This is a genomic window from Kangiella aquimarina DSM 16071 (assembly GCF_000374105.1).
Lineage (GTDB): Bacteria > Pseudomonadota > Gammaproteobacteria > Enterobacterales > Kangiellaceae > Kangiella > Kangiella aquimarina.
In genome coordinates, this window is sequence record NZ_KB893650.1 from 115344 (window position 1) to 230686 (window position 115343).

At 43.9% G+C, this 115343-nt stretch carries 109 protein-coding genes and 2 tRNA genes (2 of these 111 cut by a window edge); 53 read left to right on the forward strand and 58 right to left on the reverse strand.

Translation table 11 applies throughout. The annotated features are described in order from the left end of the window. The 11 genes from nuoK to ndhC form a co-directional block, all read right to left on the reverse strand. Positions 1–140 carry the beginning of an NADH-quinone oxidoreductase subunit NuoK gene (gene nuoK / locus B158_RS0100590; protein ID WP_018623376.1) on the reverse strand. The gene continues 163 nt to the left of window position 1, outside the view, so 140 of the gene's 303 nt are visible here — the first part of the coding sequence; the start codon lies at positions 138–140; the stop codon falls past the left edge of the window. Next, positions 137–817: an NADH-quinone oxidoreductase subunit J gene (locus B158_RS0100595; protein ID WP_018623377.1), complete on the reverse strand. Its 681-nt coding sequence runs from the start codon at positions 815–817 to the stop codon at positions 137–139. Before B158_RS0100595 ends, nuoK begins: the two co-directional genes overlap by 4 nt. Before the next feature lie 42 nt (positions 818–859). Then, a complete protein-coding gene (nuoI, locus tag B158_RS0100600) occupies positions 860–1351 on the reverse strand; it encodes an NADH-quinone oxidoreductase subunit NuoI (RefSeq protein WP_018623378.1) in 492 nt (163 codons plus the stop codon). Then, complete coding sequence (gene nuoH, locus B158_RS0100605) at positions 1348–2388, reverse strand: NADH-quinone oxidoreductase subunit NuoH (RefSeq protein WP_018623379.1); 1041 nt, start codon at positions 2386–2388, stop codon at positions 1348–1350. Before nuoH ends, nuoI begins: the two co-directional genes overlap by 4 nt. Next, entirely contained in the window at positions 2388–4631 is a 2244-nt protein-coding gene (nuoG, locus tag B158_RS0100610; RefSeq protein ID WP_018623380.1) for an NADH-quinone oxidoreductase subunit NuoG, read from the reverse strand. Before nuoG ends, nuoH begins: the two co-directional genes overlap by 1 nt. A 17-nt stretch (positions 4632–4648) precedes the next feature. Continuing rightward, positions 4649–5944, reverse strand: coding sequence for an NADH-quinone oxidoreductase subunit NuoF (gene nuoF, locus B158_RS0100615; RefSeq protein ID WP_018623381.1), 1296 nt, complete (start codon positions 5942–5944; stop codon positions 4649–4651). A 14-nt stretch (positions 5945–5958) separates the two neighbouring features. Then, positions 5959–6453 carry an NADH-quinone oxidoreductase subunit NuoE gene (gene nuoE / locus B158_RS0100620; RefSeq protein WP_018623382.1) on the reverse strand — a complete coding sequence of 165 codons (495 nt, stop codon included), beginning with the start codon at positions 6451–6453 and terminating at the stop codon, positions 5959–5961. 2 nt (positions 6454–6455) lie between these two features. Then, positions 6456–7709: an NADH-quinone oxidoreductase subunit D gene (locus B158_RS0100625; RefSeq protein WP_018623383.1), complete on the reverse strand. Its 1254-nt coding sequence runs from the start codon at positions 7707–7709 to the stop codon at positions 6456–6458. Continuing rightward, positions 7702–8412 carry an NADH-quinone oxidoreductase subunit C gene (locus tag B158_RS0100630; RefSeq protein ID WP_051082494.1) on the reverse strand — a complete coding sequence of 237 codons (711 nt, stop codon included), beginning with the start codon at positions 8410–8412 and terminating at the stop codon, positions 7702–7704. The genes B158_RS0100625 and B158_RS0100630 overlap by 8 nt, the downstream gene beginning before the upstream one ends. After that, on the reverse strand, positions 8390–8953 hold the full coding sequence (locus B158_RS0100635; protein ID WP_018623385.1) for a NuoB/complex I 20 kDa subunit family protein: 564 nt from the start codon (positions 8951–8953) through the stop codon (positions 8390–8392). Before B158_RS0100635 ends, B158_RS0100630 begins: the two co-directional genes overlap by 23 nt. Positions 8954–9047: 94 nt before the next feature. Beyond that, positions 9048–9404 (reverse strand): NADH-quinone oxidoreductase subunit A, encoded by a 357-nt coding sequence (ndhC, locus tag B158_RS0100640; RefSeq protein WP_018623386.1) that lies wholly within the window; start codon positions 9402–9404, stop codon positions 9048–9050. A 230-nt stretch (positions 9405–9634) separates the two neighbouring features. On the opposite strand from ndhC, the gene B158_RS0100645 reads away from it, so the two are divergent. The 4 genes from B158_RS0100645 to B158_RS0100660 all read left to right on the forward strand — a co-directional run bounded on the left by B158_RS0100645 (position 9635) and on the right by B158_RS0100660 (position 14948). Beyond that, the gene (locus B158_RS0100645; RefSeq protein WP_018623387.1) at positions 9635–10924 is read left to right on the forward strand and encodes an HD-GYP domain-containing protein; all 1290 of its coding nucleotides are present in this window, start codon (positions 9635–9637) and stop codon (positions 10922–10924) included. Positions 10925–11015: 91 nt separating this feature from the next. Continuing rightward, positions 11016–12374, forward strand: coding sequence for an HD-GYP domain-containing protein (locus tag B158_RS0100650; RefSeq protein WP_018623388.1), 1359 nt, complete (start codon positions 11016–11018; stop codon positions 12372–12374). Between the two features lie 170 nt (positions 12375–12544). After that, positions 12545–13858, forward strand: coding sequence for an HD-GYP domain-containing protein (locus B158_RS0100655; RefSeq protein WP_018623389.1), 1314 nt, complete (start codon positions 12545–12547; stop codon positions 13856–13858). A gap of 82 nt (positions 13859–13940) precedes the next feature. Next, positions 13941–14948, forward strand: coding sequence for a YheT family hydrolase (locus B158_RS0100660; protein ID WP_018623390.1), 1008 nt, complete (start codon positions 13941–13943; stop codon positions 14946–14948). Positions 14949–15008: 60 nt separating this feature from the next. Here B158_RS0100660 and B158_RS0100665 read toward each other — a convergent pair whose 3' ends face one another. Next, positions 15009–15848: a hypothetical protein gene (locus B158_RS0100665; RefSeq protein ID WP_018623391.1), complete on the reverse strand. Its 840-nt coding sequence runs from the start codon at positions 15846–15848 to the stop codon at positions 15009–15011. Positions 15849–15937: 89 nt separating this feature from the next. Here B158_RS0100665 and B158_RS0100670 point away from each other — a divergent pair, with 89 nt between their 5' ends. Beyond that, a complete protein-coding gene (locus B158_RS0100670) occupies positions 15938–16594 on the forward strand; it encodes a Fe2+-dependent dioxygenase (RefSeq protein ID WP_026309163.1) in 657 nt (218 codons plus the stop codon). 70 nt (positions 16595–16664) lie between these two features. Here the strand turns inward: B158_RS0100670 and B158_RS0100675 are convergent, their stop codons facing one another. From B158_RS0100675 to B158_RS0100705, 7 genes are all read right to left on the reverse strand, one after another. Next, positions 16665–17537 (reverse strand): cytochrome c oxidase subunit 3, encoded by an 873-nt coding sequence (locus B158_RS0100675; protein ID WP_018623393.1) that lies wholly within the window; start codon positions 17535–17537, stop codon positions 16665–16667. Between the two features lie 35 nt (positions 17538–17572). Continuing rightward, the gene (locus tag B158_RS0100680) at positions 17573–18142 is read right to left on the reverse strand and encodes a cytochrome c oxidase assembly protein (RefSeq protein ID WP_018623394.1); all 570 of its coding nucleotides are present in this window, start codon (positions 18140–18142) and stop codon (positions 17573–17575) included. A 27-nt stretch (positions 18143–18169) separates the two neighbouring features. Next, positions 18170–19729: a cytochrome c oxidase subunit I gene (gene ctaD, locus B158_RS0100685; protein ID WP_018623395.1), complete on the reverse strand. Its 1560-nt coding sequence runs from the start codon at positions 19727–19729 to the stop codon at positions 18170–18172. Positions 19730–19731: 2 nt separating this feature from the next. Then, entirely contained in the window at positions 19732–20901 is a 1170-nt protein-coding gene (gene coxB, locus B158_RS0100690) for a cytochrome c oxidase subunit II (RefSeq protein ID WP_018623396.1), read from the reverse strand. A gap of 196 nt (positions 20902–21097) precedes the next feature. Next, positions 21098–21847, reverse strand: a complete 750-nt coding sequence (locus B158_RS0100695; RefSeq protein WP_018623397.1) for a hypothetical protein — start codon at positions 21845–21847, stop codon at positions 21098–21100. Further along, positions 21844–22467, reverse strand: a complete 624-nt coding sequence (locus B158_RS0100700) for an RNA polymerase sigma factor (protein WP_228127048.1) — start codon at positions 22465–22467, stop codon at positions 21844–21846. The genes B158_RS0100695 and B158_RS0100700 overlap by 4 nt, the downstream gene beginning before the upstream one ends. 92 nt (positions 22468–22559) lie before the next feature. Continuing rightward, entirely contained in the window at positions 22560–24305 is a 1746-nt protein-coding gene (locus B158_RS0100705) for a vWA domain-containing protein (RefSeq protein WP_018623399.1), read from the reverse strand. 132 nt (positions 24306–24437) lie between these two features. On the opposite strand from B158_RS0100705, the gene B158_RS0100710 reads away from it, so the two are divergent. Both B158_RS0100710 and B158_RS0100715 read left to right on the forward strand, forming a co-directional pair. Next, positions 24438–24887, forward strand: a complete 450-nt coding sequence (locus B158_RS0100710) for a YiiD C-terminal domain-containing protein (RefSeq protein ID WP_018623400.1) — start codon at positions 24438–24440, stop codon at positions 24885–24887. Positions 24888–25013: 126 nt separating this feature from the next. Next, positions 25014–26393, forward strand: a complete 1380-nt coding sequence (locus tag B158_RS0100715; RefSeq protein ID WP_018623401.1) for a phosphate ABC transporter substrate-binding/OmpA family protein — start codon at positions 25014–25016, stop codon at positions 26391–26393. On the opposite strand, the gene B158_RS0100720 is transcribed toward B158_RS0100715, so the two are convergent. The 5 genes from B158_RS0100720 to B158_RS0100740 all read right to left on the reverse strand — a co-directional run bounded on the left by B158_RS0100720 (position 26394) and on the right by B158_RS0100740 (position 30863). Further along, the gene (locus B158_RS0100720; protein WP_018623402.1) at positions 26394–27206 is read right to left on the reverse strand and encodes a hypothetical protein; all 813 of its coding nucleotides are present in this window, start codon (positions 27204–27206) and stop codon (positions 26394–26396) included. 72 nt (positions 27207–27278) lie between these two features. Continuing rightward, positions 27279–27911, reverse strand: coding sequence for a carbonate dehydratase (can, locus tag B158_RS0100725; RefSeq protein WP_018623403.1), 633 nt, complete (start codon positions 27909–27911; stop codon positions 27279–27281). Positions 27912–28199: 288 nt separating this feature from the next. Beyond that, positions 28200–29843, reverse strand: coding sequence for a chaperonin GroEL (gene groL, locus B158_RS0100730; protein ID WP_026309165.1), 1644 nt, complete (start codon positions 29841–29843; stop codon positions 28200–28202). Between the two features lie 44 nt (positions 29844–29887). Next, the gene (gene groES / locus B158_RS0100735; protein ID WP_018623405.1) at positions 29888–30178 is read right to left on the reverse strand and encodes a co-chaperone GroES; all 291 of its coding nucleotides are present in this window, start codon (positions 30176–30178) and stop codon (positions 29888–29890) included. Between the two features lie 160 nt (positions 30179–30338). Further along, entirely contained in the window at positions 30339–30863 is a 525-nt protein-coding gene (locus B158_RS0100740; protein ID WP_018623406.1) for an FxsA family protein, read from the reverse strand. Between the two features lie 67 nt (positions 30864–30930). Between B158_RS0100740 and cutA the strand changes: the two genes are divergently transcribed. From cutA to B158_RS12790, 7 genes are all read left to right on the forward strand, one after another. Beyond that, positions 30931–31284, forward strand: coding sequence for a divalent-cation tolerance protein CutA (cutA, locus tag B158_RS0100745; RefSeq protein ID WP_018623407.1), 354 nt, complete (start codon positions 30931–30933; stop codon positions 31282–31284). 222 nt (positions 31285–31506) lie between these two features. Next, entirely contained in the window at positions 31507–32043 is a 537-nt protein-coding gene (locus B158_RS0100750; RefSeq protein WP_018623408.1) for a TlpA disulfide reductase family protein, read from the forward strand. After that, positions 32040–32264 (forward strand): DUF4266 domain-containing protein, encoded by a 225-nt coding sequence (locus tag B158_RS0100755; protein ID WP_018623409.1) that lies wholly within the window; start codon positions 32040–32042, stop codon positions 32262–32264. Before B158_RS0100750 ends, B158_RS0100755 begins: the two co-directional genes overlap by 4 nt. A 42-nt stretch (positions 32265–32306) precedes the next feature. Then, a complete protein-coding gene (locus B158_RS0100760; RefSeq protein WP_018623410.1) occupies positions 32307–33611 on the forward strand; it encodes a DUF3570 domain-containing protein in 1305 nt (434 codons plus the stop codon). Positions 33612–33625: 14 nt separating this feature from the next. After that, the gene (locus B158_RS0100765) at positions 33626–34531 is read left to right on the forward strand and encodes an FAD:protein FMN transferase (protein ID WP_018623411.1); all 906 of its coding nucleotides are present in this window, start codon (positions 33626–33628) and stop codon (positions 34529–34531) included. A 149-nt stretch (positions 34532–34680) separates the two neighbouring features. Further along, positions 34681–36606, forward strand: coding sequence for a protein-disulfide reductase DsbD (gene dsbD / locus B158_RS0100770; RefSeq protein WP_018623412.1), 1926 nt, complete (start codon positions 34681–34683; stop codon positions 36604–36606). Between the two features lie 530 nt (positions 36607–37136). Further along, a complete protein-coding gene (locus B158_RS12790) occupies positions 37137–37610 on the forward strand; it encodes a hypothetical protein (RefSeq protein WP_018623413.1) in 474 nt (157 codons plus the stop codon). 72 nt (positions 37611–37682) lie between these two features. Here the strand turns inward: B158_RS12790 and B158_RS0100780 are convergent, their stop codons facing one another. Together B158_RS0100780 and B158_RS0100785 are read right to left on the reverse strand one after the other, a co-directional pair. After that, entirely contained in the window at positions 37683–38669 is a 987-nt protein-coding gene (locus B158_RS0100780; RefSeq protein ID WP_018623414.1) for a DMT family transporter, read from the reverse strand. Positions 38670–38896: 227 nt separating this feature from the next. Then, positions 38897–39607, reverse strand: a complete 711-nt coding sequence (locus tag B158_RS0100785) for a response regulator transcription factor (RefSeq protein WP_018623415.1) — start codon at positions 39605–39607, stop codon at positions 38897–38899. A gap of 394 nt (positions 39608–40001) precedes the next feature. Here B158_RS0100785 and aroQ point away from each other — a divergent pair, with 394 nt between their 5' ends. The 3 genes from aroQ to accC are packed head-to-tail and all read left to right on the forward strand — an operon-like array spanning position 40002 to position 42307. Beyond that, complete coding sequence (aroQ, locus tag B158_RS0100790) at positions 40002–40442, forward strand: type II 3-dehydroquinate dehydratase (protein ID WP_018623416.1); 441 nt, start codon at positions 40002–40004, stop codon at positions 40440–40442. 12 nt (positions 40443–40454) lie between these two features. Next, positions 40455–40913 carry an acetyl-CoA carboxylase biotin carboxyl carrier protein gene (gene accB / locus B158_RS0100795; RefSeq protein WP_018623417.1) on the forward strand — a complete coding sequence of 153 codons (459 nt, stop codon included), beginning with the start codon at positions 40455–40457 and terminating at the stop codon, positions 40911–40913. A gap of 44 nt (positions 40914–40957) precedes the next feature. Next, on the forward strand, positions 40958–42307 hold the full coding sequence (accC, locus tag B158_RS0100800; protein WP_018623418.1) for an acetyl-CoA carboxylase biotin carboxylase subunit: 1350 nt from the start codon (positions 40958–40960) through the stop codon (positions 42305–42307). Between the two features lie 61 nt (positions 42308–42368). Here the strand turns inward: accC and B158_RS0100805 are convergent, their stop codons facing one another. Both B158_RS0100805 and B158_RS0100810 read right to left on the reverse strand, forming a co-directional pair. Next, positions 42369–43067, reverse strand: coding sequence for a hypothetical protein (locus B158_RS0100805; RefSeq protein ID WP_026309167.1), 699 nt, complete (start codon positions 43065–43067; stop codon positions 42369–42371). Between the two features lie 13 nt (positions 43068–43080). Then, on the reverse strand, positions 43081–43731 hold the full coding sequence (locus B158_RS0100810; protein ID WP_018623420.1) for a lysozyme family protein: 651 nt from the start codon (positions 43729–43731) through the stop codon (positions 43081–43083). 168 nt (positions 43732–43899) lie between these two features. On the opposite strand from B158_RS0100810, the gene prmA reads away from it, so the two are divergent. From prmA to B158_RS0100855, 9 genes are all read left to right on the forward strand, one after another. Further along, complete coding sequence (gene prmA / locus B158_RS0100815) at positions 43900–44787, forward strand: 50S ribosomal protein L11 methyltransferase (protein ID WP_018623421.1); 888 nt, start codon at positions 43900–43902, stop codon at positions 44785–44787. 57 nt (positions 44788–44844) lie between these two features. Beyond that, positions 44845–45606 (forward strand): zinc-ribbon and DUF3426 domain-containing protein, encoded by a 762-nt coding sequence (locus B158_RS0100820; RefSeq protein WP_018623422.1) that lies wholly within the window; start codon positions 44845–44847, stop codon positions 45604–45606. Positions 45607–45912: 306 nt separating this feature from the next. Next, on the forward strand, positions 45913–46893 hold the full coding sequence (dusB, locus tag B158_RS0100825; RefSeq protein WP_026309168.1) for a tRNA dihydrouridine synthase DusB: 981 nt from the start codon (positions 45913–45915) through the stop codon (positions 46891–46893). Continuing rightward, positions 46890–47195, forward strand: coding sequence for a DNA-binding transcriptional regulator Fis (gene fis / locus B158_RS0100830; RefSeq protein WP_012800185.1), 306 nt, complete (start codon positions 46890–46892; stop codon positions 47193–47195). The genes dusB and fis overlap by 4 nt, the downstream gene beginning before the upstream one ends. Positions 47196–47257: 62 nt before the next feature. Next, positions 47258–48823: a bifunctional phosphoribosylaminoimidazolecarboxamide formyltransferase/IMP cyclohydrolase gene (gene purH, locus B158_RS0100835; RefSeq protein WP_018623424.1), complete on the forward strand. Its 1566-nt coding sequence runs from the start codon at positions 47258–47260 to the stop codon at positions 48821–48823. A gap of 17 nt (positions 48824–48840) precedes the next feature. After that, positions 48841–50124, forward strand: coding sequence for a phosphoribosylamine--glycine ligase (gene purD, locus B158_RS0100840; RefSeq protein WP_018623425.1), 1284 nt, complete (start codon positions 48841–48843; stop codon positions 50122–50124). A 92-nt stretch (positions 50125–50216) separates the two neighbouring features. Then, positions 50217–52856 carry an intermembrane phospholipid transport protein YdbH family protein gene (locus B158_RS0100845; protein WP_018623426.1) on the forward strand — a complete coding sequence of 880 codons (2640 nt, stop codon included), beginning with the start codon at positions 50217–50219 and terminating at the stop codon, positions 52854–52856. 63 nt (positions 52857–52919) lie between these two features. Then, positions 52920–53114, forward strand: coding sequence for a YnbE family lipoprotein (locus B158_RS0100850; protein WP_018623427.1), 195 nt, complete (start codon positions 52920–52922; stop codon positions 53112–53114). An 11-nt stretch (positions 53115–53125) separates the two neighbouring features. Next, entirely contained in the window at positions 53126–53458 is a 333-nt protein-coding gene (locus B158_RS0100855) for a YdbL family protein (protein ID WP_018623428.1), read from the forward strand. Between the two features lie 25 nt (positions 53459–53483). Here B158_RS0100855 and B158_RS0100860 read toward each other — a convergent pair whose 3' ends face one another. Together B158_RS0100860 and B158_RS0100865 are read right to left on the reverse strand one after the other, a co-directional pair. Then, positions 53484–54083, reverse strand: coding sequence for a glutathione S-transferase N-terminal domain-containing protein (locus tag B158_RS0100860; protein WP_228127049.1), 600 nt, complete (start codon positions 54081–54083; stop codon positions 53484–53486). Positions 54084–54099: 16 nt separating this feature from the next. Next, complete coding sequence (locus B158_RS0100865) at positions 54100–55599, reverse strand: AAA family ATPase (protein WP_018623430.1); 1500 nt, start codon at positions 55597–55599, stop codon at positions 54100–54102. 111 nt (positions 55600–55710) lie between these two features. On the opposite strand from B158_RS0100865, the gene coq7 reads away from it, so the two are divergent. Both coq7 and B158_RS0100875 read left to right on the forward strand, forming a co-directional pair. Further along, complete coding sequence (coq7, locus tag B158_RS0100870; protein WP_018623431.1) at positions 55711–56349, forward strand: 2-polyprenyl-3-methyl-6-methoxy-1,4-benzoquinone monooxygenase; 639 nt, start codon at positions 55711–55713, stop codon at positions 56347–56349. A gap of 110 nt (positions 56350–56459) precedes the next feature. Then, the gene (locus B158_RS0100875) at positions 56460–56831 is read left to right on the forward strand and encodes a DUF6746 family protein (protein WP_018623432.1); all 372 of its coding nucleotides are present in this window, start codon (positions 56460–56462) and stop codon (positions 56829–56831) included. 55 nt (positions 56832–56886) lie between these two features. Here the strand turns inward: B158_RS0100875 and B158_RS0100880 are convergent, their stop codons facing one another. After that, a complete protein-coding gene (locus B158_RS0100880; protein WP_018623433.1) occupies positions 56887–60381 on the reverse strand; it encodes a PKD domain-containing protein in 3495 nt (1164 codons plus the stop codon). Positions 60382–60453: 72 nt separating this feature from the next. Beyond that, the gene (locus B158_RS0100885) at positions 60454–61311 is read right to left on the reverse strand and encodes an ion transporter (RefSeq protein WP_018623434.1); all 858 of its coding nucleotides are present in this window, start codon (positions 61309–61311) and stop codon (positions 60454–60456) included. Between the two features lie 400 nt (positions 61312–61711). Between B158_RS0100885 and metK the strand changes: the two genes are divergently transcribed. The 4 genes from metK (at position 61712) to B158_RS0100905 (ending at position 66589) form a co-directional block, all read left to right on the forward strand. Further along, positions 61712–62872 carry a methionine adenosyltransferase gene (gene metK / locus B158_RS0100890; protein ID WP_018623435.1) on the forward strand — a complete coding sequence of 387 codons (1161 nt, stop codon included), beginning with the start codon at positions 61712–61714 and terminating at the stop codon, positions 62870–62872. 89 nt (positions 62873–62961) lie between these two features. Further along, complete coding sequence (ahcY, locus tag B158_RS0100895; RefSeq protein ID WP_018623436.1) at positions 62962–64359, forward strand: adenosylhomocysteinase; 1398 nt, start codon at positions 62962–62964, stop codon at positions 64357–64359. Positions 64360–64508: 149 nt separating this feature from the next. Further along, positions 64509–65858 carry an adenosylmethionine--8-amino-7-oxononanoate transaminase gene (locus B158_RS0100900; RefSeq protein WP_026309169.1) on the forward strand — a complete coding sequence of 450 codons (1350 nt, stop codon included), beginning with the start codon at positions 64509–64511 and terminating at the stop codon, positions 65856–65858. A 2-nt stretch (positions 65859–65860) separates the two neighbouring features. Continuing rightward, a complete protein-coding gene (locus B158_RS0100905) occupies positions 65861–66589 on the forward strand; it encodes a 16S rRNA (uracil(1498)-N(3))-methyltransferase (protein ID WP_018623438.1) in 729 nt (242 codons plus the stop codon). Between the two features lie 11 nt (positions 66590–66600). Here the strand turns inward: B158_RS0100905 and B158_RS0100910 are convergent, their stop codons facing one another. Genes B158_RS0100910 through pilG form a run of 8 tightly spaced genes read right to left on the reverse strand, consistent with a single transcriptional unit; the run spans position 66601 to position 79011 of the window. Next, positions 66601–67065, reverse strand: coding sequence for a chemotaxis protein CheW (locus tag B158_RS0100910; protein ID WP_018623439.1), 465 nt, complete (start codon positions 67063–67065; stop codon positions 66601–66603). Between the two features lie 8 nt (positions 67066–67073). After that, positions 67074–67667, reverse strand: a complete 594-nt coding sequence (locus tag B158_RS0100915) for a chemotaxis protein CheB (protein ID WP_033413770.1) — start codon at positions 67665–67667, stop codon at positions 67074–67076. Between the two features lie 18 nt (positions 67668–67685). Then, the gene (locus tag B158_RS0100920; RefSeq protein ID WP_018623441.1) at positions 67686–74360 is read right to left on the reverse strand and encodes an Hpt domain-containing protein; all 6675 of its coding nucleotides are present in this window, start codon (positions 74358–74360) and stop codon (positions 67686–67688) included. Positions 74361–74380: 20 nt separating this feature from the next. Then, positions 74381–75256: a CheR family methyltransferase gene (locus B158_RS0100925; protein ID WP_026309170.1), complete on the reverse strand. Its 876-nt coding sequence runs from the start codon at positions 75254–75256 to the stop codon at positions 74381–74383. Positions 75257–75270: 14 nt separating this feature from the next. Further along, complete coding sequence (locus tag B158_RS12795; RefSeq protein ID WP_018623443.1) at positions 75271–77613, reverse strand: methyl-accepting chemotaxis protein; 2343 nt, start codon at positions 77611–77613, stop codon at positions 75271–75273. A 42-nt stretch (positions 77614–77655) separates the two neighbouring features. Beyond that, positions 77656–78204 (reverse strand): chemotaxis protein CheW, encoded by a 549-nt coding sequence (locus B158_RS0100935; RefSeq protein ID WP_018623444.1) that lies wholly within the window; start codon positions 78202–78204, stop codon positions 77656–77658. A 6-nt stretch (positions 78205–78210) separates the two neighbouring features. Then, positions 78211–78576 (reverse strand): response regulator transcription factor, encoded by a 366-nt coding sequence (locus B158_RS0100940; protein ID WP_012800162.1) that lies wholly within the window; start codon positions 78574–78576, stop codon positions 78211–78213. A 36-nt stretch (positions 78577–78612) separates the two neighbouring features. Next, positions 78613–79011, reverse strand: a complete 399-nt coding sequence (pilG, locus tag B158_RS0100945) for a twitching motility response regulator PilG (protein ID WP_018623445.1) — start codon at positions 79009–79011, stop codon at positions 78613–78615. Positions 79012–79250: 239 nt separating this feature from the next. Here pilG and gshB point away from each other — a divergent pair, with 239 nt between their 5' ends. The 5 genes from gshB to B158_RS13200 all read left to right on the forward strand — a co-directional run bounded on the left by gshB (position 79251) and on the right by B158_RS13200 (position 84596). Further along, positions 79251–80201: a glutathione synthase gene (gshB, locus tag B158_RS0100950; RefSeq protein ID WP_018623446.1), complete on the forward strand. Its 951-nt coding sequence runs from the start codon at positions 79251–79253 to the stop codon at positions 80199–80201. A gap of 50 nt (positions 80202–80251) precedes the next feature. Beyond that, on the forward strand, positions 80252–81175 hold the full coding sequence (locus B158_RS0100955; protein WP_018623447.1) for an energy transducer TonB: 924 nt from the start codon (positions 80252–80254) through the stop codon (positions 81173–81175). A 47-nt stretch (positions 81176–81222) separates the two neighbouring features. Further along, positions 81223–81783, forward strand: a complete 561-nt coding sequence (locus B158_RS0100960) for a YqgE/AlgH family protein (RefSeq protein ID WP_018623448.1) — start codon at positions 81223–81225, stop codon at positions 81781–81783. After that, positions 81783–82220: a Holliday junction resolvase RuvX gene (gene ruvX, locus B158_RS0100965; RefSeq protein ID WP_018623449.1), complete on the forward strand. Its 438-nt coding sequence runs from the start codon at positions 81783–81785 to the stop codon at positions 82218–82220. Before B158_RS0100960 ends, ruvX begins: the two co-directional genes overlap by 1 nt. Positions 82221–82334: 114 nt before the next feature. Then, positions 82335–84596 (forward strand): bifunctional diguanylate cyclase/phosphodiesterase, encoded by a 2262-nt coding sequence (locus tag B158_RS13200; protein ID WP_018623450.1) that lies wholly within the window; start codon positions 82335–82337, stop codon positions 84594–84596. A 116-nt stretch (positions 84597–84712) separates the two neighbouring features. Here the strand turns inward: B158_RS13200 and B158_RS0100975 are convergent, their stop codons facing one another. Both B158_RS0100975 and B158_RS0100980 read right to left on the reverse strand, forming a co-directional pair. Next, a complete protein-coding gene (locus tag B158_RS0100975) occupies positions 84713–85852 on the reverse strand; it encodes a PilT/PilU family type 4a pilus ATPase (RefSeq protein WP_018623451.1) in 1140 nt (379 codons plus the stop codon). Positions 85853–85861: 9 nt separating this feature from the next. Further along, positions 85862–86896 carry a type IV pilus twitching motility protein PilT gene (locus B158_RS0100980; RefSeq protein WP_018623452.1) on the reverse strand — a complete coding sequence of 345 codons (1035 nt, stop codon included), beginning with the start codon at positions 86894–86896 and terminating at the stop codon, positions 85862–85864. 38 nt (positions 86897–86934) lie between these two features. Here B158_RS0100980 and B158_RS0100985 point away from each other — a divergent pair, with 38 nt between their 5' ends. From B158_RS0100985 to B158_RS12810, 7 genes are all read left to right on the forward strand, one after another. Next, positions 86935–87618, forward strand: coding sequence for a YggS family pyridoxal phosphate-dependent enzyme (locus B158_RS0100985; protein WP_026309171.1), 684 nt, complete (start codon positions 86935–86937; stop codon positions 87616–87618). Between the two features lie 127 nt (positions 87619–87745). Then, positions 87746–88603, forward strand: a complete 858-nt coding sequence (gene proC / locus B158_RS0100990; RefSeq protein ID WP_018623454.1) for a pyrroline-5-carboxylate reductase — start codon at positions 87746–87748, stop codon at positions 88601–88603. Positions 88604–88625: 22 nt separating this feature from the next. Further along, positions 88626–89213: a YggT family protein gene (locus B158_RS0100995; RefSeq protein WP_018623455.1), complete on the forward strand. Its 588-nt coding sequence runs from the start codon at positions 88626–88628 to the stop codon at positions 89211–89213. 146 nt (positions 89214–89359) lie between these two features. Beyond that, positions 89360–89809 carry a DUF4426 domain-containing protein gene (locus B158_RS0101000; RefSeq protein ID WP_018623456.1) on the forward strand — a complete coding sequence of 150 codons (450 nt, stop codon included), beginning with the start codon at positions 89360–89362 and terminating at the stop codon, positions 89807–89809. Positions 89810–89923: 114 nt separating this feature from the next. Next, positions 89924–90556 carry an RdgB/HAM1 family non-canonical purine NTP pyrophosphatase gene (gene rdgB / locus B158_RS0101005; RefSeq protein ID WP_018623457.1) on the forward strand — a complete coding sequence of 211 codons (633 nt, stop codon included), beginning with the start codon at positions 89924–89926 and terminating at the stop codon, positions 90554–90556. A gap of 5 nt (positions 90557–90561) precedes the next feature. Then, the gene (gene hemW, locus B158_RS12805; RefSeq protein WP_018623458.1) at positions 90562–91794 is read left to right on the forward strand and encodes a radical SAM family heme chaperone HemW; all 1233 of its coding nucleotides are present in this window, start codon (positions 90562–90564) and stop codon (positions 91792–91794) included. A 48-nt stretch (positions 91795–91842) separates the two neighbouring features. Beyond that, entirely contained in the window at positions 91843–92850 is a 1008-nt protein-coding gene (locus B158_RS12810) for an META domain-containing protein (protein ID WP_018623459.1), read from the forward strand. Between the two features lie 362 nt (positions 92851–93212). Here B158_RS12810 and trmB read toward each other — a convergent pair whose 3' ends face one another. Beyond that, positions 93213–93914, reverse strand: coding sequence for a tRNA (guanosine(46)-N7)-methyltransferase TrmB (gene trmB, locus B158_RS0101020; RefSeq protein WP_018623460.1), 702 nt, complete (start codon positions 93912–93914; stop codon positions 93213–93215). Between the two features lie 172 nt (positions 93915–94086). On the opposite strand from trmB, the gene B158_RS0101025 reads away from it, so the two are divergent. The 4 genes from B158_RS0101025 to B158_RS0101040 all read left to right on the forward strand — a co-directional run bounded on the left by B158_RS0101025 (position 94087) and on the right by B158_RS0101040 (position 97476). Next, positions 94087–95916: an SLC13 family permease gene (locus B158_RS0101025; RefSeq protein ID WP_018623461.1), complete on the forward strand. Its 1830-nt coding sequence runs from the start codon at positions 94087–94089 to the stop codon at positions 95914–95916. Positions 95917–95927: 11 nt separating this feature from the next. Beyond that, positions 95928–96983, forward strand: a complete 1056-nt coding sequence (gene mutY / locus B158_RS0101030; protein WP_018623462.1) for an A/G-specific adenine glycosylase — start codon at positions 95928–95930, stop codon at positions 96981–96983. A 50-nt stretch (positions 96984–97033) separates the two neighbouring features. Further along, positions 97034–97309 carry an oxidative damage protection protein gene (locus B158_RS0101035; protein WP_018623463.1) on the forward strand — a complete coding sequence of 92 codons (276 nt, stop codon included), beginning with the start codon at positions 97034–97036 and terminating at the stop codon, positions 97307–97309. A gap of 91 nt (positions 97310–97400) precedes the next feature. Continuing rightward, a tRNA-Phe gene (locus B158_RS0101040) sits at positions 97401–97476 on the forward strand. A gap of 158 nt (positions 97477–97634) precedes the next feature. On the opposite strand, the gene B158_RS0101045 is transcribed toward B158_RS0101040, so the two are convergent. The 10 genes from B158_RS0101045 to B158_RS0101095 all read right to left on the reverse strand — a co-directional run bounded on the left by B158_RS0101045 (position 97635) and on the right by B158_RS0101095 (position 108297). Next, positions 97635–98714 (reverse strand): N-6 DNA methylase, encoded by a 1080-nt coding sequence (locus B158_RS0101045; protein WP_018623464.1) that lies wholly within the window; start codon positions 98712–98714, stop codon positions 97635–97637. 1 nt (position 98715) lies between these two features. Further along, a complete protein-coding gene (locus tag B158_RS0101050) occupies positions 98716–99636 on the reverse strand; it encodes a hypothetical protein (RefSeq protein ID WP_018623465.1) in 921 nt (306 codons plus the stop codon). A 1-nt stretch (position 99637) separates the two neighbouring features. Next, on the reverse strand, positions 99638–101515 hold the full coding sequence (locus B158_RS0101055; RefSeq protein ID WP_018623466.1) for an ORC-CDC6 family AAA ATPase: 1878 nt from the start codon (positions 101513–101515) through the stop codon (positions 99638–99640). 1 nt (position 101516) lies between these two features. Next, positions 101517–102380 carry a phosphoribosyltransferase-like protein gene (locus B158_RS0101060; protein WP_018623467.1) on the reverse strand — a complete coding sequence of 288 codons (864 nt, stop codon included), beginning with the start codon at positions 102378–102380 and terminating at the stop codon, positions 101517–101519. 394 nt (positions 102381–102774) lie between these two features. Beyond that, the gene (locus B158_RS0101065) at positions 102775–103236 is read right to left on the reverse strand and encodes a terminase small subunit (protein WP_018623468.1); all 462 of its coding nucleotides are present in this window, start codon (positions 103234–103236) and stop codon (positions 102775–102777) included. A 389-nt stretch (positions 103237–103625) separates the two neighbouring features. Beyond that, positions 103626–105329: an AAA family ATPase gene (locus B158_RS0101070; RefSeq protein ID WP_018623469.1), complete on the reverse strand. Its 1704-nt coding sequence runs from the start codon at positions 105327–105329 to the stop codon at positions 103626–103628. 280 nt (positions 105330–105609) lie between these two features. After that, positions 105610–105909: a helix-turn-helix transcriptional regulator gene (locus tag B158_RS12815; protein ID WP_018623471.1), complete on the reverse strand. Its 300-nt coding sequence runs from the start codon at positions 105907–105909 to the stop codon at positions 105610–105612. Positions 105910–106020: 111 nt separating this feature from the next. Next, positions 106021–106722 carry a hypothetical protein gene (locus tag B158_RS0101085; RefSeq protein WP_018623472.1) on the reverse strand — a complete coding sequence of 234 codons (702 nt, stop codon included), beginning with the start codon at positions 106720–106722 and terminating at the stop codon, positions 106021–106023. A gap of 91 nt (positions 106723–106813) precedes the next feature. After that, a complete protein-coding gene (locus B158_RS0101090; protein WP_018623473.1) occupies positions 106814–107044 on the reverse strand; it encodes a hypothetical protein in 231 nt (76 codons plus the stop codon). Beyond that, positions 107041–108297 (reverse strand): tyrosine-type recombinase/integrase, encoded by a 1257-nt coding sequence (locus B158_RS0101095; RefSeq protein WP_018623474.1) that lies wholly within the window; start codon positions 108295–108297, stop codon positions 107041–107043. The genes B158_RS0101090 and B158_RS0101095 overlap by 4 nt, the downstream gene beginning before the upstream one ends. A 161-nt stretch (positions 108298–108458) precedes the next feature. Between B158_RS0101095 and B158_RS13370 the strand changes: the two genes are divergently transcribed. After that, positions 108459–108540, forward strand: a tRNA-Phe gene (locus tag B158_RS13370). Here B158_RS13370 and B158_RS13375 read toward each other — a convergent pair. After that, the gene (locus B158_RS13375; protein WP_018623476.1) at positions 108541–108678 is read right to left on the reverse strand and encodes a hypothetical protein; all 138 of its coding nucleotides are present in this window, start codon (positions 108676–108678) and stop codon (positions 108541–108543) included. A 79-nt stretch (positions 108679–108757) separates the two neighbouring features. Here B158_RS13375 and B158_RS0101105 point away from each other — a divergent pair, with 79 nt between their 5' ends. The 3 genes from B158_RS0101105 to B158_RS0101115 are packed head-to-tail and all read left to right on the forward strand — an operon-like array spanning position 108758 to position 111347. Further along, on the forward strand, positions 108758–110188 hold the full coding sequence (locus B158_RS0101105; RefSeq protein ID WP_018623477.1) for an NfeD family protein: 1431 nt from the start codon (positions 108758–108760) through the stop codon (positions 110186–110188). 20 nt (positions 110189–110208) lie between these two features. Then, positions 110209–110952, forward strand: coding sequence for a slipin family protein (locus B158_RS0101110; protein ID WP_018623478.1), 744 nt, complete (start codon positions 110209–110211; stop codon positions 110950–110952). A gap of 2 nt (positions 110953–110954) precedes the next feature. Then, positions 110955–111347: a DUF3224 domain-containing protein gene (locus B158_RS0101115; RefSeq protein WP_018623479.1), complete on the forward strand. Its 393-nt coding sequence runs from the start codon at positions 110955–110957 to the stop codon at positions 111345–111347. Positions 111348–111393: 46 nt separating this feature from the next. Here the strand turns inward: B158_RS0101115 and B158_RS0101120 are convergent, their stop codons facing one another. From B158_RS0101120 to B158_RS0101135, 4 genes are all read right to left on the reverse strand, one after another. Continuing rightward, complete coding sequence (locus tag B158_RS0101120) at positions 111394–111684, reverse strand: hypothetical protein (protein WP_018623480.1); 291 nt, start codon at positions 111682–111684, stop codon at positions 111394–111396. A 27-nt stretch (positions 111685–111711) separates the two neighbouring features. Beyond that, entirely contained in the window at positions 111712–112347 is a 636-nt protein-coding gene (locus B158_RS0101125; protein ID WP_018623481.1) for a hypothetical protein, read from the reverse strand. A gap of 194 nt (positions 112348–112541) precedes the next feature. After that, complete coding sequence (locus B158_RS0101130) at positions 112542–112886, reverse strand: TfoX/Sxy family protein (protein WP_018623482.1); 345 nt, start codon at positions 112884–112886, stop codon at positions 112542–112544. Between the two features lie 168 nt (positions 112887–113054). Beyond that, positions 113055–114710, reverse strand: coding sequence for a serine hydrolase domain-containing protein (locus tag B158_RS0101135; RefSeq protein ID WP_156823029.1), 1656 nt, complete (start codon positions 114708–114710; stop codon positions 113055–113057). A 540-nt stretch (positions 114711–115250) separates the two neighbouring features. On the opposite strand from B158_RS0101135, the gene B158_RS0101140 reads away from it, so the two are divergent. After that, positions 115251–115343, forward strand: partial view of a TRAP transporter small permease subunit gene (locus B158_RS0101140; protein ID WP_018623484.1) — the start only. It continues 498 nt past the right edge of the window; 93 of the gene's 591 nt are visible here — the first part of the coding sequence; its start codon is at positions 115251–115253; its stop codon lies beyond the right edge, outside the window.

A 115343-nucleotide genomic window follows, 5' to 3' on the forward strand; every position in this document is an offset into this window, starting at 1 on the left:
ATAAAGTTGGTGTTTACCGCCAGTAACATCAGCTCAATACACATCAGCAAGGTGATGACATTCTTTCGATTTATCACAATCCCAATCACGCTGATTGAGAACAAAATGGCGCTGACCATCAGGTAATGCGTCAAACTCATGAAGATTCTCCCTTTGTCCGGCCACTTTTTTCACCCACTGCTTTTTCCAAGTCATCCGTCTCGGACTCGTCATCCTGGGCAACTTCTGCATCCATCTTGATAATGTGCAGACGCTCATCCTTGCTGGCTCTGTGCTGGCTAGGTACGCTTTGCCCTCGACGCTCGCGACGGCCACGGAAAGTTAATGAAATGGCTGCGACGATGGAAACCAGAAGTATCACACCGGCAATTTCGAATGCATAAAAGTAATCGGTGTAGAGCAACATCCCCAGACTTTCGACGTTACTATAATCCGCAGCATGTTTCGCTGGCTCTGGCATTGCCTCCAGTCCAAACAGTTCACCGCGCAATACCCAGTAAAGGCCAATCAACAAGCCAATCGCAATGAGAATTCCCAAAGGAACATAGCGCGTGAAGCCCTGTTTTAAACTGGCAAAGTCCACGTCTAGCATCATGACCACAAACAGGAACAGCACCATCACGGCACCTACATACACCAGCACCAGTGCTACGGCCAGAAACTCAGCTTCCAGCAACATCCACAGCACAGCCGCAGAGAAAAAAGTCAGCACCAGGCATAACACCGCCTGCACCGAATTGCGCACAGTCACAACGCCCAGCGCCGACACTATGGTCAGCGTGGCGAAGACATAAAATACAATTTGCTCAACGGTCATAGCTGCTTTTTTTCTCTACTTTTTTTTCCGGTTCTGCTTTGCCTAACGGTATTTAGCATCTTTTGCTCGATCCTCAGCAATCATGGCTTCATAACGATCACCAATTGCCAGTAATTGCTCTTTAGTGAGGATATTGTCACCACGTTTTTCAAAGTGGTAATCAAAAATTCGTGTTTCTACAATAGAATCTACCGGGCATGATTCTTCGCAAAAGCCACAGTAGATGCACTTAAACATATCAATCTCGTAGCGCGTAGTGCGACGCGTACCATCCTTCTCCCGCGGTCCGGCTTCTATCGTAATCGCTGCCGCAGGACAGACTGCCTCGCAAAGCTTACAGGCAATGCAGCGCTCTTCTCCATTCGGGTAACGGCGCAACGCATGCAGACCTCTGAAACGCGGTGACTGAGGTGTTTTTTCTTCAGGATACTGCACCGTCACTTTGCGCTTACGCAAATGTGCCCAGGTGATTCTCAGGCCACGAATCAGCTCAGTCAGGAAGTAGCTACGAAACCAGCGACGCATCCTGCTCATAAGACACCTCGCCCAGTGAACCATGGGCCCACACCAGCTTTAATCATAAAGGTCAAAATGATCAACCAGACTACAGTAACCGGGATAAACACTTTCCAGCCAAGTCGCATCACCTGGTCATATCGATAGCGTGGGAAGGTCGCACGTAACCAGATCATCATAAACAGGAACCAAGCCGCCTTAAGTAATAACCAGACCGTGCCGGGAATCCAGTCAGTGGCCGCTTCCAGATAAGGAATGCCCATAAAAGGATTGAGCCAACCGCCAAAAAAGAATAAGGCAGTAAGCACCGAAATCAGAATCATGTTGGCGTATTCGGCAAGGAAGAACAGGGCAAATCCGATACCCGCGTATTCCACATGAAAGCCTGCGACAATTTCCGATTCACCTTCAGGCAGATCAAACGGCGCGCGATTGGTTTCGGCCACCCCGGATATCCAGTACACCGCCAAAATTGGCAGCAATGGAATCCAGTACCAGTGCCAGAACGGTCCTTCCTGAGCTTTAACAATCTCACCGAGATTCATCGAGCCAGATGCCATCAGCACCGCCACCAGTGCAAACCCCATGGCAATTTCATAGGACACAATTTGCGAGGCAGAACGTAATGAACCTAATAGCGCATATTTTGAATTAGAAGCCCAGCCCGCGATGATCACGCCATACACTGCAATAGAAGTCATCGCCAGGATATATAACAGGCCGACATTAATGTCAGCCAGTACCAGTTCGGCATTAAAGGGAATCACTGCCCAGGCAGCAAAGGAAGGCGCAATAAAAAGGACCGGAGCAATCAGAAATAATGCTTTATTGGCACCTGAAGGAATGACAATTTCCTTCATCAATAATTTGATGACATCAGCTATAGGCTGTAGCCAGCCTTTAGGCCCTACTCGATTCGGCCCGAGCCGTAACTGCATATAGCCAATCAGCTTTCTTTCAGCGAACGTGGTGTAGGCCACCGCCAATATCAACGGCAGTAAAATCAGGCTGATTTTAAAACCAATAATGAGGCCGTCGACAATCATATCTATCATCAGACGCCTCCCAGAATATTATGGAATGGGCTCAGCTTAGGTCGTTTCAGTCCTTCCTTGCCAGCCGCCAAAGCTGACTTTTGTAGCGCTTTGGCACGTCGTGTCCAGCAGTCCACCTGATAAATATTCAGTGGTTCAGGGCATTGCCCATCTGTTGGCAAACTTTCAGGACATTGCCAGCGCGCCTTAATCCGATCGCCAACAGCACCCATGCGTCCTTTCACTTCCTGCATCACATCCTGTGCTGACACATAATCAAAATTCTTCAGTTCCAGCAAATTGCCCATGACCCGCAATACTTTCCAGGCAGGCTTGGCCTGGCCCGGCGCCTGAACACAGGCATTAAAATCCTGCCAATGCCCGTTAACATTGACGTAGGAACCAGGACTTTCTAGGAAGGTGGCAATCGGCAGGATCACATCCGCATAGTCAAACGCTTCATCGTCCGTGTAACTGGTCAAAGCAACCACAAATTCACTGGCCTGCAAACTGGCTTTAGCCTGCTCGGCATTAACAGCTTCTTTACTAATTTCAGTCTTCAGAAGAATGAAGGCTTTCTTACCTTCGGCGAGCATTTGCTGTGCAGTTTGGCCGCCTTCTTCAACATCAGCACCACCCGGGCCTCGATGCGGAATGGCACCCGCAAGATAGGCTCCGGCACTGTTACCGCCGTGAGTCATAATACCGAACGTTGCTCCGGATAAACCTGCTATGGCTCGACACAACATTCTTAAGGTTGCGGCATGACTGAATTCAAGCGCGCTTAAACCAAGAACCACACCCGACTTTTCAGCTTTCTGTAGCATCTTGGCAATGTTGATATGGGACTGTTCCACCGAAACCTTCGCCAAGAGTTCATCCAACCCTTCATAACCCAGACCGTCTGCTGAGATATCTTCGGACGCCATGGCTTCATCCAGTAGATACTTGGCCACGCCAGCCACCTGCTGTAGCCAGTCTGCTGGCGTCGCTTCGATTTCATGCAGCACATTGAAATTGTTGTAAACTTTTCGTGCATTAATAATGGCAATCTGTCCGTGACGGGTTGCTTTACGCACGCGCAGCGCAGCCAGCGGCTGGTCCTTGCGTAAATCACTTCCCACCAGCAGGCAGGCATCCAAAGCTTCAAGCTCTGATAGCTCAATGCTTAGTTCAGGAAACAGAGATTCATTATCCTGCATTGAGTAGTCACTGATACGAATGCGGTGGTCAATATTGTTGGAACCGAGACCGCGAATTAGCTTTTGTAGCAGATACATTTCCTCGGTCGTAGCGCTCGGACTTGAAATGGCTCCGATATGCTCTGCGCCATCGGTCTGTGCAATCATATTCAACTTACTGGCAACTTTATCCAGTGCCGTTTCCCAGTCAGTGGTCTGCCACTCACCATTAACTTTCAGCATCGGCTCCTGCAAACGTCGATTATCGTTATCACGCATGGTCACTGCTTCGTAGGAGTAACGGTCGCGATCCGACAACCAGACTTCATTAACCGCCTCGTTTTCTTTCGGCACAACTCGAATCACCATGTTGCGATGGGTATGCACGTGCAGGTTCGCACCAATACAGTCATGCGGCGATACTGAGTCATACTGAGTCATTTCCCAGGCACGTGCTCGGTAGCGCGATGGTTTAGCGGTCAATGCACCGACCGGACACAAGTCAATAATGTTACCCGATACTTCGGAATCCACTGATTTTTCAATGAAAGTGGTGATTTCCATATGCTCACCACGTCCAGTCGCACCCATCTCACGAATACCGGCAATTTCTCGGCCAAAACGAACGCAGCGAGTGCAGTGAATACAGCGTGTCATCTCCGTTTCAATTAATGGGCCTATGTCCTTATCGACAACGGCACGCTTTCCTTCGCAGAAGCGAGATACGTCGCGACCATAACCCATCGCCAGATCCTGTAGCTCACACTCACCACCCTGATCACAAATAGGGCAATCCAACGGATGGTTAATCAACAGAAATTCCATCACGGACTTCTGTCCACCCTCAGCCAAATCAGACTGTGTTTTTACCACCATCCCATCAGATATAGGAGTTGCACACGCTGGTAATGGTTTCTTAACGCCCTCAACTTCGACCAGACACATCCGGCAGTTTGCGGCTATCGATAATTTCTTGTGGTAACAGAAACGAGGAATGGTGATGCCATTGGCATCCGCCACTTCGATAATCATTGAGCCTTCTTCGGCTTCAATTTTTCGACCATCGACTTCAATCGAAATCATAGAATCATCGTGCCTCGTTATTCATTAACAGCGTGTTTCGCGGTTTGCTCCTGTGTAGCAACCGCTTGCTTAATCTTCGCTTCAAATTCATCTTTGAAGTGCTTTATAAAACTTTGTACTGGCATCGCCGCAGCATCACCTAGCGCGCAAATGGTGCGCCCCATAATATTGCCGGCTATTTCATTCAGATCTTTCAGATCGCTCTCTTTACCCTGACCATTTGCAATACGATGAATCATCCGTGACATCCAGCCTGTGCCTTCGCGACAAGGTGTGCATTGCCCGCAGGACTCTTCGTAATAGAAATGGGCAATTCGACCAAGCACCTCAACCATATCCGTATCTTCATCCATGATGATGACAGCGCCTGAACCCAGCATCGAACCGGCTTTACCAATCGCATCGTAATCCATGGTGATATCCATCATCACATCCGCTGGCAACACCGGAGCACTGGAGCCTCCCGGAATAACTGCTTTGAGCTTCTTGCCATCCTTCATGCCACCAGCCATTTCCAACAAATCTTTAAAAGGTGTGCCGAGTCCAATTTCATAGTTGCCGGGCTTATTAACATGACCTGACACGGAAAAGATTTTTGTGCCGCCATTATTTTCTTTACCCAGTTCCAAAAACCACTTGCCACCCTTCTCGAGAATCACAGGCACCGAGGCAAAACTTTCAGTGTTATTGACATTGGTTGGGCGCCCAAACAAACCGTAATTGGCCGGAAATGGTGGCTTAAATCGAGGCTGGCCTTTTTTGCCTTCTAGCGACTCCAGAAGTGCAGTTTCTTCACCACAAATATAGGCTCCGGCACCAATGTGACTATGCAAATCAAAGTCCACTCCAGAGCCTAAGATATCCTTGCCTAGCAGACCCTCTTTATAAGCTTCTTCCAGTGCCTGCTCAAAGCGTTCAATTGGCTCGTAGAATTCACCGCGCATATAGTTATAGCCAACGGTTGCGCCCATGACATAACCACCAATTGCCATCCCCTCTATCAGCTGATGAGGATTAAAACGCAGAATATCACGGTCCTTGAATGTGCCTGGCTCACCTTCATCAGAATTACAGACCACATACTTTTGTCCAGGCGCATGTCGCGGCATAAAACTCCATTTCAACCCAGTTGGGAAACCAGCCCCACCACGACCGCGTAGAGCAGACAGTTTTAATTCTTCAATAATCTCTTCCGGTGGCGTTTTCTCTGCCAGAATCTTGCGCCACATACGATAGCCGCCCGCTGACTCATAGGTCTTAAGCGTCCAGGGCTTATCCAGGTGCAATGTTCTAAAACAGACTTCGTTTGCCATTAATTGACTAACCTCTAACTCAGATCGCGGATTAAATCCGCCATCGTTTCTACGGTTAAATTTTCGTGATACTGCTTATCGACTTCCAACATTGGTGCGCCACCGCAGGCGGCCATGCATTCGACTTCTTTTAAAGTGATTCGACCATCTTCTGTGGTCTGGCCCGGCTCAATACCCAGTTCATCTTTGAACCATTGTTTCAAGTTGCCACTTCCAGCGAGCATACAGGACACATTGGTGCATAAAGAAACCACATGCTTTCCACCTGGTTCCAGTCGAAACATCGAGTAAAAAGTTGCGACTTCATAGGCGCCAATATGCGGTATTTCCAGATAGTCAGCAACCGCATCCATGGCTTCACGACTTAAGTAACCCAACTCTTCCTGTACTATGGTAAATACAGGGATAATCGCTGAACGTTTTCGCTCAGTGGGATACTTCGCTATCCAACGGTCAATTTGCTTGATTGACTCGGCGGATACCATTTCTGTTAAGTCATTAGCGCTCATAGTTATCGATCAATCTCTCCGAATACGATGTCCTGTGTACCGATTATCGCCACTACATCAGCCAGCATGTGCCCCGAAGCCATTTCATTCATGGCACTCAAATGAGCGAAGCCTGCAGCCCTAATTTTGACGCGATAAGGTTTGTTAGCACCATCAGACACCAGATAGACACCAAACTCACCTTTTGGATGTTCTATGGCAGCGTAAGCCTCGCCTTCTGGTACACAGTAGCCTTCAGTAAATAATTTAAAATGGTGAATCAGCGATTCCATATCATGTTTCATGGTCTCGCGATCCGGTGGTGTCACTTTATGATTTTCTAACATGACTGGGCCGGGGTTTTCACGCAACCACTGCACACACTGACGAATAATCTGGTTTGACTGACGCATTTCCTCCATCCGTACCAGATAGCGGTCATAACAGTCACCTGTTTTACCGATGGGAATATCGAAATCCATTCGGTCATAAACTTCATATGGCTGCTTTTTACGAAGGTCCCAGGCAATGCCAGAACCGCGTAACATAGGGCCGCTGAATCCCAATTGCAGAGCACGCTCAGGACTTACCACGCCAATACCAACTGTCCGCTGTTTCCAGATTCGGTTTTCAGTTAACAGCGCCTCATATTCATCAATACGATCCGGGAAGGTTTCGGTAAAGTCCCAGATGAAATCCAGCAAAGAACCCTGGCGATTGGCATTAAGCTCTTCAGCCTTTCGCTCATTGGTAAATGGCGAAACCTTGTACTGAGGCATTTCTTCTGGCAGATCCCGATACACACCACCCGGACGGAAATAAGTCGCATGCATACGTGCCCCACTGACAGCTTCATAACAATCCATCAGTGTTTCACGTTCTCTAAATGCATATAAAAATACCGTCATGGCACCGATATCCAGTGCATGAGCACCGAGCCACATCAGATGATTCAATATACGGGTAATTTCTGAGAACATGACGCGAATGTATTGCGCTCTTTCGGGTGGCTTAATACCCATCAGCTTTTCAATTGCCAGAACATAGGAGTGCTCATTACACATCATGGAGACATAATCGAGCCGATCCATATAACCGATACTTTGGTTGTATGGCTTACTTTCAGCCAACTTCTCTGTCGCCCGGTGTAATAATCCCACATGCGGATCAGCACGCACCACTGTTTCGCCATCCATTTCCAGAATAAGACGTAATACGCCATGTGCCGCTGGATGCTGCGGACCAAAGTTAATGGTGTAATTACGAATTTCAGCCACGTTTGCCTCCCTGTTCAGGACTGCTCACATAGATGGTGGGGTCCTTTTCCTTACGGATTACCCGTGGCACCAGTACGCGCGGTTCAATGGAAACCGGCTCATAGACACAACGCTTCTGTTTTGCATCATAGCGCAGTTCAACATTGCCGATTAAAGGGAAGTCCTTGCGGAAAGGATGGCCGATAAAACCATAGTCGGTCAAAATTCTGCGTAAATCCGGATGACCTTCGAATAAGATACCAAACAGGTCAAACGCCTCGCGCTCATACCAGTTAGCACTGTTCCAGACGTTAACCACCGAAGGCAACGTGGGACGGTTATCCTGCACAAAGCATTTCACTCTTAATCGTCGGTTATGAATAATGGATAGTAGGTGATAAACCACTGCAAAACGCTCACGTTGCCATTCTTGATGGACCGCTGAACTGGTCGCTTCGCGCGCACGGCCAAAACCAGTTCCAGTGGCTTCAGTGGTTGCCCATTCGTCCTGACCATAAGCCAGATAATCCACCGCACTCAGATCGATCAACTGCTCGAATTTCAGGTCATCATGGTCACGTAGTTCCTTGGCAACCTCGATCAGGTCATCTTTCGCAACCTCAATGGTTACTTCGCCAAAAGTTTTATCGCAAGCTATCAGCCTGTCGCCAAAAATCTCACCCAGAGTGTTTACTAATGATTTAGCCAAGCGACACCCCTTCATTGTTTTTGGATTGTGTCAGCTCGGCAACATCTGTCTGCTCACCCTTTGTTGAATTTTCCAAAGAACGTGGGATCACTTTCTGGCGACGAATCTTGTTCTGTAATTGAATAATTCCGTAAAGCAAAGCTTCGGCACTCGGCGGACAACCGGGAACATAGATATCAACAGGAATGATGCGATCACAACCACGCACAACTGAATAGGAATAATGGTAATAGCCGCCACCATTAGCACAGGATCCCATCGAAATAACCCACTTGGGATCAGGCATCTGGTCATACACGCGACGCAGTGCTGGCGCCATTTTATTGGTCAAAGTACCGGCCACAATCATCACATCTGACTGTCGTGGACTAGGTCTGAAAATAACCCCAAAGCGATCCATGTCATAACGGGCCGCACCCGCATGCATCATCTCAACCGCACAGCAGGCTAGACCAAAGGTTACTGGCCACATTGAACCTGTGCGCGCCCAGTCAAAGAGTTCTTTGATACTGGTCGTTACAAATCCGTCACCCTGTAGCTGTTTTTCCAGTCCCATTAGTGTACCTATTGTTCCAGTTGCAATCGATGAATAGAAGGGGCTTTGAACCAATCAAGTGTGAAGGTTTTCTGGTGATTTAATTTGGTGATAACTATTCCCACTCCAGGGCTCCTTTTTTCCACTCGTAGGCAAATCCAATCAACAACAATAATAAAAAGACACCCATGCTGATAACCCCGAACCAGCCTAAATTATCAAACACCACTGCCCATGGAAATAGGAAGGCAATTTCCAGATCAAATATAATGAATAGAATAGCGACAAGATAAAATCGCACATCAAATTTCATTCGCGAATCTTCAAAGGCATCAAAGCCACATTCAAAGGCTGTTTCTTTTGCGGGATCAGGATTGGTTGGGCTGGCGAAATATCCGACTAGTAGCAGACCTGCGCCGAATAACAGCCCAATGATGATAAAAACGAGGATTGGTGCATATTGTTCAATCATAAAGTTATGAGTCTCATGCGCGCCCTGTTTCCTTATTTATCAATAAGTTTCTACTTATTTTCGGAATACCTTACCAGCAGTTCGAGGATTTGGCTAGCCCCTCAATCCCCACCAATCTGGTACGCTTATATGCATTACAACACAAACTTACAAAAATGCGCTATAGAACGCTTTGCTATTTACAGGAATTATTTTAGTATGGATTCATATGACTCAAGTAATGTATCTCGATGATTTTTAAACGAAGCAAAAAAGAGCAAGACGATACTTCCAAGGTGCGGGATACGGGCATTCAAAAGAAAAAACGTACCCACCTGGTAAAAATCAAGATCCCTGTTGACGAACTTACGCTTGGCATGCAGATTGCTGAGCTGGATCGTCCCTGGACTGAAGTGCCGGTATTGTTTCAGGGTTTCCCTCTGCAGAATCAGGAAGACCTGGATACGCTTGCAGTCTACTGTAATCATGTTTATGTCGAGCTAGATGAAGACTACTGGGAAACCATCAAGCATGACTATCCAAATGCTGAATATAAGCAATCACGTTCAGAAGCTGAAGAAGCTCGTCAAAGTTTGCAAGATGAGCTGCCAAGGGCTGACCGTATTTTCAAAGCTTCAAAAGAAAGCATTAAGAATCTACTGGATGCAGTAAAGAATAATAAAGCTATTGATATCGAAGAATCGAAGCAGCTGGTCTCAGAATGCGTGACCAGTATTTTGGCCAATCCAAATGCTATGTTCTGGCTATCGCGCATTAAAGACAGTGATGAATATACATCCGAGCACTGCCTGCGCGTCAGCATTATGGCCATTGCCTTCGGCCAGATGCTTGGCTTCAGTCACCAGGAACTTGAATCAATCGGTATGTGCGGCTTATTGCACGATGTCGGTAAAATGAAAATTCCACCGGAAATTCTCAATAAGCCGGGGCCATTAACCGATGATGAATTCAAGGTCATGAAAGAGCACACGGTACTTGGCTATATTTTCCTCAAGCAACATGGTGGCTTTGACGAAATTGTTGCAGACGTTGCCCACGCTCACCACGAACGGGTAGACGGCAAAGGTTATCCGCAGCGCCTTGAAAGTGAACGCATCGGTATGTATGCCAAGATTATCGGCATTATTGATGCCTATGATGCCATCACCAGCGACCGTTCTTTTCGTGATGGTCTGGCCCCACTAGAAGCTCTTGGTATTCTTTTCAAAGAAAGAGGCACTCACTTTGATACAGAGCTTGTTGAGAAGTTTATTCAGATGGTCGGCATTTACCCGCCAGGAAGTCTGGTGGAGATGACTAATGGCGAAACCGGCATTGTGCTGGCAGCAAACCCAGATCAAAAGCTTAAGCCAAAAATCGAAATCATTCTTGACCCTGAGGGCAAGTTCAGACGCCCAATCGTTATTGATCTCACCAAAGAGCAATACGATAAAGACAATAAACTTTATGCCATTAAAAAGCCGCTGCGTGACAGTGCACGAGAAATCAATCTAGAGGATTTCATTAGAGGAAACGGCTAAGTCTTTATTCTGACTGGATTTCCATTCTAAAATTTCACTTGCACCCTCCTTTATAAGCGAATAGTATAAAAATTCGACACAAGGAGGTTGCATGAAATTCTTTGCTAAATTGACCCATTGGATGGGGAAAAACAAAAACAGCAAATTCAGCGACAGTCACTCTGTTAAAGAATCGTCAAATGGATCAGGCTATTTCCCTGGCGACTCTTTGCAAAAGCTGGAAAAAAAGAAACTTAAAGTTACCGATTTACAAATTGGTATGACCGTCGTTGAGCTTGATAGGCCTTGGACGGATATTCCCGTCGATTTTCAAGAAGTAACCATTCATACCCACAGCGATATAGCCCTGTTACAAAAATACTGTAATGAGGTATATGTGGATTATATTTCCTATACCAGTGTCACTTCCGATAATCTGTTTCATAAAAAGAGAAGTAAATCGTCCTCCCGCAAAACTATGGATGCCGAGCAAACCAGCAGAGCATTACGAGCAGAGCTGCCTAAGGCCAAAAAAGCTTTTGACAGAAGTCTTCGTCAAATACATCAGGTTCTGGACGAGGTTGCAAATTCTAGTAGCATTGATGTGCAGGCAGCTCGAGAAATAGTCGCTGACTGTGTCGATAGTATTTTACGCAACGATACCGCCATGTTCTGGCTGACCAAGATCAAGAACCAGGATGACTACACCGCAGAGCACTGCCTCAGGGTCGGAATTCTCGCGATCACCTTTGGTAAATACCTTCAACTAGACCGTGAGCAACTGGAATTACTAGGTTTATGCGGCATGCTACATGATGTCGGAAAAATGCAGATTCCCAGTGAGATTCTCAATAAAACCACCCCTCTTACACAGGAAGAGTTCGAGACTATTAAACAGCACACCAGTCTTGGTTATCAGTACCTTTCCTCTCACGGTGATATAGCTGCCGAAGTTCAACAGGTTGCCCACAATCACCATGAACACATCAATGGCAAAGGTTACCCGCGACAGATTTCGGACCAGGAACTTTCGCTTTATGATCGAATCATTGCCATCGTTGACAGTTATGATGCCATGACCAGTGACCGCTGTTACCGGCTCGGAATGCCCGCATCACAGGCCGTTTCCATTCTCTACAATGAACAGCATCAACATTATGACAGCCAGCTTGTGCAGCTGTTTATTCAAATGGTCGGCATATATCCTGTAGGCAGTCTGGTCAAAATGAACAATGGTCAAGTTGCTGTTGTTCTCTCGACCAATGAAGATCACAAGCTTGAACCTGTCGTTGAGTTACTTACAGACCCATATCGCAAGCTTATTCAACCTGTGGCCGTTGACCTGTCCAAGCATGTGACTGACTCTTTCGGAAATTTTTTAAGAATAAAACGATCGTTAGCGGATCATGAGGTGCACTTTGATTTAAAAGCCGTGTTGCTACGTTCAACACCCTCATTTCAGGTTGCCTGAATTACAGATAGCGCCTTGCTGTCTGGTAGCTAGTACAGAATTAGCAGTATTCGCTAGCCAATAGACACCTGGCGCCCCTACAAACAAGCCCCCTGTATGTTTTTTGCTCACTTTTGCTTGTCATTTCCTCGCTTTCAGTACTATTATGTGGAGATAGGGAGTAGAAAAATATGAACATATTAGGGTTGTTCGGTAACAAGTCTTCTCGCTCGAAAAGAGAAGAAAATCAAAAGCCTACCTCGAAAAAAAATAAGGTTGTTACTGAAAAAGTCATTGAAAAACGCAAGATTCCTGCTTCTCGTCTTAGAGTGGGCATGACAGTTATTGAGCTTGATCGCCCCTGGACAGATGTTCCAGTCATGTTTCAGGAGCTCAAGATTTCATCTCAGAACGAAATCAATCTACTGCAAAAGTACTGCCAACATGTCTACATTGATGCCGAATCCTACCGCACTTATTACAAATCTATTATAGATTTTGATAATCGAAAGGTTCTCTATCCCAAGCTTGATTTACGCCCCAATGAAGCCAGTCAGACTCTTCGTCAGGAACTCAAAAAAGTTAAATCAACCTTTGATCGCTCCTATACCCATATCAATCAATTAATGCGTGATGTTCAACGTGACAGTCAGATCGATATTGAAGGCTCTAAAGAGCTCGTATCACAAACCGTCGATAGTATTCTCCGCAATGAAACGGCGATGTTCTGGCTATCAAAAATCAAGCATCAGGACGAATATACCTCGGAACACTGCGTCCGGGTCGGCATACTGGCCATTGCTTTTGGAAAATATCTGCAGCTGCCTCGAGAGAGTCTAGAGGTCCTTGGTATGTGCGGTATGTTGCACGACGTAGGCAAGATGAAAGTACCGCAAGAAATTCTAAACAAGCCTGCTTCATTAAGCCCTGAGGAATTTGATGAAGTTAAAAAGCATACTATCCTTGGCTATGACTTTCTTAAAAAGCACGGCGGAATTGATGAGCAAATCTGCGCAGTTGCCATGAATCATCACGAGCGCATGAATGGCGAAGGCTATCCTCACCATGCAGAATCGCAGCGACTATCGCTTTATGACCGTATTATCGCCATTGTCGATAGCTATGATGCCATGACCAGTGATCGTTGCTATCACAAAGGCATTCCAGCCAGTCAGGCGCTGTCTGTTTTATACAAAGAGCAAACTAACCACTATGATGCTGAACTGGTACAACAATTCATCCAAATGGTCGGTATTTACCCAGTTGGCAGTTTAGTTCAAATGAATAATGGTCAACTTGGAATTATTCTTTCAATTAATGAAGATCATAAACTCGAACCAGTTGTAGAGTTGCTTACTGATACACAGGGCAACCGCATCCAGCCAGTGGCTACTGATTTATCGCGTCACCCAGCTGACTCTGATGGGAACATTCTACGTATTCAACGTTCATTATCTGACTCAGAGGTCGATTTCAGTTACGAGTCATATTTAAAAGCCATTTAATAGTTTATCCCTATGGATGTCTTCATGACTTTTGTTCTTTTTTTTCATATCCTAGCCGCTGTCCTAACAACAACACACTGTCATGCAAGCTGAAGAATCGCACAATAAGATTAACCCAAAAGACGTTGACTATACCGCCCCTAATTGGGCTCGCAACCAGCACATCCAATCACTTCTTGCTACTGTTAAACTTCGACGTGGCTTCGTACAAAAGCGCGCGCAAGCGATGATAGAAGCCTCCAGGGAAGTCATCATAGAATGCGATGATGGCATTAAATTACAAAGTTTTTACGCCGAAGCGGCTCAAGATGCACCATTAGTTGTTTTGATTCATGGCTGGGAAGGTAGCCATCAGTCGCTATATCTTCTGTCCTGCGCCAGTACTTTGTTTGAAAATGGTTATAACGTAATTCGTCTTAATTTACGCGACCACGGTGATAGCCATCACCTCAACCAGGAACTCTTCCATTCCAACCGCCTTGATGAAGTAATCGGTGCTGTCAAAAAAATTCAGGATAAATTCCAGCCATCCAAGTTGTTTCTTGCTGGCTTTTCACTGGGTGGCAATTTCGCCTTGCGCGTTGCCAATAAATCGAAAGAACATGGCATACGCCTTGCTAAAACCGTTGCTGTATGTCCGGCGCTTGATCCGAAAGACATTCTTGAAAAACTTGAGAATGGACTTTCTGTCTATATCAAATATTTTATGTACAAATGGAAACGCTCCTTACGCAAGAAGCAGGAATTATTCCCTCATTTGTATGATATTGAAGAGTCTTTACAGACGGACTCCATGCGTAGGCTCACTGAAGAGCTGGTTAATTATTATGGTGACTACGAGAGTATCAATGCCTATTTTGATGGTTACGACATTACTGGGGATTATCTGAAAGATCTTGAAGTAGAGACAACCATACTGTTAGCTAAAGACGATCCTATAATAGATTATCGTGCTATTTATCAGTTACCTGATAAAAGTAATATCGCATATTTTCTTTCTGATCATGGTGGTCATTGCGGCTTTATCAAAAATTATAAGCTCCATAGTTGGTTAGATGAATTTCTTCTTGAGCAACTATCGGACTCCTAAATAAAGGTTCAGGCCTAATAGCAAAAGCCGCTGTATTAGCGGCTTTTTCTTACGTATTTTTTAGTTATTCATGGCAGCTAACTCTATCCTGGCCGCTGCACCATATAAGTGACTGGCGTCTCCTTCAAGTTTTCCTTGCGGGTTAACTGTTGGCCACAAGTCTCTTAGTTCTAACAACCATTGTCTGGTGTTCTCAATGTCTTTTGCGGCTAGCTGCTGCTGTTCACCATTAATTGAGTCTAATCGCTCAATGGCAATTTCAGTGAAACCATAAGCATCCTGATACTCATGCACATTAACAACATCGCCGTTTTTTACCCCTATCGCATACTCGTCTGCGGCTGTTCTTATCATCAAACTGATACTGATTAAAACATCACGCGCTGACTTATCTTCAATGCGTTCGCTTTTTGCGATCTGGTTTTGTAAAGCCTGATAGGCTTTGTTGACAGCGGCATCGCCTTTCTCATCATTTACCGCATCAGCAAGCATCTGTAATTCTTGGGCAAAGCCGTCTACTTGTCGAGCTTTAAACACCGGCTCCATGCCAGCATACAATTCATCTTCTGGATGCTTCATATGAGTCTTGGCCATATCAATATGCCCTTCCTGATATAACTTATAACCAACCCATAAATGGCCTCTTATTAAGCCAAGCTGTGCAAGATAGGCAGCATTATCTTTTGCTAAATCAATATTCGTACCACCTTCGCCGCCTTCTCCCTCTCCGCCTTCACCTTCACCGCCCTCGCCAGCACTTAGCAAGGCAACACTGCTGATTCCTGCGTTAAGTTGAGTATGAGCAGAAACATCACTATTCGCTTCAAGGTCTGTTGAGGCAACAGTCGTTGCCAACAAGGCTGAGCTAACACCTAGCCAGATTTTACGTTTCTCGTACATGGAATTACCTTTGGAGTATCTTTTCTATCAAACTTTGCTTTATACTGGCTATCATTCCATAGATGCAATTGATTCTCAATAACATATTTATGATACTTCAACTTTCTCATTTTATTGAGCCAGCTACCCTTGATGTGCTTTGTGAAGATATCTCAAAACTGGATTTTAATTCAGGTCAGCAAACAGCTGGACACTCTGTCCGTTCACTCAAAAATAATGAGCAGATTATATTAGACAATGATAAGCCTGCTGCTTTAGCGATGTTACTCAAACAGCTTCAAAACAATTCTTTGTTTCAAGCTGCCTGTTTACCTCGCCAGTTTGCCCGCGTTATGCTGAATCGTTATCAGCAAGGAATGCAATATGGTAACCATGTTGATGATGCCTTTATTGCAGGTGTCCGAACTGATGTTTCCTTTACCTTATGTCTTACACCCCAGAATGACTATGAAGGCGGTGAACTGGTTTTATGTGATTCAAGCGGTGAGCGCTCATGGAAGCTCGATAAAGGTGAAGCTTTAGTTTACCCATCAACCTATCTGCATCGTGTCAATCCGGTAACCGGCGGCACTAGAACCGCCATGGTCGGCTGGTTACAAAGCAAAGTCCGTTTTCCACATCAGCGTGAAATATTGTTTGATCTTAAACAATCCTCGACTCATGAATTTAATACTCAGGGTAAGAGCGAGCAATATGACCGTCTCAGTAAGTCATACAGCAACTTGCTTCGCCAATGGGCAGATTAAATCATAAGCCAGTTCCTTCGAGCATAAAAAAACCGCCAACAAGGGCGGTTTTTTTAGGTCTGCTTATTGCTTACAGGATGTAAACAAAGATAAACAGGAATACCCAGACCACGTCAACAAAGTGCCAGTACCAGGCACCTGCTTCATAAGCAAAGTGATCTTGTGGGGTAAAGTGGCCTTTCGCACAACGAATGGTCAGGATAATCAAGAAGATTGTACCCACCGTTACGTGCAAGCCGTGGAAGCCGGTCAACATGAAGAAGGTAGAACCATAAATACCACTACCTAAGGTCAAGCCCATTTCGGTGTAAGCATGGATGTACTCCCAAATTTGAAGACCCATGAAGATAACACCTAACGCCGCAGTAATAGCAGTGAACTGGATTAAGGTTGCACGATTCTTTTCGATTAAGGCGTGGTGAGCAATGGTCAATGTAAATGACGAGAATAATAGAATCGCCGTATTGATTGCTGGTAAGCCCCAAGCACCCATTCCAGTAGTGGTTTCGCCACCAGGAGTTTTTTCCATTGGCCAGTTCGGAATAAACTCAGGCCACAGGAATTCGTGGGTTGCAGCATTGTTGCTTGAACCGCCTAACCACTCCATAACCAGGATACGCACATAGAATAATGCGCCGAAGAAGGCAGCAAAGAACATGACTTCTGAAGTAATGAACCACATCATGCCCTGACGGAATGAACGGCTCATTTGCGCGCTGTATAAACCACTCATGGATTCGCGGATTGTTGCAGCCCACCAGGTTGATAGCATGTAAACCAATACTGCTAAACCAATCCATAATACCCAAGAAAGAGAGCCACCTTGAACCATGTGGCCTGCACCAAAAGCAGTCAGAAACAAGCCAACAGAACCGATAAACGGCAGCTTGCTCTGCTCTGGTACATAATACTTTTCGTATTCTGTATTTGTTTGTTCACTCATCGTATGTCTCCGTTAAAGACCGTAGCGCTGACGTCTTAGTCAGCAGCCTGTGTTTGTTGTTCGGCAGGTGTCACATTATGCAATGTGTAAGCCAAAGTAATGGTGTCATATTTTTCCGGTAAGTCTTTATCCACGAAGAAACGCATCGGCATTTCTTCGGTTGCTCCGGCGGCCAGTGTTTGCTGATTAAAACAGAAGCACTCTGTTTTATTAAAATACTGGCTGACCAGATTAGGCGAAAAACTCGGAATTGCCTGACCGACAATGGCTTTACCCGCTCGATTTTTAACTCTGAAAGCAACCTCATATTCCTTGCCAGGATAGACCTTAATCTGTGTTTCCACCGGTTCAAAATCCCAAGGCATGTCGTTCTTGGTAATGGTCATGAACTGGACTGTGATTTCACGGCTGGTATCCGGCTCTTGCTGTTCGTAAACAGCAAGACCGTTCGATTTACCATTTAAACCAGTGATCTCGCAGAACACATCGTATAAAGGAATCATGGCAAAACCAAAAGCCAACATAATCAAGGTAACCATGACCAGCTTTCTGGTCATGACCTTGTTTTTATCTTGTTGCTCTGACTGTTGGTTACTATTACTCATAATCAGTTACTTTATCAGTTGATTTGATTAGTCCACTTTAGGTGGTGTATCAAAAGAGTGATACGGCGCTGGTGAAGGCAAGTGAGTAAACTCAAGACCTTCTGCACCTTCCCAAACCTGATCAGTGGCTTTTTCACCTTTCTTCAACCAGCAAGTTTTAATCAGGATCCACAAGAATAGGAACTGAGTCAAACCAAGGCCGAATGCACCAATACTTGACCACATATTGAAGTCAGAGAACATGATGTTGTAGTCAGGAACACGACGTTGCATACCCGCCAGACCTGAGAAGTGCATTGGGAAGAAGGTTAAGTTAACAAACACGATTGATAACCAGAAGTGAACTTTCGCCAACTTCTCGTCATACATACGGCCTGTCCATTTAGGCATCCAGTAATAAACTGCAGCCATGGTACCGAAAATCGCACCAGGGAATAGTACATAGTGGAAGTGCGCTACCACGAAGTAAGTATCATGATACTGCCAATCAACAGGAGTAAGCGCTAGCATCACACCAGAGAAACCACCGATAGTGAACAGGATTACGAAAGCAATCGCGTACAACATTGGAGTTTCATAGGTGATAGAACCTTGCCACATAGTAGCGATCCAGTTAAATACCTTCACACCTGTTGGAACCGCAATCAGCATGGTTGCAACCATGAAGAACAATTCACCTTTAACTGGCATACCTACGGTAAACATGTGGTGCGCCCATACGATGAATGACAGGAATGCGATCGATGCGGTTGCATAAACCATTGAAGAATAACCGAACAACTTCTTGCGTGAGAATGTCGGGATGATCGCAGAAGCGATACCAAACGCAGGAAGAATCATGATGTAAACTTCAGGGTGACCGAAGAACCAGAAAATGTGCTGGAACATCACTGGGTCACCACCACCGGCTGCATCAAAGAATGAAGTACCGAAGTGACGGTCAGTCAGCATCATAGTTACCGCACCTGCAAGTACTGGCATTACCATCACTAGCAAGAATGCTGTAATCAACCATGTCCATACGAACAATGGCATTTTCATCAACGTCATGCCAGGAGCACGCATGTTGAATACAGTTACGATAACGTTGATCGCACCCATGATGGACGAAATACCCATCAAGTGAACACCAAAGATAAAGAAGTCAGTCGATGGAGGACCATAGGTGGTCGACAATGGTGCATAGAAAGTCCAACCGAAGTTAGGCGCACCACCTTCCATGAACAATGATGATAACAACAGAATGAAAGCTGCAGGAAGAATCCAGAAGCTCCAGTTGTTCATACGTGGTAGAGCCATATCAGGCGCACCAATCATCATAGGAATCAACCAGTTAGCAAGACCTACTGTTGCTGGCATCACGGCACCGAATACCATGATTAAGCCGTGCAGGGTTGTCATCTGATTGAAGAAGTTAGGTTCAACAAACTGTAGACCTGGTTGGAAAAGCTCGGCACGGATAACCATAGCCATAGCACCACCAATCAGGAACATGATGAACGAGAACACCAGGTACATAGTACCGATGTCTTTGTGGTTGGTCGTAAACAACCAGCGAGAAATACCTTTTGGTTTATGGTCAGCCATGATTACTCCCCTCCACCATTTTTCATATCGTAAATGTCTTGAGGCTGAACTTTATCGCCAGTGTCATTACCCCAAGCATTACGCTCATAAGTAATAATCGCTGCAATTTCAGCTTCCGTTAACTGAGCACCAAACGCCTGCATCGCAGTACCTGGTACACCGTTCAATACGATATCAATGTGTTTACCAACGCTGCCTTCGCCAGTCACGACTTCCGTTCCAATCAATGATGGGAATGGGCCGTTACCCTGACCATTTGGCATGTGACACGCTGCGCAATACTTGTTATAAGCTGCTTCACCTTCAGTCATTAACTGAGCCATTGTACGCTCATTCAAGTCAGGACCAGATTTAGCGGCTTCAACCTGCTCTGCCAACCAGGCATCATATTCTGCCTGCTCAAGCACTTTAACCACGATTGGCATAAAGCCGTGATCTTTACCACACAGCTCAGCACATACACCACGGTAAATGCCTGGCTCATCAACTTTGGTCCAAACTTCATTAATGAAGCCAGGAATAGCATCTTTCTTCACAGAGAAATCAGGTACCCAGAAAGAGTGGATAACGTCTTCAGCTGTAACCAGGAAACGAACTTTCTGGCCGGCTGGAATGACTAGAGGGTTATCAACTTCAAGAAGGTAGTTTTCGTCTTCGATCTTAGTGCCAGAGAAATATTTACCGGCATTTAGAGCCTGCTGACGCGAAGCATCATCAAGGTTTGAGAAGAAGCTTACATCGTTGCTAGGGTCGTTATCGCCATCGATGTATTTATATTCCCATTTCCACTGCCAGCCTTTAACCATAACGGTCATGTCTGGGTTGCTGGAATCTTCCATTTTAATCAACAACTTAACAGCTGGAACTGCTAGTGCGATTAGAATGATGAAAGGAATGACGGTCCAAATGATCTCAACGGTGGTGCTGTGAGAAAACTTGGCTGGATTTGGGTTTTTGCTCTTACGATGCGCAAACATCGAGTAAAACATTGCGCCAAAGGTTAGGACTCCGATCACTACACAGACCCAGATTACGATCATGTGCAGGCTGTAAACTTCTTTACTGATCTCAGTCACACCTTCACGCATGTTATACGCTTGATCACTACAACCGGTTAGCACTAAAACAGCTAGCGCGGCTACAGCGAGAGCGACTTTGCGGAACAATGACATGCTCTTCTCTCCACTAACGTTAACCCGCAATATGCGGAAATTGTTTTTACTTTGATTAATTCAAAACCAAGAATTCCTGTCTGCCCTAGCAGGAATTTGACCAATCAACCTTGATCCGAATCAAGATTTAAGGGCGGCCATTTTATCTGAGAAGATAGGGAAAAACTAGACAGATCTGTAATAAAACCCAACAGATCTATGGGTTTTCTTGAAGTTTTTGTAGGGTTTTTATGCGGTTAAGCAGCTTTTCATCGACTTCAAAGTCAGGATAGGTGCGTTTAAACTGGCTCCATTGGTCCAGGGCGGTTATCTCGTCACCTTCATCCAAAGCCAGCTCAATTTCTTCAATCCAGACTTCTGGAAGCGGGTAACCAAGAACTGCTTCATCCAGCACTCCGTGCTCCTCAAAACCAGAAGTTTGTTGCTCTGGCTCTGGACTTTCCGCTGCTACAGGCTCCGCAGATTCCAGGTCTACTGCACGAATTCTAGAGCCCGTAACTACGATAGTATCTTGCTCATCGTTACTGGAGACAGATAGCTTAGGTTCCTGAGGCGCGGCTGGAGGTGCCATCATTTTCTGTTCGGACAGTCTGGCCCGGGCTGCCATTTCTTTTTTCTCAGCCAGTTCCTGCCTTGCTGAATCCGCTGCCATTTCTATCGCATAGCGTTCTTCCATCTGCTCTGAATTGGCAATCTGAGCCATGCTGTTCATATTTTCACCGGTCAGATTAACCATCAGACGGGCAATACCTAGAGTGACAACCAGACCAGCGGCAACCGAAACAGGTACTCGAAGGCGATGCCACCAGCTTCCACCGGCTGCTTTTCGTTCTTTCTGTTTGACGTGCTGCTCAGCCATAGCAAGGATATTCTGGTCCAGTTCAGGACCCGTTTCTTCCTCACTCTGCCATTGTTTTAACTGTTCTAACTCTTTGTCTTTACTCATAATTCCACCTCAAGCCTTGCTTCACTGATCAATTGCTTGAGTTTCTGTACCGCATAACGCAGGCGGCTTTTCACTGCCTCAGCATTATCCTGTATGGTTTCTGCGATTTCCTGCACCGTCATGGCGCTTTCAATTTTCAATACCAGCACTTCGCGTTGTGCTGGCGGTAATTGGGCTAATGCCCATAAATACTGCTGTTTTGATTGAGCATCATTTAGCTGTTGCTCCGGCTCATCTACTGAATGGGCCGCTGGCTGCAACTCAACTTGATCATCCAGCGACAATTCTTCGCCTCTGCCCTGCTTGCGATAATGGTCAATAAGCTTGTTGCGGGCCATGTGATACAACCAGGTAGTAAACTTGGCGCTGGCCTGATACCTATCGCTGGCCTTGATGACACTCTGCCAGGTTTCCTGAAACAGCTCTTCGGCCGTGGCGCGACTATCAACCTGGCGCAAAAAATAACGTAGCAATGGATTCTTATGCCGTTGATAAAGCTGTTCAAAAGCACGCATATTACCTTTGGCATAACCAAGCATTAAAGCCTCATCACTCAGCTGATCTGAGTGAGAGGCCTGGCGCTGTTGGTTACTATCTAAGGTTTCGTTACTTCTGGACACACCCAATCTCTTTTGAAACACATCCCCAGCGCCATAATGGCTTGTTAGCTTCAGGCTTTCAAGCATATTGTTATCTCATCAGGCGGTACCGATTATTCGGTACCCACCTGAGCTTGCGAGCCTGTGTTCTGTTCATCCAATAGCTTGGCCATCTTCATCAATTGGATCATCTCACCTCGATAACCATCCTTGTCCGCTCCTTTACTGTTCTGCGCCAACTCAATGGCCTGTTGCCAGTCCCAGCCGTTGAGGTAACGGCCGCCCCGTAGCAACTGAGCAAACCCTGCAACACTGGCTGCGAACTGGCTATCGTCTGCAACGTTTTTTTCTGCATCGAACTGCTGACGCTCAATAATGTGACTGATCAGTTGACTCTTATCTTCATCCGGCATCTTGTATCGCAATTTGACCAATGCAGCCTCATCAGCCAGCTTTTGCTTATCAGCTTGCTGTTCAGCGTATCGAAGTTCATCGACACGACGACCTTCTGATCCCACTAATACAACTTCATACAGCGCGGTCACGGTATGTCCGGCACCAATTTCACCGGCATCTACCTTGTCATTGTTAAAGTCTTCACGGTTCAATGCGCGGTTTTCATAACCCAGTAATCGATACTCAGCGACTACCTGCGGATTAAACTCCACCTGAATTTTGACGTCCTTGGCAATGGTCATCAGGGTTCCCGCACGTTGCTCGACCAGCAATTTGCGAGCCTCCTGTAATGTATCGATATAACCGTAGTTACCGTTGCCTTTGTCTGCCAGCTGCTCCATCAGGTGTTCATTGTAGTTACCGCTACCAAAGCCCAGCGTGGTAAATGAGATGCCGCTTTCGCGTTTCCGCTCAACCAAATCAATCAGCTGTTCGCGGTTTACAGTACCAACATTAAAGTCACCATCGGTTGCCAGAATTACTCGATTGATACCATCCTTGATGTACGCCTGCTCAGCCAGTTTGTAAGCCAGTTCGATGCCCGCTCCACCATTAGTAGAGCCACCAGCGCTTAAGCGCTCCAAGGCCTGTTCAATGGCCATTCGATCATTACCTCTAGTTGGCTCCAACACCACGCCACTGGCACCGGCATAAACGACGATTGATATTCTGTCCTGCTCGCTACTTTCCTGCGCCAACAGTTTCAACGATTTCTTGACCAGACCAAGCTTATCTTCGCTATTCATAGAGCCCGATACATCGATTAGATAGACCAAGTTTGAAGGTGGCAACTCTTCCTGCTCTGGCTCAAAACCTTTGATGCCGATCTGCATAAGATAGGCATTTGAATTCCAGGGTGCAGAAAAGACCTCAGTATTGACCGCAAATGGCTGATTAGTCGATTCAGGTCCTTGATAGTCGTAATTAAAGTAGTTCACAAACTCTTCCAGACGCACAGCATCGTGTGGCGGCAAGTAGCCGTCATTCAGCATACGACGTACATTGGAGTAGGAACCGGTATCCACATCAATACTGAAGGTTGAAACCGGCTGTTCTTTGGCCAGAAAAATACCTGACTCATCAAAGTGCTGGTACTGTTCGCGATTCACTTCCGGTTGTTGCCACATCGCAGGAGACTGCGGCGCTGGCATGGCTGCGTCATGCAGTGCTACCCTTTCCTTGGCTTGAGCATTAATCCGAGACCCAGTCACCACGATCATTTCCTGTTCCTGCCTGGCTCGCTTTAGCTCTTCAGCTTTCGCCGCTGCAACCTGCTTATCGCGTTCAGCCTGCAGTTTAGCTGTGTCAGTGTTCTGGCAACCAGCTATCGCCATAGCAACCATGGTAGCCAGCGCGCTGATTTTTAATGACTTTGATACAGTTTTTGCTTTATTGGTATTCATTTTCGTACTCCACATATTCTGTCTATTAGTAGTAACAACACTGCTATAAACGCTGACCAGTTGGAAAAGGGTTAACTTTTGACAAAATATTGTTAGAGTAACCTTTTATTGCTCGTAAACTTCGATTCACGCATGAACACCACCGAACTCCAGCAGCTACTGTATAAAGAAATTCCAATCACCAAGGCCCTGCAGGTTCAGGTCGATAACCTGACCAGCAACAGTATTCAGCTGTCCGCCCCTTTTGAGGCCAACAAGAACATTCACAACACAGCGTTTGCCGGAAGTATTTATACCACCGCCACTCTGGCAGGCTGGTCGCTGGTCACACACCTGGTGCAACAGCACCAACGCCAGGGTTCGGTTGTTCTGGCCAGTGCAACTATTCGTTATAGCAAGCCGATTGAGGGCGATATTGTGGCCAGTTGTCAGGTTTCAGATCCGGATGTTATCGAGCACTTTCTTAAACGATTTGATTCACGAGGTCGTGGCAGGCTGTCGCTGGAAATTGATGTGATTGAGGCAGGCGAAAGCAAAGCCACCATGCAGGCTGATTTTGCTGTCATCAAAAAAGTTTCGTAATTTTTGTCATAAAGGCTTCTCTTGTCATATTGCGATGTCATAAAACTGTCATTTTGGACTCCCTGTAAGATCTTATAATCCTGCGAACTTGTTTCTAACGCATGATTAATACGACCAGGAGTGATCATGACATCACTTGCGCGACATTTTATTTCCTCCCTACTGCTTGGCAGCCTATTTTTGCAATCAGTTTCAGCTATGGCTGAAGATAGCAGCACTAAGACTTTTTCGGCTGATGATATCAATAAAGCTACGATCCTGTTCGAAATGAAAGGCTCTAACACTATTGGTGAATCATTAGCCCCGGGACTGGCTGAAGAATTTTTAAAAGCTGAAGGCGCCATCCGTACTGGTGTTGTGGAAACTCATGCCGTTGAGAAAACCGTACTTGGCCTATTTCCTGATGGAACTTTAAAGGCCGTAGACATAAAAGCTCACGGTTCCTCTACTGGCTTTAAGGCACTTGCAGCTGAAGACACCGATATCGCCATGTCATCGCGTCGTATCAAGGAAAAAGAGCGTGAACAGATGCGCAAGCTATATGGCGACTTGAAATCGGTAGAGAGTGAGTTGACCATTGCTGTTGATGGTCTTGCAGTCATTGTCCATCCGCAGCTTGCCATCAATACCTTGGACACGGAAACACTGGCCCGTATTTTTGCTGGAGATATTCGCAACTGGCAGGAAATTGGTGGACCGGATCAGAAAATCAGTCTGTTTGCCCGAGATGATAACTCGGGGACTTTTGATACCTTCAAATCATTGGTGCTATCACGTCACAACGTAAAATTATCTGAGTACGCCAAGCGCTATGAGTCATCTGGGGAATTGTCTAATATGGTGTTCAATACACCAGGTGCCATCGGTTTTATTGGCCTTTCCTATGTCAATCAAACCAAGCCATTAGCCTTGTCAGAATCAGGTGTCGCATTATCGTTTAAGCCAAATTTATTTACCGTCAGTACTGAGGATTATGTGCTCAGTCGTCGTCTCTATATGTATTATCCAGCGAATAATGAGAATCCTCATGCGCGTCGTTTTATGCAGTTTGTACAACAGGATCAGGCGCAAACCGTGGTTGAAGAAACAGGATTGATATCATTGAAAGTTAATGACGCGACTATTCGTTTCAATCGCAATTATCCACCGCGTTATCTCAACATGATCACCGACTCAAAGCGCTTATCAATCACTTTCCATTTTGATGAAGGAACTGACCAGCTTGATAACAAGGCCAAACTGGATATCCAGCGCCTTGTGAACTATGTCAATGAGCACCAGCTCGAAGATTTGTTTCTGTTTGGCTTTAGTTACGAATCCGGCAATGAAGAAAATGACAAGGATGACTCAAAACGATTAGCAAGAATCATTGCCAATGAGTTGGAGATAGCAGGCGTTAAGCCATTCTATGTTCAGGGCTATGGAAGTAAGGGGGCCATTGCTTCTAACAGCACAGAAAATGGCCGTAATAAAAATCGTCGTGTAGAAGTCTGGGTGGGTCGCTAATTAACCGGCAGATTTGAGTAAATGCCTGGTTAATACATGGCACAAAGCATCGAAAGCCTTGTGATAATCCAGTGGTGTCATTGACTCTGCTAGCTGGTACTTGGCAATTAAAGCATCGCTTTTATTATCACCCAGCTGCGCGAGCAGAGTCTGCAGTCTGGAGCTGTCAATTTTCGTACTGCCCATAAAGTCTTCGAGCAGTATCAAGGCATCTAGCAAAAAAAGAATAGCCTGTTGGCTAAATTGAAAATGGCAGCTGTTCTGATTGCTCATCAGCATGCTTTTACATAAAAGATTGAAGCGGCCATCCTTCTTCTGATACAGAATATCGGACAGAAGATTAAATTGATGCGTATCAATTAGCCCCTCGAAGGTACTGTAAAGAGTACCTCCCAGTATGATGGGTAATGAAGCGCCCTTGGCATTCTGATAAAGATCAAACTCAGGAATGGTTTCGCCACTTTGCCGGTACTGGTCTGACAGTTTTTGCTTGATATCCTGGTGCAGCTTCTGTGAAGAAATCTGGTAACTGGCGGAATCGTAGAAGTGTTTATAGGGGAAAGGATACAGCTTGAGAAAGCCCTTATCGTCATTAACTGACAATAGCATCGCCAGCATGAATTTGAGATCATACGCCTGCCGGTTATCCTTAAAAGCCAGTGCAATAAAATCTTTCTCGACCATGAGCTGGCCTAGTGGAGAACTTAAGCTTTGAGCGGGATATGCTCCCAAGGGTGAAAATATTCGATAGGTATAATGTTGCACATTAGATTGCGAAATTTCGGCAACCTTTTGATCCTCATCACTGCGCATCTCCCCTCCTTTTGTAGGCATTCTTCTAATTACCATGCTTCCCCAAAAGCACAGTTAACACCAGCTTACCGTTTATTCATGATAATTGAAAATTTCAGGCACCTGTTTTTTACTGCTGACAGAGACTTTCAAATCTTTTAATAGTCCATTATTTAAGCTGTAACACCAGCCATGCACACTTAAAGCCTGATCGCGCGACCAGGCATCCTGGACCACGGTTGTACGACAAACGTTGCCTACCTGTTCAATTACATTCAGTTCACATAATAGATTTGAGCGCTCTTCTTCGTTTTTAATCAGCTTAAATTCTGGCTCATGCTTTAGATAAATTTCCTTGATATTGCTCAGCCAGTTATCAATCAGCCCATGTTTACGATTAGAAAGCGCCACATTAACCCCACCGCAACCATAATGCCCACATACGACGATATGTCTGACTTTAAGAACCTCCACTGCATATTGGATAACAGATAAACAATTCAAATCACTATTAGAAACAATATTGGCAACATTGCGATGAACAAACACCTCGCCAGGCATCAAACCCGTGATTTGATTGGCTGGCACCCTGCTATCAGAGCACCCTATCCACAAATACCTTGGAGACTGCTGTTCCGATAGGATTTTAAAATAGCCAGGAGAATTACGTTCAGCCTGCTCAGCCCACGCTTTATTATTCTTGAATAATTTTTTTATGCCTTCCATTATTTGTTCTCGTCTTTGCTATTGCATAATAGGCAACTTGTATTCGCGCATAATAGCACGTTTATTTCCGCAAGGTCTTCTAACCTATAATTTTCAAATAGGCAAAAAAAAGCCCCGCATTTGCGGGGCCTTTCAAGTATCAGTAGTTCTGAATAGCACTGATTTAACGGAGGATTTTTGCTTCAGTTCGAGGCAGGTTAACTTTTTAAGCGCGGGAGTTGGCAAACAGCCAATGACCAAGCGTAAAAGTTAACCTAACAAAGAAATGCAGCAAAAAGACCCGTTAAATTACATCATCCCAGGCATACCGCCCATACCACCCATACCACCCATATCAGGTGCACCACCTTCTTCCTTCGGTAGCTCAGTTACCATTGCTTCTGTGGTAATCATTAGAGCTGCGATAGAAGCGGCGTTTTGTAGGGCGCTACGAGTTACTTTGGCTGGGTCTAGAATACCCATTTCTACGACGTCACCGAATTCGCCTGTTGCTGCGTTGTAACCGAAGTTACCTTCGCCAGCTTTTACCTTATCTACGATTACTGCTGGCTCTGCACCGGCATTAGAAACGATTTGACGTAGAGGTGATTCCATTGCGCGAAGTGCAATTTTGATACCAACGTTTTGCTCTTCGTTGTCACCACGTAGGTCTGCCAATTTAGAAAGTACGCGTACTAGTGCTGTACCACCACCTGCAACAACGCCTTCTTCTACTGCGGCGCGAGTTGCGTGTAGTGCATCGTCAACACGGTCTTTCTTTTCTTTCATTTCAACTTCTGTGGCTGCGCCGACTTTGATTACTGCAACACCGCCTGCCAATTTAGCAACGCGCTCTTGTAGTTTTTCACGGTCGTAGTCAGATGAAGTTTCTTCGATTTGCGCACGAATCTGTCTAACACGGCCTTCGATTTGCGCTTTGTCACCGGCACCATCAATGATAGTTGTGTTTTCTTTAGTGATTTGAACGCTTTTCGCTGTACCCAGTTGCTCAAGTGTAGTGTTCTCTAGGCTCATGCCAATATCTTCAGAAATCACTGTCGCACCGGTTAAGATTGCGATGTCTTCAAGCATGGCTTTACGACGGTCACCGAAACCTGGAGCTTTAACCGCAGCAACTTTCACGATACCGCGCATGGTGTTGACCACTAGAGTTGCCAGTGCTTCGCCTTCAACATCTTCAGCGATGATCAATAATGGACGGCTGGCTTTAGCAACGCCTTCCAATACAGGCAATAATTCGCGGATATTTGAGATTTTCTTGTCAACCAACAGGATGTATGGGTTTTCAAGTTCAGCCTGCATGCTTTCAGCGTTAGTCACGAAGTAAGGAGACAGGTAACCACGGTCAAACTGCATACCTTCTACAACGTCTAGTTCGTTGTGCAGACCTGAACCTTCTTCAACGGTGATAACGCCTTCTTTACCCACTTTAGCCATTGCTTCAGCAATGATTTTACCGACGCTTTCGTCAGAGTTTGCTGAAATAGTACCTACCTGAGCGATAGCTTTTTGATCTTCACAAGGTACTGAGATGGTTTTCAACTCTTCAACCGCAGCGGTTACTGCTTTTTCGATACCGCGCTTAAGATCCATTGGGTTCATGCCAGCAGCAACTGCTTTCAGGCCTTCAGTAACGATTGACTGAGCCAATACGGTAGCAGTTGTGGTACCGTCACCGGCGATATCGTTAGTTTGTGATGCTACTTCTTTTAGCATCTGTGCGCCCATGTTCTCGAACTTATCTTCAAGCTCGATTTCTTTTGCAACTGAAACACCATCTTTAGTGATGGTTGGGGCACCGAATGATTTGTCTAGAACAACATTACGGCCTTTAGGACCTAAAGTTACGCGTACTGCGTTAGCTAGAGTGTTAACGCCTTTTAGCATGCGTTTGCGGGCGTCATCTCCAAAACGTACGTCTTTTGCCATGATTATTTTCCTCTAAAATTAGTTGAATTTCGGTTAATTTCTATCAATTAGCCTTCAATTACGGCCATGATGTCGTCTTCACGCAAAACTAGAAGTTCTTCGCCGTCAGCTTTAACTTCAGTACCGGCATATTTTCCAAATAACACTTTATCGCCAACTTTAACGTCGACAGCGCGAAGTTCACCTGAATCCAGTGGCTTACCGTTACCCACGGCAAGAACTTCACCGCGACTTGGCTTTTCTTTAGCGTTATCAGGAATCACGATACCGCCAGCTGAGGTTGTTTCTTCTTCTAAACGGCGCACGATGACGCGATCATGTAATGGACGTAAGTTCATGTTTTTCTCCTGGTATAGAAAGTAGTTAACTCACTATAGAAAGTTTGTTTTTAAGAAAGAACCTAATAAAAATTAGTTGCGGCTTTATATGGGGGCGTTTTCCTGGCACTCAAGGGGTCTGAGTGCTAATTTTTTTAATTTTTTATTCCTTTTATCTAACCTAATGTTTTTCATCGTCTTTTCGCTCGTATTCACCTTCTATAATACGACTACCGCTGACTTTGGTTTGCTCCTCATGGCGTTCTTCTTGCTCCGTTCTGGTGCGGGTCTCGCTTTGCTGGTTGTATTGGTAGTAAAAATTACCCTGCCCGTTCATTTTCTGGAACTTAAACCAGCCGGCTTTAATCATTCCTTTGGCGAATGCGCTGCGAGTCGCAGGTATTAACCACAGAAAACCTATGGTATCTGTCACAAAGCCGGGGGTTATCAGAAAGGCGCCAGCAATAATTAATAGCACACCCTCAATGATTTCCTGGGCTGGAGCCTGCCCCTGCTGCATCTTGCCTTTGAAACGTTCGAAGACTGATAAACCCTGATGCTTCAGTAACCCCACGCCGATGATACCGGTTAACAGTATCAGGCCAATGGTCGCCGGTGCACCTAACCAATTGCCAACTTCAATCAGCACATAGATTTCAAGAACGGCGAGGATAAGGAACAGCAGAAAAAATGATCGAAAAAACATAAGTGTGTCTTTGATTAAGGATAGCTTTATAATGGGGACACTCGAGTAAATCACAAGTTCGACGGATATGACACGACTTTCTGAACAGGAAGATTTTCAAGTAGCCCTGTGCACCGCACCGGATCAGGAAACGGCTGAGCGGCTTGCCGAGCTGATGGTCAGTGACCAGTTGGCAGCCTGCGTCAACATTGTGCCTAATATCACCAGTGTTTATCGCTGGAATGACGCTTCTGGTCGCTCTGCTATTGAAAAGGACGCAGAAGTTCTGATGATCATTAAGACCCATGCTGAGTTAATGGCGGAACTGGGTGAGCTGCTGGAAAAAGAGCATCCCTACGATGTTTTTGAGCTGATCAGCTGTAATATTGAGCAGGCGTCATCGGCTTATCTTGAATGGCTTGAAAACAGTCTTCGCTTTTAACCAGACCAATCGTTCTGAAATTAAGTGTTTATTGAGAGCTGTGCCTCATCCATTCTAAGTAATTGATTTATTGTTGCTTCGAGCTCTGTAATAGCCCTAAATGGACATATGTCCCCTACCTTTTTAGCTATTGAGAAGAACAAACGCGCATTTGTTCGTTGCTCCAGATCAAGCCTGCGCTCATATTAGCCAACATTAATATGTCATATTTAGGCTTGTATCATGCGAACACCTTTCAAACAGCTCTATTCGAGCCTGCTTCTGCTGGCTGTTAGTTCACTCGGTTCATCTATCGCCACAGCCGGAGATGCTGAACACAAGAATCTGTTAGACCAACTCAATCTCGAGCAGTATCAGGGCAAAGTGGTTTATGTGGATTTCTGGGCTTCCTGGTGTGGCCCCTGCCGCCAATCATTTCCAGTCATGAATGATCTCCAGCAAACCTATGGTGAGGATAATTTTGTCATTATCGCCATCAATGAGGATTCCGAGCCGGGTGCCGCAGAGCAGTTTTTAGCTCAATACCCAGCCAATTTCACAATCTTTTATGACCAGAATGGTGAGTTAGCCAAATACTTTAAAGTTGATGCCATGCCGACCAGCTACCTGCTAGATCAGACTGGAGCTGCCAAATACCGCCATCGTGGTTTCCGTCAGAAAGACGTTTCCAAACTCGAACAACAGATCGAATCCTTACTGTCCGAACAATCAGTCAATGCTGGAGCCTCCAGTGCCAGCAACTCAGGAGATTCAGAATGAAACAAAAATTACTACTGTTACTCGCCATCCTTGGTTTTAGTGTTTTGAGCGGATGTTCCACCATGGGCGTCAATGCCTGGGAAAAAGACCTGCTTGCCAAGCCCGAAATGGCGCTTGATGAGCAACCGTTAACTGACGCACTTGACGACCATATTTATTTCAGTAAGGAAGCCTCTAGCGGTGGTCGCGCCTATGCTGGCGGCGGTTGTGGCTGTAACTAGAGACTAATCCCCAGAACTGAGAACAATAGTGAGTACTCACCCATGAAAAAGAATTTACTACTAAAATCGGCGCTGGCCACTGCCACGCTAACCCTTATAACAGGTACTGCACAGGCTGAAGAGGGTCAGGAACAAACTACACCAGCCAGTAAAGAGCAGGCGATTGGTGACTGGAAATTTGATGCCGCATTTTTGTTTTACTCGGAAAGCGACAGTCGTGTTTCAGCCATAGAACCCGTTTTCAATGCCAATAAACGTCTGGATGAAGAAGAGTATCTGAACCTCAAGCTAACCGTTGACTCTTTAACCGGTGCATCGCCAAGCGGTGCGGTTGCCAGCGACCAACCGCTGACTTTTACCCGTCCTTCTGGCAACGCCAGTTATACGGTGAATGCCAATCAATACCCTTTGGATGATACTTTCAAGGATACTCGCGTAGCCTTGGCTACTAGCTGGACTTTCCCAGTTTCCGATATGACCAAAGCCGGCCTTGGAGCCAATATTTCCAAAGAGTATGACTACCTGTCGGCCTCGATTAATGGCAATATCAGTTACGACTTTAACAACCGTAACAGTACCCTGTTCGCTGGCCTGTCCTATGCCTTCGATTCGATTGATCCTGTCGGCGGTGCACCAATTGCTTTTGGCAGGATGCAGCCAGTTGGCGATCCGCAAAATAAATTGAGCGGTAGTCAAGATAAGGACACGCTGGATTTATTAGTCGGCATTACCCAGGTCATTGATAGAGAGAGTCTGTTCCAATTTAACTACTCTTATAGTATGTCAGATGGATATCACAATGACCCATACAAGGTACTGAGTGTGCTAGATGACCAGGGCAATTACTTTGATGACGGCATACCGGTTGCCAATGTTCTTTTCGAAAACCGTCCTGATGAACGCACCAAGCACGGTCTGTTCGGTCGCTACAAACGTTATATTGATGGCGACATTCTTGATGTTTCCTATCGTTACATGACGGACGACTGGGAAATAGATTCGCATACAGTCGATCTGAAGTATCGCTTTGCTTTCGATAATGGCGACTACCTACAGCCTCATGTTCGTTATTACACCCAGACCCAGGCTGATTTTTACCAGCCCTATCTGCGTCAGGATCAGCCTTTGCCACAATTCGCATCTTCGGATTACCGTTTGGCTGAATATGATGCCATCACACTCGGTTTGGAGTACGGCTGGAAATCATCCGGCGGCAATCAATGGCGTATGGCTCTGGAGCTGTATAACCAGACTCCAACTGAACCGGAAAAATATGGTGTGCTGCAGCAGCAAACCTTGTTACCGGACTGGAATGCCGTTATGTTAAGGGTCAATTACTCCTTCTAACGACTGTTCCGCTCATGAATGAGGCATTGCATACGATTGCCTATAAAACCTCACAGGGCTTTGTCACCGGCCATTTCACTGCCATGGCAGGCCCCTGTGAGGTAATTATCGAAACATCGGATCAGGAACTGGCCGAAAAAGTCACTCAAACTGTCGCTGACGAAGCCTGGCGCATTGAAAGTACCTTCAGTCGTTACCGTACTGACAATATCATTTACCGCATCAACAACGCGGACGGAGACCCCGTTGAGGTGGACGCTGAAACGGCGCGCCTACTGGACTTTGCCGATCTGTGTTTTGAGGTCAGTGATGGCATGTTTGATATCACCTCCGGTGTGCTTGGTAAGATCTGGAAATTCGACGGCAGTTCTAACGTCCCATACCAGAATGATATTGATAAACTGTTGCCCAAAATCGGTTGGCAAAAGGTGTCCTGGACAAATCCACGGTTGCAAATGCCAGCGGGCATGGCGCTTGACTTCGGTGGCATCGGTAAAGAATATGCGGTCGACTCAGCGGCACAGCTGGCTCGCCAAATTACTGAACTGCCAATATTGATCAACTTTGGTGGCGACATAGTGGCAACCGCACCACCGGTCAGTCGCGAACATTGGCTGATTGGTATTGAGCCACTGGCTTTGGGGCAAAATACCGTACCTCCACAGGTAGCCTTAAAACATGGGGGAGTTGCAACCAGTGGCGACAGTAAGCGTTATCTGTTGCATAACAACAAAGTGTTAAGTCATGTGCTTAACCCAAAAACTGGCTGGCCCGTTGCCGATGCTCCTGCATCGGTTACAGTACTCGCCAGTAACTGTACTCAGGCGGGAATGCTATCAACGCTGGCTATGTTGCAGGGTAAAGAAGCTGAAACTTTTCTACAGTCACAGGAAGTAGAGCACTGGATTCAGCGAAGATAAGGACAAAATAGTTCAATTAAGCAGATTATTTACAGAAAGCTGACACTGGCTTTCAGGAATTTACATACAGTTCACCTGGCTTTGCGTAAAATAACGTGTTATTTCAGCGATTGAACTGCGGTTAATCATTATCAAAGGTCATTTTTCACATGAAAATCGGCATCAAAACATCTATTCACAGCTTTTTATTAGCGCTTTTTAGCTTCATCGCCCTGGGACTATCTTCAAATAGCTCACAGGCAGCCCAGATCGATCTCAATAGTCTGCTTGGCGAAGAAGAGGAGCTGCTTAAGGTCGACGATGCTTTTGTGCTTCAGGCCGAAATTTTAGACAACACCGTATTGGTTAAATTTGAAATCGCTGATGGCTATTATATGTATCGTGAGCGTTTTGGTTTCAAAAGCGACAACGCCACTCTTGGCGAGCCACTGATTCCGGATGGCAAGGAAAAAGACGATCCTTACTTAGGACAGACCGAAGTCTATTATCATTTTATTGAAATTGCGGTGCCTTATTCCAATGCCACCAACCCGTTGACGCTGAGTATAGATTTTCAGGGGTGCGCTGAAGATAGACTCTGTTATCCGCCAACTACTCGTGAAGTCACCCTGGAAGTTCCTGCTTCTACATTAGCTCTTGCCAATAGCGGTACCGCTTCAATAAATTCTGATGCAAAAGATGCTGCGACTGCTTCTAAAGATGGCAAGGAAGCCTTTGTCAGCGAACAGCAGAGCTTGATGGAAGATCTTGAGGAAAAAGGCGTTTTTTGGAACTTCTTTAAATTTATTCTGATTGGATTAGGCCTGACTTTCACGCCTTGCGTCTTTCCAATGATTCCGATTATCTCAGGGATTATCGCTGGTCAGGGTAAAGATCTCACCACTCGTAAAGCCTTCGGACTGGCCTTGAGTTACACTCAGGCCATGGCCATCGTCTATACCATTTTCGGGGTGCTGGTTGCACTGGCGGGGCAATCGCTTTCTGGCTACCTGCAAAGCCCAGGCTTTGTAATTGGTGCCGCGATTGTTTTTGTTCTGTTGTCGCTATCCATGTTTGGTTTTTACGAACTGCAGCTTCCATCAAGTTTACAGGCGAAACTGGCGGAAAAAAGTAACAGTCAGAAAACAGGGAGCTATATTGGCAGTGCGATTATGGGTGCCATTTCAGCCTTAATTGTTTCACCCTGTGTGACTGTGCCATTGATTGCCATCCTACTGATCATTGCGCAAACCGGTGACATTCTATTAGGTGCGGTTTCGCTTTATGGACTCGGCATCGGTATGGGTATCCCACTGATCATTATCGCTGTTACCGAAGGACGATTCCTACCTAAAGCGGGTAACTGGATGAATGCCATCAAAGCCGCTTTTGGGGTCGCCATGCTGGCCGTTGCCCTTTACCTGATTAAACACCTGCTGCCTAACAGCATTTATATGTACGGCTGGTCGTTATTGGCGCTTATTCCGGGCTACTACCTGTTCAAAAATCAACTTCCAAATGTTGGCTGGCGCAACTTGTTTGCCGGTTTAGGTCTGGTTCTGATGATTTACGGTGCGCTACTGGTGATAGGCGGAGCACAGGGTAATCGCAACTTACTACAACCTCTAGGTCAGTCTTATTCTATGATGACCACAGAGTACTCACAGATGGCAGAAGGACCAGCCCAGATGAAACCCCAGGGCACTCTGACCGATAGTTCAAAACCTCATCTGCAATTTGAACGGATTAAAACTCTGTCACAGCTAGAGCAGCGCGTAGCCGAAGCCAATGCGCAAGGCAAAACCGTCATGGTCGATTTCTTTGCCGTATGGTGCGCTGCCTGCTATGAATTTGAAGCACTCGTGTTTACTGATCCAGCAGTACATGCTGCGCTTGGCAATACCGTATTACTCCAGGCCGATGTCACCGCCAATGATCCGCAAGATATTCAACTCATGAACGCCTTTAACATACTCGGCTTACCCAGCATTCTCTTTTTTGACCTGGAAGGCAACGAACTGACTCAGTACCGTGCTAATGGCTTTGAAGAAGCAGATGTTTTTGTTAGAAGAATTGAGGCAGCTTTTGGGTTGTAGTTTTTTTACTTTTTGTCATGCCGCGGCTTCAGGGTCTGCCCCCTTGAGTACCGCTGCATCCAGTGACTTTTTATCTTTTTTGTTTCGCCACTCGGCCAGTCAATAACCTTTAATTTCAACTCATGTCATTCCCACGAAAGTGGGTGACTGCAAGGAATACCCTCGGGTAAATCCATGCTCTTATAAATTCCATTCCTTCACTTGTTGTTTCGCTACTCAGCGAGTCCCTTTTCTTTGCTTGTCCAAAGAAAAGAGACGAAAAGAAAAGACACCCCGTGATTGAGGTTTCGCCTTGCTCAACTTCCTTCGTATTCGCCAAGCCATTTAACGCACCGTAAAATACGTTCCATCCCTGGCCCGAATTTTACTATTCAAATCTTCCACGATTTGAATTGCTATGCCTTGTCTACTACTCAGCTCAATCAAAGGGGTCTATTGGAGCAAGCCTGATATTTTATCTGCATTAATAATTGCTTATCTTTATCTATAACTGTTAGGTTATAAAATCAAAAGTCTCTATGGAGAAAAAAATGTATGATTTATCACCCCTTATTTCTGCTTATTATAAGCTGCTAACCTCGATCGACTGGAATGACCAAATACTAGTTAAAGGGCTGCGAGAAGGCTTGAACAAATTTCCCTCCAATACTTTCCTTAATTTACACCCGGCGAAGCATAAATATCTTTGTGGGCACTTCTACTCTAAACCGGCCTTGCAAACAGTAAAATCTAATATATTTTCAGGTTTAATATTTGAGCACATGGTCCCTAAAAGAGAATATATCCAAAGACCATGCGAAATTGCTGCAGCACAAAATACTCTCTCAATTGATTATGTAAAGAGTTTGTTTGATAAATATTGGAGGATTGCCATTATCACTAAAGAAGAAGATAAGTCATTAAAGTCAAAATCTATGCCTCATAACTGGGATAAAAAAGATATCCATGCTCGATATAAAGAGTCTGGAATAATCCTTATCGAAAGTCCTTTTACATTCGATTAACCAGCGCACTCATCAAATAATTCTGCAAAAAAAAGCCGGCTTGCGCCGGCTTTCTCCTTGGCTTAACACACACTAAGGGGTTTCTACTAAGCCAAAACTTTTACGAATTTTTTGCTTTGCTTTATGGCGCAATGAGCGGGTAACCATATCTTGTTCGATGAAGACTGTTTTCGGGCGTGGTTTGGTCTGTGACCAGATGACGCCGAATAGGACCAGCCCTGCCGCCACATACTGCATGTTGTTTAGTGTTTCACCTAACAACGCCCAACCAAAGAACATTGTGCCAAGAGGCAGTAAGTTCATTAAACTACCGACCTGGCTGGCTGGCATTGTTTTGAACGCAAAGTTGTAGCAGGTAAAGGCAAAGATGTTGACGCCGAAGGCGAGGAACATGATGGCCAATACTGCTTCCGCCGACACATCAAAACTGATAGGGGCACCCTGCACAAATATTAGCGGCAGGAAGAAGATACTACCCATCACAGTTTGCAGTAATGTTAAGAACACCGGCGAATAACGTTGCGACAGACGACGGGCTAATAAGCAATAGCCGGTTGCTGCCAGAATGGCGCCAAACTCCAATGCATTACCCAGCATTGGGTTTGAGGCGTGTTCACTGGATGAGCCGGATAGGGTCAGCCAGATGACTCCTACAACCGCTATAATACAGCCAACTACTAGGCGGCTATTGAGCTTTTCCTTCAAAAGATAGTAAGCGCCTACTGCTACCAGAAGCGGCTGCAATGCTGTCACCATACCTGCTTCTGATGCTGTAGTGTAAGTCAGTGCATAGCTTTCAAAAATAAAGTATAGGCACGGCTCACATAGAGCTAACAATAATAATAGCCACCAGTCGCCTTTCTGATACTGCTGCTTCTTCGCCATCGGCGGCAGGAAGAAAATCAATACTGCGGTGGCCAGAATCATGCGCAGGAATACCGTCATGATCGGTCCAAATTCCGCAATCGCGAGCTTCATGGCAACAAATGATGCTGACCATAGAATGACCGCCAGGATTAAACCGGCAAATGCTAGTTGCTGCTGAGGTAATTTTGTCATGATATGCCCTGCCCAAAACAATCAATCTGATAGAGCCGCGCATTGTATGAATTTCGTTCAAATAAGAAAAACGATCTTTTTTCATCCCTGTTATAAATTAAAGTTATATGAAGGCCTTATTCAGATTACGCCTTCGCACTTATTTATTAATATTAGATTGATATTGAGGCTTCCTTAACCAAGGAAGCCTTAAATTCTTAGCTATGGTAGGTTTTATTCAGAATAGTTTATGCGACAGCTTCGGTTTCTTCTAACAGCTCCAGGCGATAGCCATGCTGATAAACAGTTTTGATACGATACATTCCGTCGCCCTTAATATTAAGCTTCTTCCTCAATGAGCTGACATGAGCGTCAACCGTTCTGGTACTGATATCACAATCAATGCCCCATATCTTCTTGAGCAGAAATTTTCGCGAGTAAAGACGCCCGGGGTTTCTCAGAAATAAAGCTCCCAGATCAAACTCTTTTGAGGTGAGACTTATCGGCTTATCATTAAAACTAATTTGCTTAAGCCCCATTGCGATTTTATAAGGTCCAAGCTCAAAGTTATCCTGGTGCATGGTATATCTTGAATCATTGACCAGTCTGTTGGCATAGCTTAGTAGTGTATTGGGCAGAATCGGTCGGGTAAGGAAGTTATCGAAATGGTGTGTGCAGACCTGATGTAGCTGCTTTTCTTCGCCTTTGTCTGCTATGAAAAGAATTGGGCCCCGCCACTGTAAGAACTCACGTATCTGTTCCAGTAGCCATTCAGTGGTATCATCGTTACGCCAATCCAGTATCAGCAGATCAAATTCTTCCGCTTCTAGCTGTTTCAGCAGATGTTTTCTATCCTTGCCAATATAACACTGGTAACCAGCATCTTTTAATGCCACCAGATATGGTTCATCGAACTCGAACTCCTGAACCAGATGCAACACTTTTGGTAATTTAGACATGTCTCCGTACTCCCTTTGCTCTTTCTCGCTCTGTTATTGCTCGCTTGAGACTCCTTGCAAATTCCACTGCGTAGGCACTGTAATAAGTTTACAAAATGCTTCTGTTTATTTTTTATACGCCTCAACTACACTAGCAGATTTTTTTGAAATGTAAAATTATTATGTATCAATTTGTAGACGTCCGTTACTTAGACTATTGCCAATGTAAAACTACTCCGACCATTAAGATTAAATGTGGTTATTTGCTTCTAACTTACTGTAAAATGCACCATCTTATTTTTTGCTTACTGCGTCACACTGGATCGGCTTTAAAAACCGACTCCATACCGATAAACTGACTTTTCAGCGAAAATAACCGAATTTAAGCTATTTTTAGCGTTACTTAGGTAATGGTATGGCACATATTTTGCTTCTACATGGCCCAAATCTTAATCTTCTTGGACAACGTGAGCCTGACGTTTACGGCAGCGATAGCCTTGAAAGCATTGATATGGCCGCCAGAAAGCAGGTCGAGTCAGCCAATATGCGCTTTTCCAGCCTGCAAAGTAACTCTGAAGCTGAGTTAATTAACGCTATCCAACATGCAAAAGTCGACAATGTGTCGCTAATTGTTATTAATCCAGCTGCATTTACGCATACCAGTGTTGCTTTACGCGATGCTCTGCTTGCAGTTGATATTCCCTTTATCGAAGTGCATCTATCAAACCCACACCGTCGCGAAGCTTTTCGTCGTCACTCCTATTTCAGTGATGTCGCGCTAGCCGTAGTGGCTGGGTTTGGGGCGGACAGCTACCGCTACGCCATTGATGCAGCCATTAAAACCCTACAACATTAACAGGTAGTGATTATGGATTTACGCAAAATTAAAAAACTAATTGAGTTGGTCGAAGAATCTGGCGTTGCCGAACTGGAAATCCAGGAAGGTGAAGAGTCAGTTCGTATTTCTCGTCACAGCTCAGCCGCTCCAGCACCAATTCATTATTCGGTTCCTCAAGCAGCGCCAGCGCCACATGCAGCTCCGGCACCACAACAGGAGAGTGCACCTGCTCAATCAGCTGAGCCTGAAATGAGTGGCCATATTATCCGTTCACCAATGGTTGGTACTTTCTATGCCGCTCCATCGCCTGGCGCCAAAGACTTTGTCCAGGTTGGTCAACAAGTTAAAGCAGGCGATGTTCTGTGCATTGTTGAAGCGATGAAGATGATGAACCAGATCGAATCGGACGTTACCGGTACGGTAAAAGCGATCCTGGTATCCAACGGCGAGCCTGTTGAATACGACGAGCCAATGTTCATCATTGAGTAAATCCTACGGCTTGTAAAAGCCCATGAATGAATAGGACACTGAATATGTTAGAAAAAGTGGTCATAGCCAATCGCGGTGAAATTGCCTTGCGCATTTTGCGCGCCTGCCGCGAATTGGGAATCAAGACCGTCGCCGTGCACTCGACCGCTGACGAAGACTTGATGCACGTCCGTCTGGCCGACGAGTCAGTGTGCATCGGTCCGGCTTCAGCGCAAGCCAGCTACTTAAATATCCCTGCGATTATTTCAGCGGCTGAAATTACCGATGCAGTGGGTATTCACCCCGGTTACGGTTTCCTTGCCGAAAATGCAGATTTTGCCGAACAGGTTGAGCAAAGTGGTTTCACTTTCATCGGTCCAAGAGCAGACACTATCCGACTGATGGGCGACAAAGTTTCCGCAATTTCAGCGATGAAAAAAGCTGGCGTACCCTGCGTACCTGGTTCAGACGGCCCATTAGGTAATAACGAAAAAGATAACATTGCCATGGCCAAGCGCATCGGTTATCCGGTGATCATTAAAGCTGCCGGCGGTGGCGGTGGTCGCGGTATGCGTGTGGTGCGCAAAGAAAGCGAACTGGTTAAAGCCATTGAGCTGACCAAAGCCGAAGCGGGCTCTGCATTCAACAATGACATGGTTTACATGGAAAAATTCCTGGAAAACCCACGTCATATTGAGATTCAAGTTTTAGCAGATAGCCACGGTAATGCGATTTACCTTGGTGAGCGTGACTGCTCAATGCAACGTCGTCACCAGAAAGTGGTTGAAGAAGCGCCAGCTCCAGGCATTTCTGAGCAGATGCGTCGTCATATTGGTGAGCGCTGTGTGCAGGCCTGTAAAGAGATTGGCTACCGAGGTGCGGGTACGTTTGAATTCTTGTATGAAAAAGGCGAGTTCTATTTCATCGAGATGAACACCCGTGTTCAGGTAGAGCATCCAGTAACTGAACTGATCACTGGTGTGGATATCATTAAGGAACAGCTGCGTATCGCCAGCAATCAGCCGCTATCGTTCAAGCAGGAAGACATCAAACTGAACGGTCACTCAATCGAGTGTCGTATTAATGCTGAAGATCCTGACACTTTCATTCCATCGCCAGGTGTTATTCAGCGCTATCATGCGCCAGGTGGTCCCGGGATTCGTATTGACTCGCATATTTATGCAACTTACAAAGTTCCGCCATACTATGATTCAATGATCGGTAAACTGATCACACATGGTGAAACTCGCGAAGTTGCGATTGCACGTATGCAGATGGCATTGGAAGAAATTGTGATTGACGGTATTAAAACTAACATTCCATTACAGAAACGTATTCTTGCTGATGCAAACTTCCATAAAGGTGGTACTAACATCCACTATCTGGAACAACATATGTTTGGCGAGAAAGAGTAAGCGTTAACCTGTACTACTTAGGCCGTCCTGTTTTCTTTATCAGGAAAACTGGGCGGTTTTTTTATTGCCAGTTAATGTCATCGATGAAGCGCCACATAATCTTCGGGTTCTGTTTCTTATCTTCAATAATCAGCAAATCAACACCTTCACCATCCCCTGAATCTGTGACCAGCCATTCGGTCATAATCATCAAGTCTTCTATCTCATCAGCATTAAAGTCTGCTCTGGCAACTTCAGTAATCTTGACGCTTAAAACATCATTCAGCAAAACCTCAAACACATTATCCTGAACGGTATTGATCTCATTAATATTGAGCTCAGCCAATGTTTTCTGCTGCGCGTTTCGTTCCTGTTGCTCATTAAAACTTGGAGTTATATTTGCAGGAAGCTGTTTTAAATAGTCTATAGATAAGGACTGTGGCAAATAGCTTGAAGTTGCCGGCTTAGCATGGATAAATTTCTTGGCAATTGCACAATCAAGCTTGGCCATAATCAACAGATTGGCTTGTCTTTCAACCACAGAATTGATAGGCGCTGCATCAATTTCCATGCAATTCTGCAAATAGCGCTCACCATTATTCTTAAACTGTATTGGAGAATAGGGTTGCAGGCGTGTATTACTATAGTTCTCATCCAGTATTTCAAAGTGCTCTACAATGTTAGGGTTTAGCCATTTCTTTTTCTTTTCATTATCAACTTTTTGATCACTGTTCTGATTGCAACCAATCAATGATGTTACCAGTAACGGTATAGCTGCCATCGAACTTATAAGCTTAAGAAACCTTAGATTTTTTCGCATCCTGGCCCTGCTGGTATTGTTGTGCGATCAAAAATAAATCCCGTACATAATTATTTCGAGCTGTAGAGACCTGTCTGCGACGTGACTCTGCTGCAGCCGTTTTCCAGTCTTCAATCTTGATAGCACCGTTAAACTTTGGCCAGCTGGTACGCAAGTTTGTCATGCCTAGATTGAATATCATATCGAATAAAGCCATCTGTACTTCATTCGGAAAATCATCAAAGTTTCGCTGAAACCCTTTATTCCTGCTATACAGCTGAGTCAACTCTCGATAAAAGCTCTCGATATGTTTAAACAGCAAGGTTTCGATGTCCTGGTCCAACATTATTAAACGAGTAAATTGTTTATAATAACTGGCTTTATAACGGCGAGGATTATCTGGCCCATTTAATTGAACAAATTGATATTCTGCTCGTTTTTCTTCTTCGGTTGCACGGCGTAACCACCAGTTGAACATACGGGGAATATAAAGAGGCAGTTCTGCGGCAGCATCTTCTGATACTACTTGATGACCGATTCCTATTGTCACCTTACCGACAGAATCTAAATAGAAATGATTGACGCGCCCCTCAAGCTTTTCGAGTTGCTCAATCAGTGCATCCTTTACGCTATCCTTTAGCGACATAAAAACTCCTTGTTGCCTTTGTCCCTTGCTTGCCAATGGCAAGCTGGCCAATATCTTTTCTGACCTAATTGAGGTTATAGCAAGTAAATTCCCTGAATTCAATGTGCCTATTAGTAGATCGCAGGCTTTGCCTCTATAATAGCCGCAAATTATTGATTCGCTCTTACTATGGCCTGGATACAACTAAAATTTAACTATAAGCACCCTGATGCAGATTCGCTGAGTGACTATCTGATGGAACTTGGTGCTCTAGCGGTAACTTTTCTGGATGCAGAAGATAAGCCGATTCTTGAGCCCAAGCCGGGCGAAACCCCATTGTGGGAACACCTTATCGTGTTGGCACTGTTCGATGCAGATGCTGATACTAAAGACATCGACAGCGCTATTCAGTCGCATGCATTTGCCCAACATATTGGCCAGCAGTACGAATGGGAGATTATTCGTGATCAGGATTGGGAGCGCTCATGGATGGAAAACTTCAAACCGATGCAATTCGGCAGCCGTGTATGGATTGTGCCCAGCTGGTGTGAAGCTCCTGATCCAGAGGCAGTGAATATCAAGCTCGATCCGGGCCTTGCCTTCGGTACAGGTACCCACGCCACTACCGCTTTATGCCTGCAATGGCTTGATGGTGCAGATTTAAAAGGCAAAACCGTCGTTGATTACGGTTGTGGTTCCGGCATTCTGGCCATCGCATCTCTGCTGCTGGGCGCTGAAAAAGTATATGCCGTCGACATCGATCCCCAGGCCATTGAAGCCACCAGGCAGAATCTTGAACGCAATGGTATTGCCAGTAATAGATTGGTATTGGGATTGCCCGAACAGGTCGATCTACCGCAAGCGGACATTCTGGTTGCCAATATTCTGGCCGAACCTTTGCGCCAGTTGGCAGAATCTATTGCAAATTCGGTGCAACTCGGCGGTAATCTGGTATTATCGGGCCTTCTTGAAACTCAGGCTGGCGAGCTTAACAGCTTATATAGTCAGTGGTTCGAGATGGATGCTCCTAAAGTACAGGAAGACTGGGCGCGCCTGTCAGGAACCAGGAAATCTTAAAGCCTGGTTTCAAGTATATATTGATCAGCTGTTCTATGGGGTAGTCATTTCAGTTCTATGAGCGAAACCTTTTTAACCAATTGTCCGCACTGCAAGTCAGTGTTCAAATTGCGTCGCGAACATCTTGAAGTCGCTTCGGGCCATGTCCGTTGCGGTAACTGCCATTCTTTATTTTTAGCCACAGATTCATTGGTATCGCTGGATAAAGAAACGCAAAAAGCACAGATGGAAGATACGGTTGAAAAGGCTGAAGATAAGATCATGGATAAGGCCATCCCTGAGCTTACCGATGAAGACAAAAGCGAGCATTACGAACTGGCCATCGAAGCTACACCCAGTTCTGCTCCGCATTATTTCAAATGGTCAATCTATTCTCTTGCCGGACTAATCCTGATTTTTCTTGGCGTCTGGTTCCTTTATGTGTGGCCCAATAAAGCTACTCTGTCTCAAGATGCTAACTGGCGTCCCGTGATGCAGGTATCCTGCAAAGTATTCCAGTGTGTAGTACCGCCACTTCAGGATCTCAAACAATATCGCGTTAGCTCAATCGACGTATCCGAAAGTCCTGGCGGCCAAAAAGAAGTCAGCATGGTTCTAAAGAACTTAGCCGACTTTGCCCAGCCTTTCCCTAAAATACAGGTTATTTTAAGCGACATTAAAGGCAAGCAGTATAAAAGCCCAGTATACTCGCCTGAGCAGTACCTGCCCGAGGTTAATCACAATGCCTTGATCCAACCGGGTCAATCAGTGCAAATCGGCTTCAGCTTCAACAGCAGCCTTGAGCACTACAGCGGCTATCAGGTGCAACTGGTTCAGTAGGTGCTTTATAATCTGTCATTGCGAGGAGGCCACCGGACGACACGGTGCCCAAAGGAAATGCCCTTGGGTGCAATCTCGTTAAATTTACTGAACTGTCTTACTCAGATTGCCACGATCCTCTTATCACTCGCAATGACTGAGTAATGTATTGCCCACCAAATTGACATTTAGCAAGCCCCCTCCCCTTAAGCCTTTGAACTATTTATTGTCAAGCAAAAAATTGATGCTTTTTTATACAAATTCCGTTCAAAAAATGAATTAAAGCGTGTATGATCGGCCACCTTAAATTCAACCCTGATGGCGCTTATGCGAATTGGTCCTTATCAACTTGAGAATCCGTTGATCCTGGCGCCGATGGCGGGTGTGACTGATCGTCCCTTCCGTCAACTGTGTAAAGAGCTTGGGGCTGGCCTGACCGTTTCTGAAATGATCGCCGCCAACCCAAAGCTTCGTAATACGCGAAAAAGCATTCAGCGTAGCAATCATCAGGGAGAGCCTGGCATCCGCTCTGTGCAGATTGCCGGTGCTGAGCCAGAAATGCTGGCCCAGTCCGCGCAGTACAATGTGCAAAATGGTGCTGAAATCATTGATATTAATATGGGATGTCCCGCCAAAAAGGTCTGCAAAAAGGCAGCCGGTTCGGCCCTTTTGCAAGATCCGAAGCTGGTGGAAGACATTCTCAATGCCGTTGTGTCAGCGGTCGAGGTTCCGGTGACACTGAAAATTCGTACTGGCTGGAATCATGACAACCGTAATGGTGTCCAGATTGCCCAGATTGCGGAACAGGCAGGCATCCAGGCGCTGGCGGTTCATGGCCGTACCCGCGCGGATAAATACCTTGGTAATGCTGAATACGATACGATTGCGGCGATTAAGCAATCAGTGTCGATCCCAGTAGTAGCCAATGGAGATATCACCAGCCCTGAAAAAGCCCGGTTTGTATTGGATTACACCGGTGTTGACGGATTGATGATTGGTCGCGGCGCACAGGGTAACCCCTGGATTTTTCGCGAAGTTTGGCATTATCTGCAAACTGGAGAAAAGCTGTCACCACCGAGTTGGCAGGAAGTGCGTCAGGTATTGCTTGGACATATCAATGCTCTGCATGAGTTTTATGGCGCTGTGATGGGACCTCGTATCGCACGCAAACACGTTTCCTGGTATTTGCAAGAACAGGCAGATGCCAATGAGTTTCGTCGAACCTTCAATGCCATCGAAGATGGTGCTGAACAGTTGGACGTTTTAGACCGTTATTTTGAACAAAAGCAACAGGCTATAGCAGCATGACTATTTTTGATACAAATCTAACTCGAGAAAGTAACAACCAAGACAACCCTGTAGACGGTAACTCGTTTGCGTCCAACCCAACGTTGCGCGAGCACGTTGCCATGTCAATGCAGAATTACTTAAAGCAAATGCATGGCCAACCGTTAAGCGAAGTCTATGACTTGGTTCTAACGCAGGTGGAAGAACCGTTACTACGCGCCATTATGGACTATACGCGTAACAACCAGACTAAAGCCGCTCAGGTTTTAGGTCTAAACCGCGGTACCTTGCGTAAAAAGCTTAAACGCTACAATCTTCTGTAACACAATCAGTCACCTCAAATTAGGGTTCTTATCAGAACCCTAAATTTTTTTAAGGAGCTATCATGCCTAACTATCGCCCAGTCAAACGCGCCTTGATCAGCGTTTCGGATAAAACTGGTGTAGTTGAATTTGCCCAAGCCCTTGCCGATAAAGGCATCGAAATTTTATCAACCGGTGGTACTGCCAAATTGATGCGCGATAATGGCATCACGGTAACCGACGTTGCAGATTACACCGGCTTTCCTGAAATGATGGATGGTCGCGTCAAAACCCTTCATCCAAAAGTTCACGGTGCCATTCTTGGCCGCCGCGGTATGGATGATGAAGTGATGCAGGAGCACGGCATCATTGGCATCGACCTGGTTGTAGTGAACCTTTACCCTTTTGAAAGCACTATTGCCCGTGCCGATGCGACTCTTTCAGATGCGATAGAAAATATCGATATCGGCGGCCCTACCATGGTTCGCTCTGCCGCTAAAAATCATCAGGATGTCACTATCGTCGTTGAAAATGACGATTTTAAAGAAGTTGCTCGCCAAATTACTGAAAATGATGGCGTTGATATGGCTACCCGTTTCCGTCTGGCGGCCAAAGCCTTTGCCCACACTGCCCGTTATGACGCAGCTATTTCTAATTATCTTGGCGTTCAGGCTGCAGATGATAACAGCGAATTCCCACCAACCTATTCTGTGCAATACAAGAAAGCACAGGATATGCGTTACGGCGAAAATCCACATCAGAATGCTGCTTTCTATGTTGAGCACAATCCGCAGGAAGCTAGCGTTGCTACTGCCAAGCAAATTCAGGGTAAGGAATTATCTTTTAACAACGTAGCTGACACAGATGCTGCACTTGAGTGCGTTAAAAGCTTTGAAGAGCCTGCCTGTGTTATCGTAAAGCATGCTAACCCTTGTGGCGTTGCAATAGCGGATAACATTGGCCAAGCTTATGAGCTTGCGTTCCAGACCGACCCAACATCAGCGTTCGGTGGCATAATCGCCTTTAATCGCGAACTGGATGGTGACACCGCTAAAACTATTGTTGACCGACAGTTTGTTGAAGTGATTATTGCGCCTAAAGTTTCTGAAGAAGCCAAAGCAGCCGTTGCCAGCAAGCAGAACGTTCGTTTGCTTGAGTGTGGCGAATGGTCGGCACCGATTGCTGCACATGATTTCAAACGCGTTAATGGCGGTTTATTGGTACAAGATCGCGATCTTGGCATGGTGTTCGCAGACGATCTTCGCATCGTCAGTAAACGCGAACCGACCAAAGAAGAAATGCGCGATTTGATGTTCTGCTGGAAAGTGGCCAAATACGTCAAGTCTAATGCCATTGTCTACGCCCGTAATGGCCAGACTATTGGTGTTGGCGCGGGTCAAATGAGCCGTGTCTATAGTGCCAAGATCGCAGGCATTAAAGCTGCTGACGAAAATCTTGAAGTGAAAGGTTCTGTAATGGCCTCTGATGCATTCTTCCCATTCCGCGACGGCATTGATGCCGCTGCTGAAGCCGGTATTACCGCGGTCATTCAACCGGGTGGTTCAATTCGCGACGATGAAGTTATTGAAGCTGCCAATGAGCATGGTATGGCCATGGTCTTTACTGGTATGCGTCATTTCCGTCATTAATCAGTGTGAGCATGACTATGAATGTTTTAATTATTGGTAGTGGTGGTCGCGAGCATGCATTGGCATGGAAAGCGGCCCAGTCTTCTGAAGTAGATACGGTTTTTGTAGCGCCAGGCAATGCGGGTATCGCGCTGGAAAGCAAAATTAAAACCGTAGCCATTGGCGTAGAAGATATTGATGCGCTTATCGATTTTGCCAAAGGCAATCAGGTTGCCCTGACCATCGTTGGTCCTGAAGCTCCGTTAGTGATTGGCGTTGTAGATGCCTTTACCCAAGCTGGCCTTAAGTGCTTTGGCCCATCCAAAGGTGCTGCACAGCTTGAGGGCTCAAAAGCTTTCACCAAAGACTTTTTAGCACGTCACAATATTCCAACTGCTGCCTATCAGAACTTTACCGAAATTGAACCAGCCAAAGCCTATGTTCGCGAAATGGGTACCCCTATCGTGATCAAAGCTGACGGTCTGGCTGCAGGTAAAGGCGTTATTATTGCACAGACCACTGACGAAGCTGATGCTGCGATTGACGATATGTTGGCAGGCAACAAATTTGGTGACGCCGGTCATCGTGTAGTTATCGAAGAGTTCCTGCAAGGTGAAGAAGCCAGTTTTATCGTGATGGTTGACGGCAAAAACATTTTGCCACTTGCGACCTCACAGGATCATAAAGCCCGCGACAATGGCGACACAGGCCCTAATACCGGCGGTATGGGCGCTTATTCGCCTGCTCCAGTGGTTACACCAGAAATGCATGATCGCATCATGCAGCAGGTTATTATTCCAACTGTTGAAGGTATGGCGGCAGAAGGTCATCCTTACACCGGCTTTTTATATGCTGGTGTGATGATTGATGCTGACGGTGTACCGAAAGTACTTGAGTATAACTGTCGCTTTGGTGACCCTGAAACACAACCTATCATGAGTCGTCTTCAATCTGATCTGGTTGGACTTTGTTTAACTGCACTTGATGGCAAGCTTGATACGGCCACTGCTGAGTGGGATTCTCGCGCAGCAGTTGGTGTAGTGATGGCTGCAGGTGGTTACCCGGATAGCTACCACAAAGGCGATGTTATTCATGGTCTGGATTCTGTTTCCGGTGCTAAAGTGTTCCATGCAGGTACAACCGAAAAAGACGGTCAGATTGTTACTAACGGTGGACGTGTTTTATGTGTCGTAGCGTTAGGTGATACTGTGACTGAAGCCCAGGCCAAAGCCTACGAAGGCGTTAAACAGATCAACTGGGATAATGTTTATTACCGTACTGATATCGGTCACAGGGCAATTGCTCGCGAACAGTCAAAATAATCCTGGTTCATTGACCATTCATCAAAAAGCCTTACACTAACCTGTAAGGCTTTTTTTTGTGCTTCAGAAAATTATAAGCGGACTGGTTTTATTTGATTAAAAAGATTCTAAAATGGACTGCATGGATCAGCGCCGTTCTGGCGTTACTGTTTGTGATCGCCTACTGGACTTCACCCTATTGGGTACCCGGCCAACTAGCCAAGTTTTTTCCCCCTTCAATCAAACTTGAATCACTAGAACTTGAACGTCCCGGGCTAACCCGAACCAAAGTTAAAAATCTCACGCTGCAGATTGATGGCGATACCCAACTCTTACTGCAGCTCTCCGACACTGAACTGCATTACTCCCTGTGGCAGCAAGAGCTGCTCTCTGTTTCTGCTGAAAAAGCAACTATAACTGTCACTTCTGCAAAAAGTTCAAGCACCGACTCTGAATTCCAACTGCCGCAAACTATCACCCTACCTCAATTACCTGTCAATCAACTTTCCATTGAGCAGGTGCAATTGAAGGGCATCGCTGCGCAGGACATAGCAATATCCAATATCCAGTTTGAAGGTGATAACGAGCAACTTCAGCTGACTAGCCATATCAATTGGATGGGCCTGGAAGCAGACATTACTGCGACTGCTGGTCACCATCAACAGCAGCTCAGCTCAATTAATTTAGAGATTCAGCAGGATTCCAACCAGCTAACGGTTAGTGCCCAGCCAATGGCGCAGTCAGGCTGGCAGTTTGGTCTTAATGGTCAAATCACACAGATTCCGTTTATACAAATTTATTCAGCCGATCTGGGAACAATCAACTTTGATTTAACTGGCTCTCTTCAGCAAATTAATGATAAACAGTTTACAGCGCAACTCGCAGAAAATAGTAGATTGGAATTACCTATCGACTTTAATCGCTCCTGGTTTGAGCAGCAGATAAACAGTTATGCCAAAGAGTATGGTTTAAGCCTTGAGGCTAAGAAACTGGCAAATCAGGCAAACTTTACATTAACGGCAGGCAAAGCAACTGATATTCAATTCAACACTAAAACACAAATCCTCGACGTTAATGGTCAGCTTTATATTAACGCCAAAACTAAAGACATTGAGCTAAGTGTCATCACTGAGTCTATTAACTTTGACCTTACTCAAACGCTTAGCGCTCCAGAGCAGCAGATAAGCTCACAGATAAAACTCAATATTAACTTGCCAGCGACACAATATCAGACTGCTGAGAAGACTACGACTTTCCTGACTGACTCAATCAACGCTGCTATTCACAGTTCAGTTAAGCTGGCTAATGGACACCTTGCTTTTAATACACAACAGCTGCTAGCTAAACTCGGCAAATCTAATCTCAAAAGTTCTAGCTACACTGTTAACATACCCGCAAATGACTGGCAAGGCTCAGCTAACTGGTCACTACCACTTGCTGGGACATTGAATAATGAAAATACTAAGCATGAAAATAAACTGAGTCTTCAATTGGCAGCTCCAATTGATGTGCAGGCCAAGTTAGACAAAGAAACCGTTACATTGTCGCAATTAAAAACACAGGTTGCTCTAAAGAATAACAATCTACAGGCCAGTTACACTGCAAAACAATTATCCCTGTACGAGCAACCGCTCATACTCTACGAAGTTAAAGGTTCACTAAAACCAGATCCGATCAATGCGGCCATTAATGGTGACTTGAGTTTCATACAAGCCAGCTATCTTACTGACAATGTTGCAGTTGATTACGTCAGTGGTCAATTTGACTGGAAACTTTTAAAGCAGTCCTTTACCGCCAAAGGCTCACTGCAGCATTCGCAAAGTACTATTCCGGTTCGTTACGCCTACAACCTTAAATCAGGCACGCATAATCTACAGATTGATCGCTCCAGCCTGCCAATGATGACGCTTAAAAGCTGGACGCCATTCTTAAAAGCTTATCCTGCCTTACAGGTTACCGGCGGTGATCTTAATATCAGTAAATTATCAGGCGACCCGCTAAAGCTGCTTTTTGAAGGTGCCATGAGTATTGATAAATTGAATCTGCTGTATGACAAATTGGCACTAAACAACGCCAGTATTGCAGACAATCTGAGCAGGCAGTCAGCATTGCAAGGAAGTGTTACAGCTAAGATAGATAGCATAGAGCTGGCCGCTGGTATTGCCATTCGTGACTTGAACTTTAAACTCGACCACACAGCTACCAACTATCGGTTTAAAGATATCAAAGGCCAGTTGCTAGGTGGCACCATCAGCATTCCACGTTTTGATATGCACAAAACTACGATTGAGCCATTCAGTTTATTGCTTTCCAATATCAGTTTGCAGCAACTCCTTACCGCGTTGGAAAGTGAAAAACTATCTGTTAGTGGCAACTTCGACATCATTCTGCCACTGATTATCATACCGGGTAGTCGTCAAATTACCAATGGTACTTTTATCAGTAAGAAACCAGGTGTTTTAAAATTGAAATCTGAAGGCGGCAAAGAGGCCAACATAGCCTTCCAGGCGTTGGAAAATTTCCATTATAAAGAGCTTAGCGGCACTATTGATTACAACAGCGAGGGTGATTACATCATTACGCTTTACGCCCTTGGCTCAAACCCCGAACTTTATAATGGCTTTCCGATCAAGCTGGATCTGACATTGCGCGGAAATCTGCCAAACCTTCTTTATTCAATGCTGGTAACTGGCGATATGGCCACGCCGGTCATTGATGATTTAAAACAGAAGCAATTGCTCAAAATTCAGTGATAATTCATGTTAAGCTCGTACAATAACACTTATCTTCAGTAATAATCTGTGTAAGGAAAGAGTATGAAAAGAAGCGGATTACCAGCTCTAGTCTCCGTTGCCAGCCTGTCTATATTGGTATCGGCCTGTACCGTGAAACTCGAAGCACCAGACAAACCTATCCACATCATTGGTGATTTCACCATTAAACATGAAATTGTGGTCAAGGTTGAACGTGAATTGGATAAAGCCTTGAGTGAAGACTCAGGGTTATTTTAGGAGAGGCAATTATGAAAAAGCTAAGTTATTCAATAATGGCGCTAATTGTTAGTTTACTATTATCAGCCCAAGCATTGGCGCTGGACATTGGTACACTTAAAGACCAAGGCATAGTGGGCGAAATGTCTACAGGCTATGTTGGGATTGTAGTATCTAACCCAAGTCCTCAAATTCGCTCATTTGTTCAGGACATTAATGACAAACGTCGCACCATTTATGCTCAGGAAGCTCGTAAAGCGAACATAACTTTAGCAGAAGTTGAAGCTATTGCCGCCAAGCGTAATCTTGATAAGACCCAACGAGGTCACTACATCAATATCAACGGTGCCTGGCGTAAAAAATAACAGGACTGTCTGTTAATTAGTTCTGCTAAGCCTTCGGTTGTGTTGCAACAATCGAAGGCTTTTCTTTATAAGCAACCCACCATTTTTTCAGAATCTCAAACTTGTCCTGCCACTGATATTCCGGATGCCTGAAATCCAGATAGTCCAGTACAGTGATCAGATTGACATGAATGGCTGAAAAGTCTCTTGGAAGCTCTTCTAATCTTTGCTCAAAATATTCCAACCCACGATCAATACTTTTAATAAACCGCTCCTGCCAGAACTCTGAACGCTGCTCCGGTTCACGCATTTTGTCCTGCTGCCAGGCCACAGCCGAGTCCAGCAATCCACGCGTCAGCGAATATAAGGTCTTCTGATGCCAGTCATGGCTGATATCTTTGAATAGTTGATTACCAGCTATTGAATCCAGGTACTCACAAATTACCTGGCTGTCAAAAATAGCCTGTCCCTCATCCGTGATCAGGCATGGAACCTTACATAGCGGATTGGCAGCTATTAACTCTTCTGGATTTTCAAAAGGGTGCTGAAAAACTTCTTTGACCTCTTCCTGTAAGCCAAGCTCCTGAATAAATATTCTTGCAGTCCGTGCGTACGGTGATGCTGTGGAATAAATTAGTTTCATCATACCCTCCTATTGTCACCTAATTGGCCAAAACGGCTCTGCCATCGGCCCAGTCTCTCAGCACCTGCATTTTCTCGGCCATAACTTTGGATAATGGGCTAGTCGCTGCTATTTCTTTGAGTAAGGTTTCATCACAAAGGGGGTTATCATCGTAATGCGCAGCATATAACCCTGCAATGATGACCTGTTCAATCTCTGCTCCACTAAACCCTTCGCAAGCTTTGGCAAGAGCCTCTAAATCAAACTGCTCTGCCTGCTGTTTACGTTTGCTTAGATGGATTCGCATGATCTCCTGACGTGAATCATGATCCGGCAGGTCGACAAAGAAGATTTCATCGAGCCGCCCTTTTCGAACCAACTCCGGCGGTAAAGCGGAAATATCGTTGGCAGTTGCGACGATAAAAATCGGCAGTTTATTTTCCTGCATAAAGGTAAGCATAGTGCCTAGTACTCGCTTTGAAGTCCCGCCATCATTGTCACCGGTTGAAATACCTTTCTCGATTTCATCCAGCCATAGCACGCAAGGCGCCATCATTTCCGCCAGTTTAAGTGACTCACGCAGGTTATTTTCACTCTCGCCATGCCATTTGCTGTAAAGCGCACCAAAGTCGAGACGCAGTAGTGGTACTCCCCACATACCGGCAACCGCTTTAGCGGCTAATGATTTACCACCACCCTGCACACCAACCAGCATAATGCCTTTCGGTTTATCAAGGCCTAAATCGCGGTCATCGAGGAATATCTTTCGGCGCCGCTCAAGCCAGTTTTTGAGTACCTGCATACCACCGACATCGGCAAAATGGGCCGTTTCATATTCATAATGAACCGCACCGTTTACATCCAGCAACTCATAACGCGCACGGTTCACTTTATCCATTTCACAATCGGTGATGGCCCCATCGTCATAAATCAGGTTTCGGATAATCTGTTGTGCATCGCTCAAGGTTAGCCCGGTAAGATTTTGTACCAGTCGCTGCATAGTAGTCTTATCAGTTCTTACTTTTTGTCCCTGATTACCAAGCGCCCAGCGGGTGGCTTCGGCATGAATTAACTTTTCAAGTTCAGCATGGCTAGGTAGTCGTAGCTCAAACTTAGCTGAGAAGCGTCGAATTTCTTCTGGAAGTTTTAACTTATGACTGACAAAGATTAATGTCTGGTGATATTTTTGAAACTGTAAAGCGATATCTTTAACCAGTCGCACCTGCTCTGGGTGATGCTCATCGAGAAAGGGATGAAAATCATAGAGCACGTAGATTCCTGGGCGCTCCATACGCTTAATATGCTTCAGGCAATCGTCAGGCTTCTGTGTATTATCTAAGGGCGCAAAATGCGAATCGGTCATTTCCACGCGACGCAAACCTTCCGTCAAATGCCAGCCGAACAACGGCTTTTTGAGTTTTATCGCGACCTTGGTCAATAGCTCTGTAACACGGCTCTCTTCATGTGACTCAATGACGATGATGGGGTTTTTCGATTCAATCAGTATAGCCAGATCATTTTTTTCTAAAGTATCACCCATGATTAATAAATTGCCTCTATTTCCTATTCTTGCGGCCAGTGGCCTAGATTAACTTTTATTAGATTTATCGCTACAATAGCTTTTCTTTGAGCAAATAAGTGTAGCAGATCTATGCGTCAATTCAGCTTTTTTGATCGACTCTGTCTAGTAGCAGACTCAGCGCTAAAAACAACTCGGGGTATTTACGATACCAAGACGAGACCTACTCCGGCGCAAGACATTGACGAATCTAAGATGTCCGATCAGGAAAAGCGTCATGCTGCCAGTTTGATGCGCATCAACCATACCGGAGAGGTCTGCGCTCAGGCCCTATATCAGGGGCAGGCACTTACTGCAAAATTGCCCAATGTTCGTGACAAAATGGAACAGGCGGCACAGGAAGAAGTCGACCATCTGGCCTGGTGTAGCGAACGTATCCATGAGCTGGGCAGCCGCGAAAGCCTGCTCAACCCTCTCTGGTATGCCAGCTCCTTTACTATAGGCGCTCTGGCCGGTATTGCTGGTGATAAGTGGAGCCTGGGCTTTGTTGCTGAGACTGAACATCAAGTCTGTCGCCACCTTGACGATCACCTGCAAAAGCTACCTATTCAGGACAGCAAGAGTCGGGTTATTCTGCAACAGATGCGCGAAGAAGAACTGAAACACGCCACCGTTGCGATTGAGCATGGAGGGGCCGAATTGCCCAAGCCCATAAAAGGCGCCATGAGCCTGATGTCCAAAGTGATGACCTCTAGTGTTTACTATGTATAAGCGGATCTGATTATTTATATTTTCTATCAATGAATTGATCTTCATCACTTGGCACAGCCCTGAGTCAAGAGTAAAATGCAAACAACAATCATTCTCAACAAGGGCTAAATATGTCACTTCGCAAAACCATCTCAGCAATTATTCTTGCTGCAGCAACAGTATCAGTTGTCCACGCAACCGACGTCCGACATTTTAAGGGCGAAAAGCCAGAAACCATGGCCGAAGCCATTGCGATAATAGAGAAGTACAATACCCAGCTTGAAGGGCGTATCAAATACGAACTCACCCCTTACACAATGGCTGAAATACATCAGATGTCTTACAGCTTGGAAAATGCACTACAGTTCATTGAACAGCACTTAGACCAAACCCAGGAAAACTTGGAGAAAGTACACATCGCCTCTGAAACCAATGACCCAGAGACTGTGCAGCAAAAGGGTAAAGAATATCTGCAAGGCACAAAGGATTTGATAGGTAAATAATTTGCTCCTACTTAACAAAAAAAGGTAGCCAATTGGCTACCTTTTTTTACTTGCCTTATCTACGATAATAACCAAATCTTATCATCATTATCATTGTAAGCATTAGCAACAGTAGCCAGTTTGTAGAGCCACCACCACCTGAGCCACCATCGCCAGAACCATTATCTGGCGTACCAGAGCTCACGTTCTTAAGAATAATTTCAACTTCATCTTGTGCGGTGTTTCCTACAGCGTCTTGGACAGTTAATCTAACGGTAACACTTGTATCTTGATTGATACTGGGCACTGAGAATTCAGTCAAAGCAGCAGTTTGATTTACGATGGACACATTTTGACCTGACACAACTTCCCAATAGAAAGTAAGATCATCACTTTCAGGATCTGATGATTGAGTTGCATCCAGTTGAACAACTTGTCCCTCATTAGCTTGTGCAGGCGCGTTTATGACTGCATTCGGGCCTGTATTTGGAAGCACAGTTACCTTTTGAGTTGTCGAGTCTTTATCGTAACCATCATCAACAACCTCAAGTTGCAATTCGATTGTGGTCGAAGTTTCAACTGTTGGTGCAATAAAACTGGCTTTCCCTGACTCAGGACTATTGATTTCAACACTGGGTCCAGATATTACAGACCAGATATATTCAATTATGTTGCCGTCAATATCCTCGGTAACAGTTCCATCCAGCTCAACGACATGACCACTGTAAACCGTGCTACTGGTAATACTTACTTTTGCTACCGGAGCGATATTGACGTTCATGGAGAACGGCTCACAACCAATGGTATAGTGGCACGCCTGCATAAATAACCATTTACCATGGCCTCTCGCGATAGGATAGTCACCATTATTATTATCGCTAATAAAATTGAATTCCTGTGCAGGATTTAAGTATGTTAGTTCCCCACTCTTATCTAACGCAACAAGATCATGGTAGAGTGGATAACCACTGATAACTTGTAATATTGTATAGTCGCCCAACTCCACTAATGAGCTTATTGACTGGAAGTTACTTTTCAACGAATTCATAAGGGTGACGTTAGAGCCATCAAATGAATATATTTTAGCCCCACCCGACCCGGGCAAAATAATCCAGTCTTTGCCTTGCTCTTTGTCATTATTGCCTAACCAAAAATTATATGCAGAGGGTAAGAATGTATTAACAATCTCTCCATCTGCATATACATACAAAGTATAACTTTCTTGTTGTGAAGCTGCCGCTTTGAAGTATAGCTTGTTATTTAGAGCCTGACCTCCACTACTTATGTTGTAAAAGTCATCTGATACAAGCTCAATAACACCACTCTGCAAACTCCAAAGCTTACTAGCTGACTCAACTGTTGGAGGGGTAATTATAGCTATCTCATTACCTAGCTCATAAACTTTAACGCTCCAACAACCATCTACAGAAAGCTCCGATGTATCAACTTGAGATATTCCACTTTCTTCTGAATAGCTAGTTAAGGTAAAGTTACCTTCGCTGTCACATCCGGAAAAATATGTATAAGCACTCTCAGTGTAGAATCTGGATTCATAACTTTCAAAAACGGAATTTGATTCATTGCTAATTTTTTTAACTGCATTATTTTCTTCTTTCCAAAGCTCTACATAATCTCGAGCTCCTGTCTGGAAGAAAACTCCATTATTATTTATATCTAATCTGTTTACACTTGCAGAGTTATAAAGTTCGACTAAACCATTATCAGTAATTTTTATTAGCGACCGACCATAGTCACCACCTATAGCACCTAAGAAATAAGCGGTACCTTCATCTGATAAGTATATTTCCTCATTGAACACAGTGTTCACATTTTCGCTAAGCAGCCGTGTTTCAGAACCATCGTAAATCCAAATACGATATCTTGAATCTGTAAAAGACCTTGTTAAAATCAAGAGGTTATCATCGAGTTTTTCCAGGGTCATAATATCTTCCCCAACTCCATCTGCCTCTATTCCTGGTATTTTTTCTGCAGTATAACCATCTGATTTCCAAACAGTTTGTCGGTCATCCTCCACTGCTAAAAAGTACGTCTTACCTTTTACGCTAACAAAGTTGGTTGGGTTACTACTGCCCGTTGCTCCTTCAATTATCAGCTTATTTGCTAAGGTATCGTGCACTGCATAAATGTTTGAGTTTGCACCCGTATACCCACTGGCAAATATAGTATTAGTGGAGTCATCTGCTTCTAAGCTAGCTAGATTCCTGATATCAAATGTACCGACTAGTGAAGCAATATTAGATGGATCATCAAGGCGATAAAGTTGGGTTTGGATTCCAGCATCTACAAAATTATATAACTCGCCATTAAGGGTAAATGTTTTTGAATTTCCTAAGTAACCCTCTTTAGAAAGTACACGTTCAGCAACTCCATTTGTTACCTTCCAATACGCACTATAATAGGCAGAGTTTTCACTATATCTTCCAGATAAATAGACACTTCCGTTGTGAGTTACAAATGGCTCAGCTGTATAGTTGTTATCGAATGTTTCAGCATCTAATACAACTGTTTCTATTATCCCGTTTGCAAGGTACTGTAATCTAGTACCCTCTTGATCCTGTATCAAAAAATACAGGCCTTGCTCTGTAGAAGTCATCCTTCTTACATATGTATAATTATCATTATAGTTAGTTAGTTGCAGGAGACTGCTGCCGTTCAAGCTCCATAGTTGGTTCTTACTTAAATCATCTTTTTTTGCATAGAATATCAAGTTATCTCCATCAGTACCCCATAACTCAGATATGTTATAAAAACCGTCAACATAATTAGTTGTTGTGCCATCAAAATGATATAAAACTAAATTGTAATTTGTATCGTATATAAAATAGTACAAGTCACTATTAGTTTGGTAAAGACTTTGAATGTTATAACCAGAGACTGCATTTAATGTTTCAATTGAGTCATTAACAACCCGCCTGTGCTCAATATTGTCATTACTGTATGAACGAACTATTACGTTAAGTTCTCCATTAAATTCTGTGAAGTCTAAAATGTTATAATTTGCATTTTGGTCGTCTACTGCAATCGGAACAGTTGATGATCCATTAAATGCCACTATACTTTGCTTGTTTGTTGTTATGTCCCTAGCAAGTCCATACCAGGTATTACCCAGCTTCTTAAATCTTCCGTTGTAATATCTCAGCCCAAGATCCAATGTTTTAAAGTCATCACCTGGTTGCTCTAAATAATAAATAACATCGGCATTATTTTGACCGACTCCGGTTATGACGTAATAGAGAAAATTACCGTCAGTAAATACTTCAATAGTTGAAGCCTGATTTGGTCCCTCTATGGTTTCCAAAGCCAAAGATGTATTTCCGTTTTTATCTGAGCTCCATATTTCGGTTCCCGTTTCTTCTACATAGCTTCTAAAAAAGTAATGCCCTTTAAATGCAATGCTGTCATTAGCTGTTGACAATGTTGCAGCAACGCTTGATTGATTTATATCTTCTACTATGGAAATTGGTTTCGTTGCAGAAAATGTTAGGTAGTAACTAAACGCAAGAACGAGTGGCAGAATCGCTACAAGGATTCCATATTGTATTTTTTTCATATCCCAATCTTTTTATTATAAAAGGCAGTATTATATGCATTTTTGACTTGTGTTCAATTTTTCGACACTTTTTTATAGTTTAGCTCCACATTTTTTACAAAATTCTGCGTCTTTATCATGACCTTCATAGGCACAAGAAGGGCATGCATTATTAGTAACATCTTTCTTTTTCATAGCCTCGCGGGTTATTTCTGCGCTGTAAATCCCTGTTGGTACTGCAATTAATCCATAACCTAGAATCATAATGCAGGATGCTAAAAACTGACCGACAGGCGTTTGTGGTGAAATGTCGCCATACCCAACAGTTGTCAATGTTACGATTGCCCAGTAAACCGACTTTGGAATGCTGCTGAAACCATTTTCAGGACCTTCGATGACGTAAACTAACGATCCAAACACTACTACTGACATCAATACGGTATACAGGAAAACACTGATTTTAGCGCGGCTGTTACGTAGCGCATTCATCATCATACTGGCCTCGCCCATATAATTTGCCAGCTTGAATATCCTGAATATTCTTAAAACCCTTAAGATTCGAATGACCAGGAAGTATTTTGCGTCAACGATGATCAATGTCAGGTAAGTCGGCAGAATAGATAATAGATCGACGACGCCATAAAAGCTCTTTGCGTACAGCATAGGCTTGCGAACACTTATCAGCCGTAAAATATATTCAATGGTGAATAGAATGGTAAAGGCCCATTCTGCGGCGAACAACATGCTTCCATATTGAACAGAAATAACCTGGACACTATCAAGCATTACCGCCAGTACGCTGAGGAAGATGGTGATTATTAAGGCTACATCGAAGGTTTTTCCGGCAAAGGTATCTGCCTCAAATATGACTTCATGAATCTTTTCCCGCCAGGGAGACAGTGGTTCCCCTTCATCAAACTTATGTTTTCTGTATTTAAATTCTGGCGTCATCGTTCCTTCCCGCTTATTCATTAAGTCATGCTGCTTAGTATTTAGATTCTAATCAATTATTACGATTAGTTATAGGTGATATGTATCAATCCATATTTAGCATTTTCTAATTTAAAGCCAGCCCTTAGCTGTAGGTATACCATTAAATTATGTAAGGTTTTTGTTATTGATTTCATTACTATTTGTAACTTTTTGTCGGTTTCATTATCTATTAGTCTGATTATAATAAAAGCCAATTCTTTTCATGTGATTTTCACAGGCAAAGGTGTAAAAATAGGTGATTTAGACGTCTAAACAGTGTAAAATCCGCCTACTTTTTGACCAGCGCTTCAGCCTTTTAAAGGCAATATAGTAAGGCTGGTTTTTCACTTTAGTTTTAATAAAAGGTAACTAAGTAGAAATGAGCAATTATTCCGTATTCACGTCGGAGTCCGTTTCTGAAGGACATCCAGACAAAATTGCCGATCAAATTTCCGATGCAGTTCTTGATGCGATCCTAGCTCAGGATATCAATGCTCGCGTTGCAGTTGAGACCATGGTTAAAACCGGCATGGTCATTGTTGCTGGTGAAGTAGCCACTTCCGCGTGGGTTGATATTGAAGAACTAGCTCGTAACACCATTAAGCAAATTGGCTATAACAGCTCGGAAATGGGTTTTGACTGGGAATCCTGTGCCGTACTAAACGCCATCGGCAAACAGAGTCCGGACATTGCTCAAGGTGTTGACCGTGACGATCCAGAAGCGCAAGGCGCAGGCGATCAAGGTTTGATGTTCGGATATGCATCAAACGAAACCGACGTGTTAATGCCAGCACCTATCACTTATTCTCACCGTCTGGTTCAAAAGCAGGCTGAGCTACGCAAGAATGGTAAACTAGCTTGGTTACGTCCTGACGCTAAAAGTCAGCTGACTTTCCGTTATGAAAATGACAAGCCTGTTGGTATCGATGCGGTGGTATTATCAACACAGCATGATCCAGAGATTTCACAGAAAGATTTGCAGGAAGCTGTAATTGAAGAAATCATCAAGCCTGTTCTTCCAGCGGAATGGATTAGCGATAAAACCAAGTACTTTGTAAACCCAACGGGCAAGTTTGTTATTGGTGGCCCAATGGGCGACTGCGGTTTGACCGGCCGTAAAATTATCGTTGATACCTACGGTGGTATGGCGCGCCATGGTGGTGGTGCTTTCTCTGGTAAAGACCCTTCAAAAGTAGACCGCAGTGCTGCTTACGCAGGCCGTTACGTTGCAAAAAATATCGTTGCAGCTGGTCTTGCAGATCGTTGTGAGATTCAGGTTTCTTACGCGATTGGTGTGGCCGAACCAACATCTATAAGCGTTAACACTTTTGGCACTGGTAAAGTCAGCGAAGATAAATTAGTCGAGCTGGTACGCGAGCACTTTGACCTTCGTCCTCGAGGCTTAACTAAGATGCTTAACTTGCTACAGCCAATTTATCAGGCTACTGCAGCTTATGGTCACTTTGGCCGTACTGAAGACAGTTTTACTTGGGAAAGAACAGATAAAGCTGAAGCATTGCGTGCTGCTGCAGGTCTATAACCTTATTATTTTTTCACTCACTAGATGGCTCTTTCGGTATCAGTTTTCTGATAATACCTTAGGAAAGAGCCGAACAATTTGGGAACATTATGACTGACCACATCATTAAAGATATTGCTCTAGCCGATTGGGGCCACAAAGAAATTGATATCGCAAAAAGCGAAATGCCTGGCTTAATGGCCATTCGCGAAGAATATGGTTCAGAACAACCTCTTAAGGGCGCTCGCATTGCGGGTTCTCTACACATGACAATCCAGACGGCCATGTTGATCGAAACTCTGGTCGCCCTTGGCGCAGAAGTTCGTTGGGCATCCTGTAATATCTATTCCACTCAGGATCATGCTGCTGCCGCAATTGCGGATCAAGGTATTCCAGTTTTTGCCTACAAAGGCGAAACTCTGGATGAGTATTGGGAATACACGCACCACATCATGGAATGGCATGACGGTGGCTCACCAAACATGATTCTTGACGATGGTGGCGATGCTACAACTCTACTAATTCTAGGTACTCGTGCAGAAAAAGATATTTCAGTTTTGGATAACCCTAAGAGTGAAGAAGAAGTTGCTCTGTTCAAAGCCATCAAAGTAAAACTTTCTGAAGACAGCGATTTCTACTCTCGTACCTTGGCTAACATTCAGGGTGTCACTGAAGAAACCACCACAGGTGTTGCGCGTCTTTATCAAATGAAGAAACGTGGCGAACTACCGTTCCCAGCAATCAATGTTAATGATTCAGTAACTAAGTCTAAGTTTGATAACCTTTACGGTTGTCGTGAGTCATTGGTTGACGGTATCAAGCGTGCAACCGACGTTATGATCGCGGGTAAAATCTCTATTGTTTGTGGTTACGGTGATGTTGGTAAAGGTTCTGCACAATCACTTCGTGGTTTAGGTGCGACAGTATGGGTAACTGAAATCGATCCAATCTGTGCCTTACAGGCTGCGATGGAAGGTTTCCGTGTGGTTGACCTTGAAGATCCAAACATTGTTGAACAGGCTGATATCTTTGTAACAGCAACTGGTAACTATGACATCATTCGCCATGAACACATGGTTCGCATGAAAGATCAGGCTATCGTTTGTAATATTGGTCACTTTGATAACGAAATCGATGTTGCTAGCCTTGAAAAATACGAGTGGATCAATGTTAAAGAACAAGTTGATCAAATTCGTTTCCCAGATGGTAAGCGTATTACGCTATTGGCTAAAGGTCGTCTAGTAAACCTTGGTTGTGCTACTGGCCACCCAAGCTTTGTTATGTCCAACTCATTCACCAACCAGGTGTTGGCTCAAATTGAGTTGTGGAGAAATGGCGATAAATACGACAATGATGTTTATATCTTACCTAAGCATCTAGACGAAAAAGTCGCTAAGTTGCACCTTGAAAGAATTGGTGCTCGTTTGACAACGCTTCGTCAAGATCAGGCAGATTATATTAATGTACCGGTTGAAGGTCCTTACAAACCTGAACATTACCGTTATTAATCCCTGCTTTGTTAGCACTTGAGAAAGCCGGCACTTGCCGGCTTTTTTGACCAATATACAAATATATTCCCTGAGACTCTGGCTTTGAGTCTTCCTCTCAAATACGCGATAATAGCGCCATCATTTTTCAATGGTTTCAATATATTTCTATGGATAACGCTTCCCTTAAAAAACGTGACTTAGCTGTGCTTTGGCACCCCTGCAGTCAAATGAAAGATTATGAGCGCTACCCTATGACACCAATTAAGCGTGGCGATGGCGTCTATTTAGAAGATTTTGATGGTAATCGCTACATCGATGCTGTCAGCTCATGGTGGGTTAACCTATTTGGTCATAGTAACCCCACCATTGCCAATGCCATGAAAGAGCAAGTGGATAAACTTGAGCATGTTATTTTTGCTGGTTTTACTCATGAGCCCGCCATCGACCTCGCCGAACAACTTGTGGCTATGACCCCTGAAGGTCTAGACCGTGTTTTTTACGGTGAGAATGGTTCTTCAGCTGTCGAAATAGCCTTGAAAATGAGTGTCCATTACTGGCAATTGGCTGGAAAGCCCGACAAGACTAAATTTATTGCGCTTGAAAGCGGCTATCATGGCGAAACGACAGGGGCTCTGGCAGTTTCCGATCTAGGACTCTATAAGGCGCCTTATAAGTCATTAATGTTTAATGTCATGACGGCACCTTCACCTGATTGTTTTTATCGTGAGGAAGGCGAAAGCTGGCATGATTACTCCTTGCGTCAATTTGAAAAGATGCGCGCCCTGGTCGAGCGAGAGCATGAAAACGTTGCAGCCATCATCGTTGAACCCTTAGTCCAATGTGCATCGGGTATGCGCATGTATCATCCTGTCTACCTTAGCGAATTACGCAAACTGTGTGACCAATATGATGTTCACCTGATCGCTGATGAAATCGCTGTTGGCTTTGGTAGAACCGGTACATTGTTTGCCTGTGAGCAGGCAAATATCAGTCCCGACTTTATGTGTGTATCAAAAGGATTAACGGCAGGCTTTTTGCCTTTATCTGCCATGTTGACCAAAGAGACAATTTTTCAGGCTTTTTATGATGATTATGAAAAGCTTACAGCCTTCCTTCATTCACACAGTTACACTGGCTATGCCACCGGTTGTGCAGTGGCCAAGGCAACTCTCGATATTTTCCAAAGTCAGCCCATTATTGAGAACAATAAAGTATTAGCACAACACATGGCGCAAGCGACTGCTCATTTTGCTGATCATTCCAATATCGCTGAGGTTAGACAGACGGGGATGATTCTGGCTGCAGAAATGGTACAGGATAAAAAGACTCGTACACCTTATGACTGGAAAGAACGACGTGGAATGCGAGTTTATGAATATTCCTTATCACAAGGCGCTTTATTACGCCCGCTGGGCAATGTCGTTTACTTTATGCCACCCTACGTCATAACCCCTGAAGAAATCGATAAACTGGCTGACATCGCGTGGCAAGGTATCCAATTGGCAACTAAGGATTAAAGATGCGCATCCCCCGTATTTTTACCACACAACAACTGACACCTTCCTCAGAATTGTTGCTCGAGAAGGAAGCTGGCAATCATGTTAGTCGTGTCTTACGTATGACAGTCGGACAACAGTTAGAATTATTTAATGGAGACGGGAATAGCTATTTTTGTAACATTCTCTCGGTTGAACGTAATCAAGTTTCTGTTCACATCGTTGAGTCAAAAAGCAGCAATAACGAGTCACCACTAAATATCCATCTTTATCAGGGTGTATCTCGTGGTGACAAAATGGAGCTCACACTGCAAAAAGGTGTTGAATTAGGAGTTAAGCAATTCACACCACTTATCACCGAGCGCTGCGGGGTAAAACTTGATGACAAGCGCTGGCAAAAAAAGCATGAGCACTGGCAAAAAGTCATCGAAAGTGCCTGTGAGCAATGTGGTCGTAACACCATCCCGATACTTCATCCTGTCATCAAGTTGCAGGCAGCATTAACTCACTTGAACGCCAATAGTTTCTTCATGCATCCAGAAGCAAAAACCGGCTTTAAGTCGATCTCCGCTAATATTGACTCTGAAATTCAATTATGGGTTGGGCCAGAAGGTGGTTTTAGCGATGAAGAAATAAGTTCGGTTACTGCCCATGGATGCAACCCTGTACAGCTTGGACCACGAGTATTAAGAACAGAAACGGCAGCCTTAGCTGCCGTTGCGGTAATGAATAGTGTCTGGGGCGACTTCTAAGTATTTCTGAATTAAGAAGCTCTCTCAGAGAGCATAGTTTCCAATAAGTCTAAATCTGGTATCAGTGCTTTACGCCCTTCCAGATCTGCCCAGGCTTTAACTCCCTTGGGCAAATCTTCTTGTACCACCTGACTATTATTTTCATCAACTGGCACTAGTCGGGGAATACCTTGCACCATAATAGCGATATAGGGTATTTCCTGATTACCATTTAACGTATATACAATTGCGATTCGCGAGCGACGTAATTCACCCAAATCTGTTTTACCTTGTACCCTTTCCAAGGAAACTACCGGAATCTTAATGTTACGCCATACAATCTGACCAATTTGCCAGTCTTCACTAGATTCAGCATCTTCCATAAGATCAACATTCATAAAAGGAACAATCTCAGCAACTGTCGCATTCGGCAACAATAAACTGTTTTCAATCATAGGAATCAAAAAGCTGTAAACATCTTGTACTTTTTTGGTCATGCTTTCTCTCACGCGTATTGGTCAACTGGAAATAAAGCTTCTAATAAAATGACCAGTTGCTCAGCAAGGCCGGCCGGATCATCTTTGTAAGTAACATTTCCTGTTTTAATCATACTTTCGGGCATTGAAGACTGGATACAGCTTTCTATCGTCTGGCACCAGATATCAACCCCACTCTCGGTCAACAAATCAGAATTTGCTGAACCATCATCACCCATACCACTGAAGACAATTGCTAGTTTTTCAACATCTCTTAGCTCAAGCGATTCGGCAAATAGTTCATTAATATTTGGAGCATAAGGTTTACTCCATTCTTCATCAGTAATGATAATCTTGCCTTGCACTACAAAACTAATCTTTTTATCGATTGGTGCTATATATAATTTGCCAGGTTTAATGTCTTTGTATTGATCAATTATTTCAGCATCAATAAAAGCATGCTCGTTAAGCATTGCTTGCAAACTAGGTAATGACCCTTCATTAATGTGATTCGCCAGAACAAAACAAACCGGTAACGGCTTATCGGGCAAGGCATCAATAAAAGCCTTAACTGCCGCTGGACCACCGGTTGAGGCAGCCAGCAACACCAACATTGTATTCATTACAGCTTGTTCAATCCTTTAGTCTTCCAACTTAAGCATTTCATCAATCGTACCTAATAGAGTTTCCTCATTATAAGGTTTACCTAGATAACGATTAACACCAATCTGTTCAGCACGCTCGCGGTGTTTCTCACCAGTACGAGAAGTAATCATAATGATTGGTAAATGCTTAAGTCTTTCATCATGTCGAATAATGGTTGCTAGTTCGAAACCATCCATTCGTGGCATTTCAATATCCAGTAGCATGACATCCGGAATGTCGTCATGCAGCTGTGTAATTGCATCAACACCATCTTTAGCCGTCATTACCTGGAATTGGTGACGTTGCAGTAGTCGTGCGGTAACTTTGCGAACTGTAATCGAGTCATCCACAACCATAACTACTGGGATACGATCTTCGACCGTAGTCTCCTGTACCATTCCGGCTTCGTGAGAGAAATCCCACTCGTGGAAACGGTCAACCAATGTCTGCATATCCAGAATCAGTACAACACTACCATCACCGAGAATCGATGCTCCTGAAATGCCAGGTACTGTGGATATCTGACGACCAATATTTTTTACCACGATTTCGCGAGAACCAATTAGTTCGTCAACATGCACCGCAATTGGTTTATCTTCACCTTGAATAATCAATACAGGAACGAACTCATCTACCGGAGGAACAATATCTGAATTCCGATCTAGAATCTGACCGAGATAACGTAACTCATACTCTTCACCAAGGTGCGTGAAGGTCTTATCTTTATCCTGATAGATTTCTAATACTTCTTTTGCACTGACACGAGCAACTGTCGTGATATTCGACAATGGAATGGCGTATGGCTCACCTTTTACTTTAACCATCAATGCTTGGTTAGATGATAAGGTAAATGGTAAACGCACTGTCATAGTTGTACCTTTACCTTCTTCAGAGCTAATATTTAATGAGCCACCAAGCTGAAGAATTTCACTATGCACTACATCCATGCCCACACCACGGCCAGATATCTGGGTCACAGTTTCTGCGGTTGAGAAACCAGGCTGTAGAATCAGACGGAATAGCTCACGGTCTGTAGGATTGTAAGATTCATCAATCATGCCCTGCGATATAGCACGCTTGCGCACTTTATCTTTACGGATACCGGCACCATCATCTTGAATCTGGATATAAACTTCATTACCACGTCTCGACAAGCTTAGGTGTACTGTTCCTTTTTCTGCTTTACCAGCTTTTTTACGCTCATCCTTAGACTCAATACCATGGTCAATTGCGTTTCGGAGCATATGGTCGAGCGGCGCAACCATTCGCTCAATTACAGTACGGTCCATCTCACCTTCAGACTCAAGAATCAGATCTACATCTTTATTTAATTCAGTCGAAATCTGACGAACCATTCGACGCAGGCGACTTTCTATACTGTTAAATGGCACCATTCGAGTACGCATCAATCGGTCTTGCAATTCTGTATTTACACGACCCTGTGCCAGCAATGTAGCTTCTGCATCACCAACTTTAGTTTCAAGTGTCTCTTGAATTGACATCAAGTCGCTCGCAGCCTCAAGTAGACTTCGAGTCAATTCCTGTTGACGAGTATAACGGTCCATTTCCAGAGGATCGAACTCATCAAAATCAACACCGGAAATTTCACGGCGATACAGTACCTGTGCTTCTGTTTCAATTTCCAGATTACGTAGCTGTTCACGCAGACGGTCAACTGTTGATGACATCTCACCAAGGTTGAAGTTAAGGTCTGCCACCTGCTGCTCAAGACGCGAACGGAAGATGGAAGCCTCTCCAGACAAGTTCACCAAGTTATCCAGTACCTCTGAACGTACACGGATAACATCTCGGTTAGCTGCCTCCTTAGCTTCTTCTTCCTTCTGTTTCTGTCTATCTGCAAGCGAAACGATTTTCACTTCTGCCTGTTCACCAGACTCAGCAAGATCGCGCTTATCCAGTTGCTCTAACTGAGACTCAATGGTTGCTTTGTCATTTTCCAACTTACGTAATAACTCAGCAGGTTTCGCAGGCATCTGACCATTACGAACCTGATCAACCATTTCGTGTAACTCGTCATAGCTACGACGCAGCATATCAGCCCAGCGAGCATGGCCAAGTCTAGGGTCTCTTGCCAGAGCTTCGACAACTCCTTCAAGCTTGTGAGTTAATTCACCAACCGGAGTAATAGCAGCCAGTTTTGCACCACTCTTAAGTGTGTGCAGATTGCGCATAGCCGTGTTCAGTGGCTCTACATTGTGTAAATCATTTGACCAGCGTTCGATTGCTTCTTCATATGAAGTCAACAGTTCAGACGCTTCGCCAAGGAACAGTTCAGCCAACTCCTCATTCCAGGCGGCTTCTTCGGTATCAATTTCCTCTTTAGATTCAATCTCTTCAGGCTCAGCTGGCTGTTGAGTTTCTGCAACGGGCGTTGTTTCCTCAGCTTTCTCTGGCTCTGATGGCTTAACTTCTTCAGCTGCTGGTGCAATGTCAGCCTCTGACTGTGGGCGAACATATGCTCTACCAGCTTTTTGAGCAGCAATAAAGCCTTCAATCTCATCAAGCATTGCAGCAGGTGATGGGATCTTTTCAGGAGTGTTGCGAGCATTGAAGATTGCCAATAATTTATCTTCCGCACGCTCAGCTAAATCGATTGCTTCTTCAGATGAAGCAAATAGCTGATCAGTAATAGCTGTATATAAATCTTCCAGCCCATGAGCTAAGTCGCCAATTGGTGAGAAGCCAGCCATTCTTGCACTCCCCTTAAGGGTGTGTAAGTTACGTTGCAACTCAGCAATTATTTTTAAATTGTTGGGTTCCTGGCGCCACTTTTGAAGTAAGTTTGCGTCGCTATCGAATAATTCTTCTGCTTCTTCGCTGAATATCTCGAGCAACTCATCATCTACGTCTAAATCAAGGCTTATGGTTTTAGCGATTTCTTTCTCTGGTACAGGAGCCTCTTCGCTAACCTCTGCAGTTTCTTCCTCTGTTGGTACTTCATCCAGATCTTCTACTTGCTCTGCAGCTTCGTTTGCAGTATCCGACACACTTTCTTCCGTTTCAGCAGTTGTCTCTTCCGTAATTTCTGCAGTTACTTCAGGCTCTTCTTTAACAGTTTCTTCAGGCAGCTCTGATTCATAGACTTCTTCTTGAGCTGTCTCCTCTGGAGCTTCCTCTTTTTCGTCAGCTGCTAATTCTTCAGATAGGTCTAATTCATCACTTAAATCTAGACCAAGCTCTTCAGCCGCATCCTCTAAACTTAAATCTTCAGCTTCTTCATGCTCATCAGTAACTGACTCTTCCTCCATTGCCTCAGAGGCAAGGAATTCATCAGAGAATTCAAACTCTACTGAATTATCGTCAGTTGTGGCTTTTTCTTCTTTTTTCTCTTCTGACTTCTCTTCTTGGACTTCTTCGGATTCTTTTGTTAAGAAATCATCTTCTAGCGTAAACTCTAGTGAATTATCATCTTTTGAAGTTTCTCTGTCTTTAGTTTCTGCAGCTGGCTTTTCTTCAGTTTTTGAAGGCGGCGTAAAGTCATCAAGATTAAACTCAATTGAGTTATCATCTTGAGTAGCTCTTTGCTCTTCCTTCTCTTCCGTAGTAGGAACTTGAACTGATTCTTCTGGAGTTTCTTCAAACTGGACTTCTTCACTTTCGCCCAAAGAGATTTCTTCGGGTGCAGATTCTAATTCAAGACCAGTTGTTTCAGCCGGCTTCCAAGTTTGCAGTGCCTGAACCAGATCTCTAGCCTCTGGAATAGATAAGTTAGCTGCAAGGCAGTCAAACTGATTTTCAAGCTGGTTGTATGCCTCTTGCAGTAAAGTACCAATTGAAGTGTCTACCTTGTTAGCAGTCATATTACGTTGTAACGCATCGCTCAATGCTGCTACAACTTGTTCAATTTCATTAAGCTCTGCTTCGCTGAGAATGCTTTTCAAACGTTCGACTGATGCCATCAGATAAGATATTCTCTCAAGACGCTGAGGCTCTGGTGTTTCCTGTAAATTGGTACTTTCGATATCGACTAGAACATCTGAAGCAATATTAAAGATATCTTTGATTAGCTCTGGATCGCGGCCCTGTTCCTGTCCAGTCTCACCAGATTCGTCAAAGCGCTTCTGCTGCTGGGCAAGCTGCTGCAGAATTTCATCTTCATGTGCAGAGATTACCTGATCATCTTCAGGAGTGCTGATGATATGCCTTAGTAGATCCTTAGTATGATCAATTAAAGACATATCAGCTTCTTCTGCTAATAACTCACGGGTCTTTAATTCCTGGAAGTAGCTTTCAACAGGGACAATAACATTCGTTAGTGACTGTATGTTTGCGATGTGGGCAACACCTTTTAGAGTGTGTAGTGAACGCAGAAGGTTGTCACTAATTTGACTCTGTGTAATACCTTGTTGGCGTTGATTGGCGAACATTTCTAGACTTGTCACATGCCCTTCAGCTTCTTGCTTGAAGATATCAAACAGTTCTTGCTCGGCAGCCTGATCAGACTCTTCTTCAGTTTGTTCCTGTTGAGGCTGAAGATCCGTTATCATTTCACCTTTACTAATTCGATTCGCACGGTCTGCCAACTCTTTAGGGAACTTGGTTTTTTCACCTGAGGCAAACTGCTTTACCATTTCTGGTAATGTATTGGCAACTTCTTCGGTTGTTACGAAAAGGGCAGGTGTATATTCAATGCTATGATCAATCAGGCGATTCAACATATTTTCAATCGCCCAACTTAATTCGCCGATATCTGTGGCACCTACCATACGCCCACTACCTTTTAGGGTATGGAAATTGCGTCGGATAGTTGAGATTGCTTCCTTATTTGTTTGATCCTGTTTCCATTCAGGTAACAAGCTGTGCATTTCTTCCAGCACTTCATCAGCTTCTTCGATAAAGATTTCACGTACTTCATCATCAATCAGCTCATCGCTATCATCAGACTCATCATACGTCTCACTTTCGACCATCTCTATTTCTGGCATCTCCAGGGCATCATCGAGCACTGGCAATAATTCTTCATCGAGACTGCCGTAATGTGCCTCAAGCTCACCGATACTATCGACGGCGCGCTGTAATATGACCGGCAACCCATGCAGGCCTGAAGACATCAATCCTTCTAGGTAATAATCAACAGAACTGATCGCATCAGCAAGTGTAGAAATTTCTGCTTCGCTAAGTACTACTTTCTCACTAATGAGATATTTAACAACGAAGTTTTTTGCCTTAGAAATGACGTCAAGTAAGTTATCCAATTGAGCAAATGTTAATGCACCTTCAACTTCTTTTAATAGCTCTGGTACTTGCTCCAACCTTTTAATGTTATGGCTTTCATCTAAATAATCGGTGATGGCATCTTTAACTTTATGCAAATTGCCACGACTTTCCTGAACCAGTTGGTATCGTGCATTAATAATCTGCAAGGACTCGCCCTCACCTTGGCCAAGACTTTCATTAGCCAACTGTTTGCTGTCCATTTTTAATGCCCGCTCGATATAATCCTCAAGCGATAAAATACCCTCTGCGATATAAACTAGTCCTTGCTCACGATCAGCTTCTGAGCCATCAAGCAAATTGCCAATGGATTTCATTTGTTTGCTGATCATATCCTTTGACTGAGTCAAACCTAACATCGACATGGTATCGGAAATCTTTTGCATTGCCGGAACCATATCTTCTAGAGGTTCGCTCTCCTGCGACTTGGTCCTAATGTATAGATCAAGTGACTCTTTTATTTCGCCTAAATCTTCTTTAATAACATTTAGTGCAATACGAACGCTTTCTGTGTCTGGCCCAGTTAAGTCACTGGATTCACTTTCCAGATCACCAAGCGTGTCCATCAATTGATTTAGCTGGAATTTATCCTGAACCTCTTTAACTTGCTCATCTTCTGTATCGAATTGAGCTACGTAGAAAAGAACATTGATTAATACTTTATTCGCTTCTTCTTCATTAGCTGTTTTTTCTATTAATTCACGGATCCGGCGATCGACCTGACCCAGCAAGCCTTTAACTACAGGCTTATCTTTCTTAGAAAGAAGTGCAATGTTCTTTAAAAATACTGTGGTTACCCACCATAAATTTTGGTAGGGAACACGATTGCCCAAGCCCCATAAGGTTTGAGTTACCTGCTGCATACGCTCAAGGTTATTCTGCGTATCCACATCACGAATGACACCTAACAAGCCCTGCTGGAACTTAGAACGTAAAGATTTAACTTCCGCTAAAATATCACCTTTTAAATCTACTTTCTGTTTAGGTGCTGGTGCTTCAATACCTTCAGTGGGAATGCTAATTAAATTACCAGCACCCAAACTATCAACATTACGGCAGGCACGCATATCATTGATGGCTGGTAATAAAATAACGGGAAGATCTGACTTACCTTCAGCATAACGTGAGAGGTAGCTGCGGAATCTTAGAATGGCCGATAGAAATACTTCATATGCTTTTTCATTTGAGGCTACATTTTTCTCACCAATCGCTTCAGCGAGTGCTTCCATCTCTTCAGCAAGTAATGCAGCTCCTGAAAACTCAAGCATTTGCATGGTGCCACGGATCTGGTGCATGCAATTAGCACAGAAATGTATTTGGGTTTTATCAGTCTCATCTTCCGCATACGCTTTGATGGCATTTTGCGCCTGCTCAAGCGTGCTTTCGATTTCGTCTTTAACCCAATTTAAAGCTACTTTTGTCTGATTATCTTTCATGCCTACACCATTTTTTGTAGCTATAGCTGCCGCTGATATGCCAAACAGTTTTTCTCGTCAATCCGTACTAACTCAGGATGCTTCCAATTAATTATTTCACCCAGGCCCAATATCAATACGCCACCCGGAATTAATCGTTCAACCAGCCCTTCCAAGATATTAATTCGATCCTCAGGGCGAAAATAAATTAATACGTTCTGACAAAATATGACGTCATAATTTCGTTTCGGCGAATTCCCAATTTCATTGAGATTTCCCTGTAAGAACAGTACTCGATTTCGAATGTGCTCTTTAACTCGCCAATGTCTACTATCATGACGATTAAAATATGATGCCTGTATTTCTGGTGACATCATGTGTAACTTTCTATCGCTATATATCGCACGTCTAGCCGCACTAAGTGCCGGATAACTGATATCTATACCAGTAATCCCGTAATAAAATCTCAGTCCCTTTTCTGTCAGCGTGTTTAAACTTAACTCTTCTAAAGCAATCGCCAGACTGTAAGGCTCTTCGCCCGTTGAACAGCCAACGCTCCAGATTTGAACATTGCAATCGCTATTCGAGTTAGCTGATTGAATAATCTTCTGCTGACAAACATGTTGCACTAAATCAAACGATTCTTTATGTCTAAAGAAGCTCGTTTCATGAATGGTTAATGCATCAATCAACTGAAACCATTCTAGTGAAGCCCAGTTTTTATCCTGTAACTTCTGGTAGTACTCATCATAGTCTCTAAGGTTCAGGTCCCTTATACGTTTCAGCAGACTTGTCTTTAAAAAAAGCTGTCTATTTGCTGGGATCCAGATTCCTGAATACTTTCTAATTAGAGACTGCCATCTTTCAAAAGTGGCAGTCTCCATATCTGGAACATGAGTTAAAGAGCTATGTTTCAACTAGTGGCCCGCAATTAGTCTTTCTTTTTTGTCTCTTCTTCCAAAAAGATGTCTTCGTCTAATTCTTCGAGACTCTCACCAGCTTCTTTCAAGAAATCTTCAAGCTCATCACTCGATTCCTGCAGATCATTACTGGCATCTTCGAGCTCACTAGTTTCTTCACTTAATGACTCTAACGATTCATCAAGCTCATTGCTTGTAGACTCTTCTGACTCTTCAATATCATCAAACATATTTTCAAAGCTTTCTTCAGAATCGTCTTCAACAGCTGATACCTCTTCACCGCGGAAGTAATCATCGTTTGTTGAATCCAACTTAAAGCCAGATACTGAACGACGTAAGTCTTCTGACAACTCGGTCAACTTACCAATCGAACGAGCTGTTTCCTGAGTACCTTCAGAAGTTTGCGTTGTAATCTCCTGAATGACCGTCATCGTATTCGACACGTGACCTGCAGATGCAGCCTGTTGACGTGCTGCATTCGAAATACTCTGAATCAAGTCCGCCAGGTTAGTTGATACCGTTTCAATTTCTTCTAGTGCCACACCCGCATCTTGTGCCAATCGAGCACCGCGAACAACTTCAGAAGTCGTATCCTCCATCGAGATTACCGCTTCGTTGGTATCCGTCTGAATCGTTTTTACCAGCGCTTCAATCTGTTTTGTCGCATTAGATGAACGTTCCGCCAGTCGCTGAACCTCATCCGCAACTACCGCGAAACCACGACCGGCTTCACCTGCTGCCGATGCCTGAATCGCTGCGTTCAATGCCAGAATGTTCGTCTGGTCAGCAATATCGTTAATCAATGATACGATGTTACCAATTTCTTGTGACGACTCACCGAGACGTTTAATACGTTTCGAGGTTTCTTGAATCTGCTCACGAATCGTGTCCATGCCTCGGATGGTATTACGTACAACTTCACCACCTTTCTTAGCAATTTCCACCGATTTTTCCGCAACCTGTGAAGACTCAGATGCGTTCGCTGATACCTGTTCAATAGATACCGCCATTTCGTTAATCGCTGCTGAGGCTCCAGTAATTTCCTGTGCCTGTTGGCGAGAAGCTTCTGCAAGTGCAGTCGATGTTTGCTGAGTTTCTTCAGCAGATTTCGATACCTGGTCAACCGCTTCGTTAATTGCGCCTACCACACCACGCAACTGGTCAATGGTTAAGTTAAATGAGTCAGCAATCGCACCCGTGAAGTCCTCGGTTACGGTTGCTTTTACAGTCAAGTCACCATCCGCCAAGCTGTCAATCTCATCCAGAAGACGAATAATCGCTTCCTGGTTTCGAGCATTCTCTTCTTTCTCACGCTCTGCTGACACTTCAGATTCGCGTAATCGAACTTTCTCTGCTTTTCGTTGGTTCAGATACATACCTACCAATAACAGTAGGATGAGAACGAACAATGCACCTGATAGCATCGGGCTACCTGGTTCCGTATAACTAGTCGTCAAAGCTGCAAATGCTGATTCAACGTTTGTCGTACTGCTCAACAATGTGTCCGCTGAGCTATAAATAGAGTCCGATGCGTTTTGTACTTCAAACAGCTTCGGCGTACTAAATACAATGTAGTCAACTTTCTCGCTGACGCTCTGGAATTCGCTTACGATTGACTCTAGAGCTGATCGCGCCTCGGGATTGTTTACGCGTCGAATCTCAAGTAGAGCATCACCGTTTAACTGACCTTCCAGATAAACACCAAACGTATCTACGTCCTGACCAAAGTCCTCTGCTGCAATCTGTGCTTCGTCACCACCACGCAGAACTTTCTGCATGCCTGATGAAATACGTTCAGCCAACCATTTTTGGCGAGTTGCCTGGTGGACTTCCTCACCATCAGCTCGGTTATCCAGCAGTATATCAATCACACTATCGTACTGACGTTGCATAGTTGGGATTTGTTCTGCCAACTCATCCGCATTGGTGTACATGCGATTTACAACTTCCTGGTTTGCCAAGATTGACTGTGTCTGCGGTTCAACTTCACGCCACAAACTTTCAAGAGCTTTCAACTCGTTATTTCGCACGTTAGCTGGTGCTGGAGGTAGGTTGGTTACACCTTCTCCGTCGATCAACTTACGCAAATTACCGCTAAACTGCTTGGCCGCTGCATCCAATTCGGCAAACGCCGACTGGGTACCCTGCGCTGCTTCTGAGGCGTTTGTTGCAATCTGTTGCGACAATACCTTCATTTCTGACGCAAGCTCTGAACGCTGAATACGGTTCTGACTTTCTAAGAAACCATAACCAGCATTAACTGCCAGCGCGATCAAGACAACGATCAATAAAAAAGCGTAAACACCGATCCCTGATCGGCTGGCTTTCTTCATCTTCTTTTTGGTCTCACTCATAGGTTGCTCCCGAGACATCTTGACTTCATATTGTTGTAAAATTTACACAGCGACCTGGTGAAGTTCCGGACTTTCCGATAACTCCTTCATCCCAAAAACCCGCCATAACTCCCCGTTTCTTTCGAAGCCCCCTACAATGTAGGGAGCGATAACTGCATCGGCAGTTAGACTGCCTTCAACCTGCTCATCTTCTTCAAAATGGTGCAGGCCACGTACTTCATCAACGATAAGTCCTAAATAGGATCCATGCTGATCAAGCACCAAAACTCTTTGCTTTAATATATTTCTGGAACTTGGACGCCCCAAATACTCCTGCAAATCGACCAAGGCCAACAGGACACCACGTAAATTGGCAACCCCTTTCAGCCAGCTCTTTGCACCGGGTACCTTGGTTGTCTGGGGGACAGGAATAATCTCAGAAATTTCGTCTAGTGGGGCAATATAGTTCACACCATTAAGCAGAAAACTTACCCCGCTATAGAAAGCGCCGCCACTAACATCATGTTGCGGCAGCGAATCGCGATGTTTCTGACTACGTTCTGCTATGTCGGCAAGAATGCCAACAATATTGGTCGCATCAGTTCCAGACATAAGAGGTTATGATCCTAAAACGTTATTCACAGACTCTAATAAAGAGGCTTCATCAACAGGCTTAGTAATATAATCGTTAGCGCCCTGACGCATTCCCCAAACACGGTCTGTTGCTTGAGATTTAGTAGATACGATGATGATTGGAATAGACGATGTAGCAGGATCTTTTTTCAGTTGACGTGTGGCCTGGAAACCATTCAAGCCTGGCATCACAACATCCATTAAAATAACGTCAGGGTGATTTGCTTTAGCAGAAACAATACCAGACTCGCCATCAGGAGCCGTAATAACCTGGTGGCCATTTTTTTCAAGCATACCGGTTAGAATATGTGCTTCTGTTGGAGAATCATCAACAATAAGTACACGCGCCATTATAAATTACCTCTCTTTAAAATCTTTAATTCTTAATCAAGCCACAGCCGGTTTGTTTTGCAACTGCTGGGATATGGCGTTTAATAATTCGTCACGGCTAAATGGTTTGGTCAGATAGTTGTCAGAACCAACGACCCGCCCCTTGGCCTTATCAAACACTCCGTCTTTACTGGACAGCATTATAATTGGGGTGTTTTTGAAATTCTGGTTACTTTTAACAAGAGCACAGGTTTGATACCCGTCAAGGCGAGGCATCATAATATCAATAAAAATGATATCTGGCTTATAGTCGGCAATTTTGGATAACGCATCATATCCATCTACACCGGTTACAACATCACATCCCTGTTTTTTCAAAAGTGTCTCAGCAGTGCGGCGAATAGTTTTACTATCGTCCACCACCATCACTTTCAAACCTTTGAACAAATCACTCATGTATGGCTACCTATGAACAGCGAAAATTCACTATTTAATAAAGAGTTAGCGCCTTTTCTTCAACTTTTTTTTAGATTTCTACTTACCTTTTATCATAAAAGTCAAGAAGTCGCAAAACAGTTCACATTTTCAGCCTAATTCTGTTGCTGAATCCATGCAACCTTTTTCTTGCAAGAATAAAGGTTTTGCTGGTTAATGCTTCATGATAACTTATTATTAAACCACATGCTTTTTCTTTTATGCCACATTCTCTATTAATGGTCATGGATCCCATTGACCAGGTAAATATTGTTAAAGATACCAGTTTCGGCTTGCTCCTTGAGGCTCAACGTCGTGGCTGGGAATTGTATTACTGCCAGCAACAAGATCTTTACCTGGATCAGGGTGAAGTGAGGGCTAATTGTCAGTCACTGAAAGTGTTTAACAGTGCAGACAAATGGTTTGAACTGCAAACCGCTGAACAAAAAGCTCTGCATCGCTTTGATACGGTGTTTATGCGTAAAGACCCTCCCTTTGACATGAATTATATTTACAGCACTTACCTGCTAGAGCTTGCCGAAGAGCAAGGTACTCTGGTCATTAATAATCCAAGAAGCCTTAGAGATTGTAATGAGAAACTTTTTACAGCCTGGTTTCCTGAGCATACTCCACCCACTTTGGTTACTTCCAACTCGCAGCATCTCAAACGGTTTGTCAGCGAACAGAAAGACGTTATCTTAAAACCGCTGGATGGCATGGGCGGCGCCTCTATTTTCCGGATACAACAGGGCGACCCAAATACTTCGGTCATTATTGAAACTCTTACCGGTGGTGGTAACCATCTGGCTATGGCGCAGCGATTTATTCCAGAAATTACAGCAGGTGATAAGCGTATCCTGATTGTTAATGGCGAAGTAATTCCTTTTGTTCTGGCACGTATTCCTCAGAAGGGAGAAACCCGCGGCAACCTGGCAGCCGGCGGCAGTGGCGTACCTATGCCGATCAGCGAACAGGAGCAAGCTCTAGCCGAAACAATTGCACCCGAGCTGGTCAAACGCGGACTATACTTCGTCGGCCTGGATGTAATTGGAAACTATGTGACCGAAATAAACGTTACCAGTCCAACTTGTATGCGAGAATTAGATAAAGAGTATAATATTAATATCGCTGCCAGACTGTTCGAAGGTCTTGAGCAGAAGATCCAACAATAATAACGTACTGTCCTTTTTTGCTAGATATAATGCATGATGAATAAGAGCCTATGAGTCAGGTGAATCCAACAGCCGATAAAGAATTAGTTAAGCTCAACCAGTCCCCGGTGAGAGATGGTGATCGCCTTAAGTTCACCCTCTTTCTAGCTATCTGTTTTCACCTGCTGCTTTTACTAGGTGTACGGTTTGTGCTGCCTGAGTCAGAACCCAGCCAGATCCCTATTGCCTTAGATGTCACTCTTGCACAGCGAGAAAGCATCGATCCACCCGAAAAGGCTGACTTTGTTGGCCAGACCAACCAACAGGGTGCAGGTGAATCTGAAACGGCAGAACGGGCGACCACAAAACTTGAAAATTTCAAAAATATTGAAGGCCAGACTGATATGCCCTCATTGGAGCTGATTCCTGAGCAACATCAGTCGCAGCAAGCATTGCAGCTGGTAACCAGTGACCAGTCGCAACAATCAGTCGAGCAGCCCATTGAAACCAAGGACAATCAACAGAACACTCCCGATCAAATTGACAAGCCGACAGAAATTACCCCTCCACCGGAACAGCTTGAGCAGTACAACCTTGAGCAGGATGTGGTCAATCAATTGCAAACCCGCGGCCTCAAAAAGCGCCAGATTTCTGCAGCCATTTATGAGTCTCCCGCCGACGCCGAATATTTGGAGCTTTGGCGTAAGAAAGTTGAGCAAGTGGGTAATTTGCATTATCCGGAGCAAGCCAAGAGACTGGGTATTTATGGCAACCTGACTCTCAAGGTCAGCATTGATAAAGATGGCAGTCTGCTTGATGTGGTCATACTGAGAAGTTCCGGTGAGAAGATATTGGATCAGGCAGCACTGGACATTGTTCGTCTGTCAGCGCCCTTCGAACCGCTTCCAGAATCTATTCGCCATAATACCGATATTCTTGAAATTGTTCGAACCTGGCAGTTCAAACCAGACAATAGCTTAAATACCAGAAATTGATACAATAGAATCATTAATTAATCCTAAATTTTTGTGATAGTTTGCACATGGAAGCAATCCAATCTCTAGCCAATCATCTTCTGGTCGCCATGCCTAGTCTGCATGACCCTTTCTTTTCGCGCAGTGTGACCTATGTTTGTGAACATAACGAGCAGGGTGCGCTCGGACTTGTTTTAAGTCTGCCACTGGAAGCGACCTATGATGAGCTATTCAAGCATTTAAATATTGAAACTAACGGCAATGAAGATGACCGAGTATTGCTGGCTGGTGGACCCGTCGACAGAGAGCGGGGATTTATTCTGCATAGCCCGCTTGGTAACTGGGAGTCTTCTCTGACTATCAGTGATGATATTGCACTATCTACGTCGGAAGATATTTTAAAGGCCATTGCCCAACATCAGGGACCTGAAGATGTTGTCATTGCCTTGGGATATGCCGGCTGGGAAAAGGGACAGCTTGAAAAAGAAATTGAAGAAAACTCCTGGTTGTTTGCGCCTGCTGATAAAAACATTATCTTCAGAACACGACCAGAAGAGCGCTGGCTCAAGGCTACTCAACTGCTCGGTATCGACTGGACTCAGATCAGTGAACAGGACGGTCATGCCTGATGACTGAACTAACCGATGCTCAACGCTATCTGTGTTTCGATTTTGGGGAGAAAAGACTGGGAGTTGCAACCGGCATTCGCTCTCAGTTATCCAGTCAGGCATTGACTGTTCTTAACGTGACCAATGATCAGCCAGACTGGGCTCAGGTTGAAAAACTGATTAAGGAGTGGCGGGTTGAAGCATTCGTTGTTGGCCTGCCTCTTAATATGGACACTAGCGAGCAGCTGCTAACCCAAAAAGCCCGTAAATTTGCAGACCGATTGCACGGCCGATTTGGCCTACCGACCTATCTGCATGATGAGCGTCTTAGCTCCGCTGAAGTTAAGGATTACCTGTTCGAAATGGGCGGCTATAAAAAACTCAAGCAGAATCCTATTGATGCTTTTGCAGCAGAGCTTATCCTCAAAGGATTCTTCGAGCAGTACCACAGCTCCTGACTTGATATTTGTCAATTCGCCAGAAACCTGCTTATAATCAAGACAGGCTTGCTAACCCAGGCACGGTTGGATAACAGCTTTGAGTTTATTATCAAGGAGATAGCCAAGGGATAAATGCTGCGCAAACTATCAAATGATCAAAAGCTACTGTGGAGCTTTCTTGCACTCCTGTGGGTTAACTTTGTCATATTTGCCGCATTTACCTATATTGCTCAACGCGAACAACTGATTGAAAATGCACTTCAGCAACTCACTCACCAGTCAGAACTAACGGGCAACACCCTGGATGAGTGGATGTCATCTAGATTAGGGCTAGTTACCGGCCTAGCTACTGAAATTGCGAATAAAGCTCCCGACCAACGTGAATCAATCCCCCAGGTATACTTTGAGCGCATTGCCGAAACCGGCTTATTACAGTACTTAGGCTATGGTCTTGAAAATGGTTTCTATATTTCAAACCCCTGGTCCATACCTGACGGTTATGACCCTCGCTTGCGCCCATGGTATCGAAGCGGTAAGCAGGCCATGGAAGCTACCATTTCAGAGCCCTACCTCGGTGTAGATGACTACACCACAACCTATTTGGCATTTACTGCCCCAATTATTAAAGATGACCAGTTTTATGGAGTTGTTACAGGTGATGTCAGTTTCAATGATATCCATCGGAAGATTCTCTCCACACCAGTTAGCCACAATGGTCAATTCAATCTAATCAAGAGTAATGGCGATGCAATTCTCAGGCCGGTTGATCCCAGCACCGAAGAAACAACACTAGAATTCTTCTCCTCAAGCCTGTCTCGCGACCAGCTAAAGAAATCCTTAAGCGCCACTTCAATTACGGAATTTACCGGTGAAAATTCAATTGTCGTATTTTACCCTTTGCAGCATGTTAACTGGTGGCTTACCGCCGAAGTTGAAAAGAATGTATTGCTAGCACCGGTTTATCAAAACCTGACCAGCATATTACTGCTTTTTATGGCAATTGCTTTGACTACTATTTTACTGCAAAAGATATATGCCAGAAGAGTGTATAAGCCTATCCTGCGCAAAATGCAGACTGACTATCACACTGAGTTGCCAAATAAGAATACCTTTATCGATCAGATGCACAAGCTGACTCGCTCAAACCTAAAACATGGTCTATGTATTTTGGTTCACTTCAAGGATATTTCCTCACTACTATCCAGCTATTCTCAAACAATGGTACTCGACATTCAGCGAAAGACTCTTAAACGGATCAAGAATAGTTTTGTGCGGGATTATATCGTTGGCTCTGTTTCACATGACCAGATTGCACTTTTTATTCCTTTTATTAGCACTCCTAATAACACCTTTATCGAACGTCGATTACAACACCTTGAGTCAGTACTTAATGCTCCTTTCCACATCGAAGATAAGAACCACGAACAGCATACGATTTTGACGGCTATCAATCTTGCCAGCGCCAGATATCCAGAAGATGCCAGTGTTTTTGATATCATCAACAAAGCCAATATGGCGCTGTCTACTTTGCAGAACTCAAGCTCACATTACACTCAATACCACAATAATGTCATAAGACAACTGGCAACAGAGTCCGAACTGATACAGGCTTTCCATAATGCCATACAAAATGACGAGTTATCATTAGCATTTCAGCCACAAATTGACTGTTCGACCAATGAAATAACAGGAGTAGAGGTGTTCTCTCGCTGGTATTCCAAAGCGTTGCAAAAATCAATTTCACCACAGGTTTTTATTCCACTGGCTGAAAAACATCATTTGATTCGCAGGCTATCAATCTGGTTATTGCACTCTCTGTTCAGTTACATTAATTCATGGCTTAAATCGCGATTACCAGCGCCACGTTTCGCTATCAACCTGTCCAGTCTAAATTTACATGACCCAGTATTCATCAAGCAGTTTTTTCAGCTGATGAAAAGTTACAATATTCCAGCCAACCTTCTACAAATAGAAATTACAGAGCATATATCACTTGAGTTATTTTCTGATGGAGATAATCCACTGGAAGCCATGCGTGATCACGGTATTTCAATAGCAATAGATGACTTTGGAACCGGTTACTCATCATTAACCTATTTAAAATATCTTCCCATTGATACCATCAAAATCGATCGAACTTTCATAAAATCATTGCCAGCCAGCCAGTCTGATCTTGCATTGAGCAAAGCAATTATTGATATCGGTAAGGAGTTCGATTTAAAGGTTGTTGCTGAAGGTGTCGAGACCGTCGAGCAGCTCAACTTACTTAAGCAACATGGTTGTTATCAAATTCAGGGCTACTTGTTCAGCAAGCCCTTATCGGTCGATGAGTTATTTGAATTTATCGACAGATGGAGCTCTCATGATCACCCGCAGAGAATGAGTTCAAGATAGTCTTCTCAAGCATAGTCTTTTAAGCTAGTCTCTCAAGATTAGCTCTAGTGATAATCTTAATGCAAAAAGGCCAGCAAAATGCTGGCCTTTACCTTTTAACAAAGAATTACTAATGCTTAGAACATACGATTGCTTCGGTCATCATCCATCTCAACCTCCAATCCATCGGTACTTTCTGTCAGTGAATCTGCATCTTTCTCATGCAGCTTGATTTTCAGACGTAGGTCATTTGCAGAATCAGCATACAATAGAGCATCTTCATAGCTGATTTCACCTTCAACATAGAGATCAAACAATGCCTGGTCAAAAGTCTGCATGCCCAGCTCTCTGGAGCGAGCCATTAACTCTTTCAACAGGTGAACCTCACCTTTACGAATATGATCTGAAATCAAAGGAGTATTAATAAGAATTTCAATAGCTGCACGACGACCTTTACCATCTTTAGTTGGCACCAGCTGTTGCGCGATAATAGCTCGAGTATTCAATGATAAATCCATCAAAACCCTGGAGTGCTCTTCTTTCGGGAAGAAATGCAGAATACGGTCAATTGCCTGGTTCGCGTTGTTAGCGTGCAAGGTACATAAACACAAGTGACCCGTCTCAGCGAAAGTAATCGCATTCGACATCGTTTCTTTACTCCGCACCTCACCAATCAGAATCACATCAGGCGCCTGACGTAAGGTATTTTTCAGGGCTGTTTCGAATGATTCTGTATCAATCCCAACCTCACGTTGGGTAATGATGCATTTGTCATGACGATGAACATACTCAATCGGATCCTCAATGCTGATAATGTGACCCGCTGAATTGCGATTTCGATAACCGATCATGGCTGCCAGTGAGGTTGATTTACCGGTACCGGTTGCACCTACGAAAATAATAATCCCACGTTTTTTCATCGCTAGTTCATTGAGGATGTTAGGGATTTTCAAATCTTCGGTAGTCGGGATTTTAGTTTCAATTCGACGAACAACCAGACCTGGCTGGTTACGCTGATAGAAAGCACTGGCACGGAAACGCCCAATATTCTCAACACTGATCGCATATTGGCATTCTTTCTTCTCTTCAAATTCCTTCATCTGCTTTTCGGTCATTGAAGAATGAATTAGTGCTTCTACCTGAGCTGGCGTTAGCATGCTTTTGGTAACAGGACGAATCTGTCCGTTAATTTTAATACAAGGCGGACGATGTACTGTAATAAATAAGTCCGAGCCCTTGTGTTCCATCAAGGCTTTTAAAAGTGGATTGATATCCATTAGCGACTCCTAGAACTCTTCTTTGTTCTTGGCTTTCATTCGAGCATCTGTGCGTGACACAACACCTTTGCTGACCAACTGCTTCAAACTGTGATCAAGCGTCTGCATGCCCAGCGATAAACCGGTCTGCATTGCTGAGTACATCTGTGCAACTTTATCTTCACGAATGAGGTTACGAATAGCTGGCGTACCAACCAGAATTTCATGGGCTGCTACACGACCGCCACCATTTTTCTTCAACAGGGTCTGTGCGATAACTGCTTGCAGTGACTCTGACAACATTGAGCGCACCATTGCTTTTTCTCCAGCAGGGAAAACGTCAATCACACGGTCAATGGTTTTTGCCGCAGAGGTTGTATGCAGGGTACCAAATACCAGGTGACCGGTTTCTGCCGCAGTTAACGCTAAGCGAATGGTTTCAAGGTCACGCATCTCACCAACCAGAATGATATCAGGGTCTTCACGAAGCGCTGAACGAAGTGCGTTAGAGAAGCTGTGAGTATCACGGTGCACCTCACGTTGGTTTACCAGACACTTTTTACTTTCGTGAACGAACTCGATCGGATCCTCAATGGTTAGAATGTGATCATGCTTGTTTTCATTCACATAATCGATCATCCCTGCCAAGGTGGTTGATTTACCTGAACCCGTAGGCCCCGTAACCAACACCAGTCCGCGAGGTTCTAATGAAATATCCTGGAAAATTTTTGGTGCATTCAACTCTTCAAGTGTTAATACACGAGATGGAATGGTACGAAATACGGCAGCTCGTCCGCGGTTTTGCACGAAAGCATTAACACGGAAACGGGCTAAATCTTTAAGTTCGAATGAGAAGTCAGCTTCAAGGAATTCTTCATAATCCTTTCGCTGCTTGTCGTTCATGATATCGTAGATTAACGAGTGTACTTCCTTGTCTTCCAATGGCGGCACATTGATTCGTCGAATATCGCCATCAACACGAATAAGCGGCGGCATGCCCGCTGAAATATGCAAATCCGATGCATTATTCTTTACACTGAAAGCTAAAAGCTCTGTAATATCCATATGTTAGACCCCACACCTGATAATTGCGTTTTAATAATATGTCTAGGATAGCCTCTCATCTTGCAGATCTGCAACTACAAATCGTAAAAACCTGCGCTAAGCGACGGATTTTTAAACACAATGTGCAATTAATCGCTGTTAGTAAAAGACATTCTGCTGAAAGCATCAAAGAGGCTTTTAATGCTGGCCAACATGATTTTGGTGAGAATCAGGTCCAGGAAGCACTCGATAAAATCTCCGAGCTGTCAGATCTTGACATAAATTGGCATATGATCGGTGCTATTCAGAGCCGCAAGTGTAAAGACATTGCGCAACATTTTGACTGGGTACAAAGCGTTGATCGTCTCAAAGTCGCGAATAAACTGAATGAGCACCGAGCTGAGAATCAGTCTCCTCTCAATGTCCTGATTCAGGTAAACCTGTTTGGCGAAGACCAGAAAGCTGGGGTTGATGCTGAATCCTGCAAACAACTGGCCGAAGCCATCATGCAGCTACCAAACCTGCGTCTACGCGGGCTTATGGCCATTCCTCCTAAACAGACCGATCCACAAGTTCAATTCCAACAGTTTGAGCAAATCCATCAGCTATTTCAGGAGTTACAAAATCTATACCCGCAGATAGACACCCTGTCGATGGGCATGTCGGGCGACTTTGAGCAGGCAATCCTGGCAGGAAGCACCATGATAAGGCTTGGAACCGCTATTTTTGGGGAACGTAACTGATCCCTGTTGCAGGCCCGCAAAATAGCCAGTCAGGTCTGGCTTTGTTATGCTATGCGCTCTTTTGGTCAGGCCGTTCTACTTATCACCTGGGCCTGAGCTCACATTGACTTAACACATAAAGGTACTCATGTCTGACGCAATTCAAGCAATAGCAAACGCAAAAATTGGTTTTATCGGTGCCGGCAATATGGCCGCCAGTATTCTGGGAGGACTGATTCAGTCAGGCCTGCCCGCTAAACAAATTTATGTCAGTAACCCCAGTCAGGGCAAACTCGACGCATTGTTGGAACGCTATCCTGATCTGAATACCAGCAATGACAATGCCTATGTCGCTGAGAATGTTGACTACCTATTACTTTCAGTAAAGCCCCAGAAAATGGGCCTGGCCTGTAAGCCTTTGCAGGCGCTGGATTTAAATTGCTGTGTTATCTCTGTAGCCGCTGGCGTTGCCTGTCAGACAATTGAGGAGTTATTGGGTAAATCATTGGCTGTCATACGTTCGATGCCAAATACACCTTCTTTGATTGGTGCGGGCGCGACAGGTCTTTTCGCCAATCAACATACCAGCGAGCAGCAAAAAGCTGCTGCAACGGCGATTTTTGACGCAGTGGGCTTAAGTGTCTGGGTCAATGATGAATCCCAGATGGATCTAGTGACAGCCGTTTCCGGTAGTGGCCCTGCCCACTACTTCCTGTATATGGAGTCAGTAGTATCAGCGGCTATTGAACAAGGTCTTCCCGAAGCAACCGCTCGCCAACTGGCAGCGCAGACGGCGCTTGGTGCAGCACGCATGGTTCAGGACAATGCGGAACTTGAAATCAGCCAATTACGCCGCAATGTTACTTCTCCAGGGGGTACCACTGCTGCGGCGCTTGATGTATTAAATGATGGTGGACTTCCCGAATTGATAGCCAAAGCCATCAAAGCTTCCGTGGTACGTGGCAAAGAACTGGCTGAAATTGCCAGCAAACCTGATAATAATTGACCCTAACCGAGATCTCTGACGCATGAATCCTGTATTTACCATCATTGAGTATGTGATCAACCTGTTCGCCATGGTCTTCCTGTTGCGCGTTTTGTTGCAGCTTGGTAGCGCTGATTTCTTTAATCCCATTGCGCAATTTATTCATAAATTTACAGCACCGGTAATCAATCCACTGCGTTCCGTTTTACCGGATATCGGCAAGTTTAATTTGGCAGCCTTTGTTTTCGCATTAGCTCTGTTGACCGGCAAAATTTTTGCCTTTAAGTACTATTTCCTGTCACAGGCTGATGCTTCAATGCTCACAACACCAGTAATGCTATTCCTTGTTTTGGTGGGATTAGGCCCTATTTCCGGGCTGTTTATGGTGATTTCTAATTTGCTGCTGATTCTATTTATCGGCCTGATGATCGCCAGCTTTGTGAGTGGCGGTCGTTACAATCCAGGGCTAATCTTTCTGGTTCAGGTTACTCGTCCAATACTACGCCCGATTCAAAAGATTATTCCACCACTTGGCGGAACCATCGATCTATCACCAATGATCGTCTTGCTGGGCCTATTTTTCCTGCAAAGTGCTCTTTATAACTTTGGGGTCAGCCTGCTCAGCCAGTAATCAATCCCACTCGGCATTACATGCCCGGATATTTCTACGGTATTCGGGCTACTCTTCAATGATTCCTCCGTGTTATTGTATTACACTAATACTTTGACAGTTTTCTGAATTGAAAGCCTAATCATCCAGGGAATATTGGAGGTCATATGTACACCACAATCAAAAGTCTTATGTTGTCACTTGTTGGCGCAGTTTTCCTGCTCGCTAATACTGCCACGGCTGCAGAAAAGAAAGTCGGTGATTACATTATCTACTACAACGCATTCAACAGTTCCTTTTTGCAACCCGACGTTGCCAGTACTTATAAAATACCTCGTAGCGGTTTAACTGCCATTTTGAATGTGTCGGTTCATAAAGCTGGCGAACCCACTCAGCAACCTGCAGTTCCTGCCAACATTCAGGGCAAGGTAACCAATAGTCTGTCGCAATTCAAAAACCTGGCGTTCAAGGAAATAAAGGAAGAAAAGGCTATTTACTATATTGCTGACTTCCAGTTTAGACCTGAAGAAGATACCAGCATTGAGTTCACAGTTAAGGTTCCTGGAATGGAACGTCCGGAAACCATCAGTTTCAAACAGAAATTCTTTGCTGAATAATTTCTAGTTCACTAGATATCCTGCGCTACTTTTCTAAATCCAATCTGCATTTAGTTAAGTGGCGTGGCTTTTTTAAGCTATAATCCCTTATCTCACGCTCAATCAGATTTTTCCATGCAAAAAATTGTACTGGCATCCGGTAATGCTAAAAAAGTTAAAGAACTCAGCGAGCTTCTTGCCAGCTTTGACTATCAGATTATTCCGCAAACTGAACTCAATGTGTCAGAGGTTCCCGAAACCGGCACCACCTTTGTTGAAAACGCCATTATAAAAGCGCGTCATGCAGCAAAGGTGACTGGTTTGCCGGCCATTGCCGATGACTCTGGAATTGAGGTGGATTACCTCAAAGGTATGCCCGGCATCTATTCAGCGCGATTTGCAGCCCTTGACGATCCCGAGCACCAGGGCAACGCTGATGACCAGGCCAATAATGATTTATTGCTTGAGAAACTCAAGGGCGTACCGACCGCACAACGTCAAGCCCGCTACCAATGCATCCTGGTATTTATGGAGCATGCCGAAGACCCTACTCCGATTATTTGTCAGGGCAGCTGGGAAGGCCGCATTCTTGAAGCTGAAGAAGGTAATGGTGGTTTTGGCTATGATCCATTGTTCTGGAATCCCGAGCATCAATGCTCGGCTGCGTTACTGAGCCCCGAACAAAAAGCGGCCATCAGCCATCGCGGCAAAGCGCTACGCATACTGATGGAACAATTGTCTGCAATGCGCACCGCCAAGAACCTATAACCATCATGTCATTGTTGACCACCCCACCCTTATCCCTATACATCCATATTCCCTGGTGTATCAAGAAATGCCCCTATTGCGATTTTAACTCGCATGGTATTAAACAACTGGGTGGGCTGGACGACATTCCTGAACAGGCCTATATCGACAAGTTGCTACTCGATTTGGAGCAAGAATTGCCTTTTGTCTGGGGGCGAAGACTGCATAGCATCTTTATTGGCGGCGGCACGCCCAGTCTATTTTCTGCAGAAGGAATGGATCGCCTGATTAGTGGGGTGCGAGCTCGCCTGCCATTCGAAGGCGATATTGAAATTACCATGGAAGCCAATCCAGGGACTTTTGAAGCAGAGCGATTTGCCGGTTTTCGTCAGGCCGGTATTAATCGACTCTCGATAGGCGTACAGAGCTTCAATGCAAAGCATCTCGAACGATTGGGTCGTGTCCATAACCCTGAACAAGCTATTGCCGCCGCTGAGTTTGCCCATCAGGCCGGTTTTCGCTCCTTTAACCTTGATTTGATGCATGGGCTGCCTGATCAGACTACAGACCAGGCACTTTCCGATTTAAAAACCGCAATCGATCTCAATCCGCAGCATATTTCCTGGTATCAGCTCACCATTGAGCCAAACACTTTATTTTATCAGCAACCACCTACATTACCAGTTGATGAAACCCTGTGGACTATTCAGGAACAAGGCCAGTTACTGCTACAACAGCATGGTTATCACCAATACGAAATATCAGCCTATTCCCGCTCACCAGAATATCGTTCGCAGCATAACCTCAACTATTGGCAGTTTGGAGATTATCTGGGAATTGGCGCAGGCGCGCATGGCAAAATCACGCGACTTGATCTCAACCAGGTTGAGCGCACCACCAAAAGTCGTCACCCCAAAGATTATTTGCAAAAATCAGTAGCAGAAATTCGTACAAGCAATGCTATTTCACCCCATGAACTTCCTTTTGAATTCATGCTTAATGCGTTACGCCTACTGGAAGGAGTTCCAAGCGCCTATTTTGAGCAGAGAACAGGGTTACCGATCAATTCCATCCAGCCTATGTTAAGTCAGGCAATCAAAGACGGTCTTTTGTTAAACAGTAACAACGCCATTGCTCCAACAGAAAAAGGCAGTCTGTTTCTCAACGAGTTATTGCAGCGTTTTATAGATGAAATGGACATTTCTTCACAAACTAATACCGCACAAGAGAATCAAATTAATATAAAATCGCTGGACTAAAACTTATAAGCCACCATATAGTAAAAAAATACAAAAAGGATACTCGTAATGGATTTCAATAAAATTACCGCTATTAGTCTGCTCTGTTTATTTTCAATTGCAGGCTGCGACTCCCCAACCAACAACACTGAACAGGCTGTTAATCAGAACAGCATTCGTGTGACCACCGATAAGAAATCATCTAACTACATTTGCTCCCATCTGCTGGTTAAAACTGATTTAGTAGCCGACAAACTAACTCTCACCATCGAAGATAAAAGCTACCAGCTCAGCCAAACCGACAGCGCCTCAGGCAGTCGATATATCAGTCAGAACGAGACAGTGACTTTCTGGCAAAAAGGTGACAGTGCCAGCTTAGAGATTAATGGACAACGATACAGCAACTGCGAAAAAGTTACTGTACAGCAAGCAACAGCCAGTCGTAATAGTATTGAGTTGCCATTTACCGCCATAGGTAATGAGCCAGGATGGATGCTCAGAATGTCTGCAGAACAACTTGAATTGACCACAGATTATGGCCAAAACACCATCTCTTTACCCACACCTCAAGTAAAGCAGATATTGGGCGGTTACCAGTTCCACACCAAAAATGACGATCACAGCGCCACACTTACCGTTCATAAAAAGCTTTGCTACGACAGTATGACTGGGCGCCCTTTTCCAGCCTGGATCACTCTTGAGCTCGATGGCGAGACACTTCAAGGCTGTGGCGGTGACCCACTGGATCTTCTGGTAGGGATTGAATGGTTCGTTGAGGATATTGCCAATGAAGGCATTATTGATAGTTCAAAGGTAACTATCAATTTCAATCGTGAAGGTAAGATCTTTGGAACATCATCCTGTAATAGTTACAATTCAAGTTATGAGATTACTGGTGAAAGCCTAATGTTTACGCCACCAGTTGGAACACTGAAAGCATGCCCACCAGCCATCATGATGCAGGAACGGAAATTCCTGGATTTATTAGTTAAAGTCAACCGTTATGATATTGATGGCTTCGGCGCATTAATTCTTACCACAGATGATGGCAAAACCATCATCGCAAGGCAGCCTTAAGAAAGACGGCATTATGTAAGACCTTACCTTTCATCAGTTCACTCTTTCTGCAACCAAGTTCGAAAATAATTAGGATATTTTGCCGAGAACGTGGCATTTCATGATTGAAAAAGAGGAGTTACCACAATGGGTAATGACGATTTTGAGATCATGAAATAACAAAGTGTTGCTCTATTTTCAGCCGAAAGATTCGTTAGAAGTTCAAGGCTTGCAAGCTTCAGTCGCGCAGTTGGAGCCCCTTTAAATAATTAGGATATTTTGCCGAGAACGCGGCATTTCATGATTGAAAAAGAGGAGTTACCACAATGGGTAATGACGATTTTGAGATCATGAAATAACAAAGTTATCGGCAAAATAGACAATTATTTAGCTGAAAACATCAGATCCCAAACCCCATGTCCCAACCTTTGCCCCCGCGCTTCAAACTTAGTCAAAGGGCGCGAATCAGGCTTGGGTACATAATCCCCGGTTTCAGACAGGTTTTCGAACTCTGACATTGGATTTAGCACTTCCAGCATATGCTCGGCGTAGTTTTCCCAGTCCGTTGCCAGATGAAGAACACCGCCTCTAACCAATTTTTTATGCAGCTTTTGGCAGAACTCGGTTTGTACTATTCGACGCTTGTGGTGTTTCTTTTTGTGCCAGGGATCTGGAAAGAAAATCTGAATGCGGTCGAGACTGTTGTCGGGAATGCATTTGTCGATGATTTCTACCGCATCGTGATTGATCACGCGCAGATTGGTTAAATCATACTCTTCAGCCAACACCAGACAGGCGCCAACACCAGGTTTATGCACTTCGATTCCGATGAAATCTTTATCACGTTCTACTGAAGCCTGTTCGGCGAGTGATTTACCCATTCCGAAACCAATTTCCAGCACTACTGGCGCCTTGCGCCCAAAGATGGCTTCAAAATCATAAGGCTGCTCCTGAAACTCAAGCCCCATGCTTGGAAAATGTTCTTCCAATGCGCGCTGTTGTCCTTTGGTTAAACGCCCTTCTCGCAATACATAACTGCGAATTTTGCGGATTCTTTTTTCGCCTTTTGTTTCTTCGGAACTCACTGATTTGTCTCGACTTGCCGTAATTGGCGCGATTTTAGCACACTCTTTGTTCAGTTTTGCATCATTAGCTTTGGCCTGACAAAAAGGATTGCGAAAATAGGCCTAAATCAGTAAGGTGAGCAGTTCGACCCGGCATAAAAACAATGACATAGAGTAGGAGTGGAACTAAGGAATGCCGTTTCCTGATTTGCCCAACAATCACGCTCTTTTTGTGCTGTTACTGACGGTTTTTGCGTTGTACCTGTTTCGTCGTGATGATATTCCGCTCGAAACTTCCTGCGTAATCGTATTGCTAGCCCTGACCATTGGCTTTAGCTTTGCTCCGTTTCATAATTTCAATGGCCGCCTTGAGCCAATGCAGTTCTTCAGTGGCTTTGGCCATGAAGCACTGGTTGCTGTCTGCGCCCTGATGATTTGTGGGCAGGGCCTGGTGCGGACCGGAGCATTAGAGCCTATCGGACGATTTCTTGGCTCAATCTGGAAATCTGCACCACTCTTTTCCTTATTACTGACTTTATTGATTGCTGGCGCATTGAGCGCATTCGTTAATAACACCCCCATCGTGGTGTTGCTATTACCCATTCTGGTGAGCGTTGCGATCCGCACCAAAACTAGCCCTTCAGCACTATTGATGCCTATGGGTTTTGCCACCATCATTGGCGGTATGGCAACCACCATTGGTACTTCAACCAACCTGCTGGTTGTTTCTGTTGCTTCCGATCTTGGTTTACCTGACTTTGGTATGTTCGACTTCCTGGTTCCGGCCAGCATTGCAGCAATCGTCGCCATCATCTATCTATGGCTGATTGCCCCGCGCATTCTACCCGAACGTCACGCGGTCATGAAAAACACTTCTCCACGCGTTTTCACAGCTCAACTTCATATTGAGAAAGGCTCTTTTGCAGACGGAAAAACCCTCTCCGAAGTCATTAATAAAACCGATGGCCAGATGAAGGTCGTGCGCATCCAGCGTGGCGAGGAAATTTCTATCGTTCCAATGCCCGATGCCAAAGTTAAGGCAGGCGATCGACTACGCGTTATCGATACTCCGGAACACCTGAAAGAATATGAGCAAGTTTTAGGGGCCAAACTTTATCGTCGCGGTAAGCAGATCAGTGAGGATCACCCCTTAACCGCCGAAAACCAGCAGCTTTCAGAAATTGTTGTTACCCCAGGTTCACCACTGGCAGGGCGTACTCTTAAGGATGTCGAATTTATTGATCAGTATGGCCTTGTAGCCATTGCTTTGCACCGTGGTGATAGCGTTGTCGACATGCACAATAAAGGACTGGGCACGGTCACTTTGCATGTTGGCGATGTACTATTGGTGCAGGGTGGCCAGAAAGATATTGCCGAGTTTAAGAAAAGCGGCGAGATCCTGATTCTTGATGCCACCACCGACCTTCCAAAATCTCACCGTGCGCCACGCGCCCTTTTTATCATGGGCATGGTTGTTTTATTGGCAGCAATTGGCGCGCTACCGATTGCCATCAGTGCGCTTGGCGGTGCTATGCTGATGATTCTTGTTCATTGCATGACCTGGCGCGAAGCCATGCATGCCCTAAGTGCGCAGGTCATTCTAATTGTCGCTTCGAGTCTGGCGCTTGGTATCGCCATGATTGAAACCGGCGCTGCTGAATATCTGGCGCAGGCCTTTGTTTCGTCGCTCTACGGTGCACCTCCCGCTCTGCTATTAAGCGGCCTGATGTTGCTGCTGGCGCTACTGACCAATGTTGTTTCCAACAACGCAGCAGCGGTTATTGGTACCCCAATTGCGGTCAGTATTGCCAATCAGCTGAATCTTCCTGCAGAACCCTTTGTAATCGCGGTTCTGTTTGGTGCCAATATGAGCTTCGCCACTCCGATGGCCTATAAAACCAATTTGCTGGTGATGAGTGCTGGCGGTTACAAGTTCTCGGATTTCATTAAAGTCGGTGTTCCGTTGGTTATCCTGATGTGGATTACCCTGTCCATTGTGCTGCCGATCCTTTATCAGTTCTAACGACTATACACATGACAACACCTTGGTCACCCACAGACTTTTCTGCAAAGGTCATCGAGTATTACCATGCTCATGGTCGCAAGCACCTTCCCTGGCAAGGTACTCAGGATCCATACAAAATCTGGCTGTCAGAAATCATGCTGCAGCAAACCCAGGTCACCACCGTCATTCCCTATTTTGAGCGTTTTATAGAGAGCTTCCCAACGGTTACAGACCTTGCGCAAGCGACGGATGATCAGGTGATGCAACACTGGAGTGGACTTGGTTATTACAGCCGCGCGCGCAATCTGCACAAAGCCGCTCAAATCATCGAGACTGAATTTTCCGGAGTCTTCCCGCAAGACCCAGAGACTATTGAAACCTTGCCCGGCATTGGACGTTCGACTGCAGGTGCCATCGCCTCTTTTGCCTTTGGCCAGCCCACTGCCATACTCGATGGCAACGTTAAACGTGTGCTGGCTCGCAGTTATGCCATTGAAGGCTGGCCAGGCAACGGCAAAGTATTAAAGGCATTGTGGCAACGAGCCGAAACTAACACTCCACAACAGGAAACCGCTGCCTACAACCAGGCCATGATGGATCTTGGAGCGATAGTCTGTACCCGCAGCAAGCCAGACTGTCCTGACTGCCCATTATCCAAGCACTGTCTGGCTTATAACTCCAACAGCATTGAGCAATATCCCGGCAAAAAGCCCAAGAAAGCGCGTCCCAGCAAGTCAGTCTATTGGCTGATTAACATACGACAAGAAAAAGTCCTGCTGCATAAACGCCCACCCAGTGGCATCTGGGGAGGACTCTGGGCTCTACCCGAAGTTCAGCAGAAAGAAATGAGCCCTGATCAGATCCAACAGCTCGATCCCTTTGTGCACAAATTCAGTCACTACGATTTGCAGGTTCAGCCGCTTTTACTCAGTTCAAATGCCGATAAAGCATTAGTGGAAAAAAATTCCCATCCGAGTATCATGGAGCCCGCACAAGCAGACTGGTTTAGCCTAAACCAGCTGAACGAGATTGGCTTGCCCACTCCGGTCAGCAAACTCTTGGTGAAACTCCTCGAGGATTCCTAAGTTTTTTATTCCCAGGCAAACCACTCAACCGATGACAACTGGAGATAGAAATGTCACGCACCGTATTCTGCAAAAAACTGCAAAAAGAAGCCGAAGGCCTATCCTTCAAACCATACCCAGGTGAACTTGGCGAAAAAATATACAATGAGATTTCCCAGGAAGCTTGGACCCAATGGTTGAACCATCAAACCATGCTGATCAATGAAAAAAGACTCAGCCTGATGGACCCACAGGCACAGTCCTATCTGGCCGAACAAATGGAAATGTATCTGTTTGGTGGAGACTACGAAAAGCCCGAAGGCTACGTCCCAGAAGAAGACAAATAAAGGCCCGTAAAGCTAAGCCCATAAAATTGCCAATAATTTTAAGAAAGGGGCTTGACTTAAAGCCTCTCAATCGGTTTAATACGCGTCCTGCGGCCTGGTAGCTCAGTTGGTAGAGCGGAGGATTGAAAATCCTTGTGTCGGCAGTTCAATTCTGCCCCGGGCCACCATTATTCTATATAAAACAAGGCGTTACAGATGTAACGCCTTTTTTATTGCCTATAATTTATTCAGTGGGCTACCTATGGGCTACCCGCCAGGTTAATAGTAGATACAATTTAGACAATACTCTCATTTATTTAGAGATTTTAAATTATACTTTGTTTAGTTAAGCGATAATGTTGTTTCTTTTGAACCAATCTCTTAGACGCCTCAAAGTAATATACTTTGCTCCTGTACCCTTGTATTGCTCCTTAAAACTACTCCAATTAGAAATTATGATTCTTTTTACATTTTCTAATTGTTCTTTATCATTGTTTATAATTGCTAACACGCAGTCTGATAGATGAACATCTCGCTCAAAATTTAAAATTTCTATATGCTCCATTTTCGGGATTCCAACTCTCGGTAACAGGATCGCTCTGCCTTTTATTATCCCTTTCTTAGAACAGCTAACGAATTGCTTTTGTGATTCCCCACCACAAATAAGATCTTTTATATTTTTTGTGTGTACGAACTGAGCCCCTGTATCAGAGCTAAATTCCTCGACACTGTGTACTTGGAGCCCACCCCTTATAATTTCTACATTCGCTTTCACCATATCTGAAGAAAAATAGAATTCGCCACTTAAACTCTCTTCAAGCTTTGTCTTTCTAACCAGTTTTATTGCCACAGTGTGAACAGTTGCGCTATGAAATGTTTTAGACTCTAAACACTTCAAAACTTGTATCTCATAGTACTTCCCCAAAACAGCTCTGGAAGCCTCATCAACTTCTGAAAATAAAAGTGATTCAGGTACTATTGCTAAAATTCCGTACTCCGGCTCAAAAATTTCTAAACTCTTAAGTATATATCCCATTGCAGTACTGCATTTTATAGAGACACCTTTAAAATTGACTAGTACATGTTTTCCTTTTGCTTGACTAAAGGGGGGGTTTAGTAATAACAAGTCACAATCATCCTTGCTCCTCAATATTGAAGTCTTATTCATACTTTGAGGGTTTAATAAATCAGCAACGGATAATCTCCAATGTGGCTTCGCTTTTCTGAGAGAATTTATAATTTTAATATCTCTATCTATTCCAGAAATTTTGATATTTCCTGAGTACAAAGTTGAGGCCGCAATTAGTAAGTTTCCAGATCCGCATGTTGGGTCAACACAATGCCTTGGAATTGGAAACTCCGCTAGTTCAAGTAGTTCTTTAGCTACGAGTAATGGTGTGAAATATTGGTCTGTTCGAGTATACATTTTACTGAATCTTATATAGGTGGTATAAAGCTTTTCCCTCGGTTCTGCCACTTTTCCCTAATGGATTATCATATAATAGTTCAGCTGATTCAGGATAATCTATCATGAATAATACTGCCCCTAGACCATGCGGCTTTGTCCCAACAGGTGCTATATAAATATAATGATTTGGATAGCTTTCTCTAAGCCTAACTAAAATTTCATACACTTCAAATGGGCAACTTGCTCTAGCGGCCCTCAATTTATTAGCGCTGATTTTTTTTAACATGCTTTTATTACAAGTTACTGTATAAGTAGGATATTGCACTTTAAACCCCGGCACCCCAACAATAGGTATAACTTCTGGCGCAGGCTCTATTTCCATTAGTAGCCTTGTAGGCCGACTACCCTCAAAGCCCAGCATTGTAACAAATAATGCCTCCTGCCCCTCTTTAGGCCCGTCTAAAACTGAAAAAGTTGGCAGTGGAACCATGCTTTCAAAGCTTGTTGTCAAATCAAATACTGTTTCTGACGAGGGACTTGGATGTTTAGCGTATTTTCCTGGCTCAACATATAACACTCGACAATCGATTCCAAAGTTTTTAACAGTCCTTATTATTGGTGCCCAAACATTATGCCTCATGCTTGTAATATCTATTAATGCACTCCTATTACCAATTAGTTCTTTTATTCTGTTAATATTTTTTAGCTCTATTTCTTCTTTTGGCTTTCCTTCTACATTAACTGAAATCAATTCATGTCCAATGCGTTCAATTTCGATAACTCGTGCTGGGTCACTTTTCTTCAATTCTTGCCACAATGGAACCTCGCCTCTCGCTTCTTGCCCTTTGTGAGCTTCAGAAATAATGACAACCTCATCTTCGAGTAAGTTCTCTCTACTTATTTCACTTAACCTTAAAGTTCGAGGGTCAGGATACTTCATTTTACTCGCCACCCTCATAATATGTTGAGAAAAATGCTAGCTGTTCAGGCAACTCTTGTAATGGAGTGCTTCCTACAGACTCATCGCTTGATTTTATCAGTTTCGAAATAGCTTGAGCAGGATTGCTTTCAATAACTTGCAGAAGAGTTTTTGCGTCAAATGTAGTTCTTCTTTTCTTTCGGTGAGATATTTCAAAATAACCGGTAAAAATTCTATGAAGCCTGAACTCTTCATCTTTCATTTCATGCGGAGTGGTAGCTTTTGTCCTTGGCTCTTCTTCAAAAGCTAAATGTCCAACACCTTCTTTTAGCAACTTCAACAGTCTTTCCAGACTCACATCATCTCCTGTAAGAATAAATGAATTTGTTTCTGGTGATTTTGATAGTGGGTTCCTTGCAAATTCGAAGAAAACTTTACCAATTGCTAACACTAATCGTTTAAGTTGTACACCATTATCTGCCAGGCCCTCAAGTTGATTCAATCTTCTTTTGCCAACTTCTCTTGCAGCTAATGTTTGAGACTTAGGCGAAAGCGTAATCTCTCCTTCTCCTATTTGAGTATCTTTTATTTCTAACTTTAGAGCCTTATCTATCAATTCAAGAAAGTACCGAATATTTCCTGAAGATAATGTTATAAAGATTCGCTCTCCACAATAATACTTCCTTATTCTCTGCCCTTTATTCCCTTTAGATATCCAAAACAAGCTTGCATAAGCATGATTATTTAGCCTGTTTTTCCATACATCTTCATTTAAGTACCAATCCATAGCCAATTCTTTTATATCCTCATCAGTTTTTTCACTCCAATATTTAAGGAAGCTCAAATTAATACTGCTCATACTTTTAAAGTAATTTTTTACCTTGTCGTCCATGCTATCAATGGTAGCTTTAACGTCTTTTGCAATTTTTGCAGCGCCTAAACGCTCGGCTTCTTCTTCTAAAGTTAGCTCTTCAAGAAACTCTTTAATATTTTGCGGAAAGTTAATTCCTTGTCTTATTCCAAATTTGAGCCTTAAATTTGCAACAGCGTTAGCAAAGTAATCAAATCCTTCATCAACTATTTCTATTTCTTGATAGTCATCAGGCACTCTTAGAAGATCTTGACCATCATATGTTCGTTTATTTCTAAATCCGTTTTTTCTAACGCCCACTTTATATGACAACGGTCGCTCAGCATGCTTTATATATGTATTTAAAACACTTTGGTGCTGATCAGGCACGTTCTCATATTCATCTATACAACAAAATATTGTTTTCTCTCCAAGCAACCCCGATTCTTTTAACAAAGTAGCAAATAATTTTAGAGGGGATTCCGCTATTGAGAGCGCAGGCTTGTAAGAACTTTCACTATACAAATTATTAACATATATTTGTAATCTTGATATTGCTTTATTTATATTAGATGACAGCTCAGTTAAGTTAGAAGCGCCTTCAACTGCAAGATCTATTGAAATTTGATTAATGTATTCTTCATCTAGCTGCTTCCCTGTTTTATCTTGCAAAAAAGCGGTTAATAACACTAACTCTTTACATGCTAACAAGTTAAAATAATGCGCAAATAATTTCTGCCATTCCTCTTCAGTTGCTCCCCTTCCTTGAAAGACCTGAACCCTATTTTTATTCATCCTTATTAATATTCCTAGAAATTCCTGGTCACTAAAGCTTTGATTGCTTTCTACCAATCTCTCATATGTCGAATCAAACCTTAATGATTTTAGAGCAGTTGTTTTACCTGTACCCCTGCCTCCGATTAGAACACTGGGCCTTATACTTTGTAGTTTTGATAAGTAAGTTGGCTCTACAAATATTTCTTTAAAATGCTTATCTGCCCACTCAGCTCTATTTTCGTTAAATAGGTTCTCAAGTACTTCTTTTTTCATCTTACGACCTCTTAAAAAGTGGAACCCAATTCTCAGAACCAGGCGCCCAAAATATCGGTAATGTTGCATCTGGCACAGAGTGCTCAAATGCAATCAGCAGACCTATACGCTTATACCCATATTTTTTGTGTTCTTTTATTGCCATATAATGTTCAGTTGGCTGCAATCTTCTACTGTATTTATCTAAAAACAAGTCTAACTCTAAGTGAGTATAACCCTTAAGATCTATACTCTTTATGCTTATTGAATCATCTAACACATGACATGGAATTACCTGGACGCCACTAACGCTTTTATTAATCTCTTTCAATCCATTAATTGTTGTTGCTATAGTTACATATACCGCACAGAAAGGTTTCTTCTCCATTACTTTTTCAAATGATACTCCATTATAAAATTCTGTGTTTTTCCACATCTTAATGAACTGGTCGCCGGAACCAACAAAATCATCAAGAAATACCACCATATTGCCATTCTCAGCATGTATAATTGCTTTTCTAGTATCTACTAATAAATCATCTGGTATTTCTAATAACTGTCTTGCTTTCCTTACAATATAATATCCAGAATCTGTGATACTAGAACTTTCTCCTTTCACAGGTGTAAAATAAGCCGTGTTAATTTTATCAGTGATATCAGTTATTGAACCCAGCGAGTCATATGCTGACTGTAATAATTTATCCGTGAATCGTTGACTGTAAAAAATAAAATGGTCTAGCAATATTGTTGCTATTTCTTTATCTTCAGGCTCAAAATTGTTGAGCCATCCTCTAGGATCTAGTTTTTGCTCTTCCGCCCATAACCCACAAGCACTTAATGCTTCACATTTACTTATTACTTCTTTCTGGTATACGTCCCCGCGCACTTTATTTTCCTCTAGTTAGTTTTTTCCTTTGAATTCTCACAAGGGTGATTATGGATAAGAACTAATAGAATATTACTATTTACTGGTGTTATTTTATCCCTCAAGGAACTAAGAATAGTTGAAACTCTCTTATATTGCTATAAAGGTTTACTATAATTGAATTATATACTCACTTACACTATAGCAACCTTATATATGCATCAAGTTACGTCTTGATCCACATCCTCATACACCAATGATTATATCCTTTTACTATGTACCAGATAGGCAATTTAAGCCAGATCCAGTATTTCTTCTCGCCCCATTCACTTCACTATAGTTATGTTTTAGGGTTGTAACTCCCCAAATTTTTCATATCCCTTGGACGACTAGTTCGGAGTTAATAGGCTTAGTTTTATAGTTCATCTTTTGCAATACTGAGCAAAGCCTCGTCGATTTCGTCTAACAAGATCACCTTGATCTCTTTCTCAGTTTTTACCCCTAACAATTGAGGCGCTGCTCGGCTTGGAATTTGCCGAAGCCTCGCTTTGATTTCGTGAGCCGCCTCGTTATATTGGCGTTCGATCTCGTCGAGCAATGCGACCTCGCCTTTCGCCTTAGCGGTTTTGATTTCGGCGAGCTCTGCGTCTGCTTTCTGTTTACGGGCTTCCCAACTAAGCGGCTCGTCCTGTTTAGCTTCATGCTCCTTCTTAGCTTCCTTCTCTTTCCAATCCATTACATCCGCTATACTGATCACCCATTCTTTCTTTTGATTACCCTTTTTGATCACTGGACAACCTTTAGCAAACCAGGCTTTTATAGTTGCCGGCCTTTTATTTAAAAGGGCTGCAGCCTCATTTAGATTAACTGTTTTCATATTCACTCGTCGTCGTCGGTTACTGAAAAATCGCCTCGCACAATGTAAACTGCGCGCAGCCGCGCACCCTTATAGCTCAAGTCCCCGGAAGGACCCAAAACAATCGAAGAAGAAAAGGATCACCCCCTCCCCTCCCCTTTGTATCTCGCCGGCCTAAACATATTATTACCGTGTGTTATAGCGACTATCTTAATAGTCGTGTTATACACACTATAATATATATAGGTGGCAAACCGGCAAGGCAGAAAAGCCTTATAAATCAACAAGATACCAACTTGCACCCTTCTCGTTTTGCCAGCCTTATTGGCAAACCATATTCCTTTATTAATCAATTGCTTACCGATTTGCCGCTTTGGCCTTTGCCGATGGCAAACAATGTGCCGCCTCCACTACTCACTATTTACCAAGGAAAGCTGGATCCCTTTTGCCGTTCGGCTCGACTCGATACGGCCGGTCTCCTCTAGTTGCTCCAATGCTTCTCTTACCTTATTCCGGCTATATCCGGTGCTCTTGCAGATATCTCCAATAACCTTTGTTTTAGAATCCTTTGAAAGCTCAATACACTGTAGAGCCTCGAATATCTTCTCAGTGTTACTCTTGTCATTACCCTCTAACTTAGTTAGTGCAAACCCAGCAAAGTTATCTCCACTTTTGAAGGGCTCTCCCTTATCATTTACTTTAACTAGCTGATGAATCTCTCCAGAAAGCTCACCATTATTGCTCTTAGTGACCTTTAGCTTTATCGCATCTTTCTTCGACCTGCTTATATTTAGGACCCATCTAGCGCACCGGGTAAGTATTGGATGACCTGCGGCCGCATTAAGATCTAAGGTTCCACCCTGGCCATATGGTTTTAACTTTGCTGATTTTGTAGGGTGGTGAATTCCCAAAATGGCACAGTTATGCTCTTTAGCTAATTTTGACAGATAATTACATAATCCCTTCATTGGTTCAGCGTTGGACTCATCACCTTCGATTAGTAACCCTATAGGGTCAATTATGATTAATGATAAATCTCTCCATCCAGGAGAGCCTTTATAAGCCAATGCTTCATATATGTAATTATTTATAGCTTCCTTTCGCTCGTTAGGATCTAACGTAGCATCAAAATATTCATGCGTAATTACACCAAAGTATGGAGCTGACTTTATATCCAAACGAGCTCCAATATTTTTAGCTCTCGTTTCAATATTGCTTTTGTCATCCTCTTGGAATACACCAAGTACCGAGCCTGGCTTGTATATATCCAAAATACCACTTAGTGTCGTCAACTGTTCCTTTTGGTTTGATAACTCTAAAGCTATTTCCAAACTCAACATTGTTTTTCCAATGCCTTCTTCACCAATTATCAAACCAAATTGTCCGCTTGAAAGTGAGTCCAATACTCTAAATGGTTTCCTTTCCCAACTATTTATTATCCTCTTTGAACTTAGAGGATCATAAGCATTTATATAGCGTTTACTTAACAGTTCGTGCGTTTTGGAAAGTGCTATTTTAGGGAACCTTTCGATTCTTTCAGTTACAAATTCCACCAAAGACTTCCAAGTTTTAAAAGTATTCTCAACATATACCCAGTCACTTTTACTTTTAAAAACCATATCGGAAATTCTAGGAGTTTTTATAGTGATAGATATCTTTGGGTTATTTGGATAAATAATTAGCTTTTTTTCTTGTGCTGCTTCCCTGGCCTTAGAAATTGTTGAGATAGCTCCTGCTAAATTCAAAAGCATATTAATGCCCATTGCACTCTCAAAACCTTTAATAGCGCTTTTAAGATTTTCTATTTCTTCAAATTTATTGTTATATACGATGAAACAACAGTATGAATGCGTGTACAACTCCTCACTGTCTAACCCCGGAATTATTCGATGTTCATAATCAAACGAAAACGGTTCCCCATCATTAATATAATTATTATCCTCTTTTGTGAACATCAAATATTCTAGAGGCATCAATAGATACCCTAAGGCCTTAACCCAGTGTTCCACTGACTCCTTAGGCATTCTGCTAAATTCTCGCCCACCACTATGAAAGTTAAACAATGTTTCAGTGCTGACTAGATCTATAAACTCAATGAAATCATACGAGCTCATGCTTTACCCCTATAAACACCCGGCAGTAAAATATACCTAACACTCCAAGTCTTATTTCCCTGAGAATCTAAACAACTAGTTCTATGGCTGCTTATGTTGAATCTGTGCTCGTTCTTCAGTTTTGAAACAAGCTTAGTAATACTGCCGAATCCATGACCAATCCCCTCTCTGGCAAGTACTCCGTTAGGCCCCTGCTTTATTAATAAAGAAATTAACCGCTTTTGAAGTTTTGTTTTAGGTGATATTGGCTTCGTTAAATTTCTGTAGTCCATATACCCTCCTATTCAGTCTGAGTTCTAGTATTCGCATCCATATAGGCTTTAATATCACCCAGTCGGTAACGAACACTTCTAGAACATTTTTGATAAGGTAAGGCTTTAGTGCCATTTGATGCCCAGGCCTCAAGAGATTTTATTGAAAGCCCCAACAAAGAGGCTGTAACCGTCCTTGTTATTAAGGCATTTGGATATTGCTCAGAAAGAGTTAATAGATTGCTGAATTCAGCCTCTTGAGATGGTGACAATGCACCATGAGTATTTTTTGCTTTGTGTAGTAACTCGATAGGGTCTAAGTGTTTCATATAGCCTCTTCACGCTTGGCAGTAGTTAAAGAGTGCAATATAAGTATTAACAAAGGCCGTTAGAATAACGTCTTTTAACCCTCATTTTTGAGGTAAACTGTAGGATCTAAGTTACAGGTACTTAAGGGCTTTCTTTATATATTTTTGGGGACTGAATGGTATATCAAGAATATTCCTAATGAAGTACTCCATTAGGTCACCATAAAGATTAGACTTGTCATTACTGAAAGGAACTCTAACTTTCTCATTTGGGAAAATCACATCGAAACTTCTTGTAAATTCTCTACAGATATTAGTATAAGTATGGTCTTCTTTGGTCCAGCCTTCGTTAATCTCTTTTCTTCTAATTTTTGCAGTGTTGTACATTTTAATTATTATTTTGCTCCAGTTGTCAGCATTTCTAAAAACTACTCTTTCTAAATCGTCCGAATCATCATAAAACTCTCCATTCCTACCTCCATTGAGCATTTCACCATTAATAATCAGAAACTCTTGTTCTAACATTTTTCTTTCAAATCCTGGTAAAGAGTCTATAGCTTCTATTGCTTTTTCAAGACATGATTCAAGCTGGCCTAAGGGCTGCGTTAATTCTAACTTTGAATTTTTCTTAGGTCCGATCTTGACCAAAGATTTTTCCAGAAGTCCTCTCTCCATGATTTCTAATATTTTATTGCTCTGCTCTCCTGAACTTCTTCCTTCCAAGATCATTAAAATTTCCCTTGCTTGTATATCCGAAAGTTTAACTTTCTCGATTAATTCGGCATAACTTTCGGATTCATATACTTCTTTATACTTTCGTTCGTTATTACTCATATGATGCCTCTTTCATACGCCTTTATGTAATTAACCGGCCAACCTGTAAGGCGGCAGGCTTTCGGGAGCTACCCTAGACCGGTCAAACCTTTTAATTTAGCTTTGCTTCAATAGCTTCTAGTTTCTCATAGATCCGTGAAAAAGATTCATTTGCACCGCTATGCAAGGCACTTGCTCGAGGACCCCAATCACAAGTTGTAATATCCCCTCCTTCCGTTGTTGCCTGGTCGCCAGTTTCTTTTAATGCATTAACCAATGACTGATAATCAAGTAAATCTCCAGCTATAGAGCTTATCTCTTTTTTAAGTTCTGCATTGTTCATATTGTTTGCTTCCTTTTGTCAGTTAAGTTTAATACTGGAGCTGACTCTACAACTCCAGCTTGTTTTAAAATGAATTCGTTTATTTTCTCCAATGGAGCTCTTAATCTCTCAACATCCCAAATAATGTAACCTGCTGTTACATCACCACCCATAGAATGATTAACAAGCTTTTTAACAGCGTAAGGAGAAATATCCAGACTTTCGGCTACGCTGATAAATGTTCTTCTTAGATCATGTGCTGTTACTCTTATCCCGCATATTTCTCCAATTCTATCTAACGCCTTTTTGGGGTCTTTAAGATGTGCGGCTCCCCTGCCTTCAAATACATATTCATTAACCCTGGTCGATTTACGTCTCTTAAGAAGTTCTTCAATGAAAGTTGTCATTGGAATGGTTAGCGGTTTCTTGTTTTTTGTTTTAACCACTGTGATGCATCTATTTCGGATATCTATGTTTTCCCATTTAAGAGTAGCCGCTTCCATCCGTCTCATGCCGGTACATAATACAAAACGGAGATAGTCCGCCAGCGTTGCTGCTGTTTCATGCTGGGCCGGTTCCGCCTCCACCATACGATCAATTGCCGCCCACCAGGGTTTTATATCATTAGGCCTTAATACTCCTTGTCTGCGCTCTACTTTGTTCCATTCCCTGTTATGGCTGATCTTGGTGACGGGGTTATCCAGGATTAGGGGATCCCCCATATCATCCTCATACTCACCATGAGCAAAATTGAATAAGGCTCTAAGCACTCGCATTGCTTTATTTGCCGTTGCTGGTTTCTCTGTACTGATGGTCCTGAATTTTGCGGCTACATCATTACGCTTTATCTCCAGCAAAGGCTTACCCAACCATTCTGCCATGTTGTTGTTTACAACTGAGCAGTAATCTTGTTTGGTACTATCTGCTAGGTTTCTATGCACTATGAAGTAGTCATTTAGGCACTGCGAAAGAGTAACTCCCCGGTTCCTCTTTGCCTTCTTTGCTTGATTAGGATCTATTCCATTGAACATCTTTGCTATTTCAAGCTGGGCGTTCTTTCTGGCGTGTTCTACGGTCATTGAGGGGAACTGGCCAAGCGTAACCCTAATAGGTCTACCATTTAACTTTTTATAGATTAAAAATGACTTGGTTCCAGTGTAAGAAACTCTTAATTGGAGTCCCTTTATTTCACTATCTTTATAAGTGACTCTTCCAGTCTCAGGGAGGGGTATTTTAAGCAGCTTAGATTTACTAAAGCTGAAAGTTGTTTCCATTGTATTAATCGCCTCAAATTAACTAACAAAAGATGCCTAATTTCTTTTGCTTTAAATCCTGGGCTACCTCTGGGCTACCGGAGAGGTAGAATTTGATGGAAATCACTATAGATCAAAAAACGAGCAGATCCAACTATTTTGTTGAAATATAAGGATAAATAGGGTTTTAGAGTGTTGGATAAAACTCGAAAATTAGGATTGAAAATCCTTGTGTCGGCAGTTCAATTCTGCCCCGGGCCACCATTATTCAATAAGCCTGACTAGAAATAGTCGGGCTTTTTTGTGTCCGCCATATTTTTTATGTTCGTTTTTATCTTTCACTGATATCTCCACAACTTCTTGCTGTTCATTTCTTATACTATTTTTGTAATCCCAAGCCATTCGCGCTACATTATTCTCTATGGCATGAAGCCATCAATCCTGCCTCCTGTTTTGGAGGCATCAGCTAGAAGGATTTGGTATGAAACAGGCTTTATACATTGCACTGTCTTTTCTTCTTCTGTGCTTTTCTGCGCAGCAGCTTCATTCTGCTGAAACAAATTCCACTAAGCGCGCCATGCAGCTAACGCTTGATGGTTCGGTCAATCCGGCAACTGCCCATTTCCTCGTAGAAAATATTGAAGAAGCTGCAGAGCAGGATTACCAGCTTATCATCATTAAAATGAACACACCTGGCGGACTCGATCTGGCCATGCGTGACATTATCCGAGCCATATTATCCTCACCTATTCCCGTTGCTACCTATGTGTACCCGCCGGGCTCGCGCGCTGCCAGCGCTGGAACCTATATTCTGTATGCCAGCCATGTTTCGGCAATGGCGCCAGCCACCAACCTTGGTGCAGCAACACCTGTATCAATCGGTGGTATGCCATCCCCCGACGAAAGTAATCAGCCTGAACAATCAAAACAGCCTGAAAACAACGAAGTTGGCCCAGATACTTCAGAACAAAAACCGAATAAATCTCCGAGTCCGTCAAGCACCTCCAACAAATCAGCGATGGAAAAGAAGGTCATCAATGATGCCGAGGCCTACCTTAGGAGCCTGGCCGATTATCATGGCCGCAACATCGACTGGGTACGCAACGCTGTGCGTGAAGGTGAGAGCCTATCGTCCAGTGAAGCACTCGAAATTGGCGTGATTGACCTCATTGCTGAGAACCCGCAGCAGCTGTTAGCAATGATTGATGGTAAATCAGTACGCCTGCCAAATGGGCAAGCCGAAATAAATACCAAAGGCATGACTATTGAGGTTGTTGAAATTGACTGGAAAACTCAGCTTCTGAGCATTATCAGCGATCCTAACATCGCCTATATTCTGCTGATTATCGGTATCTATGGCCTCATCTTCGAAGGCTATAACCCGGGTACTTTTATTCCAGGTGTTATTGGTGCCATCTGCCTGCTGCTTGCTTTCTATGCCCTGCAAATCATGCCGGTAAACTATGTTGCCGCTGGCCTGCTGGTGTTAGGTATAGCCTTGCTGGTAGTCGAAGCTTTTGCACCCAGTTTCGGCATACTCGGAGTCGGCGGTATCATCGCCTTTATTCTTGGCTCTTTTCTGCTCTTCAATGAGCCAGAAACCGGTATGGCCATCGCCATGCCTATCCTCATCTTCGTCACCATAGTCAGTGTAATCTTGCTTAGCTTCGTGCTCAGTCTTGCCATCCGCGCCAGAAATAGACCCGTAGTCACTGGCACCGATGAAATGCTGTCGGAGATTGGAATCGTTGAACACGACTTCGAGGACAAAGGCTGGATTAAAATTCATGGTGAAATATGGAAAGCTTCTAGCGATCAGCCGTTGAAAGCTGGTCAACACGTGAAAGTAGTAGCGGTTAATGATCTAGATTTAGTCGTCGTTCCAGTCACGGACGACAACCCAAAACTTTAAGCTCAATAGAAGGATTTATTATGAATATTTTTTACCCAATCATTCTGGCACTGATAATTCTAACCGTTGCCAGCATGTTCAAGATTCTTCGTGAATACGAACGTGGTGTCATCTTCATGCTTGGTCGCTTCTGGAAAGTCAAAGGACCCGGTCTGATCATCCTCATCCCATTCGTGCAACAAATTGTACGAGTCGATTTGCGGATTATCGTGATGGATGTTCCTACTCAAGATGTCATCTCCCGCGACAATGTTTCGGTAAAAGTTAACGCAGTCGTTTATTTCCGAGTAGTCGATCCACAAAAAGCCATCATCAATGTCGAGCACTATTTTGATGCAACCAGTCAGCTTGCACAAACTACACTGCGATCTGTACTGGGCCAACATGAACTCGATGAAATGCTCGCATCACGCGAAAAACTCAATGAAGACATTCAGGAAATTCTCGACAGTCAGACCGACGCCTGGGGTATCAAAGTTTCAAACGTAGAAATTAAACACGTCGACCTTGATGAAAGCATGATCCGCGCCATTGCCCAACAGGCAGAAGCCGAACGTCGTCGTCGCGCAAAAGTTATTCATGCACAAGGTGAAATGGAAGCTTCGCAAAAACTATTTGAAGCTGCACAGGTCTTGGGGCAAAAAGAAGAAGCACTACAATTACGTTATCTGCAAACGCTAACCGAGATCGCCGGCGAGAATAGCAACACGATTGTATTCCCTTTGCCAATTGACCTGATGAAAAAATTTATGAGTAAGGAATAAGAATGAAAATAGAAGGTAAGTTTTCTGTCACGCTAAATCCAATCGAATCAGCCATCAATGGAACTGATGGCATGACCTTTCGTCGCATGTCGATAGAAAAAGAATTCTCAGGGCCATTAGAAGCAACAAGTAACGGCGAGATGCTTAGCGTAATGACTCCAACCAAAGGCTCAGCCGGGTATGTGGCAATAGAGCAGGTGGTTGGTTCGCTTGATGGCAAACAGGGTAGTTTTGTTTTACAGCATTATGGGGTTATGGAACTAGGTGCTGAGAAATTAACCCTAGAAGTTATTCCTGACTCAGGAGTTGGTCAGTTAGCAGGGCTTTCAGGACAGATGAATATCTATATTGAAGATGGCAATCACTTTTATGAGTTTGAGTATCAGCTGCCTTAACGATCACGGTGCGTCATGACGCACCCTACGTTTACTAAGTTAGCAATTATCTGAAATCATATGTAAATCTATTACCAAGAGCACGTGCCACATACTCTTTCAATTCAGGATGGTCTTTTAACACTTCTACAGAAAATGATATTGCCGCACTATTCAGATCGTGTTTGGACCAATCCGGACTGAAATCGAACTCGAGGTATGAATCGATCGCGGCCATTGCTTGTTTCCACTTTTCACCATAGTGTTTTCGTAGCCGCTCCTCCTGACCCATTGGCATATACCCTCCACTCTCATCCGTGCCTAGATATACAGTTAGTGCTTCATTGATGTCAATCATTGCTTCGATCCAAATTTATTTTTTAAGCTACACACCAAGAAGAGCTGCCAATACTTTGGCTAGTGCTTTTACACTTAATTTTCCGGCTTCATTTCCTGCTGATTTAACGAATTCGTCGACAAAAAGCTGGAGCTTCGATTTTCTGCTTCCGGCTTGGTTAAATTGGTCTAGTTCATCATCAAAGTCAGGAATGTCTTCGACTGCGATTTTATCAAGTACGTCCACCAAGACTTTCTTATGAACGGTCACCAGGTTTGGATTAAAGGATGAGTCAGTAAATCCATCAACCTCCGCTACCCACTCTTGGAACCATTGCCCTAGCATGGGATCACGAACTATAAATACTATTCGCTCCCCTTTTATTTCGTATGCTTTTTTATTGATTAACTCAACCAGTAAGGCTTTAGCTTCCTCTTCAGGTAACTGCTGGTACCTGAGTTGTACTTCTTGATATAGATTTCTAATCTTTGTCTCTGTAAGGCTAAGTTCTCTGGCAGCTTTGAATGTATCACGGGGAAACTGATACCTTCCATCCGATATTAAGAGATGCATAACTAGGACATCAATATCACGCTTTTGCATACGCCCTAACCCACCGGCAAGGTAGTGCTCTAAAAATGTATTACAGAAGTTTGATGGGCGGCGAATTTCTACATTTGGCATGGTTATTTCCTCACAGCCTTATATTGTTATTATCAATTAATGGTGTGCATAGGACTTTATTAGCATTAGTCTTTTTTTACAAGCGCGGGCATGTCCAGCTTTAAGGTTTTGATTATTTGGACTGATGAATATTGATATCGAGCTTGGTATTCAGGTTTAAAAGTTTATGTTCCGTTGTCTTTATTGATTTTGGTTTACTTACCTGACTTTTTTGCAGTTTTCTTTTTCTTTGGTTTGGGAGTCGGAAGCTCTCTTTCGGTGACACGAATCAGTTGTGTCAGCCATTCTGATTCTTCTATTTGGTCTTCGATTAATAGAGAAGGTTTGGCTCCTGGGTAAGCCGGGGCTTCGACATAATCGCCAATGAATTCCTTGCCTACCGCTGTTGGTTTGATGAAAAGCTGATTATCACAAATTAGCGCAACTACCTTGCCCTTTGAATACACTGCATACTCACCAAACATCTTCCTATAGGTGATGTCGCATTCATCAGCAATTTGCTCAACAACAAACTCCACAAATTCTAAATCTGAAGCCATCTCGGTTCTCGGCCTGAAAAAGGATATCGTACCACACTATATTCCTATTGTTTTCCGAACAAGTGATGCCAAACTACCTGTATGCAGCCCCTTAACTTTGTTCCCTTTCTATGCCACCAGGTGAATTAATTATGAAGGGCGAGCTTGGCTCACCCTTCTTTTATTGCCTTACTTTTTACTGAGCACTGTGTCTTTACCGTGCTGGGTGATGGTCAGTTGGTTTTTATCAGCTTCGAAGTTGATGACGATGCCAGCTAGCTTAAAGCGGAAGCGGGTTTCACTTTCGGCGGTTAGCGGAAATTCGGATTGGCCGGTGGCTTGTCCATAGAGGCTGCCATCTTTGATTTTGATTTCCAGATCAAGCGGGAAGTCATCGGCGCCATAGACTCCGGTATATTGCTCCAGGACTTTCTGCGGAACGTCAAAGCCTTTCTTTTTAGTGGCGCCTTGTTTGGTGAAGGCATAGCCCTGGCCGCCTTGTATCAATACGAATTGTTCAGTGTCGCGGTCAAAACGCATTTCGATGCCTGATTCTATGTACTCAAACTTATCGTCCGGATAGGCGGTTAATGGGAATCCCCCCTGTCCGGTTGCCTGAGCATAAAGCTGGCCGTCTTTGATGCTGACATTTATATCGAGCGGGAAGGTTTCGCTGCTGTAGTTGCCAACCAGTGGTTTTAGCTGTTCTTCGTTAAGCTTCAACGGTTCGGGGAAGGTCGGTTCTTCGATGGTTTTGCCTGAGTAGGCGTCGAGCATGGCTTCATAGATTTCGCGCATGTCATAACGCAGGCCATTAGATAGCAGAACTATGCTGAGATCTTTTTCCGGATAGTAGGCCAGATGAGTTCTGAAGCCTTCGATGCCACCATTGTGCCAATAGCCTTCAAGTTTATTGTCGTCTTCGCCATAGCTGGTTTCGAAAATACCTAGTCCGTATTTCATGTCCATGGTGGTCATGGTTTTGAGGCTTTCCTGGCTGATGATTTTGCCGTCGAATAATAAATTAATGAACTGGTTGAGGTCGTCTGCGTTGGAGACCAGTGCTCCGGCAGCACCTGGGATCGACATATCCCACTGCGCCATTTTGCCCCAACGTCCTTTGTATTCGTAGGAGTGAACTTCGCCGTTGCGTTCTTTGATGTCACTACCGTAGTAGGTGTCATTTAACTTATAGGGCTGACTGATTCGCTCTTTGACAATCTCAGCATAAGGCTTGTTCTCAATATCTTCTGCGATGAAGCCCAATAGTAAGTAACCACTATTGCTGTACTCTGCTTTTGAACCCGGCTCGAATACCGAGTCAAAACTTTCGATTTTGCCAATCAGGAACTCTTTATCTTTAGGTTTAAAGACATAGTCACTGAAACCAGGTTCGTTGGTGTAGTTGAATATTCCTGATTGGTGATTGAGTAGATGCTTGATGGTGATTTTGTCTGCGTTCTTAACTTTGGGGTAGAACTTTGAAAGCTTGGTGTCGAGCGTCAATTTGCCTTCTTCAATCAACTGGAAAATGATAGCGGAGGCGTAGGTCTTGCTGATTGAACCAATTTTGTATTTTAAGTCCTGATTGGTACTTAGCGCCCAGCCTTTGTCAGCTTTATTATCCGGCTGGATGGTTATCTGATAGAGCGGCTGCTCATCATGATAGATCGCTGCTGTGCCGATAAAACGACCATTATCTGCCAGAGTTGCAAAGTATTGGTTGAGTTGTTGTGAGCGTTGTTCGCTCAGCTTTTCCGCTGGTTTATTATCCACATCAGCTATCGCCAATGGCGTAGCTATTACTGCCAGGCTCAATAGAGCGCTGTGTATTGCTGATTTCATAAGATTACCCTTTTGTTTATCCATTCATTTATTATTTCAATGACCAGATTTCCTGATATTGCCCTACGCTTCTATTGCGTATTTCTCTCCTGACCGACACTATGTTTTGGTCAAGGTCTATGGGTCTAACGCTGGCAAAGCCATTTTATTCCACACATTACAACAGAGATATTTATTAAGTGTTAATGGCGGGAATAATTTGTAAGTTTTTACATTCTGAGCTATTGGATCTTTGGTCAATTTTGGAGTATCTTTAACAGCTCGAGTTTTTGCTTATTTTTTATCCACAGCATGAACATTTCTGTGGATAACTTTGGTGAAAACTTTTTGGGGAAACTGAGAAACACATAATAAATCACCTATATAGGTTTTGGGGAATCTATCTCTCGTCGATTTTCTCAGTATTTTCAGGCGCTTACAAAGCCAATTAAAAGAACCTTATGAACATGCAGGTTTGTTAATATTTATTCAAACCTGTGGATAAGCCGTGCCTAAATTTTCATTTAGTGCTTAATAAACATAAATTTAAGAGTCAGGATTATGGTCAAACGCCCTATTCTTGCGCTAATACATATCCTCGAAAGTTTTACTGAATGGACAGGCAAACTGATCAGCTGGTTGACCCTGTTTATG

Bases quoted from the DNA above. Each gene is read 5' to 3' on its own strand.
- B158_RS0100595 (WP_018623377.1), bottom strand. From the start codon at position 817: ATGACCGTTGAGCAAATTGTATTTTATGTCTTCGCCACGCTGACCATA.
- nuoI (WP_018623378.1), bottom strand. From the start codon at position 1,351: ATGAGCAGGATGCGTCGCTGGTTTCGTAGCTACTTCCTGACTGAGCTG.
- nuoH (WP_018623379.1), bottom strand. From the start codon at position 2,388: ATGATAGATATGATTGTCGACGGCCTCATTATTGGTTTTAAAATCAGC.
- nuoG (WP_018623380.1), bottom strand. From the start codon at position 4,631: ATGATTTCGATTGAAGTCGATGGTCGAAAAATTGAAGCCGAAGAAGGC.
- nuoF (WP_018623381.1), bottom strand. From the start codon at position 5,944: ATGGCAAACGAAGTCTGTTTTAGAACATTGCACCTGGATAAGCCCTGG.
- nuoE (WP_018623382.1), bottom strand. From the start codon at position 6,453: ATGAGCGCTAATGACTTAACAGAAATGGTATCCGCCGAGTCAATCAAG.
- B158_RS0100630 (WP_051082494.1), bottom strand. From the start codon at position 8,412: ATGAAGGGGTGTCGCTTGGCTAAATCATTAGTAAACACTCTGGGTGAG.
- B158_RS0100635 (WP_018623385.1), bottom strand. From the start codon at position 8,953: ATGGGACTGGAAAAACAGCTACAGGGTGACGGATTTGTAACGACCAGT.
- ndhC (WP_018623386.1), bottom strand. From the start codon at position 9,404: ATGATTGAACAATATGCACCAATCCTCGTTTTTATCATCATTGGGCTG.
- B158_RS0100645 (WP_018623387.1), top strand. From the start codon at position 9,635: ATGATTTTTAAACGAAGCAAAAAAGAGCAAGACGATACTTCCAAGGTG.
- B158_RS0100650 (WP_018623388.1), top strand. From the start codon at position 11,016: ATGAAATTCTTTGCTAAATTGACCCATTGGATGGGGAAAAACAAAAAC.
- B158_RS0100655 (WP_018623389.1), top strand. From the start codon at position 12,545: ATGAACATATTAGGGTTGTTCGGTAACAAGTCTTCTCGCTCGAAAAGA.
- B158_RS0100660 (WP_018623390.1), top strand. From the start codon at position 13,941: ATGCAAGCTGAAGAATCGCACAATAAGATTAACCCAAAAGACGTTGAC.
- B158_RS0100665 (WP_018623391.1), bottom strand. From the start codon at position 15,848: ATGTACGAGAAACGTAAAATCTGGCTAGGTGTTAGCTCAGCCTTGTTG.
- B158_RS0100670 (WP_026309163.1), top strand. From the start codon at position 15,938: ATGATACTTCAACTTTCTCATTTTATTGAGCCAGCTACCCTTGATGTG.
- B158_RS0100675 (WP_018623393.1), bottom strand. From the start codon at position 17,537: ATGAGTGAACAAACAAATACAGAATACGAAAAGTATTATGTACCAGAG.
- B158_RS0100680 (WP_018623394.1), bottom strand. From the start codon at position 18,142: ATGAGTAATAGTAACCAACAGTCAGAGCAACAAGATAAAAACAAGGTC.
- ctaD (WP_018623395.1), bottom strand. From the start codon at position 19,729: ATGGCTGACCATAAACCAAAAGGTATTTCTCGCTGGTTGTTTACGACC.
- coxB (WP_018623396.1), bottom strand. From the start codon at position 20,901: ATGTCATTGTTCCGCAAAGTCGCTCTCGCTGTAGCCGCGCTAGCTGTT.
- B158_RS0100695 (WP_018623397.1), bottom strand. From the start codon at position 21,847: ATGAGTAAAGACAAAGAGTTAGAACAGTTAAAACAATGGCAGAGTGAG.
- B158_RS0100705 (WP_018623399.1), bottom strand. From the start codon at position 24,305: ATGAATACCAATAAAGCAAAAACTGTATCAAAGTCATTAAAAATCAGC.
- B158_RS0100710 (WP_018623400.1), top strand. From the start codon at position 24,438: ATGAACACCACCGAACTCCAGCAGCTACTGTATAAAGAAATTCCAATC.
- B158_RS0100715 (WP_018623401.1), top strand. From the start codon at position 25,014: ATGACATCACTTGCGCGACATTTTATTTCCTCCCTACTGCTTGGCAGC.
- B158_RS0100720 (WP_018623402.1), bottom strand. From the start codon at position 27,206: ATGCGCAGTGATGAGGATCAAAAGGTTGCCGAAATTTCGCAATCTAAT.
- can (WP_018623403.1), bottom strand. From the start codon at position 27,911: ATGGAAGGCATAAAAAAATTATTCAAGAATAATAAAGCGTGGGCTGAG.
- groES (WP_018623405.1), bottom strand. From the start codon at position 30,178: ATGAACTTACGTCCATTACATGATCGCGTCATCGTGCGCCGTTTAGAA.
- B158_RS0100740 (WP_018623406.1), bottom strand. From the start codon at position 30,863: ATGTTTTTTCGATCATTTTTTCTGCTGTTCCTTATCCTCGCCGTTCTT.
- cutA (WP_018623407.1), top strand. From the start codon at position 30,931: ATGACACGACTTTCTGAACAGGAAGATTTTCAAGTAGCCCTGTGCACC.
- B158_RS0100750 (WP_018623408.1), top strand. From the start codon at position 31,507: ATGCGAACACCTTTCAAACAGCTCTATTCGAGCCTGCTTCTGCTGGCT.
- B158_RS0100755 (WP_018623409.1), top strand. From the start codon at position 32,040: ATGAAACAAAAATTACTACTGTTACTCGCCATCCTTGGTTTTAGTGTT.
- B158_RS0100760 (WP_018623410.1), top strand. From the start codon at position 32,307: ATGAAAAAGAATTTACTACTAAAATCGGCGCTGGCCACTGCCACGCTA.
- B158_RS0100765 (WP_018623411.1), top strand. From the start codon at position 33,626: ATGAATGAGGCATTGCATACGATTGCCTATAAAACCTCACAGGGCTTT.
- dsbD (WP_018623412.1), top strand. From the start codon at position 34,681: ATGAAAATCGGCATCAAAACATCTATTCACAGCTTTTTATTAGCGCTT.
- B158_RS12790 (WP_018623413.1), top strand. From the start codon at position 37,137: ATGTATGATTTATCACCCCTTATTTCTGCTTATTATAAGCTGCTAACC.
- B158_RS0100780 (WP_018623414.1), bottom strand. From the start codon at position 38,669: ATGACAAAATTACCTCAGCAGCAACTAGCATTTGCCGGTTTAATCCTG.
- B158_RS0100785 (WP_018623415.1), bottom strand. From the start codon at position 39,607: ATGTCTAAATTACCAAAAGTGTTGCATCTGGTTCAGGAGTTCGAGTTC.
- aroQ (WP_018623416.1), top strand. From the start codon at position 40,002: ATGGCACATATTTTGCTTCTACATGGCCCAAATCTTAATCTTCTTGGA.
- accB (WP_018623417.1), top strand. From the start codon at position 40,455: ATGGATTTACGCAAAATTAAAAAACTAATTGAGTTGGTCGAAGAATCT.
- accC (WP_018623418.1), top strand. From the start codon at position 40,958: ATGTTAGAAAAAGTGGTCATAGCCAATCGCGGTGAAATTGCCTTGCGC.
- B158_RS0100805 (WP_026309167.1), bottom strand. From the start codon at position 43,067: ATGGCAGCTATACCGTTACTGGTAACATCATTGATTGGTTGCAATCAG.
- B158_RS0100810 (WP_018623420.1), bottom strand. From the start codon at position 43,731: ATGTCGCTAAAGGATAGCGTAAAGGATGCACTGATTGAGCAACTCGAA.
- prmA (WP_018623421.1), top strand. From the start codon at position 43,900: ATGGCCTGGATACAACTAAAATTTAACTATAAGCACCCTGATGCAGAT.
- B158_RS0100820 (WP_018623422.1), top strand. From the start codon at position 44,845: ATGAGCGAAACCTTTTTAACCAATTGTCCGCACTGCAAGTCAGTGTTC.
- dusB (WP_026309168.1), top strand. From the start codon at position 45,913: ATGCGAATTGGTCCTTATCAACTTGAGAATCCGTTGATCCTGGCGCCG.
- fis (WP_012800185.1), top strand. From the start codon at position 46,890: ATGACTATTTTTGATACAAATCTAACTCGAGAAAGTAACAACCAAGAC.
- purH (WP_018623424.1), top strand. From the start codon at position 47,258: ATGCCTAACTATCGCCCAGTCAAACGCGCCTTGATCAGCGTTTCGGAT.
- purD (WP_018623425.1), top strand. From the start codon at position 48,841: ATGAATGTTTTAATTATTGGTAGTGGTGGTCGCGAGCATGCATTGGCA.
- B158_RS0100850 (WP_018623427.1), top strand. From the start codon at position 52,920: ATGAAAAGAAGCGGATTACCAGCTCTAGTCTCCGTTGCCAGCCTGTCT.
- B158_RS0100855 (WP_018623428.1), top strand. From the start codon at position 53,126: ATGAAAAAGCTAAGTTATTCAATAATGGCGCTAATTGTTAGTTTACTA.
- B158_RS0100860 (WP_228127049.1), bottom strand. From the start codon at position 54,083: ATGATGAAACTAATTTATTCCACAGCATCACCGTACGCACGGACTGCA.
- B158_RS0100865 (WP_018623430.1), bottom strand. From the start codon at position 55,599: ATGGGTGATACTTTAGAAAAAAATGATCTGGCTATACTGATTGAATCG.
- coq7 (WP_018623431.1), top strand. From the start codon at position 55,711: ATGCGTCAATTCAGCTTTTTTGATCGACTCTGTCTAGTAGCAGACTCA.
- B158_RS0100875 (WP_018623432.1), top strand. From the start codon at position 56,460: ATGTCACTTCGCAAAACCATCTCAGCAATTATTCTTGCTGCAGCAACA.
- B158_RS0100880 (WP_018623433.1), bottom strand. From the start codon at position 60,381: ATGAAAAAAATACAATATGGAATCCTTGTAGCGATTCTGCCACTCGTT.
- B158_RS0100885 (WP_018623434.1), bottom strand. From the start codon at position 61,311: ATGACGCCAGAATTTAAATACAGAAAACATAAGTTTGATGAAGGGGAA.
- metK (WP_018623435.1), top strand. From the start codon at position 61,712: ATGAGCAATTATTCCGTATTCACGTCGGAGTCCGTTTCTGAAGGACAT.
- ahcY (WP_018623436.1), top strand. From the start codon at position 62,962: ATGACTGACCACATCATTAAAGATATTGCTCTAGCCGATTGGGGCCAC.
- B158_RS0100900 (WP_026309169.1), top strand. From the start codon at position 64,509: ATGGATAACGCTTCCCTTAAAAAACGTGACTTAGCTGTGCTTTGGCAC.
- B158_RS0100905 (WP_018623438.1), top strand. From the start codon at position 65,861: ATGCGCATCCCCCGTATTTTTACCACACAACAACTGACACCTTCCTCA.
- B158_RS0100910 (WP_018623439.1), bottom strand. From the start codon at position 67,065: ATGACCAAAAAAGTACAAGATGTTTACAGCTTTTTGATTCCTATGATT.
- B158_RS0100915 (WP_033413770.1), bottom strand. From the start codon at position 67,667: ATGAATACAATGTTGGTGTTGCTGGCTGCCTCAACCGGTGGTCCAGCG.
- B158_RS0100920 (WP_018623441.1), bottom strand. From the start codon at position 74,360: ATGAAAGATAATCAGACAAAAGTAGCTTTAAATTGGGTTAAAGACGAA.
- B158_RS12795 (WP_018623443.1), bottom strand. From the start codon at position 77,613: ATGAGTGAGACCAAAAAGAAGATGAAGAAAGCCAGCCGATCAGGGATC.
- B158_RS0100935 (WP_018623444.1), bottom strand. From the start codon at position 78,204: ATGTCTGGAACTGATGCGACCAATATTGTTGGCATTCTTGCCGACATA.
- B158_RS0100940 (WP_012800162.1), bottom strand. From the start codon at position 78,576: ATGGCGCGTGTACTTATTGTTGATGATTCTCCAACAGAAGCACATATT.
- pilG (WP_018623445.1), bottom strand. From the start codon at position 79,011: ATGAGTGATTTGTTCAAAGGTTTGAAAGTGATGGTGGTGGACGATAGT.
- gshB (WP_018623446.1), top strand. From the start codon at position 79,251: ATGCCACATTCTCTATTAATGGTCATGGATCCCATTGACCAGGTAAAT.
- B158_RS0100955 (WP_018623447.1), top strand. From the start codon at position 80,252: ATGAGTCAGGTGAATCCAACAGCCGATAAAGAATTAGTTAAGCTCAAC.
- B158_RS0100960 (WP_018623448.1), top strand. From the start codon at position 81,223: ATGGAAGCAATCCAATCTCTAGCCAATCATCTTCTGGTCGCCATGCCT.
- ruvX (WP_018623449.1), top strand. From the start codon at position 81,783: ATGACTGAACTAACCGATGCTCAACGCTATCTGTGTTTCGATTTTGGG.
- B158_RS13200 (WP_018623450.1), top strand. From the start codon at position 82,335: ATGCTGCGCAAACTATCAAATGATCAAAAGCTACTGTGGAGCTTTCTT.
- B158_RS0100975 (WP_018623451.1), bottom strand. From the start codon at position 85,852: ATGGATATCAATCCACTTTTAAAAGCCTTGATGGAACACAAGGGCTCG.
- B158_RS0100980 (WP_018623452.1), bottom strand. From the start codon at position 86,896: ATGGATATTACAGAGCTTTTAGCTTTCAGTGTAAAGAATAATGCATCG.
- B158_RS0100985 (WP_026309171.1), top strand. From the start codon at position 86,935: ATGTCTAGGATAGCCTCTCATCTTGCAGATCTGCAACTACAAATCGTA.
- proC (WP_018623454.1), top strand. From the start codon at position 87,746: ATGTCTGACGCAATTCAAGCAATAGCAAACGCAAAAATTGGTTTTATC.
- B158_RS0100995 (WP_018623455.1), top strand. From the start codon at position 88,626: ATGAATCCTGTATTTACCATCATTGAGTATGTGATCAACCTGTTCGCC.
- B158_RS0101000 (WP_018623456.1), top strand. From the start codon at position 89,360: ATGTACACCACAATCAAAAGTCTTATGTTGTCACTTGTTGGCGCAGTT.
- rdgB (WP_018623457.1), top strand. From the start codon at position 89,924: ATGCAAAAAATTGTACTGGCATCCGGTAATGCTAAAAAAGTTAAAGAA.
- hemW (WP_018623458.1), top strand. From the start codon at position 90,562: ATGTCATTGTTGACCACCCCACCCTTATCCCTATACATCCATATTCCC.
- B158_RS12810 (WP_018623459.1), top strand. From the start codon at position 91,843: ATGGATTTCAATAAAATTACCGCTATTAGTCTGCTCTGTTTATTTTCA.
- B158_RS0101025 (WP_018623461.1), top strand. From the start codon at position 94,087: ATGCCGTTTCCTGATTTGCCCAACAATCACGCTCTTTTTGTGCTGTTA.
- mutY (WP_018623462.1), top strand. From the start codon at position 95,928: ATGACAACACCTTGGTCACCCACAGACTTTTCTGCAAAGGTCATCGAG.
- B158_RS0101035 (WP_018623463.1), top strand. From the start codon at position 97,034: ATGTCACGCACCGTATTCTGCAAAAAACTGCAAAAAGAAGCCGAAGGC.
- B158_RS0101045 (WP_018623464.1), bottom strand. From the start codon at position 98,714: ATGTATACTCGAACAGACCAATATTTCACACCATTACTCGTAGCTAAA.
- B158_RS0101050 (WP_018623465.1), bottom strand. From the start codon at position 99,636: ATGAAGTATCCTGACCCTCGAACTTTAAGGTTAAGTGAAATAAGTAGA.
- B158_RS0101055 (WP_018623466.1), bottom strand. From the start codon at position 101,515: ATGAAAAAAGAAGTACTTGAGAACCTATTTAACGAAAATAGAGCTGAG.
- B158_RS0101065 (WP_018623468.1), bottom strand. From the start codon at position 103,236: ATGAAAACAGTTAATCTAAATGAGGCTGCAGCCCTTTTAAATAAAAGG.
- B158_RS0101070 (WP_018623469.1), bottom strand. From the start codon at position 105,329: ATGAGCTCGTATGATTTCATTGAGTTTATAGATCTAGTCAGCACTGAA.
- B158_RS12815 (WP_018623471.1), bottom strand. From the start codon at position 105,909: ATGAAACACTTAGACCCTATCGAGTTACTACACAAAGCAAAAAATACT.
- B158_RS0101085 (WP_018623472.1), bottom strand. From the start codon at position 106,722: ATGAGTAATAACGAACGAAAGTATAAAGAAGTATATGAATCCGAAAGT.
- B158_RS0101090 (WP_018623473.1), bottom strand. From the start codon at position 107,044: ATGAACAATGCAGAACTTAAAAAAGAGATAAGCTCTATAGCTGGAGAT.
- B158_RS0101095 (WP_018623474.1), bottom strand. From the start codon at position 108,297: ATGGAAACAACTTTCAGCTTTAGTAAATCTAAGCTGCTTAAAATACCC.
- B158_RS13375 (WP_018623476.1), bottom strand. From the start codon at position 108,678: ATGGCTTGGGATTACAAAAATAGTATAAGAAATGAACAGCAAGAAGTT.
- B158_RS0101105 (WP_018623477.1), top strand. From the start codon at position 108,758: ATGAAACAGGCTTTATACATTGCACTGTCTTTTCTTCTTCTGTGCTTT.
- B158_RS0101110 (WP_018623478.1), top strand. From the start codon at position 110,209: ATGAATATTTTTTACCCAATCATTCTGGCACTGATAATTCTAACCGTT.
- B158_RS0101115 (WP_018623479.1), top strand. From the start codon at position 110,955: ATGAAAATAGAAGGTAAGTTTTCTGTCACGCTAAATCCAATCGAATCA.
- B158_RS0101120 (WP_018623480.1), bottom strand. From the start codon at position 111,684: ATGATTGACATCAATGAAGCACTAACTGTATATCTAGGCACGGATGAG.
- B158_RS0101125 (WP_018623481.1), bottom strand. From the start codon at position 112,347: ATGCCAAATGTAGAAATTCGCCGCCCATCAAACTTCTGTAATACATTT.
- B158_RS0101130 (WP_018623482.1), bottom strand. From the start codon at position 112,886: ATGGCTTCAGATTTAGAATTTGTGGAGTTTGTTGTTGAGCAAATTGCT.
- B158_RS0101135 (WP_156823029.1), bottom strand. From the start codon at position 114,710: ATGAAATCAGCAATACACAGCGCTCTATTGAGCCTGGCAGTAATAGCT.